The sequence below is a fragment of the Rahnella sp. AA genome, assembly GCF_002834385.1.
GTDB lineage: Bacteria > Pseudomonadota > Gammaproteobacteria > Enterobacterales > Enterobacteriaceae > Rahnella.
This window is the reverse complement of record NZ_PITQ01000008.1, coordinates 1-115,343: the sequence shown is the minus strand read 5'-3', so window position 1 is coordinate 115,343 and position 115,343 is coordinate 1. Positions and strand designations below refer to the sequence as shown.

The following is a 115,343-nucleotide window of genomic DNA, read 5'->3' as shown; positions in this document are numbered from 1 at the left end:
AAGAAAACCAGCGCATTCAAACTTAAGCCTGGTACCGTCGCGATTGTCGCGGAAGATTCCAAAGTTGCGCGCCAGATGCTGGAAAAAGGCCTGAACATGATGGAAATCCCGGCACAGATGCATGTCACCGGTCTGGAAGCATGGAATAAAATCCGCAAGATGGCTGAAGAGTGTAAAGCCGCAGGGCTGCCCATTTCCGATAAGATCTCCTTTGTATTAACCGATCTGGAAATGCCGGAGATGGACGGCTTTACGCTGACGCTGAATATTAAACGTGATGAGTTCCTGAAAAATATTCCGGTGATTATCCACTCTTCATTATCCGGCAGCGCCAACGAAGATCACGTGCGCAAAGTAGGTGCTGATGGTTATGTGGCGAAATTCGAAATCAATGAACTGGAAGCTGCGATCCATAAAGCGCTGGATGGTAAAAAAATTGCGCACGCGTAATAGTTTCCGTGTGTGATGAATGAAACCGGGCCCGCGATTGATGCGGGCTTATCGTTTCTGAATACCGGCAATCATCGCCAAAGTGTGCCGCATGCCTGCCGCGATATTGGGAGGCGCTAACAGGAGAAACACGATCCCATATACGCAGGTACAAAAAAGAATAAACAGAATGAGCAAAAGAATATCGCCCTTCACCGCGTTCTCCCCGGCGCAAAAATCGACAAAATAAATATGGCTACGTCACGACGTTAAAACGTGTAGAGAACCGCCAGGCTGACAGACGTATTATTACGGCGGAAAACGACGGGGCTTTGGCTTGCGTGCTCGCCGAGCCAGGTGTAGTCCGCACTGACAACGCTTCCCCAGTGCGGGGTAAACTGATGGCTCCAGGTCAGGCTGTTGTCGGTACCATAAAACCCGCCTGATGCCGCGTAAGTCGCAAAGCCGGTGCGCGCGCTTTGCTGCGCATTCACGCCATAAAAAGTGTTCATGTAGCGATGGTCGCCAAAAAGCGCGGCGGACTGAAAGGCCAGTGTGTCATCCGGCGTCTGAATGGGGATCAGCGTGACAGATGCCTGGTAATGAACGCCCTGGCTGTCTGTGAGTGGAAGCGTGGCTTTCCCTTCGAGGTCTAACCACGGGGTCACCGACCATCCCGCTGCGAGTGCGGTGTTCAGCGTGGCGGCAATATTCCCCATGCCCTTGAGTTTATTATCCCCGTCACGCCAGACAGAATTTTTGTCCGCCCGTCCCAGGCTGTAGCCCAGCGTGTGTTCCAGATAAAAGCCGCTCTGGCTTTGTAAGTCATAACCCACCCCTTTTTGAGAATCGAAAAAGAATGCGCCATCACGCGCCTGAATGACCGGAGCGACCTGCCAGTGTCGTTTGTCTGAGCCGCTGTAACGCGGCGTATTTTGGGCCCCCAGGCCGACGGTAACATTTTGTTGTGTCGCATCGTCGCCCTCTGCAAACGCCGGAAGCATTGTTCCGGACAGGGCGAAACAGGTAATGTGCAGCAATAGTTTTCTGGTTATCATCGTGACTCCTCATCACCGGTTTTTCAGGCCTGACACAGATGAAGGCTGCATCAGAGAGGAGAAGTATGAAGAGGCAGTGTCAATAAACTGTCGGGGATTTATGAAGAAACAGTCAAGGCAACGAATATGCACACCAAACGGATCCTGATTATTGAAGACGATGCTGATGCGGCTGATGTCCTTGAGGCTTACTTAACGCGTGAGAACTATGAAGTCTCCGTTGCCGGAGACGGTCTGTCCGGGCTGGAGAAAGCGCAGCGCTGGAAACCGGATTTGATTTTGCTCGATGTGATGCTTCCCGGTATGCGGGGGACGGATGTATTAGCCGCCATACGCCGGACAAGCAATACGCCCATCATTATGGTGACCGCCATGGGCGATATGCCTGACAAAATTGGCGCACTGCGTTATGGCGCGGATGATTATGTGGTTAAACCTTATCATCCCGGCGAAGTAGTGGCGCGCGTGCAGGCCGTGCTGCGGCGTGTTTCTTCTGTCGAAAAAGACACCGGGAATTTGCGCTGGCAGAATCTGGAGGTCGACCCGCAGGGGCTGACGGCCTCAATGACGGGTGAAACGGGGAACCCTGAATACCTGGAGTTAACGCCGACGGAATTTTCTATCCTGACAACCCTGATGAGCGCACAGACGCGGCCTTTTTCCCGTCAATATCTTCTGGAACGTTGCCTGCCTGAAAGCGAGGCGCTGGAGCGCGTCGTGGATACCCACGTATACAATTTGCGCAAAAAACTCGAATCCGCCGGTGTGAATAACGTGCTCGTTAACGTGCGCGGCGTCGGTTACCGGTTCAGACAACCATGAGCCGCCTGAAATATCAGTCCCTCTGGCGGTGGATTTGTGTCCGCATCCTGACCCTGGCGATTGGCACGGTGGTCGTTATTGCTTTTTGCATGTGGCTGCGCTTTGCCATTGAGAATCTTTGGGTTCTCCATCATATGCCTGCCGCAATGAGGCAGGAGTTTGCGCTGTTACGCGATAACCCTGAGCTGAACGTGACGCGCTTCCATCAGATTGTGGATGCTGGCTGGGGCGCGCGCTATTCCGAACCCTCGATAGCCTCTGCCGACTGGATGATGGTCGGGATCCTGGTGGTGGTGATGATCCCCTTCATCGTCGCGTTCGGGCTGAAAGCGGCCCGGCCTCTCTCAGCGCAGTTCAGCCGTCTGGCGAATGCCGCCGGTGCCGTCGCGAAAGGTGACTTCAAAACAAGCGTGGAGCCGGTGAAAAATGCCCCGGCAGAGCTTGTCCGGTTCACCGAAGATTTCAATGTGATGACGCAGCAGCTTTCCCGCTATGAGCGTGAGTTACGGGCCTCGCATGTGGCGATGGCGCATGAGCTACGCTCGCCGCTCACGGCGGCGATGGGCCGGTTGCAGGGGATGCTTGACGGCGTGTTCCCGCCGGAACCGAAACAGCTGGGCATGGTCATGCGACAACTTTTGCACCTCAGCCGCCTGATTGATGAGTTGCATCTGTTGTCTCTGGCCGATGCTGGCCAGCTCAATCTGAGCAAAAATGAGCTGGATCTGACGGAGCTGGTTCGTGAACGTGTGGCCTGGCTGAAACCTCAGTCGGCGGCGTCAGGTGTGACAATCAACTTGTCCGGCAGTGACCCGCTTCTTTACGACGGTGATGCCTCCCGTCTGGGGCAGGTTTTTACCATTATCATGGAAAATGCCCTGCGCTACGCCGCCGAGGGCAAAAGGCTGGATATTGATTTACGCCAGGATGCGCAGGGCGTTGAAATCCAGTTCCGCGACTACGGGCGGGGTGTTGATGCCAGTTTCCTGCCCGTCATGTTTGAGCGGTTTACCCGTGAGGAAGGTTCGCGGGCAAGGGATTCCGGGGGCAGTGGCCTCGGGCTGTCGATTGCCCGCGCTATCTGTGAAGCGCATGGCGGCAGTATTCAGGCCAGCCGTACGCAGGAGCCGGGAATAAACATCATTGTCTGTTTACCGTACGGACCGCGTGCAGAATAAATATTTTTAATCTTGACGGTTCCTTGATGAAATATCACAGGAATCTCGACAGACCCTGAGTTGAATAGCCACATATTCATTCAGGAGGCTGCCAATGCCTGTCAATTTCACACAATGCTCCCCGCGCCCCGGAAAGCATCGGAACCACTTTCCGGGGGGCTTTGCGCCCGGCTGGGTCATGCTGGTAATCATCGCAGGGCTTTCTGGCTGCCGGGATAAAACGCAGCAGCCACCGGCGGCGCCGCGCGCCGTTCGTTTTGTGATCGCACCCGCCCCTTCATCTTCACGCGTATTGACCCAAAGTGGAGAAATTCGCGCGCACGAAGAGGTCTCGCTGGGCTTTCGCCTCGACGGGCGGCTGGTGAGCCGCACCGCAGAAGTGGGGGATCACGTTGAGGCCGGGCAAGTTCTGGCGATTCAGGAAAGTGACACCTCCCGCAATCAGCTCAATAGCGCGCGCGCCGATCTGAACAGCGCCCGTGCCGCAGAGCAGGTTGCATCGCTTAATCTCAGAAGAATGAAACTCCTGATGCCGCAGGGCGCTATCGCCCGGACTCAGCTCGATAGCGCGCAGTCCGACTGGCAGGCGGCCGTTTCACGCCGGCAGAGCAGCGAAGATGCCCTGAAAAATGCGCAGGATAATCTGGCATGGTCCCGGTTAATCTCTCCGGCTTCCGGAGTGATTACGCAAGTCAGCGCATCGGCAGGGCAGATGTTAAGTGCAGGGCAATCTGTCGTGACGCTGGCATCCGGCAGCGGGCGAGATGCGGTGTTTGATGTGACCGACCCCGGGGCTATTTCGCGGCATGCGGACGCACCGTTTACCGTGACACTTCTTAGTGAACCGCAGGTCAGCGCGCAGGGGCATCTGCGTGATATCAGCCCTCAGGCCGACCCGCAAACGCGGACGTGGCGGGTCCGGGTTACGCTGGATAATCCGCCTGCCGCGATGGCGCTGGGTGCGACAGTTCTCGGGACATTCCGGTTGTCGGGAACGCAGACGATCGCGTTGCCAGCTTCTGCGCTGACGCGTGCGGGCGGAGAACCCGCCCTGTTTATTGTTGATGATGCCAGCCTGCGGATCCATCTGCGTAAGGTCAGCATCGGGCGATATACCACGGATGACGTACTGATTACCGCAGGGGTTACACCGGGTGAAAAAGTAGTCACGGCTGGCGTGAGTAAATTACGGCAGGGTGAAAAAGTGGTGCTCGGGGAGAACCGTGAATGACGCTGCGTCCTGCATCACGTACTTTTAATCTGTCGGCCTGGGCGCTGGAACATCAGCAACTGGTGACCTTCTTCATGTTGCTGTTCATGGCCGCCGGTATCCTGAGCTACGGGCAACTTCCCCGCAATGAAGATCCGTCCTTCACTATTAAAACCGCTGTGGTTTCCGCGCAATGGCCCGGCGCGAATGTTCAGGATACGGTGAATCTTGTCACTGACCCGCTGGAGAAAAAGCTTCAGGAAATCCCTTATCTCGATTATGTGGAGAGCGAAAGCCGCGCCGGACAGTCGGTCATCTTTATCAATCTGCGCGATGACACGCCGTCATCGGCGGTGCCCGACATCTGGTATCAGGTTCGGAAAAAAATGCAGGATATTACGCCGTCGCTCCCCGCCGGTCTGCAAGGCCCGTCGGTCAATGATGAGTTTGACGATACGTTTGGTACGATTTATGGCTTTACGGCGGAAGGCTTTACGCCACGGGAATTACGCGATCGTGTCGATGACATCAGCCGGAGCCTGATGTCATTGCCGGATATGGGCAAGGTCAGCCTGCTGGGAGTTCAGGAAGAGCAAATGGTGATCACCTTTTCGCCCCGCCAGATTGCCGGAATGGGGCTGGATTTGCAGCAGGTCGTCGGTGCGATTAGCGCTCAGAATACGGTCACCCCGACGGGTGTGCTGAGAAGCCCGCAGGAAAATATCGCGTTCAGGGTGAGCGGTGCGTTTAGCTCCGAGCAAAGCCTGCGCAATATGACATTGCATATCGATAACCGTTATATCCCGCTGACGGATATTGCCACCGTCAGCCGTCAGAGTGCAGAGCCACCGGCTCCGGCTTTTCGTGTCAACGGGCAGCCTGCTATCGGGCTGGCGATCTCCATGGCAGACACCGGAAATATGCTCCAGTTTGGAAAGGCACTGAACCAGAGGATGGCTGAAATCCGCTCCCGCCTGCCGCACGGTATTGAAATGGTTAAGGTGGCCGATCAGTCTGTGGTTGTCGCGCAGGCCGTGCGGGGGTTTATTCACGTCCTGCTTGAAGCGATCATCATCGTACTGGCGGTTTCCTTCGTGTCGCTAGGCACGCGCGCGGGGCTGGTCGTGGCGACGGCTATTCCGTTAGTGCTGGCGATGACGTTCATCGGGATGAAGCTCGCCGGGATCGGCCTGCAGCGCATTTCCCTGGGGGCGCTGATTATCTCCCTCGCGCTGCTGGTGGATGATGCCATGATCTCGGTGGAGGCGATGGTTTCGCGGCTTGAGGCCGGAGATTCCCGCAAAGAGGCCGCGACTTATGCCTTCAGAACAACGGCTTTCCCGATGCTCACCGGAACCCTGGTGATGATTGCCGGATTTATTCCCGTCGGTTTCGCATCATCAAGCGCCGGAGAATATTGCTTTTCTCTGTTTGCCGTGGTCCTCATTTCACTGCTGTGCTCGTGGCTGGTTGCCATTGTGTTTTCCCCGCTCATCGGCACCTGGCTTTTACCGGCAACGATACCGGCGAAAAATGAAGGCCCGGGCAGGATGATGCGGGGCTATCAGCGGTTGCTGAACACGACGTTGCATCACCGCATACTGACGCTCGGCATTGCACTTTCCCTGCTGGGCCTGGCCGTTTATGGCACGACTTTTATGCAGGGGGAATTCTTTCCTGCGTCTGACCGCCCGGAGCTTCTTGTCAGCCTGACGCTTCCTGCCAATGCTTCTCAGGCGCAAACGCAAAGACAAACGGAGCGGCTGGAAAAGCTGCTGTTAAAGAACCCTGACGTCGATCATTTCTCCAGCTATACAGGCAGCGGGGCCATACGATTTTACTTGCCGATGGATGTGTTGCTGGATAATGAAAATACTGCCCAACTGGTGGTGGTGGCTAAAGATTTGAAAGCGCGGGACACCCTTCGCCGGCAACTGGATTTGCTCCTGGCGAAGCAATTCAGTGATATCACTACACGGGTTTCTCCACTGGAACTTGGGCCACCCGTCGGCTGGCCTGTTAAATATCGCGTGAGCGGCCCTGATTACGCCCGTGTCCGGCAGTATGCGCAGCAGCTTGCGCAGGCCATCGGCGATAACCCGGCGACGCGGGAAGTCAACCTGACCGCCGGTGAACCGCAACGAACCATCACGCTGAAAGTCAACCAGACGGCTGCCCGGGCGGCGGGTGTCTCCTCCGAAAGCCTTGCCTCTGCGCTCAATACGGTTTGGTCCGGGAGTACGGTCACGACGGTTCGTGACCGGAACCGGCTGGTTGATGTGGTGATGCGGGCCGACGACGCTGAACGGCAAAATATCGATACACTCTCTGCGCTTAAAATCACCAACGCCAGCGGCGTTAAGATTCCGCTTATGCAGGTTGCGACGCCGGTATGGGGCATGGATGACCCGGTTATCTGGCGCCGTCAGCGGCTGCCTTTTATCACCGTGCAGACCGATCTGGCACCGGGTTTGCGGGCAGAGGCCGTATCGCAGCAACTCTCCGGGGTGGTAGCGCACCAGCGGTCTCTTTTACCTGCGGGGTATACGATAGAAGAGGGCGGAACCGTCGCCGAGTCAGATAAAGGCAATAATTCGGTGTATACGGTTTTACCGGTGACATTTTGCGTGATGCTGGTCTTGCTGATGGTTCAGCTACAGAGTTTCTCCCGTCTCTTTTTGGCTTTGCTGATGGCACCGTTTGGCCTTATCGGCATTGTCCTTGCGATGCTTCCCACCGGAACGCCGATGGGATTTGTTGCCTTGCTGGGGGTCATTGCCCTGTCGGGGATGATCATCCGCAATGCGGTCATCATGATAAGCGAAGTGGATAAGAATCTTCGCGCTGGCACAGGCAAGGAGGAGGCGATTACGACCGCAGCCCGGCATCGCTCGCGCCCGATCATTCTCACCGCCGCCGCCGCAATTTTGGGGATGCTCCCTATTGCAGAGCAGGTATTTTGGGGGCCGATGGCATTTGCCATTATCGGGGGATTGGTGATTGCCACGCTGGTCACACTCACGGTGCTCCCGGCTTCATTAAGCCTGGTGATTCAGGCTCACCCTGCCCGTAACGGCCGTAATCAGCGCATGTAAATTAGTTGCCCTGTTTTTTGCCTATCTGGCCAAGATGAGTCAATGAAAATCCTTCTGGCGATTTCAGACCATAGCCGAGCATGCGGTCAAACCCTGAATGTGCCAGCCATAAGCAACCCGCCAGCATGAAAAACGGATTATTCATCATCATGCCTGTTCCAAACAGTATTGCGCCGCAGGCATAGAGGTGTGCCGCGTTATAACAAAACGCCCCCACCTTAGGCCCAAAAAAATATCCTGAGAAGCTGATATCGGGAACGAAAAAAAGAAGAAGCGCAGCCCACCAGGACAGGGAACTATTGAGGTGGGCGAAAATGACCAGAGCCGTGATAAAAATAAGCAACGCTTCGGTTTTTTGCCATAGGAGAGCAACGGCTTTGGGTTGTGTATCGGGGTGTGCTGGCACGAATTCGTTCTCCGGTTAACAGATGAGTTTTCATTAATATGCCATGAGACGTATATCGGGTTAACGGTTAAGCCAGAAATAGTTAGTAACCCGGCACTGTATCCGCTGTTAAAAGTAAAAAACCCACTGGCCTGGTGCCGCAGTGGGTTCCGTCAACATGTCATTTATCGTTTTTCAAACTTTCCTAATGTCTGTCATTGGCTGAGGATCATAAAGAATGACCGGCATGCTTTAATGTACCGGATATAAAATTAGCCATTTCAATAAGAAGGATTTTTGCTTCATCAAGAGAACCTTCATTTGTGCCAAATGACAGCATTAATTCTTTATTTTTTAAGTAAATATCAGGATCATTTTTATTGGCAGAGGGAAGGAAATCTGCTGATTTTTTGCAAATAATGACTTCTTCATGAAGCGCTGATAACTCTGGGTAATCAATGCTATTTATCCAGCCGTTAACATAGTATTTAAGCGTTTGGGTTCCTGCGTCCGGGTAATAGACCAAAGATACGCCCGTGCCGCCTTGCCCCCAGCATTCTGGTGCAAGATGGATTGCTTTATAATCACCGGGCCAGTTGTTGATTCGTTGCGTTATGTTTGTATCCGGTAGCACTTGCGCAAGCGTTTTTTTTGCTTCTGCAATCATGGCATCTTCGAAATCTTTCAGAAGTGCCTGGGCTTTCAATAACTGAGTAAAGTGATCTTTCACAAATATCTGGTTTTCGGCGTTCATAAGCATTGTATTATCCGTCCCGCTGAGATCATGTAAATGATTTAGAAATTCGCTATAGAAAATATGCCATTTACCAAAAGCGGTGTTTGCCTGGTCTTTACCCTGACGATTTCTGGCTTTGGCGATGAGTTTTGAATATTTAACTAAAGGCCAGCCCTCTGTCAACGTACTCAGGAGATTATCTGGGGCAATAATACAAAAATATACATCCTGCTTGTTGTCAGTCAGGCTATTAAGGTGTTTCTCGTAGCTGGCGAAAGGATTGTTTATTGCTGAAATCGTTTTATGCTCAATACCAATGAGAAAATCCTGATGCCAGATGATAATATCAAGATATTTCCCATCTGCCGTTCGTGCTTCGCGGGTGACTTCCAGAGAGGTTATATCCAGTTCATCGATATTGTAGTCAATATCCAGACATTCCATTAATGCTTTGAGCAACCAGCAAGGGACATCATGCTGCCTCCCCATAAATAATGCCAGTAAATCGGATGTTGGGTTTTCCAAATATCCGGTTCCACCTGAGGTATAAAAATTAGTTTCTCTTGCCTTATGGCGGGTGAGGTTGATTAGTTGCTGAAAGAACTCTTCTGTTAGCTCTTGCATTTGAAGATCCCTTGTTAATTTCAATAAATCTTGCCCGCCATTGTCACATCCGGCGGCGTTAGAATATTTGGCTTTGTGCGTGCAGACTGTGTGAGCGTTGTCAGGTTAGTGCTTGCAGTGTGCTTGCAAATTAATATAAAAATCAAATGGTTATGTGAGAGTAATGCAATTGATACCGATAGTTACTATTATACTAATGGATTTTTATTTCAATTAATGAATGAGTAAGCGTAATAATCATGTCATGCCGGTTAATAAAATTATCGTCCATGGTGTGACTTTCACTTATCGTGATTAATAGCACAATCTTTATGTGGAGCCTTAAATGTCTGATAATAAAGAAAACGAAACAGTATCCAAAAAAGAGATGTCACAAGGTTTGCTAAATTCACGTTCAGTGATTATTTCTGGCGAAATAAATCAGGAGGTAGCAAAAGAGGTCATTACCCAACTGCTGATATTGCAAGAGATGGGGGATACCCCGATTAAGCTATATCTGAATAGCCAGGGCGGGCACGTAGAGGCGGCTGACAGTATTCACGATATGATAAAGTTCATCTCACCGGAAGTGATTATTATTGGTACAGGATGGGTGGCAAGTGCAGGGATAACCATTCTGTTAGCGGCTGAAAAAAAGAACAGGATTGCCTTACCTAATACACGTTTTATGATACACCAGCCTTTAGGCGGGGTGAACGGGCAGGCAACGGATGTGGAAATTGAAGCCAGACAAATAATAAAAATGCTGGAAAGAATTAACCTTTTAATTAGCAATGCGACAGGACAATCCGTAGAAAAAGTAAAAAATGACACTGACAGAAACTTCTGGATGGATACCCGGGAAGCAATAGACTACGGCATTATCAGCCGGGTTATAACAAGTCATACAGAAATTGCTTAGTGAATAAGATGCGGTGTAATACCGCATCTTATTTTTATACTGAGGGTTATTCATTTCTCTCAAAAATAGACGGAGAACATTATTGTACCAGAGCAAAAATGGGTACCCGCAGGGTCCGTTGGTTCGTGCAGTCTGGGATTGTTGTGATGACCTTTATCAGAAACTGGGCCGGGCACCCTCCCGGCAGGAATTCAACGATGAAATTGGCAAACGCGAACCTCATCGCATCGGCATCAGTACACATCCCCGGCAGTGGGGTGAATGGATGCGCCATCATGATTTCTCAACCTATGTGGCTGATGTGCCCGGTATCATTCCTGAAGAAATGCACTACCCGCAATATCTCCGCGTCTGGTTTGCCGTGACACAACTGAATTCCGCCTCTGCTGCAAATATTGTTAAGTGGATCAGTAACAGCAACGCGCCTCTGAAAGAGACCGAGATTCGCATTCAGCTGGATGCATTAACCGTCAATAGCAACTCCCGGTATCGATATCTTGGCAGCAGGAAAAGCGCCCGGACTGACCGGGGTAACCCGTACGACTTGTTATTCCGTAGCGGAAATCTGCGCAATACAAGGTATGAACCGTATGTGCAGGAATTGCACGGCATATGGGACATTGATGACGATGGTAAAAAGCCAATTCAGATCGCTGCCCCAAGGCCAGGCGATCGCCGGGTGGTTGAAGCGAGAGACGAATTGTTCAGTGAATTGCCTGAAGATGAAGGTGACTTCCGCCTCAAGGCTCTGCGTGAGGTTATTGTTCGGGAAGGGCAACCTGTATTCAGACGAAAGCTCATTGAAGCTTATGAGGGTAAATGTGCGGTAACGGGGTGTTCGATCCCAATGCTGCTTGAGGCAGCTCATATTATCCCTTATGCAGGGGCCTGGCATACCCGAGCCCAGCATGGGCTGTTATTGAAAACAGATATCCATACTTTATTTGACCGTGGTTTACTCTGGATTGATGCCGGATGGAAAATAAGGATATCAGAACAGCTGGCCGGGACAGAATATGCAGAGTTAGATGGCCGGGATCTCAGGTTACCTAAGGATAAGCAAAACTGGCCGTTAATAACGCATCTGATCAGTCATCGGCAATATTGGAGTGAAATCAGTGAGTAATGGAGTGCCCTGATCCGTTCGCTAAAGCGCTCATCAAGCCTAATTCGACTAACTAGAGGTTTCATATGAATAGGAAAGAATTCATCCAGTCACTCGGGGCTACTTGCAACAACTGGACGTGGAGTTGGTCGTTTGTTAACCATGATAAGAAGATGGTTATTTTTGGTTCCTGGGATGTTGAGAGAGATCAGGAACGCTCTGTAATTCTCCGAGAGAAATGGGAATACAACTCTAACAATAAAAAGCAACCCGGCTACACACAGGCACTCGAACATATCCGTTTAGCTCACGAAGGATACGAACTTTTCACTTTCAACATGGTTTTCTCAGAACATCCAGACAATCCTGAGGTTGCAGTAATAAAGGATTTTGAGCGTAAACTAAACAAGCGTTATCTTCGAAAAGAAGGAGATGTATGGTACGCAGATTTCCTACCGAATCCATTTCCTGATGAAATCCCATCGTCTGAAAGTTTTGTCGAAGGGGCCAAGACGCAGGTTACAGTAAACCACTACGAGCGTGATCCCAAGGCTCGACATGCTTGTGTAAAGCATCACGGCACTACGTGCAAATGCTGTGGCTTCGACTTTGAGAAGGTCTATGGCGAACATGGGAAAGGCTTCATTCATGTACACCACATTAAGCCATTACATACTATTGGCGAAAATTACGTTGTTGATCCAGAAACCGACATGATTCCCTTATGCCCGAACTGTCACGCGATGGTTCACCGTGGTAGTGAAGTACTTCTAGTTGAGGAATTAAAAATGAAATTGAGACTCTGGAGTAAGTAACCTGAGTTATATAGCAGTCGTAAACTGCCATATAGCTTAAATTCATATGTCCAGGGTGGCGCAAGTTTCAAATATCCGCTCTGTGCCAGAAGCGGAAGTTGCTAACTCTGTATAAGCAATAATTACTGGGGGAGGTCAGTATTTTTGTTCCTGTACGGTTGCACCGTTTCTGTTTCATTAGAGCGCGGATTCAGCTATATCCGAGTAGCGTGAATATGTTTGAAAAGCATCAGGAAGAGGGAGTTTATTGCGTAGGATGAGCTGGAATTCTGAAAACTATAGCCACTTAAAAAAGATAATTTTCTTGATTATAGGTTGAAATACTACCAATAAAACCACATTGATATGGTGGGTATGTCACCCAGTTAACTCAAAGGTATAAGAATTATGGCATGGTACAGTGACCGCGTAAAAGTCAAAGAATCAACGAATGTGGACAAATTTAACAAAATCTGGAAGCCTGGTGAAAATCCCGTTTGGGCAGGAATTTATCGCTGCCAGAGCTGCGGATATGAAGATGTAATCAACCGCGAATGCACAAAGCTCCCACCGTGCAGTAATTGTGAGAAAAAAAATCACAAAAATAATAACTGGAAGTTATTAGTCCGGGCTGAAGACGCTGAGTAACAGCTTGTTTGGAAGGTGTGTAAGTAAATTACACACCTTTTTTATCGGTTCACAGAACCTCAGAAGGGTATAACGTTAAACTGTCACTCTCAATACCGCAGGTCGGGAAAAACTGCCCGGCCTGCCTGCTTAGGAACAGGTTTAGTGTAGGATATTTTCCGTTTTCCAAGCGGCCCCTGGTTTACTGATAAAAGCGAGATAGAATATGCTGTAGCACTTCCTCGTTAGTTAGATAGTCATCAGCGTTTGCGAAGATATCATTCATGGCAATATCACATAGCAATCTTTCAGCGGTTGTTCTGTCCATGCCAGATGAAGTAGTACAGGTGATTATTGCATGCATTAATTTCTTGCCCTTTTTATCTTTAGATAGATGCTGAGGATTATCTTTTTTATATGTTGAAATAACATCGTCTAATGAGAAATCGGTTGATGAGTTGAAGAGAGATGCTTCAACCTTGCTGAAAACATCGAAATCATCATTTACTATAATCTTTCTAAAAAAAACTTCTCAAGGCTTGGTATAGGTGAAAATTCAACTCTGTACTTTGATGATTCATTACCAAACTCACAGATAAAATCGTCTTTAACATCACCATCTAAAATCACAATATAATCGCAGAAAACACCACCGAGTCCCTCATCCCTAAACTCTTTGTATATTTCAAGGACCTTTCTCCAGCCACCAATCGGGATAACCTTAAATAGATTGTTTAGCCCACAATTTATCTTATTTAATTGTTGCTCGACAATCTTTTTTGCTAAGACGTCTTCAACAAAAATAATCTTGTCATAGCCACAAGTATCTTTTGTTGAGCGTATAGCATAAGCTGGGTAACACGGGTTTATGACGTTAACAACTTTCTTTCTTGATGACTTCCTCTTAGAGAGGAGAAATATATTTTATTTTTTTACCTTCAACAAGGTGTTTGTACTGTGCGTTGACAAAAATAAACATACTTTATGGGTGCCACATAGTTCGCTTAAATAACTAATAAGGCGATTTAATGCTGCGGGATGTAACCCCACTTCAATTTCATCAATGATACCAATAGATACTTCATGTAATTTATTATTCGATTTAGACTTATTGTATTTTATCTTCTCTAGTTCGCAATTAATGTACTCTACCAAACTTGTAACTATAAATTCACCAGAACTCATCTCATACGTTGATAATTTCTTCCCTTCAACCTCAAAGATGAAAAGAGGTCGATCGGCTAGAACGTCTTCTTCCTCATCGCTACCACGGATTTTCTTTTTAAAAATGGGGTAATAGTACTGAATTTTAGAAAAATAGTCTGGATTTTTCTTTAAAATATCACCAATCGAACACACCAAATCAGAAGGAAGATCTTTAAGATCCTTTTTTTGGAATACAGCATCTCTATTCATCATGCTGACATTGGTGTATTTAAATCTGGTTTCATGTATAAAACTTGATTCCAAAAAACCATAAAAAGCAATATCGCCATCCTTTTTTATTTCGTTAGTCCACGTGTTGTTTTTGTTTTTTCGCCACTTATTTGATAGTGAATCGAAATGAAATTCAATCTCTGTATTTTCATCAACTTCGCTTTTAAATAGTCGCCTAAGTGCAGTCGCATCAAATAGCTTCGACATCACATTCATTAATGTGCTTTTCCCTACGCCATTCTCACCACACAGAACATTAACGCCAGGGGATAAATTAAAATCAAATGATATCTCATCAAGAGACTTCAATTTTTTTTATTAAAATTGAAACGTTAGACATAAATTAAATCCTTCTAGTTTATAATGCTGTGTTGCCCCTACAGTATCAGTAATCATCTTTAACGGCTGCACAATCGGTAGTTATCATCATCAGTAAAAAATATCCATTTCCCGAGCGAACGATTCCCCATATAACGCTTAAAGAAGTATTACTATCGGCGCTCATAAAAAAAACTTGAAGCTTTTACAGTGGACACATTAATTTTATAGTAAAAATATATCGTTCAACCCACTGTTTTCCTTCTATAGCAAGATGATGGTCATGCAAACACACCAAAATATTACTTCTGATATTGGCGTTTTTCCTCTGACCAGTGAGCGTCCGCTCTTCGCTCAGAGCTGCCCCTCAACGGAACCAACGTCGCTCGGATTCTTGCCAGGATCCCTGCCAGAGGTCAAAGCGCTTTAGTTGTTCAAGTTTGTGAAGAATGACATCTTCACCCATGGATGAGAGACTTCGCTCCGGAATTGAAATACCAAAAAGGCCTTCTGCAACCGGGAAAATTTCACATTCTGACGTCAGTGACCTCAACGCTTTTTCTATCTTCTTACGATCTGCTTTTACAATTAATTGGAGCCCCATCAGCGCTTAAACTCCACAATGGCTACCTGCTCAAGCGCTCGGTTTATCAGGGTCAGGACCACCTCAGGGATTGATTGCCCTCTGATATCATAGACGACCCGGCAGGTTCGAATGTGCGGTGGAAGCTGCGATAGCCCGTAGGATATTCTGGCAAGATTATACGCAATACTGAATTGTATAGATTCCGGGGATGCCAGGCTGTGGTTAGCTACAAGGAAAAACTCTCCTCGTTCTTCATTTATAAATTCTGGGGTAAACATCACGCCTCCCTTTTATAGCATTGGCCGACTTCTTTTTTCTCGAACACTCATATCGAGGCGTATATACGTATATTTTCAACCATCAGCGATTCAGTAGTCATTCACATCACCCTTCAAATTAGTTGCACCATGCAACCATGTGTCTAAAGTTTTTGTCAATCATACTTCCAGAAAAAGAGGTTTATGACGACGAGATTTAAATGTGCTCACTACAATTTTTTATCTATTATCGCCATTTGTCTCTTGTGAACTTTGTTTTGATATCCGCTTTACTCTGTCTTTTGCACCAACTAATCAGTGATAACCGCTTCTACCTCTCCGCCCCGAATTATGACTCGCCCCCAATCGCCAGACAGAATATAAGCACCATCATCGCTAACAAAACTGTCTATATTTCCATAGTCCAAATCACCTGTACTATCTATAAACCCTATGAATCGCCTATCAAGCCATTCGATAGAGTCCGCGCTAAAAAAACGCAACAAAACCTTGCGATAGCAATACTGCTCTCCGTTTTTTGGTTCTTCATATTGTGGGTGATTCTTAGTAAGAACAGCCTCCAGTTCAAAAATCAGTGATCTTGCCACCTCATCAATTGACAAAACGTAGCTATCTTCGAGATAAAAATTTGAGAGCGATAAAATTTCAGAATAGTTCATGTCGGTTCTCACAGGTCGAAGTCAATTGATGTGTGATTGTCTGGGCTTTTCCTAGTTACCGGATTACCAAAGGCATCGGTTCTTTGGCCTGTGGCATCCTTGAACTCAACATGTGGATCAGAACTGCCTGGCGCGCGCGAGCTCCCTTGTTTGATTGTCACACGAGGAATGCCATTCTCGTCAACGTATTTGAGGGGGGCCACCATCGGTCTGAGAGGGCTTCCAGCCTTGAGCCTCCGCGTACTCTTTTAACTCACCTGCCTTTGGCGTGCGACCGGCTTCAAAAATGTTATCAATGCCTTTTGCACCCGTAGCCGTCTCTTGCGCAACTGCACCGACTCCACTTGCACTCCAAGACCCAATCCCCCCGCACCTGCCTGCGTCAGGCCGTAAATCCCTTCCGAGTGCTCCGTAGATACTCCCAACCCTTCAAGCAAATACGCGCCACTGGTTTTATGACTGATGCCTGACAAGAAACTGTTAGCACCCGCATAAGCCATATCTATGCCTGAGGCTGCCAGATAAGTACCCGCCGTGCAAGCCACTCCCGTCGTGCACATTGCCAAGCCGCCCAGCGCCTGCAGTTCCCCACCTGTAGTTTGCACCAAACCACCTATACGCGTCCCCACGCTGTAGCGGGAGAGCGTATCTCCTGTCTGATCACTGACCGAATAACCGAACATCGGCAAACTGGCATTGGCATAACTGCCCATCGCATAGATCGGCTGGTTGCTACTCTGCGATTCCAACTGCGCTCGATCAGTGGCATACGCATCGGAGTTATCGGTGCAGCAAACGCAGCAGTTGCAGCACTTGTACCTACTCTGGCTTCCGAACTGCGACCACTGAGGGTTAACGGTGTTTCTCCGGGAGTGATTGACACTCCCTGGTGGGACTTTCTTTCAGAAGAAGATAAATCGACAGTTTTCGATGAATATGCAGGAAAAACACCAGTAGGCAGGGTGGGCAAATCTGATGATATCGCTGAAGCGATCCGTTTCTTCATTATGAATACGTTTGTTACATGACAAACGATTATCTGTGATGGAGGCCTAAAACTAGGTCTATTCAGTCTGTATTAATCAACGGGGAGCAGGTCAGCTGTGTGCCAACAGCGGACATTGTAAAGCCCGTCTTGCATTGGCAAAGGGGAGTCGGCCACCGCCCGGCTGGGGCGGGCTATTTCAATTCATAATCGAATTTTTCTTCCCAGTTGAAATTCAGATCTTGCAGTTTTACCCTCTCAAAAACCTCGATAATTTTGTCGAAATAATTGCCAAGACCCACCCTGGATAGCTCGGAATTCAAGCATATTATTTTTACTGGCCTTTCAATATCAGTGCTAAGGCGATCCCACAACGCATCAAGATTTTGCCATAGTAAGGGCCAAAGTTTAAAGATAAAGAAATAATAGAATGAAATTCTTTTTCAGATAGGACACATGCTCCATCCAAATAAAATTCATTAACTCTCATTTTCTGTTCACTCACTTTAACTTTCTACCTGTAAATTTACTCACGGAAATGCAAATGATGTCCACCTTAACGGTTTTAACAATTGCCGACTTCCGCTTTTCGCTCAATGCAGACTAAACTGTACTCTAATGATGATTACGCCATATCGAGAATTTCTCCCTTGATTAATTATTAGTCGGCAATTATATCATCTGCACATCTGTTTTGCTGTCTTCCATCGGAAAAAGGCTGGATTCCAACGACAGAATGAGCGTTGCGCTTAATAAAATTCTACTTTTGTGCTCACCGTCATTTTTATTGGTCTTGGAGGCGGTGAATCGGTGTTCTGCACCGTCAGTTGGCACAGCTCCGGTACAAGCTGTTCTGAGTATTTACAGGAATTTGTGGCGATGAATCCACCAGAGTTACTCGCGAAATTTGTTATCTTATAGTCTAGAGGCCGCTCATGACTATCTGCATATGTAACTTCGTTTTTTGAAAGTAATTTTTCTTCAAAAAGAAATACTGTACGAACCAAATTTGATTCTTCATCATAAAAGTGTTCAGATATTTTACGTCCTAAATATAATGTGTCTTTTATCATCCCATTGGCATTTAGTGTGTACTCCATCTTGTTACCATTTTCATTTACTGAATAAAGGTTGCAGTCCTTAGACAACTCTATTGAAAATGGCTTCCCATTTTTTTGCCCATCAAGGATACCACCCTTTAATTTAAGCTGAAGAGAGTAACCCTCAGCTGGTCTGTTAATAGTTAAACTCTCAACACAAAAATTGTTATCAAATTCAAGATTGATTTCCTGAGTTTCCTTTCCATTAACTACAACATTTTCATCGAGTGATCTTATTGGGCCTTTTACGGGATTGAAATCTAATATGGTTGATAAGTTATATAGTATAGGTATGTAATTATCATTTGCATTTGCTATTCCAGAGAAAAACAAAGCACCAACTAACGCTGCAAGTATTTTACTCATTTTGTCCTCTTTGTTTATATAATTTAATTAACGCGGTATTACAGCATGGTTATAAGCAATCTTCAACTAGGATTCAGAGGCCGCTATGGAAGATAAATTACTGGAAATGAATTTTTGAGATTATCACGCTCAGTAGTTTATATTGAATTAAAACGCCACAGAGTTGGTAGCTAACTTCCGCTCCTCGCTCATAAGGGGCAACCATACTCAAATCTCCCATATTGCAGGAGATTTGAGTATGAACACGTCACCTTGGAACAAAGGCCGTATCTCACTTGCTGAAAACTATATGAGCTATGCGTGGATACAACCACCCGATAGTTTATTGGAACATCAGCCTGGATTATCATTCACTGGCAATATTTTTTGTTAAGCTCATTAAATGACTTCATCTGCAAGTGATACTCATAAACTAAGGATTTATCATCAATCGTGTATGCAATGGGACGGCGTGAGTACTTAACGTCTAATATCAAGTGTTGTGGCTCTGCAGAGATAAACCGAGCACCTATTTTTTGATTGATTTTTGTTCGGCCAGAAATGATTCCGCACACATAATTCGCCCCCTCAAAGTGATGAGTGCTCATTTCGGAGAATGATATTGGCTTTGAAAAATCAATATCGCTATCGCAAAAACCTAACATCATTTTCTTATTATTTTCATTTGAATGATCTTTTGCTAAAAAATCTTTGAATAAATCACAACTTGCCGATGAACTCGCTACTTTTTTAAGAAAATTAATCACATATGGCTTAATTTGTTTGTGCTGAATATTTTCTTGACCATACGAAGCTGGAACTATAGTTAATAGAAGCAACGCAGATAAAACCAAACTTCTCATGAGCCTTCCTCCGTGAATGGATGTCCATGTTACATCGGCAAAAAAATACCTAACTTTAATGACCTGTGATTTTCAACCACATTAGACGCTTAAATCACCTTGTGGTGCAATCAATAGCAATCCGTCCGCACCTCGCTCTTAGCCGCCTTTGCAGAAACCACCAAAACCAAAAAGCCCGCTTCAGTTTCCTGAAGCGGGCTTCTATAAATATGGCTCCTCTGACTGGACTCGAACCAGTGACATACGGATTAACAGTCCGCCGTTCTACCGACTGAACTACAGAGGAATCGTGTGAACGGGGCGCATAATAGCGAGTGATGCTGCCGGTAGCAAAGGTTTTTTTCCTTTAGCCTTCTGATGGAAGACTTTTTGTTCAGGTTATTAAAAAATAAACAAAAATCACCGGTGTTAATCAAATAAACTGAATCCTTATGTTAAATAAATGATATTTATTCTCATCCTGAGTCGCGTAGAGTAACCCTATGCACGTGCAGTCTGCCAAAGGCTGATCCTGCACATCGGTTTACGCAATTTGAGGATGCAGACGCGATGAAAAAGATTGGATTTTTGTCATTTGGTCACTGGACGCCATCACCCCAGTCGGGCACGCGCTCGGCGGCTGATGCTTTGCTGCAATCCATCGATCTTGCGGTCGCTGCAGAAGAGCTGGGCGCTGACGGTGCGTATTTCCGGGTACATCATTTTGCCCGCCAGCTCGGTTCACCTTTCCCCCTGCTGGCCGCCGTCGGCGCGAAAACACGCAGTATCGAAATCGGCACCGGCGTGATCGACATGCGCTACGAAAACCCGCTGTATATGGCCGAGAGTGCCAGCGCTGCGGATCTGATTTCCGGCGGGCGTTTGCAACTGGGGATCAGCCGCGGTTCGCCGGAACAGGTGATTGATGGCTGGCGCTATTTCGGTTATCAGCCTGCCGAAGGTGAGACCGAGGCGGATATGGCACGGCGTCACACCGAGGTTTTGCTGGATGCGTTGCGCGGTGAAGGTTTTGCGAAGCCGAATCCCCAACCGATGTTCCCGAATCCTCCGGGGTTGCTGCGCCTGGAACCTTATTCGGAAGGTTTGCGCGAACGCATCTGGTGGGGAGCCGGTTCGAATGCAACCGCCGTCTGGGCCGCGAAACTGGGGATGAATCTGCAAAGTTCTACCCTCAAGGATGATGAAACCGGTGAACCGTTCCATATCCAGCAGGCGCAGCAAATCCGTGCTTATCGCGCCGCCTGGGCAGAAGCGGGGCATGAACGTGCGCCACGGGTCTCCGTCAGCCGCAGTATTTTTGCCCTGATGAATGATCAGGATCGCGCTTATTTCGGCGGTAGCAGTAACGATGGCGATAAAGTGGGTTTCCTCGACGAGAAAACGCGCGCGATTTTTGGCCGTAGTTATGCGGCGGATCCTGAAACGTTGATCAAACAGCTGAAGCAGGATGAAGCCATTGCCGAAGCTGACACACTATTGCTCACCGTACCGAACCAGCTGGGTGTGGATTACAACGTGCACGTCATTGAATCGATACTCAAACATGTTGCCCCTGAGTTGGGCTGGCGTGATTAGCCCCTGAACACTGCCTGAAAAGCAAAAAAGCCCGCCCGGGGAAACCTGTGCGGGCTTTTCTTATTTTGCGATCCGTGGCGCGGGCGGGAATGTCTTTATCATTAACTCTCTGCTCTATACTCATGTAAAGAATACGTTCATTGCCGCCCAAACCCGTTGCGTGAACGTCAGAAACCGAAGGGAAGGACTATCAAATACATAGGGTGATTCAGATGTGACTGGGTTAAATCCGCGTATAGAGTAGCAATGAGAATACATAAAAGGAGTGTGAGCATGAGCAGTTCTATTGATGAAGATGCAAAAGACGCAAAGCCTATTGTTGAAGCAGATAGGGAAGCATCAGCCGGTAAATGCCCTTTTCATGAGGGAAATAAGAATAAAGCGTCGGGCGGCGGGACAGGCAATCGTGACTGGTGGCCGAACCAGCTCAGGGTTGATTTGCTGAACCAACACTCGAACCGCTCAAACCCGTTGGGCGAATCGTTTGATTACCGTAAAGAATTTGCCAAATTAGACTATTCCGCACTTAAAGCCGATATCAAAGCATTGCTCACCGAGTCGCAAGCCTGGTGGCCTGCCGACTGGGGAAGCTATATCGGCCTTTTCATTCGTATGGCGTGGCACAGCGCAGGGACTTACCGTTCAGTTGACGGGCGGGGTGGTTCCGGGCGCGGACAGCAGCGCTTTGCACCGCTGAACTCCTGGCCAGATAACGTGAGCCTCGACAAGGCGCGTCGCCTGTTGTGGCCGGTGAAGCAAAAATACGGTCAAAAAATTTCCTGGGCCGATCTCTATATCCTGGCCGGGAATGTCTCGCTGGAAAACTCCGGTTTCCGCACTTTCGGTTTTGGTGCCGGGCGTGAAGACGTATGGGAACCTGACCTGGACGTGAACTGGGGCGACGAAACTACCTGGCTTGAACACCGTCATCCGGAAGAACTCGCCAAATCACCGTTAGGTGCGACCGAAATGGGGCTGATTTACGTCAACCCGGAAGGCCCGAATCACAGTGGCGACCCGGCCTCGGCGGCCCCGGCTATCCGTGCCACTTTCGGCAATATGGGGATGAATGACGAAGAGATTGTCGCGTTAATCGCCGGTGGTCATACGCTGGGTAAAACACACGGCGCCGCAGAGGCCAGCCATGTGGGCGTTGACCCCGAAACCGCACCTATCGAAGCGCAGGGGCTGGGCTGGGCAAACAGCTATGGAAGCGGTGCCGGGGCGGATGCGATCACTTCCGGTCTGGAAGTCATCTGGTCGCAGACACCAACGCAGTGGAGTAATTATTTCTTCGAAAACCTCTTCAAATATGAATGGGTGCAGACGCGCAGCCCGGCTGGAGCCATTCAGTTCGAAGCCGTCAATGCACCGGATATTATCCCTGATCCTTTCGATACGTCGAAAAAGCGCAAACCGACCATGCTGGTTACCGATCTGACGCTGCGTTTTGACCCGGAATTTGAGAAAATTTCGCGCCGTTTCCATAACGATCCGCAGGCGTTTAACGAAGCCTTTGCCAGAGCCTGGTACAAACTGACTCACAGAGATATGGGGCCAAAAGCGCGTTATATCGGCCCGGAAGTGCCAAAAGAAGATCTCATCTGGCAGGATCCGTTACCGGTGCCGGTTTATCACCCAACCGCCGCTGATATTGCGCAACTGAAAGAAAATATTGCGTCGTCCGGTCTTTCCGTGGCCGAACTGGTTTCCGTGGCGTGGGCTTCGGCGTCAACGTTCCGCGGCGGTGACAAACGGGGCGGGGCAAACGGTGCCCGGCTGGCGCTGCTGCCGCAGAGGGAATGGGACGTTAACGCCATTGCCGCGCGCGTACTGCCTGCTCTGGAAGCTATCCAGAAGTCATCACAAAAAGCGTCCCTGGCGGATCTGATTGTTCTGGCGGGCGTGGTCGGTGTTGAAAAGGGCGCGAAAGCCGCCGGCGTCAGTATTGAAGTGCCTTTCACCGCTGGTCGTGTGGATGCGCGTCAGGATCAGACCGATATTGAATCGTTCGAATTGCTCAAACCTAAAGCGGATGGTTTGCGTAACTACCGCGGTGAATCAGCAAATACCTCGACGGAAAACCTGCTGATCGACAAGGCTCAGCAACTGACGCTGACCGTGCCGGAATTAACGGTGCTCGCCGGTGGATTACGCGCACTGGGCGCAAACTATGACGGCAGCCAGCTGGGCATCTTCACGGAAAATGTGGGTGAACTCAGCCCCGATTTCTTCGTGAATCTGCTTGATATGCGTACCGCATGGAAGGCCACAGACGCCTCACAGGAACGTTTTGAAGGCCGTGATCGCGTCAGCGGTGCCGTTAAATTTACCGCAACACGCGCCGATCTGGTGTTCGGATCGAATGCGGTGTTACGCGCCAGCGCCGAGGTTTACGCCAGCAGTGATGCCAAAGAGAAGTTTGTGAAAGACTTTGTTGCGGCATGGACGAAGGTGATGAATCTGGACAGGTTCGAACTCTGAAAGTAATGACTGATTCCAGTTACTGAAATCAGTAAAACAAAAGCCCGTTTAAGGAAACTTAAGCGGGCTTTCTCGTTTGGATCGCAATGAGTTCTCTTATTACGACGTTGTCTGGTTGCCATGCCTGAATTTGTTTACTGATATTATCTTCCCTGTCAGCCCTGCCTGCATCAGGCTCTGGCTCAGCGACCCGGATCCGGAATATTTTTTATTGCAGATGTTTATCTGCCAGGAATTTAGAAACCAGATCGGCAATTTGCACATTATTCAGGTCAGAAAAGGCAAAATGCGTATTCCCTTTGATACCGATCTCCGGCAAATGCACCACGGTGACATCCCCGCCATGCTGATTGACGGTATCGCGCCATTTTCTGGCCATGGCGAGCCTGACTCTCCAGCTGTCCTGCGCAGGCATTGCAGTCGGTTGGTCCGGAATGTTGTCGCCGTAGTAAATGATGATGGGGATCTTCGTCAGCGCCATAAATTTCGACAGGGGTACCGGTTCGCCTTTCAGTGTGTCAAAGGCACTTGGCATCGGCGCGGGCACCTCACCTTCCGGGAACACAAAACTGCTGCCCGGTTCAAACGCCACAATGGCTTTCACCTTCGGGTTTTGCATCGCGGTGTACCAGCCGGGGCCACCGCCCTGAGAATGGGTGAACAAAATGGCCGGTCCTGTTTTATCAATGACTGCGGAAATACCCTCCGTCACTACTTTCATATCAAACGGGCCTGTATTGGGCGTCATCGAGCGGAAATACTGATTCAGCGCTTCGGGGTTGTGCGGGAACTGTACGCCTTTGAAATAGTCCGGCCAGACGCCCAGGCGGAACTGATTAAACCATAACTGCTCATCGCCTTTAGGGCTGATGGTCGTTTCGGCCATGCTGCGACCCGCATCCCCCCTGCGTGGCTGATCAACCACATAAGTGGAGAAACCGCGACGCAGGAAAATATTCTGAAATCCCTCACGGCCATCAGCGGTAGTCTCCCAGGTTTTGGAAAATTGCCCCGCACCGTGCAGCATTACGATAGGATATTTATGCGGATTAACCGGTTTTTGATAAAAAGCGTAGGCATGATCACCGCGATAAGTCTGACCCGCAGGTTCCAGCGGTTTGTGCGGATCAAAGGTACCCGCTTCCGTTTTCATTGTTCCGCCTGCGGTAAAACTCCCCTGTTCCTGGATAATTAAAGGTGCGGGTTTTCCTGCTGCTATTGCAGAAGGTGCCAGGATACAGGCCAGCAATATTGATGAAATACTCTTCTTATTGACAACTATCATTCCATTCTCCGTGGGTGCGTCAAAAAAGCAGTGTGGCATGATGAATTTTATAAAGGCGTTATCCGCCATGCCACAAGCCAAATGACAGCGTCAGTGGAAATACTTCAGCAGAATTAAGGATAGATTAAAGATTCTGGCTGTAAAACGGCGTCAGTTTACTCATCGCAGAATCAACATATTTGGGAACCCAGTAAGTTTCGATATGGGTTGCGCCATCAATAATGAATAATTCTTTCTTTTTCGTTCCGGTCGCTTTTGCAAATGCATCTTTGGTCATATACAACGTGTCGGCCTTGCTGCCAGCGATCATCAGCAGCGGTTTGTTGATCAGGTCGATATGATCGGTGGCATCAAAACGAATCAGATCCAACAAGCTGCTGGTGGTGTATTTAAATGTTGAATTCGGGTGCGCATGCGTTTTCCAGTAATACTCATAACCCTGACGGTACAGTTCGAAAGGCAGTTTCGCGATTTGTTCATCCGTCAGGTTAGCATCACCGGAATAAAGAATTTTACCCCCGGCGGCTTCCTGTGCACGGGCATCGGAAGCCTGCTGCAGACGCTGCTGGAGGGTATCAAGTTGTGAATTCTGTAAGCCATTGCGCCGTACCAGCCCGGAATTAAACATACTCAGGGTGGCAATGGATTTGAAGCGTTTGTCGGTTTCTGCCGCTGCCAGTGAATATCCGCCACCGCCGCAAATCCCGAGCAGCCCCAGGCGAGCGACATCCACGCCGGGATACTGAGTGATAAAGTCTGCCATGCCGTGAATATCTTCGATGCGATTTGCCGGTTTATCCACACTGCGCGGGGTCCCGCCGCTGGCTCCCTGATACGCGGCATCTGCCGTGATGGTGATATAGCCCTGTTCGGCCAGTTTCTGGGCATACAAACCGGCGACTTGTTCTTTTACGCCGCCATTGGGATGGGCGACCACAATTGCCGGGTATTTTTTGGCAGGGTCGTAATTCGCAGGAGTATAAACGTTGGCTGAAATATCGATGCCATTCAGTTTATAACTCACAGGATGAATATTAACCTTACCTTTCACATTTTCGGTAATAGCGCCGTCGTAAGCCAGTGTAAACGGATTTTGTTTATAATCTGCTGCCAAGGACGTGCCGATGGATAAACTCATCATGGCGGCCAGCAATGTGGCTTTTAGGGTATTCTTCTTCATTGACTCATCTCTCCTGAAAATAATTTTCAATTAGTAATAAATTGCTTTCGCGCCACCTTTTCACGTCAGCAAGATTGAATGCCAGTTTAAAGAAGAGGGCTGTCATCAGCATGACCGGAAGATAACAAACCTGTCAGCCTGTCAGAAACTACATCCGGTTTTGCGTGGAAATAATATTTCTGACAGCGCTGTCAGCTTATTGTCAGGTTGACGACATATGCCGCTTGTTAATATCAACATGGATAATGGCAAATAAATGGAAAGGAAATCACCGATGAATACAATGACACGCTTTAAAACACTCACGACGGGAGCCTTATTTGTTTTCAGCTGCGGCCTGTCGTTCCATGCTGCATCAGCCCCTCAGGGACAAACAGACATGAATCATCAGCAAACCGTTTCCGAAACGTTGTCGGCACGTCAGCAGGCCATTCCCCTGATTGCCGCCTATATGGCCAGCAGCCAGATGGAAAAACTCAATGCTGCATTGAATCAGGGGCTGGATGCCGGGCTGACTATCAATGAAACCAAAGAAATTCTCGTTCAGCTCTATGCGTATACCGGTTTTCCCCGCAGCCTGAATGCGCTGACAGAACTGATGAAAGTGGTTGAGGAACGTAAACAGCGCGGCATTCACGATGTGTTGGGCAAAGAGCCTGTAAATCCTGTTCCTGTCGGGGATGAACTCCGGCGTGTGGGAACGGCGAATCAGACAAAGATCTCAGGCGCACCCGTGAAGGGGCCGGTTTTCGAATTTGCTCCGGTGATTAATCAGTTCCTGCAAACGCATTTATTTGGCGATATTTTTGCCCGTGACAATCTGGACTGGCAAAGCCGTGAACTTGCGACGGTGGGGGCTTTAGCCGCCACGCCGGGAGTGGAAGCACAACTGCTGTCACATACGCGCGCCAGTTTGCGGGTTGGCCTGAGCGCCGGGCAGTTGCGCCAGCTCGTGCAGGTACTGCGGGACAAGGGGGAAAGTGCGGCCGCCGCGCGGGCTGAAAATGCATTGCAGAAGGCGCAGCCAGACGCGAAGTAAAATGCGCCGGGCTGCGTAATAAGTACGTGTTCACGCTGACGGCGGCTTTCAGAAGAAAGCCGCCGTTGCATTAGCACCGCGCTAATGAATATTTAAAAATCATATTCCAGGGCCAGACGGTTCTGCCAGAAATCTTTGTCTGACGTTGAGGTGGTTTGCACACCTGCAAAATCCGTGATGCTCAACCCTTTGAGTACACCATCGAAACTGTAGGTGCCGTACACCAGATATTCAGACTGATTGCTGCTGGATGCACCGGCGCTGGCGGTCAAATCCATAAAGGAATAGCGGCTGCCCAAAGAGATATTGTCGGTAGCGGTCCAGTTCAGATCGGTCGAATAGGCATTGCCGCTGCCCAGATCCTGGGTACTGGTGAAGAACGGCTGCGCAAAATACGGGCCGGAGGAGGTGTTGTGTGCGTAAGGCGTCACCAGTGCACCGTTGCCGTAGGCATTACCGTTGGCGGCGATGTGGTCGTAATTCAGGGACCATTTCAATACCGGGGTGAAATTCATCGCGAACTGCGCACCGTAGCTGGTGCTGTTAACGTCGCCAGCCAGCGCTTTGCCCTCGCTCAGGCCACGAATAAACTGAACGCCGATTTTTGGCTGAGACGCAGTATCAGACCAGGACAGAAAGCTGTCGGCGTACACCATTTTGGTGTAGTTGTTGTAATCCTCGTACCAAAGCTGACCGTTAAGTTTTTTATTATCCAGCTTAATGGCCCGTCCGCCGCCAATACCCCACATGCCGTTCGTGGTGCCCTCGGCGTCAGTATAAGCGGTGGTATTGAGGAACTGGTCATCGCCCCACGGCTTGTAGCGGGTGATTTTGGTGGCGTGCAGGAAGTTGTCGCTGTCGCCGTAATTAGTGTCAACGCCGCGGAACAGAATCGGTGTAATACGCCAGTCATAGTCACCGATAAACGGGATATTGATGCGCTGGTCACCGGCGGTAATGCGGAAGTCCTGATAGTGGTAGCTCAGATAAGCTTCGCCCACGCCGGTCTCGTTAGGGCCGAGTTCGGTGATCAGGTGGTCGTCGTTGTGCGAAATACCGCGCTGGAGAATACCGCTGACGCCAAGGCTCAGGCCGTAGTATTCCGCCGTCGCATACTTCACGCTGCCGCCGTAACTGACGGTGTCCTGAGAGTAGCCTGGTGAAAAATACGCATTGTGGGTGGAGTAATACAGGGTGCGCAGGCTGCCGGTGACCGAGCCGCAGGTGAACATTTCGGTCAGGGAATCCGCCACGCCTGCCGCGCAGCCAGATGCGGCCGGTGTGGCCGCCAGTGCATGCCCCATGAATAACGCCTGAGAAACGACGATTGCGCCCAACTTTAGCGTAAAGTTGAATTTGTTACTTTTCATTAATATCTTCCTGTCAAAAAATATAATGTCTTCAGCCGGCAGAGAAGACGGCCAATAATTGTTTTTATCGGGTAATACGCAAACGGTTGCTATCCCGGTTTTTTATAAGCGGGGAGGATAATAGTTATTTTTATCTGTCAGTCAATAAAAGAGGATTATTATCTAATGTTAATGTGTCGCGGACTTCCCAGCCTCTGAGCTTGCCAGGGTTAAGTAACCCATTGGGATCAAGGCATTTTTTAACGGAAACAACCTCCGGTTTTATTTCTCCCTGTTTACCATCTTCAATTTGATAAACATGGGGGTTATTTATTTTTACGTCATTATCACGGAAAGTAACCATTATTTCATTCAGCCGCTCTTCGGTGGAATAACGTACTAATTGCAATCCGCTGGCGGTTATATTTCCATCATTGTCACGCAGGAATTCAATATGCGAAATAACCTCATCGCCGAATAAAGCAGCCATATTGATAATCTGCTGACGATAATTCGTATAATTAAACGCCGTCTGCAAATAAGTGAGAGAGCTGTCAATTTTAAGGGCGTGCAGCGTCGTGTGGTTCCAGCAATATTCCATCAGTGATGCATTGGCTTCACGCGCCTCGTCGGCGGTCTGACGCACGGCGCTGTGCCCGCGATATTTTTCCAGCAGGCTGGCACAGAATCCCTCACTTTCCTGCGCAATAACGCTGATGACGGCATGCTGATTTGCCTGATAATGCCCGTTCAGATGGCTGAAATAGCTCGGGATCGGCGCGGCGAACAGGGCCAGCTGGCGTTTCACCAGCCCCGGAGAGCGTGCAAAGGCGTTGGCATAATCCAGCGCGTCGGTGAAATCATCAAACACGTCCAGCCGTTCTATCCACCGGTGAAGCGGCGCCAGTGCCAGCTCAACCTCGAGAATGATTCCGTTGCTGCCGTAGGCATGGTGCAACAGCAGCGCCTGCGGGGCAGGGACATGCAGAATGCGCGGTTCGGCCTCCATCGTCATCACTTTTACGCTAAGCACATTGCCAGGCGCACCCAGCGGGCCGTAGTTGATTGAGCCAATGCCGCCAAAGCCGCCGCCGTAAAGGCCACCCAGGCTGGCCAGCCGGTAAGTAGATGGCATGCAGCGCAGCTCCCAGCCCGCCGGGCGCGTGAATGCTTCAATCTCGGCCAGCCGGATCCCCGCCTGAGCACGAACCACGCCGTCACCCAGTTCGCATATCTGACTGAGTCCGGTCATATCGACCAAAATCCCGCCTTCTAAGGGCACCAGCTGACCATAGTTGCCGGTCGCACCGCCGCGTAAAATCAGCGGCAGCTGGTGCTGAACGCAGGCTTTAACCAGTAACATCAGCTCTTCTTCGTCACGTGGCCTGACCACGGCATCGGCCTGTTTGTCTTCGAGCTGTTGTTTTAGCACCGGGCTGAACCAGTGAAAATCGCGTGAAAGGCGTTTGACCTTCGCCGCCTGCAAAGTCCAGTCGAGATCGGGCAACGCCTGCTGTATCAGGGCAAGCGCATGTTTACGTTGTTCACTGTCCATCTTCTTCCTGCCTAATCGTGAATAAGGTTATTGGGATTGCACGGCTTCGCTTTCATGCCAGGCGCTCAGTACGCGCCTCGAAATCCATGACATCACGCCAAACAGCGCGATGCCGGTGAGTGAAATTAACAGCAGGGCGGCAAACATCAGCGGAATATCCAGCTGATATCCTGCCTGCAAAATCTGGTAGGCCAGACCGGTGTTATTGCCGCCCGTGCCTGCGACAAATTCGGCAACGACGGCACCGATCAGCGACAGGCCGCTGGAAATCCGCAGCGCACCAAAAAAATAAGGCAGGGCGGAAGGAATGCGTAAACGGATCAGTATCTGCAAACGGCTGGCATGGTTGAGCTGGAAATAGCTCAGCAGGCCCGGCGATACGCTGCGCAGCCCCTGCGTGGTATTGGAAATAATCGGAAACACCGCCATCAGCGTCGAACACACCACCAGCGACATCGTGGTGTCTTTGACCCAAATAATAATCAGCGGCGCGATGGCCACAATCGGTGTCACCTGCAGGAACACGATGTAGGGAAACAGCGCGGTTTCAACAAACCGGTTTTGCACCAGTACAAATGCCACTGCTGCACCGATGATGATCGAGAGTAAAAACGAGATCAGAGTGATTTTCAGCGTAAACAGCAGCGACATCATCAGCGAACCCAGGTTGGTCCACAGGCTTTGCAGCATCACCACCGGCGAGGGCACCAGAAACTGAGGGATTTTGAAATAGCTCACCCAGCCCTGCCACAGCAAAATCACGATCACCGCCACGACCGCCGGATAAAGCACTTTGCGAAACGTGGGGTTGTTGATCCACGGAGAAGATTTTTGAGTTTGCATACCGTTACTCCATACCCGATTGGCTGGCTTGCAGCAGGCTGTCCTGCAATTGCTTCGCATAGCGTGAAAAAGCCGGACTGACGCGGAAATCTTCGCTGCGGGGGAAAGGTTCGGTGATGGCGATATCTTCCACTATCCGGCCTGGCCTTGCGGCCATCATGATCACCCGCTGCGACAAAAACACGGCCTCGTGAATCGAGTGGGTGACGAATACCACCGTCAGCCCCTGTTCACGCCACAGGCGCAACAGGTCGCTGTCGAGCTTATTACGGGTTATTTCATCGAGTGCGCCAAAGGGTTCATCCATCAGCAACAGTTTCGGGCGCGTCACCAGCCCGCGGGCAATCGATACGCGCATTTGCATGCCGCCCGAGAGTTCGCGCGGCAATACGTTGGCAAATTTCCCCAGGCCCACCAGCTCCAGTGCTTCACTGACGCGGGTGTTGGCTTCGGCACGTGGCACGCCCGCCAGATCCAGCGGTAAACGTACGTTGTTTTGCACGTTGCTCCACGGCATCAGCGTGGCCTCCTGAAACACAAAAGAAAGCGGCATCTGCGCTTTTTCGCGGCTGTCGCGCCGCCACAGCACCAGCTTGCCGTCGCTGGGTTCGACCAGGCCGGCGACCATCTTTAATAACGTACTTTTGCCACAGCCTGACGGGCCGAGTAGCGTCACGAATTCTCCCTGATTAATCGTGAGATTGACCGGCAAAAGCGCACGCGTGCCGTTGCTGTAAATTTTCTCCGCCGACAGCACCTCAATAGCCGGCACCGGCGGGGGATTGGCTGAGCGGACATCGCTCATCATGGTCAGTTTAGGGGCTGAATTCATGGCATGACCTTCGCGTCTTTGATCATATCGAGGGTATAGGTCTGCTCAAACGGCACTTTATCCGCGTCAATCAGCTTGTTTTTCACCAGCATGTCCCAGGTCTTTTTCAGCCGGGGTTCCGTGATGATGCCGATACCGCCGGTTTGCGCATCGCCGCCGGTGACAAGCTCATACTTCTTCATCTGCGCGATACCAAAGGCAATCTGGTCGGCACCCATGCGCGGGTTATCTTTGGTGATCAGCGCATTACCGGCGGTCGGATCTTGCAAATATTCTTTCCAGCCCTGCATAGAGGCTTTTACGAAGGCGGCAACTGCAGCCGGGCGTTTTTTAACCGTATCGGCCATGCAGATAATTGAGTTGCCGTATGGCGGATAACCCCAGTCGCTCAGCATGTAGACGTAGAAAGGTTTGCCGCCTTTTTCGACCGAGAACGGTTCGGAAGTGACATAACCCTGTTGCACCAGATTATTGTCTGCCAGGAAAGGCTGTACGCTGAAGGTGTAAGGACGAATCTTCGCGCTGGCCAGCCCCAGTTCGCTCTTCGCCCAGGGCCAGAAGGAGGTGTAAGCCTCGGTGGCCAGCAGGAAAGTTTTGTCTTTCAGCTCCTGCGCCTTATCCACCTTGTCATGGCTGATAAAGACGGTCGGTGAATGCTGGAACACCGTCGCCACCGTGACCGCATGAACGCCTGCCTGCCAGGTTTCCAGCGCCTGGCCGTTGTCGCCAAGCGTACAGTCAGCCTGACCGGCGGCCATCAGTTGCATGACATTCACCTGCGGGCCACCCATCTTGATGCTGACATCCAGCCCCGCCGCTTTGTACAAACCTTTGGCCTGTGCGTCGTAAAAACCGCCGTGCTCCGCCTGAGCGTACCAGTTAGTGAGGAACGTGAATTTCTCTTCCGCCATGCTGGTGGTGGAAACCCCGGCCAGCAGCAGGGCAAGCAGGGTATAAGAGGGTGTACGCCGTATTTTCATCGTAAGAGTTCCTTTATTTAGAGACAAAAGAAGACGGAGGAGGAGTAAACGTGGTTTGCACAAAACCATTCCAGTGGTGTTTTCCCCAGGTTGGCTCGCTGCGGACTTTCCATTCCATGTGATGGATTTCGGTAATCGCCTGTGCCCAGCTTGCTGCCAGCGAATCGAGGATCGCGTGCCCCTGTTCGGCGGTGGCGCCGGTCGGGTCGCCAATGACGCCACTCGGGCCAAAATCATAAGAAGCCCACGCCGCCGCCGGGCGACCTGAGGACAGCGTCGGGCAAGGGAACTCCGGGGGATAATTGGCGACCGCGTGTTCGATGTGGACACATTCGGGAGCCAGCGCCAGCATCACCGCCGTTTCGCTGTGACCGGCGTGCATCGCCATCTTCTGCTCCTGTGCGCTCAGAAACTCGTTTTCAACGTTGGGCACGCGGAACACGTCGTGAGGGATCATGATCATGTCACCGTGGCGCAGGCGCATTTCCCGTGATGCCATTTGCAGCACCTGCGGCTGCCCGCCGTGGCCGTTGATCATCAGCAATTTACGGAACCCGGCACGGTAGAGGGATTCGGCAATTTCTAAAATCGTTTGCAGCAGCGTGTCGCCGGTTAAGGTCAGCGTGCCGGGGAAATTCAGATGCTCATCCGATTTGCCGTAGGTTACCGGCGGGATGGCGTACGCCGGGATCGCCTGTGGCAGCCGCGCCAGCGCATGGCCCGCCACCCCCGAGGAAATCACGCTATCAACCGAACACGGCAGATGCGGGCCGTGTTGTTCGATTGCGCCGGTTGGCAATACGATCACGGTATTGGCTTTGTCTGGCAGGGCAGCAATCGCCGTCCAGCTCAGGAAGGGGAGAAAACGCTCTGCGGGAATATAGCCGTTAATCATGCGGTGCCTCGTGGTCGGACATTATCGGGTTAGGCGGGATTGCGGTAACCAGGCCGTAGCTTCAACTTCAATCAGCACCTCGGCGCTGGGCAACATTTCACTGACCTGCACGACGGTAGAAACCGGGGGCTGGCCGGGGTAAAAAAGCTTTCTGACCCGGCTGTAGTAAGGAAAGTGATCGAGATTCCGGAAGTACTGCACCAGCTTGATCACATCACTCATTTGCCCTCCGGCTTCTTCAATCGTGTGGCGAATGCTTTCGAGCACATACCAGCTTTGCGCCAGAATCGGCCCCTGTTTGGCATCGGTTGAGAATTCGCCGGTTTCGCCCAGCAACAGACGTGCCTGATCGGGGATATCCTGAAAACCCCGCACGATCGTCGCGCTCTGCGGATTGACGGGAATAATGCCGGAGAGAAAGACAAAATCACCGGCGCGACGCCAGGCGGCATATTTGGCGAGCAGTTTGCCCGCTCCGGCTTCAAGACTCATGGGATAACTCCTGATTCCACGTGCGCTGGTGGGCCAGCCTGCCGTTGTGGATAACCAGACGGGCCGCGCTGTTTAAAGGCCAGGTCAGGCTGTCGCTGCCCGGGAAGAGGACCAAACTGGCGGCGGTGCCAACCGCCAGCGGACGATTTGCGGCGACGTCACCGGTCAGTGCCGCCACATCACAGATAAGACGCGATTGCTGGTCAAAGACGTTTTCCAGCTGAAGTGCGAACAGGGCGCAGCTCAGCGTGTCCAGCGGGTCGTAGCTGCCCGCCGGGCAAAAAGCATCCTGCACGTTGTCACAGCCCAGCAGCACCGGAATGCCCGCCGCTTGCGCTTCCTTCAATACCGTGATGCCGCGCTGGCGCGGCGTACGGTTTGTCACGGCATCCTGCAGCAGCAGGTTGGTCATCGGCAGCGCAATCAGCGTGACGCGCTGCGCTGCCAGTAAACTCAGCACCTCCTGCGCCTGTTGCTCACTGCCGGAGGCCAGCGCGCAGCCGTGGCTGCAGCTGATGTGGCCGCTAAATTCATTCTCCGACACATAGTGCGCCAGCCAGGTCAGGCCGTGTGCTACGTCAGAAAGCTCTTCGTCAATGTGCAGGTCCAGATTCAGTTGCCAGCGGGAGGCGCTGTGCAGCAGATGGGCCATCGCCGCCGGATCCCAATTTGAGGAGTGGATAAAGCCACCCAGCAGGCAATCTTTGCCGCTTTGCGCCACCGTGTGCGCGATGCGGTCAGCGGCCTCTGCATCGGCAAAAAAACTCAGCGGGGCAAGAGCGACGCGTTCCAGCGTAACGCCCGGCTGCCCGATATTTGCCAGCTCATACCAGGCCACGGGCGGGATGATGTCGAACCAGTCAATGTGGGTGCGCAAATGCGTTACGCCGTTCGCGGCGGCCCAGATCAGCCCTTGTTTTGCGCGCTGATGAAGGTCTGCCGCCGTCCAGTGCTGGCGGTCCTGATGCATTGTTTCAATGGCGGCCAGCAGACCCGGTCTGGACGGGCGGCTGCGGCCAATGGTGAAGGTTTTATCGAGATGCGCGTGAGGTTCAACCAGCCCCGGCAGCGCCAGTGCGCCGCGAACGTTCCACAAATCATCCTGTTGCGGCTGGCTGGGCATCAGTGACGCAATTTTTCCTGCGTCAAAGCGTAAATCGGCTGTCACCGGTTCCCCCGCGTGTACAGGCCAGTCGCCGGGAAGCAGCCACGCGGGGAGGCGCACGTTAGCAATGCCATTCAGCGGTGATGTAGGGGCTGAGATGTTAATCTTGTGACTCCGCGTTGGCATTACAGGTCAAGGACCAGAACGGGGCTTTTGGATCGCGAACAGCACAACGTAATCTGTGTGTTCGCGGCTTTCTCTTCGTCAGTCAGTACGCAATCCCGGTGGTCCGGGATCCCGTCGATCACGTCGGTAATACAGGAGCCGCAAATACCCTGTTCGCACGACAGCATAATATCGACCCTGGCGCTTAATAAAACTTCGGCAATGGTTTGGTTCGGGCTGATTAAATAACGTTGCCCGGTGGAATTCAGCTGAATATGGAATTCCTGCCCGTCGGTGCCATTATTCAGATTCGCGTTACTAAAACGCTCAAAAGATAAATTTCCGGCGGGCCAGTGGTGCTCCTGCATAATGTCCTGCAAGCGCTGAATAAACCCGTCCGGGCCGCAGGCCATCACACGGGTATTCTGATCCGCCAGAAGCAGGCCTGGGGGCGTTTTGTCGCGCAGGGAATCGTTTGCGGCGCTGCAATGCAAAAAAACATGACCTGCCAGTGCAGGCGTATTCAGGCGTGATGAAAACGCGATTTGCCTCGTGTCTGAAATGTAGTAATGCAGTTCAAATTCAATCTGTTGCTCAGCAATGAATTCCGCCATTGCCAGTAAAGGGGTGATGCCGATGCCCCCGGCAAACAGCAGATATCGCCCTGCACCGGGCAAGGGGAAATGGTTACGGGGTGCCGAAATCGTCAGGTTATCGCCAGGGCGGAGATAATGGTGAATAAAGTGCGAACCGCCGGCGGAGTTCTCCGCCAGTTTTACGCAAATTTCATAATATTCCCGGCTGCTATTTTCGGTACAAAGAGAATATTGCCTGGTTCCGAGTTCAGGAATAAAAACATCAATGTGCGCACCGGGGGAATAAGCCGGTAATAACCCTTCCTGCTGCGCAACAATCTGCAATGAAATATTCCCTTCACCATTGATGTTGACCGTTTTTATTGTGACAGGAATTAATCCGGCGTCTTTCATCGTCATTTACCGTATTTACTTTGATAAGCCATTCATAAAAGGGAAAGTTCAATCCGTTCGCCGCACAATCCGCCGCCATAGCAATAAGGGGGCGAAAATTTTGCTTTTAAAGCGATGAAACGATTGTTCCCGTTGCAATGAAAGCTACGTTATTGTTATAAAACTGTTGCGTCCAGCGCTTTGATTCGCACGTCCCGTTGCATAAAAGAGAGCACTACACTATGTTCGCATTCTCCCGGTTTTTACTGTACTTCACTGAAGTTGCCCGCCAGGGCTCGTTTCGCAAGGCGTCCGAAACCCTGCATGTCGCCGCTTCGTCGATTGACCGGCAGATACTGCGGGTTGAAAACGAGCTGTCGATGCCGCTGTTTGAACGACACCCCACCGGGCTGCGGCTGACGGCGGCCGGTGAGCTTTTGTTACATGCTGCCAACAACTGGAAAAAGGATTTTTCCCGCGTTTGTGAACAGCTCGACGATCTGCGGGGGCTGCGCAGAGGGCATGTGAGGATCGCCACCATCGATGCTATCAACCGGCATTTTTTCTCGGCAATGCTCAGAAAGGTGCATCTCGACTACCCGAACATTTCATTTACCCTGACGACGATGAATAACGTCGATATTCAGCAGGCGCTGATGTCGGGCGATGCCGATTTCGGGCTTATGCTGAATCCGCAAAGCTCCAAAGAGCTGCAGGTGCGGGCGTTTGCAGAAATCGATCTCGGCGTCGTGGTGCCAAAAGGGCACCCGCTCGGGGGCAAAAGCGGTGTCCGTTTTAATCAGTGCATGGAATATCCGTTCATCCTGCCTTCTGCGCCGCTGATGCTTGCCGAGCCAGTTCAGGCGCTGATGAATATCAACGGGGACATGATTAATGAGGTCGCGGTATCAAATAACATTCATATGATCCGCTCCCTGATTAAAGAGAAAATCGGCATCGGTATTCTGTGCTGGCTCGATATCATGGATGAGGTACAAAACGACGAATTACAGTTTATTCCGCTGACCGATCCGCAATTAAAAACCTTCACGCTGTCGCTGTGCGTGGCTCCGGCAAGGCAGCTTTCCCTGGCGGCTTCGATGATGCTTAAACAGCTGGAGATGCTCTTTAGTCAGATTCAGACGCCTGGCCACGACAAACAGTAACTTGCACTTATTTGGTGCGCAACGCTCCGTGATGAATCAAAAGTTGCAGGCCATGGAAAACGGATCCCCTGATAAGGCGCACAGACAGTGCACCGGCGGAGTTGGCATCCTTTTTGTATAGTTAGAAATGAGTAGAAGCGGTCAGTGCAGATAACTGCGCGGGACATTGCTCAGCAACCATTTCGCGGTTCATTTTGAGCCGGTCAGGGGGCTGAGCTGCATCTGCTTGCCCTCCCTCCGGCGATGATTAGGAGAGGAGCAATGAAGTTAATATCCCGCATTCCCCTGTCTTGCTGCGTGCTGAGCGCGCTGATCCCCGGCCTGCTTTCACTGACGGCTCACGCTGATGAGAAACTCGTCTTGCTGACGTCCTGGTACGCCCAGGCGGAGCAGGGCGGTTATTATCAGGCGCTGGCGACAGGCATTTACAAACATTACGGGCTGGATGTCAGCATTCAGTCCGGCTCGCAGATCAACGGCATGCAGCTGCTGTTGTCAAAACGCGCCGATGTGATCATCGGTTACGATCTCCAGTTGCTCGAATCAGTGCAGCGGGGTTTTCAGGCCAAAGCCATCGCGGCACCGTTCCAGTTCGATCCGCAGGGCCTGCTGACGCATGCTTCCGTCACTTCCCTTGACGGTTTGAAGGACAAAACCATTCTGGTGTCCGGCTCCGGGCAATCGACCTGGTGGCCGTGGCTTAAGGCGCGATACCAGCTCAGCGACTCACAGGTTCGCCCCTATACCTTTAACATCCAGCCCTTTGTGGCCGACGATAACGTCGCGCAGCAAGCCTATGTCAGCTCTGAGGTTTTTCAGGCGCAGAAGGCCGGGGTGAAATCTAATTTCTTTCTCTTCTCGGAACACGGATATCCCCCTTATGGCGGGATTTTGATCACACGTCCGGATCTTATCAGCAGCCGTAAAGACGCGATGGCGAAATTCGTGCGTGCGTCAATGGAAGGTTGGGTCAGCTATCTGCAGGACCCGTCGCCGGGCAACGCGCTGATTAAAAAGGATAACCCGAAAATGACCGATGATCTGCTGGCCTGGGGCGTTCAGCAAATCAAAGAGCATCACCTGATTGACGGCGGGGATGCGGCAACGCAGGGCTGGGGCACCATGACGCAAGCCCGCTGGCAGAAAACCCGTGATTTCATGGTCAACGCCAAACTGTTAAATGCGGATACCGACTGGAAACAGGCTTATACCACTGAGTTTGTTGAGCACATGCAGGTTAAACCTTGAGGAGTGTTGCGATGTCATCCCACTCATTGCTGATTAAAAATGCACACGCGATCCTGACCGGGTTACCGGGGGATGCGGCGCGCCACGCCGGGACAGATATTCGCGTCCGTGATGGCGTGATCGAGGCCATTGGCTCCCTGACGGCATTACCGGATGAGCGGCTGCTCGACGCACGTGACTGCGTGGTCTACCCGGCCTGGGTCAATACTCACCATCACCTGTTTCAGTCATTGCTTAAAGGAGAACCCCAGGGGCTGAATAAAAGCCTGACTGCGTGGCTAAGTGCCACGCCTTATCGTTTTCGCGCCACCTTCGACGAGCCGGCTTTTCGTCTGGCGGTGCGTATCGGGTTAACAGAGCTGCTGCGTTCGGGCTGCGCCACGGTAGCCGATCACAACTATCTCTACTGGCCGGACATGCCGTTTGATACCTCGGAGATCCTGTTCGATGAGGGAGAGGAGAGGCGCTGGGAATGCGCATTGTGCTGTGCCGGGGTGGCGCTACACAGGGGCGGGCGATCGAGCAAGATTTGCCGCAGGCGCTGCGTCCGGAGAGCTTCGATCATTACATGGCCGATATGGAGCGCCTTGTCAGCCGCTATCACTGCCCGGAGCCGACGTCGTTGCGCCGTGTGGTGATGGCACCGACCACGCTGCTGCATTCGGCACCTGGCCCGCAACTGCGCGAAATGGCAAAACTGGCACGACATTTAGGTATCCGGCTGCACAGCCACCTTTCTGAAACGGTGGATTATCTCGATGCCGCGCGCGCCAAATTTAACATGACGCCGGTTCAGTTTTGCGCTGAGCACGACTGGCTGGGGGATGACGTGTGGTTTGCGCACCTTGTGAAGCTGTTGCCGCAGGAGATCGCGATGCTGGGGCAGACGCGTACCGGTATTGCGCACTGTCCTCAAAGTAACGGGCGGCTGGGCAGCGGCATTGCGGATTTGCTGGCGCTGGAACAGGCGGGTGTCCCCGTCTCGCTGGGCGTGGACGGCGCAGCCTCGAACGAGGCCGCCGACATGCAAAGTGAGGCGCACGCTGCCTGGCTTTTGCAACGTGCCAGAAAGGGCATGCAGGCGAAACCGCGTTATGACGGCGGAAGCTTCGAAGGCGGTGGCGATGCGGCAACGATTGAGGACGTTGTGCGATGGGGCAGCGCCGGTGGCGCACAGATCCTTGGCCTGCAAAAAAGTGGCACCGTGCAGGTGGGCATGCTGGCAGATATCGCGATTTACCGGCTGGATGACCCCCGCTATTTCGGCTTGCATGACATGGCGATCGGCCCGGTGGCCTGTGGCGGACGGGCTTCGCTCAGGGCGCTGATGATCAATGGCCGCGTTATCGTCGAAAACGATGTAATTCCCGGTCTCGATCTGGACGCGATGCGTCATCAGGCAATATCGGCGGTGCGGACCCTGCAACAGCGCGCAGCGGGCTAACTTTTTTGATTAAGAAGGATAAACACAATGACGCAATCAACTCAAACGCAACGCTATGCATTACAGGAACTGGAAAAAGAGGCGACGATGGGCGCGATGGGCGAAGAGACTTTTGCCCGTGAGGTTCGCTGTATCGATCTGTCGGATTTTGCAAATCGTAAGGACGAAATTGCCGACGAACTGTGGCGGGCTGCGGTGGAAATCGGCTTCTTTCAGGTGAGTAATCACGGTATCGCGCTGGACGATATCCGGCAGGCATTCAGCATGACGGAAGATTTCTTTGCGCTGCCGGAGGAAGTTAAGGCCCGCTACCCGCTGTCGCGCAACGCCGGTTGGGAAAATAAATCTCAGGTACGCCCGTCGACCCAAACGCCTGATCAGAAAGAATCCTATCAGATTACCCGTCCGCTGATGGACCCGCTATGGCCCGCAGAGCACGAACTGCCCGCGTTTAAACGCACGATGCTGAATTTCGAATCGCAATGCTGGCAACTGGGCATGAAGTTACTTTCATGTTTTGCCCTCCGGCTGGGGTTTCCTGAACACTTTTTCGAAAAGGCGCACGATCCTGAACAGAAAAGCTACCAGAGCACGCTGCGCATGCTGCACTACTATGCGACCGTGCAGTCAGAGCAGGGGATGTGGCGTGCCGGGGCGCATACGGATTTTGACTGCCTGACGCTGCTTTTCCAGCGTCCCGGTCAGGGGGGATTACAGGTTTGTCCGGGCAAAGATCGCGAAAGCCAGCAGTGGACCAGCATTGAACCGCGTGAAGATGTGATCACCTGTAATATTGGCGACATGCTGATGCGCTGGAGTGACGACCAGTTGCCGTCAAATTTCCATCGGGTGAGAAATCCGCTGCCCGGCGAGTATCAGGGAGCGCGCTACAGCCTGGCGTTTTTCTGTCAGGCAAACAAAGACATTGAAATATTGGGTCCGCAGGCGAAGTATCCGGCCATCAGCGCTGAAGATTACCTGCAACAGCGTATTCAGGCGAATTTTGCCAAAGGATAACCTCCTCTGCGTTAACGTTTAGGATTCATGTGTGAACAAAAAGCCCGCTGAAATTTCCCTCAGCGGGCTTTTTAACGGGATGGCGGGGCAGAGCCGTTTTTTACCGGGACAGGCAACGAGGCTGAACTGATGATGTTGCGTTAATTCTCGGTAACCGGTGAGATCATTTAATTAATGCTTCTGTCAGATCAGCGGCAGAAGAGTAAAACACCCGATCATTTCCGTGCTGCTGCATCACACGTGCAAGTAACGCGTCAGCATTTACACTCTGGTCCGTCAGGTTCAGACGCGCCTTGGCAATGACCTCTGACTCAGAGATTGGACGTTCGGCGCTGCCTAAGGGTTTAAAGCGTTCCTGTACCGAGCGGCTGCCATTGACATGCGTCAGCACCACGCGTGCGCCGGGCTGGCGGGCCGGGCCGGTCATGCGAGCAGTAAAATCCGGATCGAGAATGGCGGTGACTTTATCCGCCAGCGCCAGCAACGCCGGATTTTGCATGTTTTGTTCAGTGTACCAATTGGCACCGGGTGCAAGCCCGGCCGCGACTGCCGCTATGGTCCAGGGAAGGCTGAACTGTGCGTCGGTCACGGTTTGCGGGCGATAATCCATCATATCGTCAACAATGCGCGGGAAGGTATGCACCTCGACAGACTGGATATCCTCCGCCAGCCAGCCGGTTTCCTGAACGAGGGTTTCCAGCGATTCCAGCGCGCAGGCCAGCCAGCGACAGGCAGGATAGATTTTAAAACTGCCGTAATCCGCGTACCAGTGGTTGCCAAGATCGTGCGTGAGGATTTCCGGCGCAAATTGGTCTGAGCCGATCATGCGCCAAAAACCCTGTTCGCCGTCGAGCACGTCCAGGCTGCCACTCATACCCTGTTGCGCCATAATGACGGCTTGCACCGCTGCCTGTGCAGCCGGGGCGACGGCATCTTTTATCGATAATAATGGCCGCTGCTGCCAGTTGTACTGATGCAAGCTGGGTAACGGCGTTAACGCCGCAGCCAGCCCGACAGCGTTATGTAACTGTTGCTCACCCAGTTCCAAAAGAAGCCCGGCAACCAGCGCCGCACCTATTGACTGGTGCTGCGCCACGCCATATACCTGATTAAAACGCCCGGCTGAAGGCTGGATGGCGTGAATAAGGCGATTATTTACCTCAAAACCTACGGTTAACGCGGTAATCAGCGCCTCGTGGCTAACGGGAGTCGGGCTGATATCCAGCGCGGCCATTGCGGCGGCAATCAATGTTGCACCGGGGTGGCCAAGCCCTTTGCCGTCAATTTCCACGCCGTCGTCGTGATCCAGACCATTTATCACCGCGGCGTTGCTAAAAGCGGCCGCCAGCGGGCTAAACCCGGTATGCCCAAATACGCTGCAATCCCCCAGGCCGCCAAACAGGCGGGCAGAGCGGATAGCTGATTCGCTGCTCTGATGCTGGCTTGCTGCCCAGCCACAGCCGAGTCCATCCAGTAAATGCAGACTGACTTTATGACGAATAGCTTCAGGGATCGCCTGTGCCTGTAACGTGCAGGCGAATTTAACCAACTGGCGTGTGGCGGTGGTATTCATCATTTTTTCAACGCTTAAAGTAACGTGTGCGGATCCGACGTTCGGTATAGCTCGCCAGCAGCGACAGCGGCAGGATAGTGATTACAAAAAATACGGCGACAAAAGTCAGGGTTTCCAGCGGCCGGAACGTCGCGGTGCTCAGGCGTTGCGCCTGATACAGCACTTCGCCGGTGGCGACATAGCTCGCCAGTACCGAATTCTTGATCGACATCACGCACTGGCTGACAAAAGCGGGCAGGATACGCAAAAAAGCGACCGGCCCGGTTATGCGGAACAAGACTTTCAGGGGTGACATCCCGACAGAAAGCCCCGCCTCAACAAGACCGTGATCGACCGATTGCAACCCGGAACGAAATATCTCGGCAAAAAACACACTGCCGTAGAGGGAAATCGCCAGCACGCAGGTCAGATAGGCTGACATCGTCAGGCCAAACAAAATAGGCAGGCAGTAGTACGCCCAGACGATCAGCACCAGCGGTGGAATCGAACGCACCACCTCGATCAGCGCCTGAGTCGGCAGGCGGATCATCGCTTTAGATGACCCCCGCAATGGTGCAAGCAGGGCACCGCCGATAATACTTAAGGTGATTGAGGCCAGAACGATTTTAAAGGTCGTGAAAATCCCATCCACAAGAATGGCGTGATACTGCCAGAGTATCGAGAAGTCCCAGTGATAAACCGGCATCAGAGCAGATCCTCCGCCGTCACGCCCGACAGCGCCATGAAGTGACGAATTTCGGCGTTGTCCGCCTGAGACCAGATTTCCTGCGGGGTGGCTTCGCCCACCAGTTTGCCATTATCCATCAGCAACAGGCGGCTACAAACCTGAAGCGCAAAACGCATTTCGTGAGTGACGACTATCATCGTGGTGCCGGTACCCGCTAACTCGGAGATAACTGCCAGCACTTCGCCGACAGATTCCGGGTCCAGCGCAGAAGTCGGCTCATCAAACAAAATCACCCGCGGCTCCATGGCCAGCGCACGGGCAATAGAGACGCGCTGCTGCTGCCCCCCGGAGAGCTGAACCGGAAAATCAGCCGCTTTTTCCGCCAAACCCATGCGAGTGAGCAAAGTCATGGCCTTTTCCGTGGCGACTTTTTGCGATATTCCGAGTACCTGTACCGGTCCCTCGATGATGTTTTGCAAAACGCTGCGGTGTGGCCACAAATTGAAATGCTGAAAGACCATCGCCATTGATGCGCGCTGACGTGCCAGCGTGCGCTGCTTCACGGGCTTTCTGTCCTTTCCGAAAAAACCGATTTCTTCGTTGCCAAGCCAGATGTGCCCGCCGTCAGGCGTCTCCAGCATATTCAGGCAGCGCAGCAGGGTGGATTTCCCTGCGCCGCTGCGGCCAATAACGCCGATCACCTCCGAGGGGTGAACCTCGAAGGTGACGTCATCAATGATTTTATTGCCTGAGAAAGATTTGCTGAGTGCTTCTATTTTCAGTAACGGCAAAGAGGCCTGTTCAGTCATTAGGGTTGATTAGCCGGGTGAGTGTATTTTTGCCAGATAGCTTTCAGTGTGCCGTCTTTATCCAACTGCTCCAGCCGACCATCCAGCCAGGCTTGCAGCTGAGGGCGGTTCTGACGCAGACCGATATTCGTCGCCTGCTCTTTAACCGGTTCAGGGATCACCATGGTGCCCTGATGGCGTTTCTGAATATATTGCGACATCTGGATATCATTGGTCACGATAGCATCGGCGCGGCCACTTTCCATCTGCAATTGCATGTTGTCGCTGTCTGGCACAATAATCCACTGCGCCTTGTCCAGCTGAGGTTGCAACAGCGTCACCGCCGCTGAACCGTCAATGGCGGCAAGTTTGGTCTGCGGATTGTTAATCGTCGCCCAGTTCTGATACTTTTTCGTATCTTTTTCTAACGTCAGGACGCCCATCTGATGAGCACCCATCGGGCGCGTAAAATCGGCAGCCTTCGCTCTTTCCGGGGTCTTGTTGAAGCCACCCAGAATGTCGAAACGATTTGACTGCAATCCGGCAACCGCGGTGCCCCATTGAGTGTCGACGTATTCAATTTTTATATCGGTATTTTTGAATATCGCCTGCACCACGTCGGGGACCAGGCCGGTCCACTGGTTGGTGAGCAGATCTTTTTGATACCACGGTGGCGCGTTAACCGCGCCGACGCGAATAACATGATCTGGCAGAATAGTATTTATTTCTTCCGCGGCTTTCGCCGGGGCTTGTGTAAGAAAAATCCCTGGTATCAGCAATAAGGCCGACATCAAACGTGTTCTGAATAATTTCATTATATGCCCTTAAATGAATATAGTTGTCAAGTTTATAACTCTGGGTGCATGCATTCAAAATTCAAAAATCGCATATCTTTATATGGAAAATGGCTATGACTCCGAAGCAACTTGAAGTTTTCATCAGCGTCGTACAGCTCGGTTCTGTGACTGCGGCCGCGCAGCAGCTGGCGATGTCACAGCCTTCGGTAAGTAAAGTTTTGTCACTTATCGAGCAGCAGATGGGGTTTAACCTGTTCGAGCGGCTCAAGGGTAAAATGCAACCGACGCCCGAGGCTAATGAGCTGTACAAAGAGGCGCTGCGGGTTTATCTCGACAGGCTGCGTTTTGACCGTTTTGTGGATCATATCCGCCAATATCGTGTAGGACAACTACGAGTTTGTGCCACTCCGGCGTTAGCGTTAAACCTGTTGCCTCGGGCTGTTGCACGTTTTCGTCAGACATTCCCCGACTATGGCGTTGTCGCGGATATGTGCCTGAATAACGAGATCGAAGAGGCAGTGGAAGGTGGGCGTTACGACCTCGGATTTGTGGTCAAACCCGGCGGCGAACAGGGCGAAAACCGGTTCATGGTGAGCGAGGGGGAAATGGTGTGCGTATTGTCGGAGCAGCATCTGTTGGCTAAACAGACAGAGGTGTGCTGGCATGACATCGAACCTCGCGAGCTGGTATTTATCACCACCGATGCCCGGCTGGTGGCAATGATTGGCGACGTTGTCCCCGAGTTTCGTCAACGACAGGTTGCAGCCATAGAAACCAACCGCTACAGCATGGCGATTAATATGGTCAGGTATAATAACGGTGTGACTATCGTCGATCGTTTCTCAATACAGGGCTGTGATATGACAGGGTTAGCCGTGCGCCCGTTCAAACCGGCGCTGAAAGTTTCAGTGGTAGCGGTGTCCGAGGGTCACGGCGTCATGTCGCAACCCGGAGAGGAGTTTGTCAGAGTGATGAAAGAACTGATGAGGGAAACAGCGTTTTAGGATCACAGCCCGGCTAAGGGAACGCTGGTGGGGTTTTGGCGCAAATCTGCTGTCAGGACCACCAAAATGACCATTAACAGATGCGGGTTGCACAAAACGGATTTAAGCGCTCTGTTGCAGGTGGCGATCGTTCCCGGAAAGGAAAAAGTAGCGAGAGCAGGCATCAAAAGTCTGCTCAAGTGGATGTCTGTTCGAAGAGATCGGAAAGTCAGCTTTGTGCCAGATCTAGTCATTCACGCCCTGAGAGTTAAATTTTTAAGTAATTCAGGGTATGCGCTTATTGGTTACGAATATTGTGCCAGAATTATGTGATTTTATGATTGCCGCTTTGTTTTCGAGCCAGTAAGTGCCCCACGTTAACTAACGAATACTCAGGACATGCAGAAACACTGCTGACTATAATTTGTCTGAGCCGGTGGTTCTCGTATTACAGATCTTTGATCTTTTTAATATCAGCCGTATCCATCGCGGTTCGATCCTGGCCGCTAACAGTCCAGTGACGGTTTCGGTACATCGCTATTAACCAGCCCAAATTCGGCAGTGCAATTTTTGACCGTTTAGGCGGGGTGCGCTGGGAATTTCACTGTCATCGGGGGTAAACGGCGCTGAGTAGGGTTGCGGCGCTGTGGTAAACTAGTATTATGATGAGAATGAAAAATGGTAGATTAAAAATGAAGATTCATTTGATTTTTCAGTTAATTTCACCAAAAAATCAACGATGATGAGATTCGTTAGATCTGGCAATAACTATCATATCATCGCGGCTTTAACCTTTAATATATAAAGTATAGGAACAGTCATGAATAAAGTAATTCTTTGCGCTAGCTTGATTTTTTTTCATCATGCTCATTCGCCGCGAATCGGTTATGCGATGTGGTAAGTGGTGCAGTTTTGATTGCACAGGATGATAATAATACTAATTTAGGTAATGTGACAAATTCATACGACTCCAACTCTATTTTTAATTCATATGGGGCATATGGGAGTGAATATAACTCTAAATCAATTTGGAATGAATATGGAACCTTTGGGAGTGAGTACAGTCAATATTCACCATTCAACGCGTCTTCCTCTAAACCACCGATGTTCATCAAAAATGGCCAAGTAATTGGTTACTTGTCTAACAATAAGCATATTAATAACAGCGTTTCTCCTAATTTACTCAAGGCTATTTGTAAAGACGAGCTTTAATATAAAAACCAAAAAGTACAGTAAAAAACTCCATAAATAAACTGCTGTTCCGATTAAAAATGAGGGGATGCTTTAACGTGCCGGTGGATTTGCTCCCGATACTGTTGGGTTTCAAACCTCGTTTACCGCAAAATGGATACGTGCACCCTCGATGTATGCGCTCTCCTAACTGCATAAAATTATCGTATTGATTTTAAATTAATAAACTAGTCATGGAGATGTCACATGGGTGATTTTGAAAGAATATTTGGGGCTGGTGCAGATGTTATCTCAATCATTGATAATATTTCACGCTTCGAAATGGATACCCCAGATGATGTTATTTTGAAACCATATGTCGAGGTGGGTTTTTACACATATGATGGTGCCAGGGAATTTTTCATGAAACACCAGGGAACCATTATTAAACGCCATGAGATAGAGTTTTTAGCTCACGGGTTTAGGCATGCATCTTATGTTGTTTTCACGGAAAATGAAGAAGGCATTTATCTTAGTGAAAATTTCAAATATAACAAAGATGTAGCATTCCTGATTCCAAAAAAGTTTCTATTGAATTTTGGATATACTGAAAATAAAAAACTTGATACACTCACCAGAAAACTATTTGGAAGGAGGTTAATTACTCATGGAGTTTTGAACCTAAATCTTTTCAATAAGTTGAAGTGTTCAAGCGGATTTTTATGCTGTCATTTAAATGAAAGGCCACAGAGTTTCGAACTCATCAAAAAAAATCTTAATGAAGTAGGTTTAATTGCACATACTTTGTCAGATACTGCATTGATCATCTTCGATGAAGAAGGTGTCATTTATGGTGTGCTTCATAACAAGTTCGAATATACACTTGTTTTTGCAGTTGAGGGTTTTGTGAAAAAGTATATTTATCTGAAGTAATCATATTTTAATTACGTGTTAATATGTTGACTAATTAGAATGAATATTAAAACATATCTGGATTTAATTGTGAAAATACCCGTTGTATTGCTGGTGTGCCATTTTTCCAGGCAGCCTATCAGAGGAGTAATGTCTGTGACACAGGAAGTGGGGGTAAGTATCCTGCATAAACGTATCATTCACATTTAGAGAATCTCCGGCAATCCAACGTCCGCTCTTCGTTCTTAGCCGCCTGTTGCGCTACCACCGCTATGTTTATGTAAAAAGTGAAGGTGTTATAATCGAAGCATTCATTTGCCCGGATATACGATAACGATGATAAATAAAATACTGGTCAGTGCTTGCCTGGCGGGGTTCAAAGTGCGCTATGACGGAAGCGACAAAGCACAAATGACCGATCAGTTGCAGCGCTGGCAGAAAGAGCAGCGGCTTGTGATTCATTGTCCTGAACTGGCCGCCGGGTTGCCAATTCCACGTCCCCCAGCTGAGATTGTTTCTACTGATGGTAAAGACGCAATGAAGGCGCAGATCAGAATACTTGAAATTACGGGGCAGGATGTCACTGAGCACTATCAGCTTGCCGCCTGGTTGGCACTACGTACAGCTCGGGAGTCAGGTTGTACCGCTGCGCTGTTAACCGACGGCAGTCCAACATGCGGTAGCCAATTCATCTATGACGGTTCATTTACTGGCCAACGTAAGTCAGGCATGGGAGTCGCAGCGTCTCTGCTCACTGAACATGGAATAGCCGTGTTTTCTGAGAATAGGCTCGCCGATCTCATTGCCTGGATTGATGAGAAAGAACGCTGAACATATTTTTCATTGAGATACGAGAAGATGTCAGCTTTTTTGTTTATTACTGACGTCATATCTTCTCAGGCCGATTTGTGCCAGGAGCGAAACTTTATATACGTTGCAGTAGGTAAAACGCTACGATATTTTTCTCATTTGAAATGTAGACACTTTGTACGGTTCATAAAATCTCAACAACTTCAAATTCTTCAGCGATCAGCTCCATATCATCAGAAAAATAACCTTCACGAGTAAAAAACCGCTGATGTTCTTTCTTCCAATACTCAAGGCTCAAATCACCTTCACCTTCCTTTCGGGCAAAGTCCGCGGTAACATCACAAAAACGCACCAGTCGCATCGAAACCAACCTAATAACGCATACCGGTACATCTTGGCTATCAAGGATGATGTTATAACTCCCAATCTTAGGTGCATATTTTTCTTGTAGGTAAGATGCAAAAGAACCGCATGAGGCCGTTTTAATCCCTTTTTTAATAAGGTCTGCAAGCTCGTTGGCCAGTTCTGGGCTATCACCAATTTGCCAAGCATCAGCGCTTGGATACTTCACCTTTAATTCATCAACCGCAGACATTTAAAATCCTAATTAATCTTAATAAAAAGAAATTTTATACATATTATGAGCGTGAATTGCTCGAAAATTTACATAGATGCTTTCATATTACTTTTAGTCCGCTTTTCGCTCAACGCTGCCCGTCGACTTCTACCCGTTTAATAAACAGGCTCAATGTGGGATGTTTTCCGTTTTCTTAGCGGTTCCCGTAAACTACACCTCGCAGGCTATAACCTATGTGCAATGACGATAAACGGCTGTAATCTTGGTTTTTAGGCTCGTTAGCAAGACAAATTGCCAAAATGCCTGTTTATAAAAGCCCTCTGACTGGTTCGCGCTGGTGCACCAGGCGACTCCAACGAACGAGGAGGGGCGTAGCTATTCATACGAAGGAAGTAAGATGCTTTTGCCATATTCAGGCTTTACAAAAGCCGTATATCAATCGTCACTTGAAGAATGAGCCGTCAGCTGTTTGTTTCTCTGGATGGGCCCAAGGGAACCGGTAAAACCACACTGCTGGAAGCCATTACGAAAGTACTAAGGGCAGACAACAAGAAAGTGATCCGGCTTTGCGAGAAAAAAAGCGATCCCTACAGGGCTGAAACAATGGCCCTTGTTAACAAGCTCGCCAGAAATCCCGCCCTGGATTTGGAACTGGAGCTTTGTGAGCGCTTTGCTGATAGCCGTGCCTGGATTTCCAGACAAGTGCTGACTAAACAGCCACCGGACAGCATTATCTTGATGGATCGCTGGTATCCGTCGGATGCAGCGTTTCGCCGGATGGTTCCATTTGCAGAGATTTTACAGCTTAACATTGAACGAAACGTGCGAGTGCCAGACCTGAATGTCGGGGTTGTTACTGCGCCTGATATTTCATGGGCGAGGGCCGCGGCCCGATCGCGTGGGCTGAGTAGTACGGTGATTCATAAGCTTGAAGAGCATGTCGCTTGTACCAAAGCGTTCGCGCGAGAAATTGCAGATCAGGGCTGGGTTTTATGCCGTAATGAAGGAACGATCGAAGATGCAACGATGCTAGTGATATCTGAGATTTACAAAGTGCCTGGGTGCCCTTAAGCATCGTTTTTGCAGGCAGAGCTTCTGGCGCATATCACTGGGGATCAGGCCGTTTTTTATGGGATCTATGCGTTTCCTGTAAGTCAGTTAAGCGCCAACGTGATAGCTGGTAAGAGAGTTACTGACGTAGCGGTGAATCATCAACGCTGGCGGGTCATTTGCAGGAGGAACGTTTACTGTTCACCAGACAGGATTAGCCGGGCAGACGGAGCCACAAATGTAGGCAGGTATGCCTGCAAATCTACCGGCTATGGGTCTGTGAACATGGTCTGCAGAGATGACTAATATTCTGGCCTGAACACGTCTAATATAAGGCTTACGTCCGGGCGCTGTGTGACAGAATCATTCCTTACAGCACTAAACATCAGGGAGCCGGAGGCGTGTTTTCGTTTTGGAAAAAACGCAGAAACTGAACGGTTTGCTGATTCATGGTTTCAATGGCCATCAGATGCTCAAGTCTTTTCCACTTAATGCCGATGATGTGCAGCAAGTCCCGGTAAAAAATACTGAATTTCCCCCAGGGATAAAGAATCGCTAACCCGGTATCCATTTGTTCCAACCATGTGTGGCAATGACGATTTAATTGTGCGGTATACGCTAAAACGTCGTTATATTGCTTCTCGAGTTCTGGTTTTAATACGCGCAGTTTTTCATGCTCTTGCGCAACGAGCGCTTCTTGTTCCTGAAAAGCGCGGGCTTTGGTCCAGGCTCCTTTCGCTGCGAAATAGATAATCGGCGCTGCCACGATCCCTCCCAGTACCAACATACCGCCGCTCATTCCCGCCCCGCCCGCAGCGAGTGCACCACCACCAAACCAGGCAAGTGTCGCATTGCTTGCCGCGACGCCGGACAACGTGCCGATGGCTGTGCCAGTAGACGCGGTGCCAATGGCAGAAACAAGCGCCCATGCACCCAATGCCATTGAACCACCCACAATCCCACCAAATCCCACGTTGAGTACACCGGAATACTGTTGATTAAATCGTTCAATACTCTGCGATGCACGCATTGTTAGTCGGGACTGTTTATCGAAAGAAAGGGGTGTGGTTTCTAATAATTTCTCGATATGCTCAAGTCTGGCTTTTACGGTTTTTAGCGTGTCACCCAATTCACTAATACGATTATCAATCTTGGTTTTTATTTGTGTTATTTCGTCATGCGTTATTTTGTAGGAAGCATGAGTGGATTCGAAACTTGCTTTCGCATGCTCTAATTCCAACGACCCACCGAGCGTGATGATGGCATTCGCGGTGCGAAGCCCTGCTTTTAATAATCCCATGTTGTGCCTTGTCTGGTTGAACCTGGATTGTTTTCATTAGGAGGTGAAAAGTGCCGCCCTTGAGACACCGTAGTCTCGAGAATTTACACTTGTAAAAACAACGCGAACTTCCGCTCCTCGCTCATTGCAGAACTTATGCTCCTTAAATCTGGCGACTTTATACCAGAAACGGACATTACTAATCTATTCACCCCTTCGACAATGCTTCCCTGAGATAATTCTCCAGCAAAGATGCACACATTCGGGTTTCATAAGACATTATTTCTACCGGTGGAAGTAGCAGATGGGCACTAAAAGGAGGTATTTGAAAGCCGCCTAATAAGGGTATTAACAGCCCTTCTTCAATCTCACTCCGGCAGACCAGATCTTGCAAAACACCGATTGCGCGACCAGCTAATAAAAATGTGTAAACACTACGCCAGTGCGTTGAACGGAATTTAATATTGACGGGAGTATTTAATAGCTGGTCGTCAGGCGTGATAAATGGAATCTGATTATTCGGGAAAATGCCTGAAACAGTAGCAAAGGAAAAATTAATCAGTTCATCGGGGGATTGAGGCAAACCATTTTTTGCCAGCAAAGCGGGAGATGCGAGCAACACCCTGTGGACGGTGCCAAGCGGACGCGCTACAAAATAACCATCTGCTACCTCTCCAAGCCTTAATGATATATCGACCCCCTCCGTGACGGGGTCGATAATGCGATCGTTGAATACCAGATCAATTTGCAGCTCAGGGTGCTTTTCCTGAAGCCGTAATATAGCCGGTAACAGCAAGGCCTCTCCGGCGGAAAAGGGTGCGGAGATGCGAATTTTTCCACGCAAACATTGATTTTCTTCGTTCACTGACAGAGCGTATTCTGCGGCCTGAATAGCCGTTTTGCTTCGCTCATAAAATAGATTACCGCTGTGCGTCAGCGACATGTTACGGGTATTACGCCGTAGCAAACGAGTACCAAGATATGCTTCAAGCTTTTCTATTCGTTCACTCACTGTGGGTTGCCCAATACAGAGATCACGGGCTGCAGCTGACATGCTGCCCCGCTCAACGACCCTGACGAAAATGCGCATTGCAGAGAGTAAGTCCATAAAAAGATTATATTGGTTTTTCCGATAGATGAAAGCGGATCCTGATACCTTCTGTAAGAGTGAAAAGTGATGAATACTTAATGCCTGCGCTAAAAGTTGGCCAAATAGCCGCTAATTTCAATCATTTTTCTGGAAGAAAAGCATGTCAGATATCAAATTATTTATGTTCCAGTCGGGAACGCAGCAATGCAAGTATCACAATATCCGTATGAATCAGGGGAAAGGGGAAAACTATGAAATACCCGTGCCGTGGTTTTTACTCACTCATCCTGACGGTATTACTGTGATAGATGGTGGTCTGGCTGTTGAAGGATTAAAAGATCCTCATGCATATTGGGGCAGTGCTGCGGATCAGTTTATGCCGGTAATGTCAGAGAAACAGGGCTGCTTAGAACAACTCCAAAATCTTGGTATCGCGCCCGCAGACATTCGCTACGTCTTGTTGTCGCATCTACACTCAGACCATACCGGTGCTATTGGGCGTTTCCCGCATGCAACTCATATCGTGCAGGAGCTTGAGTACGACTATGCCTTTGCTCCTGACTGGTTCACTGCTGGTGCATATTGTCGAAAGGATTTCGACCGGCCAGATATTAATTGGCAGTTTCTAAAAGGAATTCAAGATGATAACTATGACCTGTATGGTGATGGCACATTACAGTGTATTTTCACTCCAGGTCATTCTCCAGGCCATCAATCTTTTATTGTGAGATTGCCGTCGGGACCAACCTTTACGCTAGCTATTGATGCGGCATATACCGTCGATCACTACAACGATAGAGCACTTCCCGGACTTATGACATCAGCTACCGATGTCGCTCAATCTGTTAAGAAACTACGTCATTTAACCGAACAGCACAGTGCAGTGCTTATCCCTGGTCACGATCCTGAAGAATGGAAAAAATATTCGCTCGCTCCCGCCAGTTATGGCTGAGTAAATGGCCACTACAAAGACAGGGTTCTGGAGCAATTTAATGCAACGAAAAAAGTACTTACGAGGATCAGGATCGCGTCTAAAGGATGTTTAACGTTAAGCGTTGCATGTGCATCTTGTGAATACTTCATTGCCCCGATAGTCATCTCACACCTTAACCGTGGGCAGCTTAATGACAATATGTCCGCCACTCGCTCAAAGCTACAATTAACCCAAAAAACAAAAAGCCCGCTTAGTTTCCTAAGCGGGCTTCTCTAAATTTGGCTCCTCTGACTGGACTCGAACCAGTGACATACGGATTAACAGTCCGCCGTTCTACCGACTGAACTACAGAGGAATCGTGTGAACGGGGCGCATAATATCCAGAGGGCCATGGAGTGTCAACGCTAAATTCGACAAAAGCATCCGACTGCTCAGCAACTAATCAATACCGTCATAAAAAGCCACTTTTCTGGCATAAACTGGGCTTCAGCGCGCGATTTAACAATCACAGCGCTGGCCGCGAAGTTGCCTTGCCAGCGGGTCCTGCAGATAAAAACGGGTGAAATGGCCGTATACCAGCGGAAAACGTTCAGAAAGCAACTCTGGCGCACTAAAGAAGTATTCAGACAGCACGGCAAAACATTCTGCCGGATCGGTGGCGGCATAGGCGTCCATGCTCGCGGCTTCTTCGCCGACAGTATCAATCTCATCTTGCAAATTTTGCATAGCAGCCTGCAAATCATGCTCCCACGAAACCACTTCGCGCAGCGGGATTGGTGGAACACCGCTGACTTCGCCACCATTGCGCATATCCAGTTTGTGGGCGGCTTCGTGGATTATCAGGTTAAATCCGGAGTTGTCGAACGAGTCTTCGATATCCTGCCAGTTAAGGACGATCGGACCCTGATCCCAGCTCTGGCCGGCATGAATTTGCGAGCCTGCGTGCACCAGCCCGTTTTCATCCTGCCACGGTGAATCCACCACGAAAGGGGAAGGGTAGAGCAGAATCTCATGGAAACCGTCGAGCCATGATGCGCCGAGCTCCATTACCGGTAGCGCGAACAATAACGCGATGCGGGCCTGCATCTGTTCTGTCAGCGTAATTCCCTGCAAAGGAACCAGCCTTTTTTGATGCATAAGCTGGCTGGCAATCTGAACCAGGCGCGCTTTCTCCGACTCATTCAGGGAGGATAAAAGTGGGATTTTCAGCGCATCATTCCATGCGTCTGATTTCTCAATTTTCAGGTCATTCGCTTTCCACGGCCACTTAATCATCATCTTGCTCGCAAAGTGATCATTCGGATTGTCAGCAGGGTTCTCCGCCAGATTACTCCAATACAAGTAACTTCAACAAGTTAGCTTCGCTATCGGACTGATTCTGTGTGGATGTTACACATCAGCGGATTTTAAGCAAAAACCGCACGCATCTTATAAGACGTAGCTCACGTTATTATTCTAGTTGCTGGTTCAAAGCGTGCCCGCAGTGCATATGATTCGCAGGCACGGAATGCTCCTGAATGAGGCTGATATATCAATCCGACAGGCTGAAACTGTTATTCTCAGCCCGGCACCAGAACGGTTAAATGTAATTGCTGACTTGTATTTCGATATTCTCTGAGGTTGTTTTGAACTCTTTTGCCAGCAATGCAATAAAGGCGTCACGGTCGATATGCTCTACTTTTCCATCGTGATAAGTATCTGAAAAAGAAACATAAAGACCATCTTTAAAACCGATCTGAACACTTTCACCTTCAATGGGGATGTTTTTCATGAGGTATTCCTTCACAGCCATATATTGAACTAAGCCATTGAAAACATAATTGCAGGTGTTTTGTTAACTTATTTTCTCACGGTCATAGCACAACTGAACTTATAGTGCCGCTAACCCGGACTTTGAACTGTGACCCGCGGCAGGATTTATTATGTACAGATGCGGGCGATGGCTGGAAATCACTCCAGCCATTTTTCGATGAATTCAACGGGAGCCACCGGCTTGCCAAAAAAGTAACCTTGTAAAAATTCCAGGCGATAAGGCGCGAGGTAATCGACCTGGGTTTGTGTCTCAATACCTTCCGCGACAATAATCATTTGCAGGCGTTTAGCCAGATCAATCACGTTATCGACGATATGCCCTGCCAGCGCATCGGTGCCGATCCGCCCAATAAAACTTTGGTCGATCTTCAGAATATCGATATGAAACTTTTGCAGATAGGCCAGGCTGGAATGCCCTGTGCCAAAGTCATCCATAGCAATCAATACCCCCATCCGGCGCAGTGCGTTGAACAGGCTGTGCGTGATCTCCCCGGGTTCAATAAGTTCGCGTTCGGTCAGTTCCAGCACCAGATTGATCGGATTCTCTTTGAAGGCGTTGATGAAGGCTTTGCAGTCTTCAGCCAGTGTGAGGTCTTTAAAATGGCTTGCGCAGATATTAAAACCAAAATGGAAATTTTTCGGCAACTGTGCGGCCAGCGGGCCGAACTGATCGCGCACCTGAGCCATGATCAACCGGGTCATCGGCACAATCAGGCCGCTCTCTTCGGCCAGCGGGATAAACTGGTATGGCGGAATTAGCCCGGATTGCGGATGTTGCCAACGCATCAGGACTTCAGCCCCGGTAATCTGGTGATTTGTGCCGTCAACGACGGGTTGCAGGTAGGGAATAAACTGTTTCTTTTCCAGCGCTTCTTTCAACGCAGACGTCGGGTTGCCCACCCGTCCCAGTTGGGCATACGTCATAAAGGCGATAAAAATGCTGACCAGCGGGAATAAAATAAGGCTGACGGTCGCGTAATCAAAAATATAGCGCCAGTGATCGCTTTTACGGATCACTAACCGCATTTCATAAGGGTAATGCTCAGAGGTGAGCACCATTCGTTCCCCCTCAGGCCAGCTATCGCTGGTGTGAATTTTACCCTTATTGTCCATCCACTGGTTGCCTACCTGCAATATCAGGTAAGCATGGGTGCTGAGCAGTTCCAAAATGTTATGCAAAAAATAACCGTCGACCCCAACCAGCACGCCGCTGCCGTTAACGTCGTGGCGATACGCAATAAGCGGGTGATTTGGCGTAACGGCATTGCCGCTCATCAGCATCAGTTTCCCGCCGACATATTTATCCGTGGAGATATCGTCAGTCCGCTCGCCAAATAGTGAGGCGCAGTAAATCGTGTTCTGGCGATAAAGATTAACCGTACGGACATTCGGTACGCTGGCGACCTGCCAGCGCAGTGCCTGGATGGTGTCCTGAGTGCAGGGGGTGCCGATCAGATTTTCAACGGCAGCGGTCGCTCTGGCAGCATTATCCAGCGTCATATCTACCAGTCTTACGGATTGCTGCAAACTTGCCCCGGCATCACGGCGTAACCCCTGGGCGGTTTGCCAGGAAATGGCCAGAATCCCGAGTGCAGCGACGACAATGAATGCCAGCAATGAAAGGCAAATTCTGATACGTGGTTGGTTTAACCAGTTTAAGGCCAAAGAGATATCCACCAGTAAGGGTCAGAGATAGAAGTTTCGTCCAGTTAATATAACCCATAATGGTGTTATCCACTGTCACCGCCGCAGTAAGAAGGTCAAATTCACACCAGTGATAAACCTGTATTTGATACAAATCATGAATGGATAACCCTTCAACTATTTTTTGTATTATTAAAATTTTTAAAGCGTATTATCCCGTTTTTCGCCGGATTGTGAGTTTGTTCTTGTGGTCTTTGGTGAAATTTACAGTTTATGGTAAAGGGGTTTTATATGTTTAGGAAATTATCTGCTGAGTTTATCGGCACGTTTGTTTTGGTTTTTGGCGGCTGCGGCAGCGCTTTTTTTGCGGCGGGTTTTCCTGCGCTGGGCATTGGTTTTGCAGGTGTGGCGCTGGCGTTTGGCCTGACGGTGTTAACGATGGCATTTGCTGTGGGTCATATTTCGGGTGGCCATTTTAATCCGGCGGTGACTTTGGGTTTATTTGCGGGTGGACGAATTCCTGGCAATGATGTGGTGCCTTATATTATTTCTCAGGTTCTTGGCGGTATTGCGGCGGCGGCTGTGTTGTACGTGATTGCCAGCGGGCATGCGGATTTTAATGCTACGACGAGTGGTTTTGCTTCTAACGGTTATGGCGAGCACTCCCCTGGTGGTTACAGCCTTGCCGCTGCGATGATATGTGAAGGTGTTCTAACCGCCATTTTCCTGATTGTGATCCACGGTGCGACGGACAAACGCGCTCCGGCCGGTTTTGCGCCTGTCGCCATCGGCCTGGCGTTAACTCTTATCCATCTCATCAGCATTCCTGTCACCAATACCTCGGTGAACCCGGCGCGTAGTACAGCAGTGGCGCTGTTTCAGGGGACCTGGGCAATACAGCAACTTTGGATGTTCTGGCTGATGCCGGTTGTCGGCGGCGTGGCTGGCGGCCTGATCTACCGTAACATTCTGCAATCTAAAGACTGAGGCCCGTCACTTTTAACGGTTTTCCTGGTAGCGTAAAGTTTGTAGCATAAACCTTTACGCTGCCTGTCAGATAACGATACCAGGACAACCCGATGCTTCCCCGTTTTAAACTGCTCTTTTGTGCCGCTGCCTTATCCTTTTCTGTTACCGGTGCCGCAGTGGCTGCCGATGCGCCCAGCTACGGGCCGCAATTACAGGGTTTTGACTACCCGTATCCGCTGAAACAATTTTCCTTCAACTCACAGGGTGCGCCGTTGCAGATGGGGTACCTCGATGTCTCCCCGGTGGGGCGAAAAAATGGTCAGACAGTGGTGCTGATGCACGGGAAAAACTTCTGCGCAGCGACCTGGGGGGATACGATCAAAGCGCTGGTGGGCAGCGGATATCGCGTGATCGCGCCCGATCAGGTCGGATTCTGTTCTTCTACTAAGCCGGAGCATTATCAGTACAGTTTCCAGCAACTGGCGATCAATACTCATGAATTGCTTAAAAGCCTGAAGATCACCAAAGCCGTGATTGTCGGGCATTCGACCGGTGGGATGCTGGCAACGCGTTACAGCCTGATGTTTGCGCCGGAAGTTTCAAAACTGGTGCTGGTGAATCCGATAGGTCTGGAAGACTGGAAAGCGAAGGGTGTGCCATTCAGGACGGTAGATCAGTGGTATGACCGTGAGCTAAAAACATCAGCCGACAGCATCAGACAGTATGAGCTTAAAACTTATTACGTGAATAAGTGGAAGCCGGAATATGATCGTTGGGTGGATATGCTGGCGGGGCTCAATAATGGGCCGGGGCATAAATTGGTTGCGTGGAACTCGGCGCTGATTTACGACATGATTTTTACCCAGCCGGTATTCTACGAATTCAAAAACCTGCGCGTTCCGACGACGCTGATGATTGGCACGTCAGATACGACGGCAATTGGCAGCGACATTGCGCCACCGGCGGTGAAGGCTAAAATAGGCCACTACAATGTGCTGGGAAAACAGGTAGCGAAGATGATCCCGCATGCGAAACTGATTGAATTTAAAGGCCTGGGGCATGCGCCACAAATGGAAGAACCGGAAAAATTCAATGCCACCTTGCTGAAAACGCTGGCGCACTGATTTTACTTCAGAATAAAACCGCAGCCCGAAATGCGCTGCGGTTTTTTATGGGGTTTAAGCGATTAACGCAGATTGTCGGGGAAGTTGGCCGGCAGTTCATTGGCGGCACAGTCGATCACTGTATCGTTATCAGCACCACAATCGCGAACGAAGGTGATGGTGGCGAATTCGTCAATCACCTCAGTCGGGTAAGCCGGTCCGGCATCGCGATATGAATTCATCAACGGGATATGGTCATTCTGGAAACAGATGGTTTTTTCCGGGTTGTTGATGATCCAACGTGGGAAGAAAATAGTGCCATGGAAGACTTTATCCCCCAGGTTCACAATCAGGCTGACGTCAGTGCCGGTCGGTTCTGTCCACGAAATTTTGTACACATCTGAAGCGACACGCACGATATAGGCTCTCTGGTCTTTTACCCAGCGATTACCCACAATACCGCTGTGAATACGGTAATCCAGCGTTTCGGCATTTTTAACATAAATTTCATAGTTCCAGCCGTTGTCATAGGTATAAACAACGTGTTTGCCGACAAAACCGCTCAGGTCATGTTTATCAAAGCTGCTCATCATAATTCTCCTTAACGTGCTGTAGGGGGAAACGTTTTGTTTCGTTGATAAGAATATTACCTGCTAAAAAGTTGATATAAAAACGGTGATATTAGATAAAAACAATCTACAATTTAGATTGTTTTTTTGTCAGTGAGAGCAAATAAATGGCACTTCCACGTACCACACTCGAGCAGTGGGTAGTTTTACAGACGGTAACAGAACAAGGGAGCTACGCGCAGGCTGCCGTGGTGCTTAACCGCAGCCAGTCGTCGGTCAGTTATGCGCTAAGCGGGTTACAGGATCGTCTCGGGCTACGCTTGCTGGAAATCAACGGACGCAAAGCTACGCTGACGGAGCAAGGGCGTGCGCTGCTGACGCAGGCGACTCCGCTAATTTCCGCTTTTTTGCAGCTTGAGCATCGTGCCGCCGGGTTGAAAGATGGGGTGCGCACTGAACTGAGCCTGGTGGTTGACAGTGTCTTCCCCAAGAACCGCCTGTTCCGCGCCCTCAAAAACTTTCAGACGCAGTTTCCGGATACACGGGTGCATCTGACGGAAATCCTGCGCGGCGAAAGCGTCGGGCAGCTCAGGGAACGCTCGGCGGATTTATACATCACCACGCTGGCACCGGAAAATGCCATTCATGGACGTTTCTTACTGGATGTAGATTTTGTTCCGATAGCGAAAAGCGATCATCCGTTACTGGCGCTGCCTGTTCCGCTGACAGCACAAGATCTGGCGCGTTTCCCGCTCATCAGCGTCGCCGACCGGCATTTACCCGATACCGGTCACCGCCCGGCAGGCACGGTAGCGAACTGGACATTCACCACGGTGGGGGCTGCGATGGAAGCGATTGCCGTTGGTGTGGGGTATGGCTGGTTGCCGCAGGAAAGTGTGAAGGATGCGCTGGAGAATGGGGCGCTCAGCCTTCTGGCGCTGTCTGCCAGAACAGTACGGCAAACTGCGTTGTACATGGTGATGGATGATGAATCCGAGCGGTTTGATCAAACTGTCAGCGCACTGTCGAAAAGTATCCTGGCGGAGTGCGGTTTGCTGCCCTGATGCACGGCAGCAAACCGTTTTTAGTACACCGGATGAATATCAGTGTGCAGCCTGGCAGGCGGCAAGAATATCCAGTTGAGGATCACGTTCCGAAGTCTGCACATTCATCGCGCTGAGCACGGTGTGGAACAGGTTGTCCTGCGACACATCTTTCTGTGCAGCGTTGGCCTTCAGGCATTGCATATCGATGCCCTGCGCCTTCACATAGCCATCGGATAGCCAGAACAACATCGGGACATGAGTCTGCTGAGCTGGCGCAACACTGTATGGCGTGCCGTGCAAATACAGACCGTTTTCACCCAAAGATTCACCGTGATCGGAAAGATAAATGACCGCCACGTTATACTTATCCTGATATTGTTTCGCTTTTTCAATAACCTGAGACACCAGATAATCAGTGTACAGCAGGGTATTGTCGTAAGTATTCACCAATTGTTCCTGCGAGCAGTTTTCGATATCGCTGCGCGGGCAATCAGGCGTGAACTGACGAAACTCAGGCGGGTAACGTTTGTAATAAGTCGGACCGTGACTGCCGATAAGATGCAGGGCGATCAGCGTGTTTTTGCCATCCGGCTTGATATCGTCATCGACATTCTGCATCAGCGCCATGTCATAGCAGGTATCACCATCGCAGAATTTACCGTCTTTGCTGGTATCAATAGTGACGTTCGGTACACGGTCACACACGCCTTTACAGCCTTCGTCGTTATCTTTCCAGAATACAGAAACCCCTGCTTTATGCAGGATATCCAGCAGCCCTTCGCTGTTACGCGCCCGGTTGGCGTCGTAGCTGGTGCGTTTCATATTTGAAAACATGCAGGGAACGGAAATGGCCGTTGCGGTGCCGCATGATGTCATTTTATTGAAATACACCACATCAGGGATTGCCTGAGTGTATTGGTTAGTCGGCTTCGCATAACCGTTTGATGACTGGTTTTGTGCCCGTGCGGTTTCACCCACAATGAGGAAGACCAGATTCGGTTTCTGACCCGGCTGCTGCACCAGTTTTGCATCGTTACCGAGGGTCTGGAACGGCATTTTCGGGGTGAAGTAACGGTGATTCATGTACTGGAATGCGCTGTACAGATAGTTTGTCGGCACAATTTCCAGATTCAGCGTGCGGTTATTGCGGCCAACCGATGCGTAATCTTTGTAGAAAATTCCCGCGACAGAGGCGACAACCAGCAATGAAATGACCATCGACACCAGGCGAACACCGAGGCGGCGCAGGCGGGTTTTTTCATAACTGACGGGCGTCAGGAAGAGCAAAATGGCAGGCAGGACGCCGGTAAAGACAAACCACAACACCACTTTCAGATTCAGATAAGAGCTTGCTTCAGCCGACTGCGTTTCAAGAATATTTTCAATCATGCCGCGGTCAAATACGACCTGATAGGTCAGCATTGCGAAACTGGCAAGCGCACTGACGGGCAGTACGATAATAAAGAAAGGCTTAAGCAACGGACGGAAGCTGAACGGGGTGAAAACAAAGTTCAGTGCGGCAAACAGCACAACCGGAATGGTCAGGGCAAAGGCCAGATTATAAGCAGGTAACGCATGCAGTATGCGGTAAAAGTGCAATAAAATCGGCAGGTTAACGACAAAGGTAAAGTACAGGGTCAAGAGCAAAGTCAGCTTAAAATAACTGATCTTCGGAAATAAATAGCGCAAAGATAACTCCCAGCAAAATAAATATAGCAGGCGTTAATGCGAGGGAAACATAACGCATGGAAATGAATGGCTGGATATCATATGAGTTCAAGCTTAAGAAAGCCTTAATGTAATTGTCATAATATTTTAATGGGGGGAGTGTTTTCGGAAAGGTTCAGAAAATAAATAAAATATAACAGCGAGGTTTTTAGTGCCTGAAGCCTTATGCTGTGCGGCATAACGATGCTGTGGTTGAAAAACAACCTATCGTTTAAACCTTTCTGAGTGCGCATTCCCCGCTCATTTTGCCCCATCTCTGATTAATCCTGGCAAGTTTAATTCATCACTGGCAGCCCACCGGCTGGCAGAAGGACGTCTGTGTTGATTTCATCTTCGGCCACCATTGCGGCCAGCAGTATCGTTGAACCCGGTGCCCTTATCGGCGCGCATGTCGTCATCGGGCCTTTTTGTATTATTTCCGCCAGTGTGCAAATTGGCGAAGGAACCATCATCTCGCCCCATGTCGTCATCAATGGCAATACTAAAATCGGCACTAAAAACCAGATTGGTATGGGGTCATCCATCGGGGAAATCAGTCAGGATTTGAAATATGCCGGAGAGCCTTCAGGCCTTGTCATCGGTGACGGCAACCGGATTGGCTGCCACACGACGCTCCACCGGGGCACGGAACAGGGAGGGGGGATGACGCGAATAGGCAATCTGAACGTCTTCGAACGCGGCGTGCATATCGGGCATGACTGTCAGGTTGGCAATGAAGTTTTTATGGGCGAACACAGCGGCCTTGCCGGGCATGTCGGGGTGGGTGATTTCTCCCACATTGCTGCATTATGCGCGATACACCAATACTGTGTGGTGGGGGCCGGGACTCGCCTGCTGCAACGTTCCGGAGTGGTTCAGGATGTGCCACCGTTTGTGCTGGCTGAAGGTAATCATGCACAGCCGAAAGGGATAAATGAGCAGTCCGCCGGTTATCTTGGTGCTGACGCGGCACAACGGGCAGCCATCCACCATTTGTATGACCTGATATACCATCAGCAGGCGGTTAAAGAGCAGGTGATGGAAGAAACAACGCGGCTCTGTGTGGAATACCCCCTTCTGCGGCACTTTAGTGAATTCTTCCTCCGGTCAGCGCGCGGGATTATCCGGTGAATATTGATAATCAACACGCCTGAGATTGACCAGAGGAAGAGGCAACGGTCAGGCTTCGAGTGCCAGGAGGGCAAACGTCGCCAGCCAGTGCTCACCCATATAGGTGCTGTCGAGGTGATCCAGCGCACTGCGTAAGTGTGTTTCTGCGCTCTGACGAAGCAGCGCTGCGCGACGGTCACCTTCTGGCAGCGCAGAGGCAAGAGCCCGCTGACACCAGGCACGGCTCAGATTCAATCCGTCCAGATGGCCAATTTTACCGTCGCTGCGATCGGTAACGGTGGCTGGGGTGAACAACGTCGCAGGCTGGCTGTAAGCCAGATCCGGCAGAAACCGGCCAAACCAGGTGACAAACGCTTCAGCCGGCAACACGCGGCGCATCAGCTCCGCCTCCATCAGTGACGGCGAAAGAAACTCGTCGCCACCGGGTTCCCAGGCCTGACAGTGCACATCTTCCAGGTGCCAGCGCAGTGCGGTTTCCTCAATCAGTTCCGCCAGTTTGTGATGCTTTACGCGGCGGGCGTAATCAAGCGTCAGTGCCAGCGCAAAGGCCGTATTGAAATGGCTGCCGACGCGCAGCGGATAGGTGGCTTTCGGCAGGAAATCCGCAAAACTTTTCTCAAAGAACCTGCTCATTGGTGCCAGCGTTTTTGCCCACTGCGCCGCCTGCGGCAACGCCATTTCGTGCAGCTGCTGCGTCAGCGCCAGGAACCAGGCCCAGCCGTAAGGCCGTTCAAATCCGGCGTGCTGCGGCTGGCGCAGATAGGCCATCTCGCCGGCTACGTTCTCGTCGGTGAAATGCGCGCTGACCACGGCAATAATCGCACCGGCTACCGGTAAATCCGGGAAGCGATCCAGCAACCGTAATAACAGCCAGTAGCCGTGGACGCAGGAATGCCAGTCGTAGCTGCCGTAAAAAATCGGGTGTAGCTGGCGCGGTGTTTTTGCGTCTTCCGCGCTGCTCATCGCATGCATCAGTTTATTCGGAAACTCACGCGTTAAATGGTTCAGCGCCAGTGAGGCAAAACGGGACGCCATTTCTGGCGTCAGTGTGGTGGTGAGCTGCGTCGCCATCGTCTTTCCTTATCAGAAACGGAACACAAATAAATACATAAACGCGGTGTTGACCAGCAACAGTAATACGCCGGTTTTCCACTGTGCTTTTATCACGCCATTTTTGTCCTGCAATTCAAGCAACGCCGCAGGCACGATATTGAAATTAGCGGCCATCGGGGTCATCAGGGTGCCGCAGAAGCCGGAGAGCATACCAATCGCCCCCATGATGGCCGGGTTGCCCCCGAGCTGGTTGACGATGAGCGGTAAACCGATGCCGGCTGTCATGACCGGAAACGCCGCGAACCCGTTGCCCATAATCATGGTAAACAATGCCATACCGAAGGTGTAAGCGATGACGATAGCCAGCGGCGAACCCAGTGGAATAATATTTTTAACCAGCTCAGAGACAACGCCACCGACGCCTGCCAGCGCAAACAGCGCACCCAGAGCGGCCAGCATTTGCGGCAAAATTGCCGCCCAGCCGACGGTATCCATCGTCTGGCCGCCCGCCTTGATGGCTTTGACCGGCGAATCCCGCAGCATAATGAGTGCCACGATAAAGGCCACCAGCGTGCCGATCACCAGTGAAATCAGCGTGACGTTTTTGGCTTCCACCAGCGGCGTGTATTTCAGCGTCAGTGTGCCAATCAGCGTCACAATGGGGATCAGCAGGGCAGGGATAAACAACCGGTTGCCAAAACGTTTCGCACCGGCCTCACGTTTTTCTACCTGCTCAGGTTGTTCGGCGTCTGATTTCCCTTTCCCCAATTTCCCTGTACCCGCAATCACTGCCAGCAAAATGGCCATGCAGCCGGTCACAAAATGCGGTAATTCACCGCCAAACAGGAACGTGATGCCGTAAATCCCCCAGAACAGCGCGTTGACATAGCGACGGGCGTTGCTTTTATCGCGCAGGTTAAAGAAGGCATAAGCGCAGAACATCAGTCCCGCGAGAATATAAACGGTTTGCAAAGTGATCATTTCGCTGCGCCCCCGTGTTGAGCGTCGAAACGTTTAGCCAGTGAGCGGTCAAGCAGCCACAAACGAATAAAATGAATAATCAGTGCGGCAATCGCTGTTGGAATGGCCCAGACGGAAAGGTGCAGAGGTTCCACATTTATTCCGTATTGTTCCAGGAAACCTTTAATTAACAGAATCGACTGCACGGCAATAAAGATATCTTCGCCGAAGAAGACCGCCACATTATCTGCTGCCGCCGCATGCGCGCGAATTTTCTGGCGGACATCATTGGGCAAATCACCGTATTTGGTGGTGGCTGCTGCTTCGGCCATCGGGGCGATCAGCGGACGCACCATCTGCGCGTGCCCGCCCAGAGAGTTGAGCCCTAACGCAGCCGTCATCTGGCGCAGGAAGAAATACAACATCAGAACACGCCCTGTTGTCGCCGCATGAACCTTGGAAATCAGGTGCCGCGCCTGTTCTTTCAGGCCGCTGCGTTCAAGTATGGCGATCACCGGCAGCGTCAGCCAGATCAGGCCCATATAGCGGTTATCGGTGAAGGCTTTTCCGAACGCGCTGATTATTTCGACGGTGTGCATACCGCCCGCCAGACCGGTAGAAATACCGGCCACCGTGACAACTAATAATGGATTAAATCGCAGTGCAAAACCGAGCACGACGATCGGAATACCAATTAAAACCCACATGGTTTGTCCCTCAAGGATGTTGTGTTTGTTTTATATTTTTGATGATGACCGGTATGACAAATACGCCTGTAATAACTGCGTGTTATTACATATTTTTATTTCGTATAAATAAAAGCGTGAGCCGGAAAGTAACAAGCACAAACCCTGAACGCAAGATACAAAACTGAGGGCGGTCATAGGAAATTACTCTGTATGCCCGCGCTTTTGTTATCTGACAAAATAAATAACTGCGCCGGAAAATATCGCTGGCGAATCAGGGAGGCCGTATGCGGAATATCAGAATAATTAACCCGCGCAGATGACCGGATATAACGAAAAGAGAGCAGGCAGGACGATTTTTGTAACGGAATTCCGGGCGCTTTGCGGGCTTTCCAATGAAATGAACAAGCGTCTCACGCGACTGTCAAAATTTTCTTAACGGTTTAGGTAGTTAGCAGATTGTGCGCCAGACTTCGGTGATATGATGGGTGCCACGCTTGGGCGACGCCCGGTATACAGAGATTTTAAGGATACAGGTAATGCAGATTATGAGATCGAATCAAATTCGCTGGCTCAGTGTATTGATTGTGATGGGCGGGCTGTTACTGATTCTTCCTCTTCATTTACTGGCGTGCTTTATTGCTGGTTTTCTGGTGTTTGAACTGATCAACGCGCTTACACCATACTTTCAAAAGATCATCAGCGGCGAACGTGCCCGCTGGGTGGTGGTGGCTTTTATCGGCACACTGGTAGTCAGTTGCCTGACACTGGCGATTGCCGGCATAGCTGATTTCCTTATGGAAGATGTGAAAAACCCGGTGGCGTTTAATGCGATGGTCTCGGGGTTGCTGAGCGATGCGCAAAGCCGTTTGTCGCCGGTATTGCTGCATTATCTGCCGGCAAATATTGAAGAGCTGCAGCGCACTTTTCTTCAGTGGCTGCGTGAGCATATCGTGATGATTCAGACGTTCGGCAAGAACGCCGCGCACGTTTTCCTGACCATGATTATCGGGATGATCCTGGGGGCGATTATTTCGCTTCAGCACCCGGCGCAGGGTGAGCACCATGCACCGCTGAAAAAAGATTTGCTGCAACGTGTGCGTCTGCTCGGCGAAGCTTTCCGCAATGTTGTCTTTGCCCAGTTCCAGATCTCGCTGATTAACACCGTGCTGTCGGCGATCTTCCTGTTCGGCATTTTGCCGCTGTTTGGCATCCATTTGCCGCTGGCGAAAACACTGGTGGTGGTGACATTCGTGTGCGGTTTATTGCCGGTGGTGGGTAACCTGATTTCCAACACCTTGATTTTCATTGTCGGCCTGTCGCTGTCGCTGTGGGTGGGCGCACTGGTGCTGGCATATCTCATCATCATTCATAAAGTTGAATACTTCCTGAATGCACGGATTGTGGGTAGCCGTATCAAAGCGAAATCCTGGGAAGTACTGCTGGCGATGCTGGTCTTCGAGGCCGCATTTGGCATTCCCGGTGTGATTGCGGCGCCTATCTATTATGCGTATCTGAAAAGTGAGCTCAAAGACGCTGGCCTGATTTAGCCCTGCCTGAAAGGTGGCGCTGCACCTTCGCGGCGTCACTGCCCAAACCTTGCTCAATCCGCCTTAAATCTCCGGAATAAAACAGATTCAGGCAAGCAATGGCGAGAATCGTTATACCTGTTTGTAACCTGAAACCTTCATACTTTACCCGTGCCTGCAGTTCGTGCGGGCATGAAGTATTCCGTTAGCCTATCAGGAGAAACAAATGACTCTTAACGTTCGTGGTTTCGCTGCACTTTCAGCGGATGCGCCTCTCGCGCCTCATAATTTTGTTCGCCGTGACCCGCGTGATACCGACGTTGTGATCGACATTCTGTATTGTGGTGTGTGTCACTCAGACATCCATCAGGCTCGTAATGAATGGCATCAAAGCATTTATCCGATGGTACCGGGGCATGAAATTATCGGTCGCGTTAAGCAAGTTGGCGCGAAAGTAAAAGGTTTCAACGTTGGCGATACTGTCGGCGTCGGATGTATGGTCGATTCTTGTCAGCACTGTGAATCTTGTGCGGAAAGCCTGGAACAGTACTGTGAAGAAGGCGCTACCATGACTTATAACAGCCACGATCGCCATGACAACATGATGACCTACGGCGGTTATTCCGAACAAATCGTTGTTTCAGAAAAGTTCGTTCTGCGTGTTTCTGAAAAGCTGGACATCAAATCTGCTGCACCGTTGCTCTGTGCCGGTATCACGACTTACTCTCCGCTGATGCACTGGAAAGTCGGTAAAGGCCATAAAGTGGCGATTGTGGGCCTGGGCGGTCTGGGCCACATGGGTCTGAAATTTGCTAAAGCGCTGGGTGCGGATGTCACGCTGTTCACGCGTTCTAAAGGCAAAGAGCAGGAAGCGTACCGTCTGGGCGCGGACCACGTTGTGCTGTCTACCGATGAAGAACAAATGGCTGCGGTAAAAAGCCACTTTGATTTCATCCTCGATACCGTGCCGAATCCACATGATCTGAACCCATATCTGGATACCCTGAAACGCGACGGTACGCATATTCTGGTTGGCCTGATTGAGCCAATCGAACCTGCGCTGCACAGCGGTAAACTGGTGATGGGCCGCAAAACTGTTGCCGGATCCCTGATCGGTGGCATCGCAGAAACCCAGGAAATGCTGGATTTCTGCGCGGAACACGACATTTCTTGTGATGTTGAAATGATCGACATGCAGGACATCAATGGCGCTTACGAACGTATGCTGAAAAGCGACGTGAAATACCGCTTTGTTGTCGACATGGCTTCACTGAAAAACGCCGGATAATAAGCCACCTGATTAAATAGCGACCTGATGCGCCTTTCCCTATGTTCATTGCGAACCGCGGGGCAGGCGCATTGTGGCGAAATTTATGCTTTACACCTTTCTGTGACTTCTCGGCTTGTAAGCGCAGTGGTATCCTGCTGCCTTTCGCCGGGCGAAGGAAAATCAGTGGCTAAGAGTTTTGATGAACTCATCAGAGATATGGATCTGATGATTGAACATGTGGACAGGCTGAAAAACTTGCCACCACGGGCAGCTCAACCAACCGCTGCTGACAAACCTGCATATGATTCTTTTGGTGAGATTTTCGCGCTGAAAGCCGTCATGCGGGCATTTATCTCTTCGGTTGACACCATCGTAAAAGTGCAGATTGCGAAGAAAGTTGAGCAGGATATAGGCCATCTGGAGAATACCGTGCGGTCCATTGGCGGCGGCAGCGCTAACGCCGACGATGTCGCACAAATTACGGCGTACGTTCGCCACGCGGTCTCTGAATTAATGGATTAATTTTTCAAACAGCACAATACGCCGGTCAGTAAACGTCGTTCATATCCTGTCTGTCAGAGACATTATGTGACCGGCGTTTTTTTTGGCTTTCAATCTGTAGGCGCGATGGGTAAAAGCGTCTATTCTTGCCGGTATTCTCGTTTGCCGGTGCTGATTATGTCACAGGATTTTCGTTTTCTGGCTTCTCCACGGCGCAGATGTTACGCGCTTTTATTTGAGCACCGTACCCGCAGTGGCCGCCGGATGGAGGCATTCTGGATCTTCGTGTCGCTGCTCAGCGTGTTTATTCTGTTCTTCGAATCCAGTGCCACCGATTTATTCCCCAATACGCCAAACATTCTCTGGTGGTTCGGTCTGGCTGAAGCCGCCTTTACCGCGCTGTTTACCGTGGAATACGTTCTGCGGGTGTTTTCATCCCCGCGAAAAACGCGCTATCCGCTGAGTTTTTTCGGCATTATCGATCTGCTGACTATTTTGCCGATGTTTATTATCTGGCTGATCCCGTCCTTTGGCACGGCCACGGATCTGATTGTGCTGATACGGTTGCTGAGGATTCTGCGTGTCCTGCGTGTTCTGAAACTGCTTCGCTATATGAGCGACGCCGGGATCTTGTGGCGCAGCCTGATGCGGGCAAAACGTAAGCTGGGTATCTTCTTTGGCTTTGTGGCGATCATCTTGTGTTTGTTTGGCGGGCTGATGTTTGCCGTCGAGGGCGGGAAGGACGGATTTACCTCGCTCGGTGCGTCTGTTTATTGGGCGGTGGTGACGCTGACGACGGTGGGTTATGGCGATATTACGCCGCATACGGCGATCGGCAGAATGCTGGCATCGGTGCTGATTCTGCTGGGGTATTCGATCATTGCTGTTCCGACCGGTATTTTAACGGCTTATATGTCACAAGAGTTAGAAAAGGGGCGTGCTGCCCGTTCTTGCCAGACTTGTCTGCATTCAGGCCATGAAATTGATGCCAAATTTTGCGCGCACTGCGGTGCGGTTCTGGTTGCGGATACGCCACAACCTATTGAAAAATAGCCTTATAATTGTACGTCTATTGTACTGATTGGTACATAAACGGGCTAATTTTGGACTTTACTCGCGCATTGCATTAAAAAGAGTTGCTATTAAAGGGCAGTCATGAGTAAATACGTACCGGCCTGTGGTACAGACCTATTTATGCACGACATCCTGAGTAAAGTTGTTCCAATTTAAAGCGTTATCCATGATAACCCTGCTCTGACGAATTTCCTTCTTAGTGCCTCCATAAGTAACGACTGAAATCCGGCTATAACATGCCCATGGTGGCGAAATTTATTTTTAAAAGGTAATTCCCTATGTCAATGATGAAAGGTCAGGTTAAGTGGTTTAACGAGTCTAAAGGCTTTGGCTTCATCACTCCTGCTGACGGCAGCAAAGATGTGTTCGTACACTTCTCCGCTATCCAGGATCAAGGTTTCAAGACCCTGGCTGAAGGCCAGAACGTACAGTTCACTATCGAGAACGGTGCTAAAGGTCCGTCTGCGGCTAACGTTACCGCTATCTAATCTTACTTTATCGCTGTTTCAGCGATAAAAGTACAGATGACAAAAACCCGCTCATGCGGGTTTTTTTACGTCTGAAGTTTGTCCATTTTCGCCTGTTTCACCAACAACAGGCAAAAAAAATGCCCGCATAGTGGCGGGCAAAAATATTTCTTATGACATTCATTATGTACTCCCTCGGGGGTGAGCACGCAGCCAGTATAAAAGAAATAAGAGTCAGGATTCTGGCTTCATTGTGTTAAGAAAATGCAAAACAGCGTCGTCAGATTATTTGGCTGTTTTCAGGCTAACTTTTCCTTCACGCAGGCCTTTGTACTACAATAAAGATAATTGAAAACCATGGGATAACCTGATGAAAGTTAATGATCTTGTCACAGTAAAAACTGACGGCGGACCACGTCGCGAAGGTAAAATATTAGCAATAGAGGAATTTTACGAAGGCGTGATGTATCTGGTGTCGCTGGAAGATTACCCGGCAGGTATCTGGTTCTTCAATGAAGGTGATACTAAAGATGGTACTTTTGTCGAGCCGCGCGAAGGGACAGAGTGACAATCGCGCAAGCTCCCGGTCTGTGAACGTCTTCTTTGAATAAAAAAATACCGGGGCCATGATGGCCACCGGTATTTTTGTTTGTGGCGGCTTAAAACGGGACCACGCCGGGATCAGAACGTTTCCCAGTTAGGTGCGTCGTTTACGCCTTTGGATGAACGTGATGCAGGAACGGGCAGGGTACGGGATGGCGGCTGACGCTTAGCGGTGACGCTTTGCGCAGCATTATCGAGACGAAATACTGCGACAGCCTGCGTCAGTCGGGCAGCCTGTTCTTCCAGCGAAGCCGCAGCGGCAGAAGCCTCCTGGACCAGTGAGGCGTTTTGCTGAGTGACGCCATCCATTTCGGATACCGCCTGGCTGACCTGGCTGATCCCACGGCTTTGTTCATCAGAAGCTGACGCGATTTCGCCCATAATATCCGTTACATGGCTGACTGCGGTGACGATTTCTGACATCGTGTCCCCGGCATCACCTACCAAAATACTGCCTTCGCCCACGTAATCTACCGATTCTTCGATCAGCGCTTCGATTTCTTTTGCGGCCTGCGCACTGCGTTGTGCCAGGCTGCGCACTTCGCTCGCCACGACGGCAAATCCACGGCCTTGTTCACCGGCGCGGGCGGCTTCAACAGCGGCATTCAGTGCCAGAATATTGGTCTGGAAAGCGATGCTGTTGATCACATTGGTAATTTCAGCAATTTTGGTCGAACTGCGGGAAATTTTATCCATTGTGCTGACCACATCAGCCACAATGTTGCCGCCTTTTTGCGCTTTGTTGGAGGCATCTGCAGCCAGCTTGCTGGCATGATGTGCGTTTTCAGAGTTCTGCTTAACGGTTGCTGTCAGCTGTTCCATGCTGGCAGCAGTTTCTTCCAACGCTGCCGCCTGCTGTTCAGTACGGGAAGAGAGATCGGTATTGCCGGAAGCGATTTCAGTCGAGCCCTGATAAATGGATACCGCACCTTCGCGCACGGTCAGTACCGTGGAAGCCAGGGAAGACTGCATCTGGTCCACATTACTGCTCAGCACGCCGATTTCATTACGACCAGCGCCTTGTGCGTGCTGAGTCAAATCCCCTTCAGCAATTTTCTGGATACGTGTAACCAGGCGGTTAAGCGGGTTAATGATGACTTTGCGCATGACCAGATAAGTGATGAATGTCAGCACCAGTGCCAGTAAGAATCCCCCGCCCATCAGGGTATAACCCAGTATGGCATTGCGCTGTGCCTGGTCATTAATCGCATTGGCTGTTTCTGTGCGATAGGCAATGGCGGCCAGCAACGGCACATTGTTAGCCAGGTCTAATCCGCGCACGGTATCGGCTTCCTGAGAAATCACCTCTTCGAAATGAGCCTGTCTGGCGGATTCAAGCATCGGCGTCATGCCTTTGCTCAGATAGTCGTTGTAGGCTTTTTTCAGCGGCTCATCCAGCGCCAGGTCTTTATCGGTTTTGTTCGGACGGTTGATATAGCTGTCAAACGAGGACTGCGACTGTTTGATTCGACTGGCAGCGTCAGTCAGGTTCTGATTAAAGACGTCCTGATCGCCAACGCGGGCGGCTGCGGCGGCCTGAATCAGTAATAAACGCGCTGTGCGCAGGTGGTTAGAGCTGTTAGATAACGCCAGACGGATTTGCAGTTCCTGGGTCGCGTTTGCCAGTGCGGCATTGCTTTGTTTTAAAAAGAAACTGGAGGTGCCGATTGAGATGGCAAAAAGGAAAAGGATCCCGGTAAGAATCAGGCTGATCAGGGTGATAAGTCGAATATTGCTGATGAACGAGGTTCTGGTGCTTAAGAATGTAGGAGTATCCATTTTATTTTGTTCCGCTCTGATGATCCTGCATACCACCTGTTCCGGGCGGTAAGTGACAGCGATATAGGCATTGCCAGCGGGCAAGTCCTGACGTGACGAAAAGAAAGCGCCATAAGTTGTCATCGGCATTCGTGCGGGGGGATTCAGTTTATATTTGTGGAGGAGATCTCATTTTCAGAGATTGGGGCGATCGCTACAGGCCACGCATGCGCATAGCCTGTAGCAAGAACCAGAGGAGAGGCGATTAATTCACATAGATCCCGTTGGTGAGCTGATCACATAAACGGACGACGTGATAAATAATATGCTTGTTCGGTGACTTTATTTTCCGTTTAATATTTCCCTTATAAGAAGACACCGTTTTAGTTTTAATTTGTAACTTATCGGATATTTCCATTGTTCCGTTGCCAGACATCCACATTCTGAGCATGGCAGATTCAGAGCGGCTTAGTATAACCGGCCTGATATCCAGTGTTCCGGTGCTGTAAGGATTTTGAGCCTGCGGCAGCAACGGGTGGTTAAGCAGTTGCCTGAGCGTCTCCGTCTTAATTGATTTCGAGGTAATAATCACGTTCTTACGAACAAAAATATATTCTTCGAAATGAATTCGCGTCTGGGACATAAAAATAAAAAATAGCGTGTCAGGGTAGTCAGTGATCAATTCATTCAGACGTTGTTTATTGTCTGAATGCGGGGACATGCAATCTTCGTTAATAAAAACCACTGAGGGGCTCAGCTTGTTGCAACCGGACAACAGTTGGTCAAAATTGCTGGCGTAACGGATGTCCTGTTCGCTGGTGAGAAGTTGTTGCAACCCGAGGCGGGTATACCGGCATGGATCCAAGATTATCGTTTGCATAGTAAGTCCTCATAGGACGTCCTTGTTCTGCATAATGATTGGATTCTTTGGTGTCAGCACAAAACGCACACACTGCGTGCTGACTCTACTTTTTGCACGAAAAACGGGTGGGTGGAAGTGTTATTTTTCGCCATCTGGTGGTATGCGGGGCTTTGATTAATTTGGTTTATGTCAGGATTAACTTTGTCACTGAACAAAAAAATGTTAACAATTCAGACTATTCCTAATAGATGTAAGGACATAGAAGAAATGCTTATTAATTGGGTTGTTACTGTAACAATCGGGAATACTCAACGGGTGAATGATGAGGGCTGCAATCCTTTAAAACAATTCACGAATGAAAAATGGCAATAAAACAGGACGCAGCGTGTCAGCGCCGCGTCTCAGAGCTTACCAGTAGGATTGCCAGCATTGCGTCAGACGGGTCAGGGCTTCCACGTAAAAATAGTCACCCCAGCTGCAACATTGGTCTACGCCTTTGCCACTCGCCATGTGATAGACGGAATGCTTAAGTAATCCGTCACAGTCTTCCTGTTCCGCCGCCAGATAATTATCCGTCAGGGAATCCATAATACGCAGCGCCATTTCTTCATAGCAGGCGCGCTTATCGTCCGTAGCGGGCAGGATCGTGGCCAGGCTTAACAGGCCACAAACGGCGATAGCTGCCGCTGAACTGTCGCGGACGGCATCGGTTCCCAGCAACGCTAAATCCCAGTGACACACATCGTCTTCGGGCAAACGGTTGAGGAAATAATGCGCCAGACGCCGTGACAGCTCAACCTGGCTGGCGTCGCCGGTGTAACGGTAGCTGAGCAGGAAGCCGTAAATCCCCCAGGCCTGACCGCGTGACCAGCAAGAGTCGTCGGAATATCCCTGATGCGTATTGCCGAAACGCGGTTCACCGGTTGCCGTATCCATGTAGTACGTGTGATACGTCGAGGCGTCAGGGCGGATGATATATTTCGCCGCCTGTTGCGCATGCGCGAGCGCTGCGTCGGCAAAGCGCGGCTCACCGGTTTGTTCGCTGGCCCAGTACAGCAGCGGCAGGTTCATATTGCAGTCGATGATCATCCTGCCTGCTTGCTCCGGATCGTTTAAGTCCCCCCAGGCCTGAATGATTTTCGCTTTGGTATTAAAACGCTCCATCAGTGCCTCTGCGGCCAGCAGCGCGAAGCCGCGCGCCTGACGGTTGCCGGTCAGCCTGAAGGCGCTGACGCAGGATAAGCTGTAGAGAAAACCGAGATCGTGCGTTGCGGTATCAATCCGGTTGGCGATGCGGTTGCCAAATGACGTCACCTGCTTCTCAGCGGCCACCCGGTAGCGGTCATCGCCGGTCATTTCCCATGCCAGCCACAGCTGTCCGGTCCAGAAACTGGTGGTCCATTCCACATTGTCGGTCAGCGGATAATGGTCTTTTTCGCAGTTCTCAGCCGGGAATTTATCGCCGAATTTATCCAGATTGCGTGAGATTTTGCTCAGCACATTCTCACGGGCGCGCTGCATTTTTTGCGTGAAAGCAATCCGGTCCAGCTGGTTGAGTTCAACAGGGCGTAACTTCTCTTTTGCGATGTTCATCATTATCTCTTCTTCCTTTTTAAAGATTTAGCGTTTCAACGGTGCCAGTTCAGCACTGTTTTCAAGCGTCACCGCGGGGGCCGGTGTGCCGGAACGCTGGCTGTGGCAGGCGGATAACGTGAAGGCTGAAATCAGCGTAAAGCACAGCGCGATGCCGCCCATAATCAGATAAGTGTGCTCAAAGCCGATGCGGTCATAGAAATAACCGGCAGGTGGGGCAACCACAATCGAGCCGACATAGATCATGGCCTGATAGCCAAGCAGATACATGGTGGCATTAACGCGTTTGCTGAAATGTTCAGCGATATACTTGAAGACCGACACCAGCAGTAGTGCGATTTCCAGCCCGTAGAACGGTTTGATGATTGAGATCAGCAGCGGATCGCTGGTCAGGCCGGAGGCGATCAGGCGTAATCCCACCAGTGCCCCTACCAGCAGCAGGCTTTTCTTGGCCCCGAAATAGTTCACCAGGAAAGGGATCACCATCATCATCAGAAACTCAAGGCCAGACTGCACGGTGCTCAGATAGCCATACCACGCGTTGCCTTGTTCTTTTGTGTCAAAGAAGGTGACGAAGTAGCGCGAGAACTGCTGTTCGGCGACGAACATCATCCATGCGACACCCGCCACATACAGCGAGAACATCCAGAATTTGCGGTTTTTCAGCAGCAAAATGACATCGCTGAACACGATTTTTTGCTGTGAGATCACATCGTTATTTTTAAGCTCTTCCTCACCGATTTTCAGCGACAACAGAACGCACAACATCACCAGTGATGTCGCACTGCTCAGGCCAAAGTTCCAGGCAGGGGAAAGGTTAAATAACACGCCGGAAAACGACGCCGCCAATGCCCAGCCAAGGGAACCCCACATACGAACCTGACCAAACTCCATGTGATACAGACGGCTGAAACGGTCTGCATAGGATTCGGATGCGGCGACACCGGCGTACCAGCCCAGGCTCAGATACAGCGCGCCGACGATAATCCCGGCCATCAGGTGGCTGTCGAGCAGTGGCTGGTAAACGAAAATGAAAAACGGTGCCATCAGGGCGGAAACCAGTACAACAAAATAGAGCAGGGATTTGCTCATGCCGATCTTGTCCATGATGTAGCCATAAACCGGTTTCATGATCACGGCAAATACGCCGTTTATTGCAAACACGGTACCGATACTGACGCTGTCCAGCCCGGCCTTTTGCCCAAGCCACAGCGCATAAAGCCCGAAGCTCGAGGACCAGGTGAAGAAGTACAGGAATATAAAGCCGCTCATTTTGTAATACGCCGACTTACTGGCGGTTTTTATCGCTTTCATAATGGCTCCTGAAGACATTTATGACGAAACAGAGCGCGGAATTTCAACGCAGCGTGATTTGTCCGCTGTGTCCCGGAGAGTGCCAGCGCAGTTGCTTTCCCTCACGAACCACTTCCGGCGCTACCAGACTGTGAATATCCTGCGTGGCGGAGGCGCAAACGGCGGTGATCAGCCAGTGTGAGCCGGCAGGGAGCGCACCGGTCAGAAGCGGGACTGAGGCGGTTTCGGCAAACATAATGCTGCTGTTCGGCGGGGTCACGACGGTGTCGGCGTTGCGCGGTGCGACGTCATCGAGACAGACAATCCGGCTGATGCCGTTGCGGGCACTGACGGTGACAGACCGCCCGTCGAGAGAGATTTCCGTAAGCGTCGCCGGTTCCTGAATCACTGCAAAACCACCTTCCGCCGACGTCAGGGGACGCTGGTTTTCGACATGGTGAACGCGCAGGTGCCAGTCTCCGCACGGGATCAGCCAGGTTCGTACAGTGACGTCGTGCCACGGCAGCCAGCGGGAATAAATCATTGATTCGGTGATATGCGTTTCGGCGCAGTCGCGGCGTCCGCGAAAATAGCCGTCGTTTTCCGAGAACATCAGCAGGGAATCGCAACCGGCGTGATTTAATCCAAAACGTCCACGATCGATCGTAAAACCAAACTGGCTGGAGTAAGCGAACTTAGTGTATTTGGCCTCAGTGTTGACGAAGTTATTCAGCTCGATTTGCCCTGACGTGAGCATCACAACGTGCTGGCCTGCGGCATCACGTGTCAGGATCTGGCTGGCATGAGGAATACAGCGGGCGTTTGCCAATTCTGGCAACGGGGCTTCTTCTGCCTCCCAGAACGCGTCGTCCTGCGGCAGAGCCAGCACCAGAAACAGTTTGCACGCCCAGTATGGCGAACCTGGCGCGTTGTAGTCTTCGGCCATCGCCAGATTTGGCGCGTGATAGCCAATGCTAAGCACGCCGTCGCGGTCGAAAATCGGCTGTTTCAGCCAGTGTCGCAGATGGCGCAAAATTACGCCTTTCACGATGCCCGGCGTGAACACCTCCAGCTTGCTGTACGCGGCGGCGCTCCAGAAGGCGGCTTCGGCAAAGCGATAAGTCAGGCTGCGGCCGAACGGCACGGCGGCACCGCTGGCGGAAAACATCGTGATGAAATCCTGCGCAAACTGTTGCGCACGTTCCCTGAGCACGGCGGCGCGCGGGGCATCCACGTCGGCCATATTTTGTGCGTAAATCAGGCCGTAATAATGGAAGGCCATGGAAATATAGTAATCACGCGGGCGCCCCGGTCCGTCGGAATACCAACCCTCGCCAAGATAATAAGTTTCCATCAGCGCAAAGCGTGCAGCCACGGCGGATTTATCCCACGGCATTCCGGCCTGTTTAAAACCCATCTGCACCATGATCGGGAAAAAGTTCCAGTTATTATTGGGGATGATGGCATCACGTCCCTGATTCAGCCAGTCGGCAAGGTTTTGCTGTTCCTGCACCGAAAAATGATTCAGCAGGCGTTTATCCAGCAATGCCAGCCCGACGCCAAACGCCGCCATTTCTACGCAACGCTGATCAAAATCGCGGATTTCCCCCCAGTATTGCGGATGCTGCGGGTCAGTACCGAAACGGATCGCATTGATGTAAAACGGTAAATCCGGGCATTCACCGCCACCGGCCAGCAGCGGGAAAATCCCCCACAACATACGTGACAGCGCTTCCATTTTGGCAATCTCTTTACCGTAATGCGTGGTGGTATTGCCGAGGTCGATTCCGCTTTTGCCTTCTTGCGTATAGGGCGAAACGGCGGCCAGTAAATCATTAAGCAGATGTTGTACATCGTCGCGGGTACGCAGCGGATTGTCGGTATTTATTTTTTTCAGCGTCATAAAGGGACTCCCGGTGACGTGACGGGTACCAGAAAATAAGGGTTTATTAATTTGAAATAGTATTTCAGTTCTCTGTGGTGCGAGTGAAATATAGAGAACTGGCGATCTCTGATTGTTACGTGCTTCACAGAATGCGGTGATTTTTGAAACTGTGATTATTAATCTGGCGATAAAACGGCTTAAATTATAAAAAACAGACGGAAAATTGTGTTTTGTTGTCCTTCTGAATAACGGGTTAAAAATAACGCAAGGAGCCCTGCAATGGCGGCATCTGATTATCTTGAACGTATTGCCCTTAACGATCGTCAGGTTTCTTTTAACCGGATGAACCGCGGCAGCGCCAATTATTTTCACTGGCACCAGTGTCTGGAATTGCTTTTTGTCAGCCAGGGTTATGGCATCGTCATTGTTGATAATCAGCAATATACGCTGCGGCCGGGGCGGTTATTTGTTTTCCCACCTTTTAAACTGCATAAAGTCTTTGTCGAAGCGGACACCAAAAACGCTTATTTGCGCACCACCATTCATCTCGACCACGTCCTGCTCGACGGTTGCCTGCAATCCTTTCCGCAGCGGCGGGCACGGTTTGCCAGTTTGTGGGACGCTGACCGCACCGCGCATATTTTTGATCTCACCGAACACGCCAGCCATATCGAAGTTATCCTCGAGCAGTTCAACCGCCTGCCGGAAACGCAGCGTCATCAGTGGGAAGAAATTTCGATGATGGTTTTGCAACTGATGGCGTTTATGCCAGCGGAAGAGGCGTTGCCAAAAACGGTCAGCCGCACTACGGCGTCAAAAGTGATGCAGTGGATCGAAGAAAATTACGTGCAGAAATTCTCGCTGGCGGAGCTGGCTGCGGCGGTGGGTTTATCGGAAAGTTATATTTCGCGGGTGTTTGGCGAGGAAACCGGTGGCTCAATTCAGGATTATCTGGCGACGCGGCGGGTGAAGCGCGCCTGTGAGCTGCTGCGTTCGACCGACCGGTCCATCGGGGCGATTGGCCTGCAATGTGGGTTTTCTGACGCCCCTTATTTCATTACGCGTTTCAAAAAGATGATAGGCAAAACGCCGCTGCAATATCGCAAGGCGGCGTTTTCGTTACTGACATAATAAAAGTGCAGCAGATCAGATTTCGGCGTAGCAGGTTTTCATGGAGTTCACGGCCAGTTCAATATCCGCTTCCTCAGTCATCCAGTTCACCAGCGCGGCACGTATGCCCGGCTTGCCGTTAAGCGAGGTTGACGTGCAGCGCACGACGCCCGCGTTATCCAGCTGTTGTTGAAACCGGTTGCGCTTTGCCAGTGCTTCCGGCGTACCGTCGGCGTCTTCCAGCGCGAAACATACTACGTTGAGATTGACCGGCGCGAGCAGCGTAAAGCCCGGCGTTGCAGCCAGTTTTTCGCCCAGCAAATGCGCCAGCGCCACGTTGCGATCCACCACTTCCGCCAGCCCGTCGCGGCCATAGGCTTTCAGCGCCATCCACACCGGCAGCGCGCGAAAACGCCGTGAGTTTTCCGGTGTCAGGTGCAGATAATTGTCCGGGCGCACGCTGGGCAGGACGAGATACGCCGAATGGTTTTGGAAAACCTGAACCTGCAAGGCCAGATGGCGCTTTTGGGTAAACTGAATCGCGCTGTCATACGGCACGTTCAGCCATTTATGGGCATCCACCGTAATGGAGTCCGCGTCTTCCCAGCCTGCCAGAAGCGGGGCGTAACGCGCGGAGGCCGCCGCCACACCGCCAAACGCCGCGTCAACGTGTAGCCAGAAACCGTATTTTTCACGCAACCGGAGCAGGGCGGGCAAATCATCAAACGCGACGGTATTGACCGTTCCGGCACTGGCCAGCACCATCGTAGGCCGGTCAGGATCGGCGGCCAGAATTTCTTCCAGCGCCGCCGGATCAATCGCTTCGCTGCCGGGCAGTGTTGCCACCGTCACCAGCGCGTCGCGCCCGACGCCTAACATGCTCAGTGCTTTCACGCTGCTCGAATGTGCGGCGGCGGAAAGCACGCGAACGTGCCCCAGCGCCACCAGCCCTTGCTGCGCGATATCCACACCGCGCTGCTGCCCCAGCCACTGGCGGGCAATTGCCATGCTGACAAAGTTCGCCATGGTTGCGCCGCTGACAAACGTGCCGCACAGGGTGTCCGGCAGGCCGAATAACTGTTTGACCTGACCGACGGTGGCCAGTTCGATGGCGGCGGAAACCGAATCAAAATTCAGCTGCGTGTTCTGATCTACGGTGCTGACCAGCCAGTCGGCAGCCAGAGACGCGGGGGTGCCGCCGCCGGTGACGAAACCGAAGTAACGCGGGCCGGCGCTGGCTGACATCCCGCTGGCGTAGCGGTTCCAGAAATGCGTCAGCGCGGCCTGCGCACCGATGCCGTTTTCCGGCAACCGGTCGTCGCCGTCTTGCAGGTTTTGCGCGCTGGCGGGCGGGCAGGTGGAACGTTCCGGCAACGTTTCGAGAAATGAAACCGCCGTGTCGCAGGCCTGACGCAGAATCTCAGGCAGGGTGTCCAGATCGTGCAGAAGCAGTGGGTGCATAACAATCCATTAAGGTTCAGATGATTAATACAATTCTTTAACTTACCCGAATAACCGGCTGCGGCAAATTGACATATTTTCACCTCGCCAGCCGGACTTCCGGCCAGCTGGCGGGCGCTGAACCCAATGGTGATGCGGGCAGGTTCCACTGCAACGTCGTATTGTCCAGCCACACCGGTGGCCGCAAACGCCAGGCAGGGCCCCAGACGGTTTGTTCCTGTTCGGGCGAAAAATCAGCGCCGGTGGCGGACTGAATTTCCGGCTCGCGGAGCTCAGCGGAAGTTTCGCTTTTCATCAGTTCCAACGCTGTTCTTGCCAGTGACAGCCAGGTCTGGCTGCCCTGACCGGTTTCGACCCGTTGCGCCAGGCCGTGCAATACCGCCGCCGCCATCAGATAACCGGTAGCGTGATCCAACGCCTGAACCGGCAGCGGAACCGGCCTGTTTCCGCCTGAAACCTGCATGCCGCGCTCTGCTATTCCGCAGCTCATTTGTACCAGACTGTCGAAACCTCGCCGTTCACGCCACGGGCCGCTCCATCCATAAGCATTCAGGCAAACATCAACCAGACCAGGCGCGAGTGCGCGGATCTGCTCGCTGCCGTAACCGAGTTTGTGCAACGCACCAGCGCGGTAACCATGAACAATCACATCCGCTTCACGCAACAATGCCTCAAAACGGTGGCGATCCTGCGGGTTATGCAGATTCAGCCGCGCGCATTGTTTCCCCAAAGTGACATCAGCTTCCTGACTGGTTTCATCCCATCCAAACGGGTCGATGCGCAAGACCTCTGCGCCCAGCCCCGCCAGAAAACGGGTCGCAACCGGTCCGGCGATAATGCGCGTCAGATCGAGAATTTTAACCCCGGCCAGCGGCCTCTCGCGTGAGAGATCCCACTGCGGTAACGCCGCCTGCGGCGACAGGGCGCGTTGAAACAAAGGTTCCTGTTGCAGCGATTTTCCCTGCACGTGCTGCTGCCATTCCGGCACGCTGAGCATTTGTGCGGCGCAGCCTCCGGCCTGAATGACCGCCTCTTCCAGGTCGGCCTTTTTCCACAGGATCACCCGCTGCGCCAGCGCCTCGCGGGTTCCGGCTTTGCCCAGCAACGATTCCACCACCTGCCGGTGCGCGGGCGCATTGGTATGCAAACGGATCCAGCCGTCGGCAGTGGCGTAATCCCCGGCCAGGCTGTCCCACGCGGGGGGAATGTCCCAGCCGTCGGGCTGAATGCTGGATTTAGACCATAGGGAAGCCAGCCGCCGGTCAACGGTGACGGTGTCATGTTTACCGTGCCGGAGCGCCAGAAGTTGTGCCAGCGCCAATCCGGCAAGCGCGACGGACGCGCTGATGAACGGAGTGACCGGATAACAGGAGGGAAGATTGCCTTCGCCGCTGACGTGAAGGGAAAACGGTAGTGACGTTTTGCCGGTGAGCTGTACCCAAAGCGCCCGCGTTCTTTGCAGGATGACTTCCTCAGACATGCTATAACTCCATATTGCGAAACATTTGCAAAACAAAATAATAACAAATTAGCATAGCATACCGGTCAGAAAGCAGGCCGCCGTCGGTATTGTGGTGAATTGCGCAGAATAAACGTTAAGCAAAATTGATATGAAAGGAGAGCGTAAAGATCCTTATTTCAGAAATAAGATCCGCAGTATATCGGGCTGTCAGCCATAAATAAGACATTGTTAAATATTAACCGGTGCTTTTATTCATCAGTTTGCTGCGTTTTTGATCATCATTAAATACATTTAATCGTCTTTGTATCGATAAATAACAGTAAGGGTTGAAACAATTTATTTAATATTTCATTTTCGTGAAACAGCACTAAATGATAATTATAAAGTTTAGATTCTTATTATCAGTGGCTTAGGAAAATTCTTAGAAGAATAAATCGATCAATCTTTGAGTTTTGATAGATTTCATCTTTTTTAGTAAAAATACGATCAAAACCAATGGCTTGCGATCATTCCTTTGCGAGTTCAATAATGCGTAGCCCGACAGGAAATCCTGTTTTTAGCGCTTTTTTTTGCATATTTTCTTCAGGGTAATCACACGGCGTTATCTTTATTAATTAAGCAACATAAAAGAAAAGGACCTTTACGATGAAAGGTAAATACCTTGCATTACGTCTCTGTGTTATCGGCGGAGTTTTAATTTCCTCCAGCGTTTTTGCATCAGATGGCACAATTAATTTTACCGGCACCGTGACAGAAACGGCCTGTACCGTTTCGTCTTCAACGGTTGCGGTGGCATTTGGCACCATTGCGTCCAGTTCATTTTCAGCAGCCGGTGATGTCGCCGCGCCAACACAATTTGCCATTTCCCTGACGGATTGCCCGGCCAGTGTGACCAGTGCAACGGTGAAATTTGACGGTACTGCAGATACCACCAACAGCAGCCTGCTGGCATTGGGAAGTAGCAGTACGGCCGCAGGTCTGGGGGTCGCGATCTATGACAACACCGGAACCCTCGTACCGGCGGCAACGGCTTCCAGTGCTTACACGCTGGCGACAGGTTCCAACTCACTGGATTTTGTGGCCCGCCTGATGTCGACTTCTGCCACCATCACCGCCGGTACGGTGGCGACATCAACGGATTTCACCATCGCCTACGATTAATACTGACGTTTAAAAATAGCGCTTAAGCGCAATACGTTCAGGGAGAACGCAGAGACACGGAGGTCTTTTATGAATTGTCATCACCGGGGAATTGTATGTTTCGCCTTCTTCTTGCCGCCTGCCTGCTCTGCACGACAGGCCTTTCTTATGCCGGTTTAACGTTAGGTGCTACGCGGATTATTTATGCAGGGGATGGTCGTGAAGCCAGTATCAGCCTGCTCAATAGTGATACTGACCGTCCTTATCTGGTTCAGTCGTGGATTGACAGTTACCCGCTGCCCGGTGCGGTGCCGATAAAACCAGGGCTGAACCCTTTTATTATTACGCCGCCGATTTTTAAATTACCGGCCAGCAGCCAGAACATCATCCGCGTTGTGCGCGTGCGGGATGGCCTGGCGCAGGATCGCGAAAGCCTGTTCCGGCTGAATGTGAATGCGATCCCGGCGACGGACAGCCAGCTGCAAAACCGGATGCTGATTGCGACCCGCAGTGAGCTAAAGCTGATTTACCGCCCGGAAGGGCTGAATGTGCAGGACGCGCTCAGTGCCTATCAGAAACTGAAACTTTCCCCCCGCGGACAGGGTGTGCAGATCGACAACCCGACGCCGTACTTCGTCAATTTAGGTGAACTGAATATTGATGGCGAAAATATTCTGCATCCGGGCGTAATCCCGCCTTTCAGCTCACGGCTGATTGCGGCTTCACACCAGGATATTCACCGTGTCAGCCTGAAAGCTATCAATGATTATGGTGGCCTGACGGCCCGGCGTACCGATCAGTTCTGATGATGACGAAAGGCCGTGGGCACAACATATTTCCTGCTGTGGTCACGGCCGGATGTTTGCTGAAGATGATCCTCCAGCCGGTGTGTGCTGCGCTTTATTTTGACCCCAGCGCCATTCATCTCTCTGGCGAACAGCAACAGCAAATCAATCTGGCCGAACTGATCCAACCGGGGGCGCAGGTTCCGGGGGTTTATCAGGTCAAAGTCAGGGTGAATCAGCATGAAAAATTCGATCGCAGTATCGCGTTTGTTAACTGCGGGGCGAAACTTTGCCCGATGCTCGACCGCCAGATTTTACAGGATGCGGGCGTCAGCCTGAGCGCTGCGCCCGCGCTCGCCGCGCTCAGGCCGGGAGAGTCGTTTACCGACCTTACGCGCTATGTTCCGGGGGCGGTGGCCACACTGGATTTCAGCAATATGCGGCTGGATTTATCGCTGCCGCAGGCCATGCTGGCGCAGCAGGTGAGAGGGGATATCCCGGTGCAGCGCTGGGATGACGGTATTCCTGCGTTGTTTGTAAATTACAGTGCCAGCGGTGCGCAAAGTGAAACGGCAGGGGTGAATACCCGCAGTGATTATCTCAACCTGCGCAGCGGGCTCAATCTGGGCCCCTGGCGGTTACGGAATAACGGCTATTACAACCATGTTCAGGGCGAAAACGGGAGCTGGACGACAGTGAATACTTTGCTTGAACGCGATGTGCGTCAGTGGCGTTCACATCTGGTGCTCGGGCAATCCTCTACGCCGGGGCTGGTGTTTGACAGCATCGGTTTTCAGGGGGCACAGCTGGCTTCGGATGTTGCAATGTTGGCCGAAAGTCAGCAGGGGTTTGCCCCGGTGATCCGTGGCGTCGCGCTGACTAACGCCCAGGTGATGGTTCGCCAGAAAAACATCCTGATCTATCAGACGTATGTGCCCGCCGGTCCTTTTACGATTTCCGATTTGTACCCCACGTCGGCCAGCGGTGATCTCCAGGTCGAAATTCATGAAGAAAACGGCAGCGTCCGGACTTTTATTCAGCCTTTTTCCGCTGCGCCGATGATGGTGCGGGCCGGTCAGTTTCAGTATTCGCTGACTGCCGGGCAATACCGTCAGGCCACGAATACTGTCCATACGGCACAATTTGCGGATGCGGAGTGGCTGTACGGCTGGCTCAATGCCACCACGCTTTACGGCGGCACGATTATCTCACCGGATTATCACAGTGCTGCTCTCGGCATCGGTCAGGGGCTGGGCATTCTCGGCGCACTCTCGTTCGATGCAACCCAGGCACAGTCGGTGTTTGCGCATAATCTGGTCCGTCGCGGTCAGTCTTATCAGCTTCGCTATAACAAAAGTCTGGCGGCGACTGACACTAATTTTACGCTGGCGGCTTACCGTTTTTCGACCGGCGGTTATTACAGCTTCAATGATGCCAGCGAGTACTGGAGCACGCCGCAAGCGAACTGGGCATCTGCTGCCAAAAATCGCTTCCAGATGACGGTCAGCCAGTCATTTGGCGTGGCGGGCAGCCTCTCGCTCAATGCTTATCAGCAAGATTACTGGTCAAATCAAACCACCCGAACCTGGAGTGGCAGCTACAACCTCAATGTCGGTGGGATCGGTCTTGGCCTGAATTACAGCAACAGCCAGACATCCCGCGACAGTACGCCGGACAAAGTGGTCTCGCTGGATGTCACCGTTCCGCTGAGTGCTTTTATGCACAACGGCCTGAGCAACAGCATGGTGACGTACAGCCAGTCCCGCGCCAGCGACGGGCAGATGACCTCCCGTGCGACTCTCGCCGGAACGTTATTAAAAGACAATCAGCTTAACTACTCGCTGGCGCAATCCGCCAGCCAGGCCGGGCAGGGGGAAAGCCGTGCTGCCGGAAGCCAGAATACCAGCGGCTCGTTACGCTATACCGGTTCTGCCGGTGTTTTCAACGTCGGGTACTCAGAGTATTACGGCGTCAGTCGCCGGCTGAATTACGGTGCGCAGGGGGCTGTTGTTTTACATTCTCATGGCGTGACGTTGTCACAAAATCTCAGCGAAGACGGTGCCAGTGCGCTGGTGCAGGCACCCGGTGCCGGTGATGTAAAGATTAAGAATCAGACCGGCGTGTATACCGATTCACGCGGCTATGCCGTGGTGCCGTATCTGACGGGTTACCGTCGCAATCAGTTATCACTGGATACATCGACGCTGGCGCAGGACGTTGATCTCAGTTCACCGGTTGTGCGGGTTATCCCGTCGAAAGGGGCGATTGTGCTGGCCGATTACCAGACCCATGTTGGCCGCCGTGTCTATCTGACCCTGACCCATGTCGGTAAATCCTTACCTTTCGGCGCGGTCGTGAGCAGCAGCGACGGTGTGACCGGTATTGCCGACGATAACGGACAGGTATGGCTCACAGGCGTCAGCAGCCGCAGCCGTATTCGTGCCATATGGGGCGACAGCGCCGCTCAGCGCTGTCAGGCAGATCTCATTTTGCCGCCTGTCAACGCCAGCGATGGCATCACCCTCATGACACTTTCATGTTCATAGTTCTGCCCCGGAGACCCAGATGGCGCGTTGGTACATTTCTTTTTCATTGATGATGATGGCGCTGATGTCAGGGCCGGTATTTGCGGCATGTACACTGGCATCCGCAGCAACGGCAGGAACACTCAGCGTCAGTTTCGGTAATATTACCGTTGATCCCGGAACCACTACGGCATCGGTGCTGGATTCGCAAACTTTTGACAGCAGCGCCAGCGCCTCCGCGATGGGTATCAGCAATACCGACACCCTGGTGACCTGCAGCGGGGCGGAATCGCTGGTCTGGGGCAACAGCGCTTACACAGCGATAAGCGGCACCAGCACCCATGGTTTCCTGAAAACGGGAATCGATAATTTATACCTGTATTTTGCGACGGACGGCGGCACGTTGTCCGGTTTGTACTATCCGACGTCATCGGCGGGCAACGCGACCGTGGCGGTCAGTGATATCAATAGTGGCGCGCCCCGCTGGCTGGACATCGGCTCCATGACGGTATCCCTTTATCAGAATGGCAGAATTACTCAGGGTGGCACCGTCAGTGGCGGATTGCTGTCGTCATGGCAAACCAGCGACAGCGTGTCCTTACTCAATGTTTATCTCAACGGTTTTACGGTCACCGTTCCGTCATGTACCGTCAGCACCTCTACGGTGAACGTGGCGCTCGGCACGGTGAACAAATCGCAATTTAGCGGGGCGGGAAGCACGGCGGGTGAAACGGATTTCGACGTAGTGCTCAATTGCCAGTCAGGGATTACGCCCGCCGTCACCTTTACCGGTACTGCTGACAGCAGCGGTGCGACCGGTGTGCTGGCACTGAATGAGGCGTCAGATACGACGGTGGCGACCGGCGTTGGCGTACAACTGCTCTACAATAATTCGCCGGTCGCGCTCGGTTCCGCGATAAATTTGGGTACCACCACCGCGGAGGGCGACGTAACGTTGTCTATGCAGGCCCGTTATTATCAGACAGCCAGCACAATCACCGCAGGGCAAGCCAATTCAACCGCTTATTACACCGTGAGTTATGAGTGATATTTACCTTTTGGCAACAGAATGCTCCTAAAATCCCCCCGGCTTTACGCCCCAAAACAGGGCACCGGTTGCTGCTAAAATATTCATTTCTGAAAATCCGCTCATCCCCCGTACAGCAAGGGCTGAACGCAGTCAGATGCCCTTACTTTTTCAAGCAAAATATTAGCTGAATGCATTCAATTTCTTGTACTCGGCTTGTGAATTTTACGTTAGCCTTAGGGTCGAAAAATTCTGAATACCGCGGGGACGGCATAGTGATGCGATGTCCTCTGATTTTTGCCCAGTATAGGAAACGATTCTGGCATGGAACGAAGAGCATTTATTAAAGCATCTATGGCATTCGCCGCCTGGTGTGGTGTGCCGGCTATGTCCACACTGTTCACCCGTTCCGCTGAGGCGGCAGAGGCGAATGTGGCAGACGGCGGCGAATTGCCATTTGATTTCAACGCGCTGCAAAAAATGGCGAAAGATTTGGCGGATAAGCCGTATGGTGGCGCACCACAGCCATTGCCTAAAACACTGGCCGAACTGACGCCGCAGGCGTACAACGCCATTCAGTACGATCATGCCCATTCGTTATGGAATGGTTTGCCCGATCGTCAGCTGGACGTCGAACTGTTCCACGTCGGTATGGGCTTCCGCCGCCGCGTACGGATGTATTCCGTCGATCCGGTGAAACATCTTGCCCGCGAAATCCACTTCCGCCCGGAACTGTTCAACTATCACGACGCAGGTGTGGATACAAAACAGCTTGAAGGCTTCTCGAACCTTGGCTTTGCCGGGTTCAAAGTCAACAAAGCCCCGGAACTGACGCGCCGCGACGTGGTGTCATTCCTCGGTGCCAGCTATTTCCGTGCGGTGGATGATACTTATCAGTACGGTTTGTCAGCCCGTGGCGTGGCGGTGGATACCTTCACCGATCAGCCGGAAGAGTTTCCTGACTTCACGGCATTCTGGTTCGATACGCCTAAGCCGGGTGATACCACGTTCACGGTTTATGCCCTGCTCGACAGCATGAGCATCACGGGTGCCTACAAATTCCTGATCCACTGCGAACCGACCCGCGTTGTCATGGAGATTGAAAACCATCTGCATGCCCGTGAGGACATCAAACAGCTGGGCATTTCACCGATGACCAGCATGTTCAGCTGTGGTACCAACGAACGTGGCCGCTGTGACACCATTCATCCGCAAATCCACGATTCAGACCGCCTGGAAATGTGGACCGGCACCGGCGAGTGGATTTGCCGTCCGCTGAACAATCCGCAGCGCCTGCAGTTCAACGCTTTCAGTGATAACAACCCGAAAGGTTTTGGCTTGTTACAGCTCGATCATGATTTCGACAATTATCAGGATGTCATCGGCTGGTACAACAAGCGCCCGAGCCTGTGGGTGGAACCCGTCGGTGACTGGGGGAAAGGGGCGGTCAGCCTGATGGAAATCCCGACCACAGGCGAAACGCTCGATAACGTGGTGTGCTTCTGGCAGCCAGAGCAACCGGTTAAATCCGGTGCTGAATTCAGTTTCAGCTATAAGCTGTACTGGAGTTCAGAGCCGCCTCACCGCAGCCCGCTGGCCAATGTGCTGGCGACGCGCACCGGCATGGGGGGCTTCCCGGAAGGCTGGGCACCGGGTGAAAACTATCCTCAGGTATGGGCACGTCGTTTCGCCATTGATTTTACCGGCGGCGAGTTGAAAGCCTTTGCCGATAAAGGCATCGAGCCGGTGATTAACGTTTCGGCGGGTAAGATCAAGAACATCGAAATTCTGTACGTACAGCCTTTCGATGGTTACCGCATTCTGTTCGACTGGTATCCGGACAGCGATTCTGTCGCACCGGTAGAGTTGCGCATGTTCCTGCGTTCCGGTCAGAAAGCGTTGTCGGAAACCTGGCTGTACCAGTATTTCCCACCAGCGCCGGACAAGAGAAAGTACGTTGATGATCGTCAGATGACGAAATAATCCTCTTCATCATTCAGGCCGCAGGGGTGTTGGCTGCACCCGTTCACCCGAATCACTGACTTATGTCAGCTCATCGGGGTTCGATCGCTTGCCGCCTACCTGCAACCTGAATGATTTTGAGGATCGAAAGATCAGAAAAACAAAAAGCCCCGATTCGTCGGGGCTTTTGCTTTCTTACTTTTTTTATCTGTCATTTGCAGGTGAACCAGACACAGGATCTTGCAAAATACTTCAACGGGTAAAGCAAGGGTAACGCACGGCACATCAACTGATGAAGGCCAGGATGGCAATCAAAACGCCTTCACCAGCATTCCGTTTTGCGGTTGTTGCTGAGGATTTCTCAGCGCCGCGTCGAAGGATCTCTCGATCTCTTTCAACTGTTGTAAGAATTCTTGTGGCGAGAAATCGTGTGATTTGCCGCTCATGTAGGCCAGGGCCAGTTCTTTGGCGTTGTAACGCTGGAAGTTATACATGCTGTCAGTTCCTTATTAATCGAAGAAATATTAATGGGATGGCGAACAGCGAGCTGGCTTATAACCACTGCTTACGACGTGCTGCCAATGCAATGCATTCTACGGAAAAGATTGATTAGTGAAAGTTGGTGTTGTTTATGCATTCAATAGTTAAAACCTAACTTAACAAAGGGGATTGATTACAAAACTGAATAGTCATTTCGGGTGATTAATCCATCATCGGGATATCTGGTGTGGCGAAAACGTCATCCTGAGAAAAGATAAAATTTCTTTGCGAGTCATGCTGTTAATGTGAAGTAAAAGGGTTGGGCTTCCTGCGTTGCTGCGGTACCCTCAGGGGAGTTATCCACGGTTCATTATCAACGAAAAGAGGTTTTTATCATGAGTAAATTTATCTTCTCTTCGCCAAGAAAATACGTCCAGGGCAGCGGTGTTCTGGATGAGTTGGGTGATTATCTGCCAGCACTGGGCGGGAAATCATTTCTGATAGCTGATGATATCGTTTGGGGAATTATCGGCGACCGCGTGAAGGCGTCCCTGAAAAAAGCCCAGGTTGAATTCCATTACGAACGTTTTAACGGCGAAGCCTCTGCCAACGAAATTACCCGTCTGGCGGCAATTGCCCGTGAGGCCGGAACGCACGTCGTAGTCGGTCTGGGCGGCGGTAAAACGCTTGATACCGTCAAAGCCATTGCCGATGAACTGAAACAGAATGTAGTGATTGTGCCGACGGTGGCGTCCACGGATGCGCCGTGCAGCGCGCTGTCGGTGATCTATTCTGACAACGGCGTTTTTGAGTCCTACCGTTTCTACAACAAAAACCCGGATCTGGTGCTGGTCGATACCCACGTTTGCGCGCAGGCCCCGGTTCGTCTGTTTGCATCCGGCATTGCCGACGGTCTGGCGACCTTTGTGGAAGCACAGGCCGTGCTGCGTTCCCATTCGCAATCCATGGTCGGCGGTGACCCGACCATTGCCGGGATGGCGATTGCTGAAGCCTGTGAGAAAACGCTGCTGACGTACGGCTACAGCGCGTACACGGCGGTTGAGCAGAAACTGGTGACGCCGGCGGTGGAAGCCGTGGTGGAAGCCAACACGCTGCTTTCTGGCCTCGGTTTTGAAAACGCTGGTCTGGCGGGGGCACATGCCATCCATAACGGTTTCACGGCAATTACCGGTGATATTCATCACCTGACGCACGGTGAAAAAGTGGCGTACGGCACGCTGACGCAGATGGTGCTTGAGCAGCGCCCGGACGAAGAAATCGCGCGTTACGTGCGTTTCTACCGTTCCATCAAAATGCCGACCACGCTGAAAGAAATGCATCTGGAAAACGAATCGTTCGCCAGCCTGGTGAAAATCGGTGCGCTGGCAGGCGGCGAGGGCGATACGCTCGGCAACCTGAACCACAACCTGTCTGCTGAAGATGTCGCTAATGCGATTCTGGCCGTGGACGCGTTCAGTAAAACCGTGAAGTAAGATTACGCAAAGCCAAAAGGCCGGTTATCCGGCCTTTTTTACGCGCTGTTTTTACCGCTAAACCCGCGCCATCACCCACGGAATGGCCACCGGAAGTTGTGACAGCAGATACAGCATCAGCCCGATAAACGCGCCAACCAGCGTGCCGTTGATGCGGATAAACTGTAAGTCCTTTCCGATGTTCAGCTCGATTTGCCGCGACATATCCCGCGGATCCCAGCCTTTAACCGTGTCGCTGATGTGGCGCGTCAGGAACTGCGCGAAGTCAGGTGCCAGTTTCTCCGCAATGGTTTCCATTTGCTGGTTCAGCGAAAGCCGTAGTTTTTCGTCCTGCGCCAGCGCATTCCCCAGCCACTGGCCGGATTCCGTGACTTTAGCAAACACCCGTGAATCGTCGCTTTCCAGGTCCTCTTTCAGCCAGTTGCGCATATCGCCCCACAACTGCAAGACATAAATGTTCAGCTTTTCGTCATCCTTCAGGTACTGCTTGATGTCTTCAGCCTTTTGCGCGGTTTCAGGGTCGTTCTGCAACTTCCAGATAAAGTTCTGCACCGACCGGTCAAACCCTTTGCGGAAGGCGTGGGTTTTATCGTTGCCCATATCATCGAGCACGGAGTTTACCGCGTTCGACACCAGATCGGCCCCGTTGCGCCCCAGCCAGCCGGTCGGTAAAAGTTTGGCGGTCAGCGGGTGTTCGCGTTTCATCCAGCCGACAATTTGCGCCGAGATGAATTGCCGCGTGCTGTCTTTGGCCAGCAGAATTTCCAGCTGATCCATCGCCTGATCCAGCAACTCCTGATGGCGTCCGCCTTTGGTCAGGCTTTCCAGCAGTGTGGCAATTGAGGCCGACAGGTCGATTTTATCGATGACGCGGTACAGTGCGCGGCGGATAAGTTGCGCGATGCGCTGGTCGTCGGTGACATCCAGAAAACCCCGGATCATCTTCACCGCGTATTTCGCGAAACGCTGTGCGTTATCCGGCGCGTTCAGCCAGTCGGTGAGCATTCGCGCAGGGTCGTGCTGGCGGATCAGTGCGATCAGCGTGGCGGGTGCGAGAAACTTCTCCTGTACAAACACCGCCAGATTGTCGGCAATTTTGTCTTTGTTTTTGGGAATAATGGCCGTATGGGATGCCACAAACGGCACCGGCACGCGGCGAAACAGCGCCACGACGGCGAACCAGTCCGCCATTGCGCCGACCATCGCGGCTTCGGATATGGCTTTCAGGCCGGAAACCCAAAAATTTGGCGGCAGGAAAAGGGTGATAACAAACAGGGCTGCGGCAATCAGCAGCAGCCCGAGCGCGTTTCGTTTACTTCGGCGAAGTTCTTGTTCTTTATCCATTACCTCAGTTTAGGAAGCGTCAGGCTGGCTGTCAGCTTTTTTCTTGTCTGCGGCTTTTTTTAGGAATGCGGCAGAATGCGCGGCGACCAGTTGCCGGAATGCGCTCAGTGCGGGCGTATCGCTGTCCTGCCGCCAGGCCATATAGATTTCAGCAATGGCATCAGGATGGCTGAGTGGACGAAATTCCAGGCCGGGAAACCCCAGATGCCGTGCACTGTCCGGCACAATCGCCAGCCCGACACCGGCCCGCACCAGCCCGAGAATGGTGTGTGTCTGGCTGCAGTGCTGGACGTAGTGCGGCACGACGTTAGCCCCGGCAAAAAGCCCCGCCACGCAGTCATAAAAATATTTACCCTCGGTTGCGGAATACATGATGAATGGCAATCCTGCGAAATCACGCAAGCGCAGCCGGGCTTTGGCCGCCAGCGGCGATGCGGGCGGCAGGGCAACGCATAACGGCTCACGCAACACGCGCTGATAAGTCAGCGGGAACAGCGGCACCGGCTGGCGGACAAAGCCGATATCCAGCGTGCGGGCAGCGAGTGCCTGAAGCTGCGCGGAAGAGACCATTTCTTTCAGGATCAGGGTGATGTCGGGCAGTTTTTGCGTTGCCAGCGCAATAATCTGCGGGATTTGCCAGTAACCGCTGACCGCCGTGAACCCCATCATCAGGCGTCCCATCTCGCCTTTTTCGACCCGTTTAACCGTCGCCTGAGCCTGCTCAGAGAATTCGAGGATCAGCCGCGCGTCACGCAAAAATGTCCTGCCGGGATCTGTCAGGCTGACATGCCGGTTAGTCCGCTCCAGCAGACAGACGCCGAGCGCATGTTCGAGCAACTGAATCTGACGGCTCAGCGGTGGCTGTGTCATAAACAACCGTTTGGCCGCACGACCGAAATGTAATTCCTCGGCGACGGCAACAAAACAACGCAGCTGGTTAAGTTCAATCATTCAATTTTTAACTTGTTCCATTGTTTATTTAACTTAGACCGTATCGTCAGATGTTTCTACTCTGTTAATTAATTTGGATTTTTTAGATCTGAATGGCGTGGCCGAAATGCAAAAAAAATGTGCATTCGATCACAAAAGGCAGGGAATGCAATCACAAGTCTGGAGAGAAAACATGACGTCCCCTACAGATGTGTCAGATAGCCAGAAACCGGTGATCCGGGAATCTGCGGCAGAACAGGCCAGACCCGGTCATTTTCGTTACGTCGTCCTCGGGATGATTTTTGCAATCACGGTCATCAACTACGCCGACCGCGCCACGCTGTCGATTGCCGGCACGGAAGTATCCCGGGTGCTCAGCCTCGATCCGGTGATGCTCGGCATGGTGTTCTCTGCGTTTGCGTGGGCTTACATGATTGGTCAGATCCCCGGCGGCTGGCTGCTGGATAAGTTTGGCGCACGGCGTGTTTACGGGTGCAGCCTGGTGTTGTGGTCGGTGTTTACGATGTTACAGGGTACCGTGGGCTGGTTTGGCGTCAGCGGGATTTCTGCTGCCATTATGCTGTTCTTCCTGCGGTTTATGCTCGGGCTGGTGGAGTCACCGGCGTTTCCGGCCAATGCCCGCATCGTCGCCTGCTGGTTCCCGACCCACGAACGCGGAACCGCTACCTCGCTGTTTAACTCCGCGCAGTACATGGCGATTGGCGTGTTTACGCCGATTATGGCGTGGCTCACGCACGCGCTGGGCTGGGAGCACGTTTTCCTGTGGATGGGCGCGGTGGGGCTGATTGCGGGGATTGCGTGGTTTGCCTTTTATAAAGAACCTCACAGCAGCCCGTACATCAAACCTGCTGAGCTTGAGCATATTCGGGCCAACGGGGCGCTGGTCGATCTGGAGCTTAACCGCCGCGCATCACGACAGAAATTCACCTTCCGCGAAGTGATGCAGCTATTCCAGAGCCGTACGCTATGGGGCATTTATATCGGGCAATACTGCATCACCTCAATGAGCTATTTCTTCATGACCTGGTTTCCGATTTACCTGATCAAAGGACGCGGAATGACGGTGATGCAGGCGGGCTGGGTGGTGGCGTTACCGGCGATTTGCGGTTTCACCGGCGGCGTGCTGGGCGGCGTGATGTCGGATTACATGATCCGTCGCGGCGTCAGCCCGTCTAAAGCCCGTAAAACCCCGTTCGTGCTGGGGATGTTTTTTGCCGCCATGCTGGCGATGGCGAATTTTGTGTCCACGGACGCGGCAGTGATTGCGTTGATGACGCTGGCCTTCTTCGGCAAAGGGCTTTCGGCGATTGGCTGGGCGGTGATGTCGGATACCGCGCCGGAAAAAATGATCGGCCTCAGCGGGGGCGTCTTCAACTGTCTGGGCAACGTCGCGGGGATTATCACACCGGTAGTGATTGGCTATATCGTCGCCGTCACCGGTTCCTTTAACTATGCGCTGTGGTTTGTCGGCGCCCACGGTCTGCTCGGCATGTTTGGCTATCTGGTGGTCGCCGGAAAATTCGAACGCATGGTGATCCGCCCGGAACCGCGTCTAAAATGAGAATTGTTCTTGATATGACAAGGTGTGTCATTAAACTGCGTGCAGCATTATTCCCCTGCATTCAGAATGAGACCAATTCATGGAGTTGTTACGCGTTGTCTTTAAACAATATCGCTGGCCGTTTTTAGGTGTGATGGCGCTGAGTCTGCTCAGCGCCGTACTGGGCATTGGCCTGATTGCGTTCATCAATCTTAAGCTGATTGAAACCACGCAGGGTTCGCTGATGGTTCTGCCGCAGTTTCTCGGATTATTACTGCTGCTGATGGCTGTTACGCTCGGCTCACAGCTGGCGCTCACCGTGCTCGGCCACCACTTTATCTACCGCCTGCGCGGGCAATTCATCAAACGCATTTTAGATACCGATATCGAACGCATCGAGCAAATCGGTAACGTGCAACTGCTCGCCAGCCTCGGCAGCGATATCCGCAATATCACGCTGGCCTTCGTGCGTTTGCCTGAGCTGGTGCAGGGCATCATTCTGACCATCGGCTGCGCGGGTTATCTGGCCTGGCTTTCCCCGGAAATGCTGCTGGTCACCGTCATCTGGCTGCTGATCACCATTTTTGGCGGTTTCAAACTGGTGTCTCACGTGTACAGCCATCTGGCGAAAGTCCGCGACGCCGAAGACAAGCTGCAAACGGATTATCAGAAAGTGATAGAAGGGCGCAAGGAGCTGGCGCTGAACCGCGAGCGTGCGCGTCATCTGTTTGACGATGTCTACCGCAAGGACGCCGAAGAATACCGCCATCACATTATCCGTGCCGATACCTTCCATCTCAGCGCCGTGAACTGGTCGAATATCATGATGCTGGGCGCCATTGGCCTGGTGTTCTTTATGGCGAACACGCTCGGCTGGTCAAATACCGACGTCGCCGCCACTTATTCCCTGACGCTGCTGTTCCTGCGTACGCCAATGTTACAAGCCGTCGGCGCACTGCCGACTTTACTGAGCGCACAGGTGGCTTTCGGCAAGCTGAAAGCACTGAAACTGGCGGATTATCAGGAAGACTTCGCGCCTGCGCAGATTGCGCAAAAATGGCAGACTCTCGAATTACGCGATCTGACGTTCAGCTACGGTGGAAAAGAAGACGGCGCAGGCTTTGGCGTCGGGCCGCTGAATCTCACTATTTCCCGTGGCGAACTGGTCTTCCTGATTGGCGGCAACGGCAGCGGGAAATCGACAATGGCGATGCTGCTGACCGGCCTGTATCAGCCGCGCTCCGGGCAAATCCTGCTGGACGGTGTGGCGGTCACGGCGGAAAACGCCGAACAGTATCGCCAGCTTTTCTCGGCGGTCTTTACCGATTTCCACTTGTTCGGACAGCTTATCGGCCCGCAGGGCAAACAGCCGGATCCGCTGCTGGTGGAAGACTGGCTGCAACGCCTGAACATGAAAGAAAAACTCCGCTTCACCGGCAACGAAGTGACCAATCTTCAGCTTTCCGCCGGGCAGCGTAAACGCGTGGCCTTACTGCTGGCGGCGGCCGAAGGGCGCGATTTCCTGCTGCTTGACGAATGGGCGGCCGATCAGGATCCGCAATTCCGCCGGACCTTCTACCGCGAGTTGTTGCCACAATTGCGCGATATGGGTAAAACCGTGCTGGCAATCAGCCACGATGATCACTATTTTGAACACGCCGATCGTTTGCTGGAAATGCGTCAGGGCAAACTGAAAGAACTGCACGGGCAGGAGCGCACCGACGCCAGCCGTGATGCGGTCGCACAAATTGGCCTTTAACCGTTTATAAAAAGGAACAGGAATGAGCTGGACTGAAGGGGTGGTGTGGGGTGTCAGTGCCGTCATATTGGGCTTACTGATCGGGTTGCTGCACAAAAAAGGCATGTTAAGCCGCGTGCCTGCGGTGATCCTGTTCCTGGTGTTGTTTATCGGTGGCAATCTGCTGTGGAGTGCGGTGGTAAAACCGCATCTTGCCAGCAACAGCGAAGAGCAAAAGGTCGATCAGGCGCTGTCTGAGCTGCCGCTCTATAACACCATCAAAACGCAGGAACCGGCGCTGTACGCGCAGATCCGCAGCAATATTCTCAAGCTTCGTAAAGAAGGTAAATCACAGCAGGACGCCATTAATACGGTGAAACCGATGGTCTCTGTATTGCTCACGCAGCGCATCAGCCATGCGCCGGATGCCAACGTCAACGACGCAATGCAGGTGAATCTTGAAGAAATGCAGACCTTACAGGCGCGTAAAGATGGCAGCTGTTTTAAGTTTCTGTATCCGCAGGTCAGCGGTGGGATTAATACCGCACAACTCTTGCCACCAGAGTTGTTCCGCAAAGATCTCAATACCATGAATGATTTACTGCTGGTGACCGGCAGCGGGCAGAGCGAACAACCTGCGGCAGTCAGCACAGAAAAAGTGGTACAGATGATGGCACCGGTGCGTGAAGCGCTGGCGAATATGTACGGCGAGCAGTTGCAGATGTTCAGCGACCTGACCAAACCGGACGTCGATCGCGAGAAAGTTTGCGAGATTTCCATCAGCCTGTATTCCGGTATTCTTGCGCTGCAACCGGCAGACTCGGCGGCAATTCTGCGCCAGATGCTGGGGGCAAAACCCTAATCTTCCCGGCGGGCTGCGCGTCTGAACGTGCGGCCCGCCGCGGCATAACGGCAACATAACAGACAATCCCTACTATTCTTCTTAACAGGAAAGGGTATCCTTACGCCGTTCTTCTCAAACACTCTTGTTTTGTAAAAATAATGAACTTCCGGAACCCTCTTTCTATGCAAAAAATGTTAAGAGTGCCGTTATTACTGGCATTATTGTCGTGTCTGCTGATGACGCCGTTACTGAGCCAGGCGGATGACAGCACGGGGCAAACAGCCGCCGCACAGCCGGCCAAAGTCAACGCCAGCACGGCACTGCCTGCGCTGCAAAAACGTCTCGATCAGCTCAAGCAGCAGGTTTCCACCTCGAAAACCGATAAAAAATTCACCGGCCTGACCGATGCCGCACAAACGCTGGCCGAAGACGCCGATAAACTGGCCGCCGCACTGACGCCAGAGCTGGCGCAGGTTCAGGCTCAGCTTGACGTTCTCGGTCCGGCACCGGCACCGGGTACGCTGACTGAAACGCCGCAGGTGATCAGCCAGCGTAATAAACTCAACAGCAGCAAAACCCTTCTCACCACGCAGATTGAACAGACCAAAGCCATTGCGGTGGGAGCGCGTAACCTGTCCTCACAGATCTCCGGGCTGCGTCGTGATGCGCTGAAAACCCAGATTGCCCTGAACACCGGCAGTATTTTGGGCGGGAACTTCTGGGCGCCGCTGTTCACCCCTAATGACGACGACTCTGCACGCTTTAGTGATTTTGGTTCGCAGGTCAGCGATGCCTGGGGGCAGGCGTGGAGCGCGGAATGGCGTATCGGCTCGGGCATTTATCTGTTGCTGGCGCTGGCGCTGGGCATTTTCGGCCGCCGCCTGCTCGATAAACCGATGAACTGGATCCTGCCGCGCTGGTTGCCGCAGGGGCGTTTTCGCCGCAGTTTCCTCGCCTGTTTCACCACGCTGAGCACAACCCTGACGCTGGGGTTTAGCGTTCAGCTGATCGGGTATGTCTTTACCCGTCTGCCGGATACCTCTGCGTGGGTGAATGAATTCGCCCAGCAACTGGTCGAACTGACGTTTTTCTCCGCCCTGATCGCCGGGCTGGGGATTGCGCTGCTATCGAATAACCATCCGTCATGGCGTCTGCCGGGTATTGCCGACCCGCTGGCAAAAACGCTGGCTTCTTTCCCGGTGCTGCTGGCGACCTTTATTTTCCTGTTTGGTATTATCGAAGAGCTGAATAATCTGGTGGGTGCCAGCGTGTCCGCCACCTTATTTGGCAACGGTCTGGCGGCCTTGCTGGTGGCGCTGAACTGCCTGATTGCGCCGGTACGCGTCAACAGAATGCGCCGCAAAATGAAAGCCGACGGCGAGCACACTGAAGCCCGTTCCACGCTGGCCGGGTTAATCCATCTGGTCATCAGCATCACGGCGGTCATTATTTTGCTGGCGCTGCTGATTGGTTATATCCCGCTGGCTCGCTTCGTGACCTTTGAGCTGCTGTGGATTGGCCTGGTGCTGAGCTGTCTGTATCTGCTGATTCATTTCGTGGTGGATTTGTGTGAAAGCGTATTCGCGCCGGGCACCCACAGCGGCAAAATCATCAAAGGCACCCTGAGCGTCAATGACCGCCATCTGTCGCTGGCGGCTACGCTGTTCTCGGCGATCGGTAAAACTGCTTTGCTGCTGTTTGCCGCAGTCGCGCTGCTTAACGGCACTTTTGGCAGCACAACGCCGCTGGAATTACTGGCGAAAATTGTCGATATCTGGGGCGGTAAAGGCCTCGAAAGCGTCAATATTATTCCGGCGCACGCGGTGAATGCGGTGCTGTGTCTGGTGGTCGGCTGGTATGTTCTGCGTTCTGCCCGTCGCTGGCTGGATAATGATTTCCTGCCGAAAACCATGATGGATCGCGGGATGCGTGCCTCCCTGGTGACGCTGTTCACCAACGTCGGCTACGTGCTGATCATCCTGCTGACGCTGTCGTCGCTGGGTATCGAATGGAACAAACTGGCGTGGATCGTGAGCGCCTTGTCGGTCGGTATCGGTTTTGGTTTACAGGAGATTGTGAAGAACTTTATCTCCGGTCTGATCCTGCTGACCGAACGTCCGGTGAAAGTGGGCGACTTAATCAGTATCAGCGGTGTGGAAGGGGATATCCGCCGGATCAACGTCCGTGCAACCGAAATCCAGCTCAGCGACAAATCCACCGTGATTGTGCCGAACTCCCAGCTGATTTCTCAGAACGTGCGTAACGCCACCATGGGTAACGCGCAGGGCGTGGCGACTATCGCGCTGACATTCCCGCTCGACATCGACCCGGAGCAGGTTCGCAGTTTGCTGCTTGAAGCTTACAACGCGCACGAACAAATCCTCGATGCGCCTGCGGCGTCCGTCAGCTTTAAAGAGCTGGGCCCGACCGGCATCATCCTGAGCGTGACCGGCTACGTGAACAGCCCGCGTATTGTGAGTGCGACGCGAAGCGACTTGTTGTACGAAATTCTGAAGATGTTGCGTGATGCGGGGATCAGCCTGAGTCAGACCCAGACCATGGTCATTGAGAGACCCGGGAGTGGGAGGAACGCCCAAACAGAGGAGTCGTAAACTCTGTTTATTGGGCTCGCCGCCCAAACTGGCTTTCAAGTTCAAGTTCAAGTTCAAGGTCAAGGTCGTGGGCGTCGGCCCACACCGACTTGGGGGGCGGCATATCGCCGCCACCCCCCAAGACCCCCCAGGCTCTTTCACTGCGCGCTACCGCTCGCTGGCTATGTTTCAGCAACTCCTGCTAGTGCCGCAAAATCCCGCCGCTTCGCGGTTCCCTTCAGTCGGGTTACAAACCGCGCGAAAAGATACGCGGTTTTCCACCTCTCCCTGCGGCGCGATGTTTGAAAGCGGCCACAGGCTGATAGTTCGCAACCTTGCCATGCCATTCATTATTTAGAAAAACGAAGAAGTCTCAAAAATCGATTATTTTCAATGGTGAGATGGCGCGCTCAAAATCCAGCTGAACGGAGCGGCTTCGAGACCTATGGCTCGAAGACCGAGTGAAGGCAGCACGAAGTGCCTGGATTTGCGCCACACGCTGATGCGACTGAACATGTCCGTCGTCCCAGCGATAGCGCGTAGTAAAAAAGACGTGGAGATTCCAAAGAGGCCCCGTCCTGGGCCTCTTAGGTCGGTTTCGGCGCTGTGCGTAAAGTGATCTCAGTTATTGAGAAACCGAAACTTTCTCGATCTGCTAACAGCGCTTCACTGCAAGTGTAAAACCGAAGTTTTCCCACTTCTGCGCCTGTGTAGCAGCAAATAAACCGCCGGTATCACCAGCATCGATAACAGCGGCGCACTCAGCATTCCCCCAATCATCGGCGCAGCGATACGCTGCATGACTTCTGAACCGGTGCCGCCGCCCCACATGATGGGCAGTAATCCCGCCATTATCGTCGCGACCGTCATGGCTTTGGGCCGGACGCGCAGAACCGCGCCGTGGTGGATGGCGTCACAGAGTTCTTCCTCGGTCAGCGATTCGCCGGATTTCTGCTGACGCTGAACTGCCTGATTCAGATACAGCACCATAATCACCCCGAACTCGGCGGCGACGCCGGCCAGTGCGATAAAGCCGACGGCGGCGGCGACGGAGAGATTGTAATTAAGCAGATACAGCAGCCAGACGCCGCCGGTCAGCGCAAACGGCAGGGTCGCCATGATCAGGGCCGCATCACGCACGCTGCTGAACGTGACGTACAGCAGGACAAAAATGATGAGAAGCGTGACAGGCAGGACAATTTTCAGTTTAGCCGTCGCACGTTCCAGATACTCAAATTGCCCCGACCAGCTGACGGTGACGCCTTCCGGCAATTTCACCTGCTGATTTACCGCCTGCTGCATATCTTCCACCGCAGATTTCAGATCACGTCCGCGTAAATCGACATAAATCCAGTCCGACAGGCGGGCGTTTTCACTTTTCAGCATCGGCGGGCCATCGGTGACGTTGACCGAAGCCAGCGCCGACAGCGGCACCTGCGCGCCGGACGCGGTCAGCACCGGCAGATCACGCAGCGCCTGCACGTTGTCGCGCAGTTCACGCGGATAACGCAGGTTGATCGGATACCGTTCGCGCCCTTCCAGTGTTTCACCGATATTTTCACCCCCGACCAGCGTTGAAACCAGCGACTGCAATTCGGCAACCGTGACACCGTAACGCGCAGCTTCACGCCGGTTGATGTCGATGTCCACGTAGCGGCCGCCCTCGAGACGCTCGGCCAGCGCCGACGTTACGCCGGGAACCTGCTTCACGATATGCTCAATTTGCTGCGCCACCTGCTCAATTTGCGCGATGTTATTCCCGTTCACCTTAATCCCCACCGGGCTTTTGATGCCGGTTGCCAGCATGTCCAGCCGGTTGCGGATCGGCGGAACCCAGACGTTGGCGATGCCCGGTAATTTCACCGCGTTATCCAGCTCCGTTATCAGTTTGTCCGGCGTCATACCGGGCCGCCACTGGTCGCGCGGCTTGAAGCGGATCGTGGTTTCAATCATGGTCAGCGGCGCGGGGTCGGTGGCGCTGTCGGCGCGTCCGGCCTTGCCAAACACGCTGGCGACTTCCGGCACGGTTTTAATCAGCCGGTCGGTTTGCTGTAATAATCTGGACGCTTCGCGGGCGGAAATCCCCGGCAGCGTGGACGGCATATACAGCAAATCGCCTTCGTCGAGCGGCGGCATAAATTCGCTACCCAGCTTTGACAGCGGATAAAGCGACACCAGCAAAAACAGGCCGCTGCACACCAGCGTGGTTTTCGGGCGTTTCAGCACCGCAGAAAGCACCGGCTGGTAAGCGGAAATCAGCCAGCGGTTGATCGGGCTGGCGTTTTCATCCGGGATTTTGCCGCGAATAAAATAGCCCATCAGCACCGGCACCAGCGTGATCCCAAGCCCGGCAGAAACGGCCATGGCGTAGGTTTTGGTAAACGCCAGTGGCGAGAACATCCGGCCTTCCTGCGCTTCGAGCGAAAACACCGGAATAAACGACAGCGTGATGATCAGCAAACTGCAAAACAGCGCAGGCCCGACTTCGATGGCAGCCCGTTCGGAAACCTGCCAGTAATCCGCGGATGTCGGCTTCTGGCCAGGATGATCGTGTCGCCATTGTTCGAGCACTTTGTGCATGTTTTCAATCATTACGATCGCGGCGTCCACCATGGCACCGATGGCAATCGCAATGCCGCCGAGCGACATAATATTGGCGCTGACCCCCTGATAATGCATGACGATAAACGCACCGAGAATGCCGAGCGGCAGCGTGATGATCGCCACCAGCGCCGAGCGGAAATGGAACAGAAACAGCGCGCAGACCACCGCCACGACGATGAACTCCTCCACCAGTTTGTGCGACAGCGTTTCGACGGCGTGTTCGATCAGCGGCTGGCGGTCATACACCGGCACGATTTCCACACCGGCGGGCAGCGTGCGGGCGAGGGCGTTCAGGCGTACTTTTACCGCTTTCAGGGTTTCCAGCGCATTTTTGCCCGAGCGCATGACGATAACGCCGCCCGCCACTTCGCCTTCACCGTTGAGTTCCGCCACGCCGCGCCGCAGTTCCGGGCCGGTGCGCACGGTCGCGACGTCAGAAAGCAGCACCGGAATGCCGCCGTTGACGGCCACGACCACGTTGTTGAAATCATCCAGACTTTTCAGGTAACCGGAGGTGCGCACCATGTATTCGGCTTCACCCATTTCAACAAGCGATCCGCTGCTTTCCTGATTAGCGCTTTGCAGGGCGCTGACCAGTTGCTGATGCGTCACGCCGCGTGCGCGCATCCGCTGCGGGTCGGCGACCACCTGATACTGCCGCACCATGCCGCCGATGCTGGCAACTTCAGAAACGTTGGGCACCGTTTTCAGGTCATAGCGCAGCGTCCAGTCCTGTAACGCACGCAGCTGCTCGAGGCTATGCTGACCGGTTTTATCGACCAGCGCGTATTCATAAATCCAGCCGACGCCGGTGGCATCCGGCCCCAGCGACGCTTTTGCGCCCGGCGGCAGCGAGGACTGCACCTGGCTGAGATATTCCAGCACGCGGGAACGCGCCCAGTACGGATCCGTGCCGTCATCAAACAGCACGTAAACGTAGGCATCGCCGAACATCGAAAAGCCGCGCACGGTTTTCGCGCCGGGCACTGACAGCAAAGTGGTGGTCAGCGGATACGTGACCTGGTCTTCGATGATTTGCGGCGCCTTGCCCGGATAACTGACGCGCACAATCACCTGTACGTCGGAGAGATCCGGCAGGGCGTCAAGCGGGGCCTTTTGCAAAGACCAGATGCCCCAGCCCGCCATCATCAGGGCGGCGAGCAGCACCAGAAGCCGGTTGCGCAGCGACCAGCGGATCACGGTGGCAATCATAAGTGGCTCCCGTGCTGAGGGGCGTCTGACGTGGTTTCAGCACCGGCAGCGGCGGGCAGCGCGCTGCGCAGGCTGGCTTCTGAATCAATCAGGAACTGGCCGGAGGTCACGACAGACTGACCTTCGCTGAGGCCGGAAAGGATTTGCGTCCAGCCGTCACGCGTTGCCCCTGCGGTGACCGTCTGCGGCGTGAAATGCCCGTTGCCGTCGTCGAGCAGCACGGTATTGCGGGTGCCGGTCTGAATCAGCGCTTCCTGCGGGATTGCCAGCACCGGCGCTTGTGACGGTGCGTCCAGCGTCAGGGTGAGATACATGCCGGGGCGCAGTTTTTGCTGCGGATTATCAATCACCACGCGGGCTTTCAGCGTGCGGTTGACGGCGTCGGCGTCGGGCAGTAATTCACTGACCGCGCCGCGAAACACGTCGCCCGGCTGGCTGTCGGTGCTGCCGCTGATTTTACTGCCGACCTGAACCTGCCCGGCGGCGGACGGCGGATAATCCATCACAATCCACACCTGTTTCAGGCTGGTCAGCTCAAACAACGGCTGCGCGGCGGCCACCTGCGCGCCTTCACGCACATTCAGCTGGCTGAGATAACCGTCTTCCGGTGCCACGACGTCAATGCGCGTCTGCGGCTGGCCGGTTTTATCGATACGTCTGAGAATATCCTCCGGCATAAATTGCAGTGCAAGGCGCTGACGGGCGGCGGCGCTCAGGCTGCGGTCACCGAGCTGGCGTACCGCCAGATATTCCTGCTGCGCGGCGGTCCAGTCGGGGATCCACAACGTCGCCAGTTTCTGGCCTTTTTTCACCTGTTGCTGGCTGGCGGCAACGTAGAGTTTTTCCACCAGACCGCCTGCGCGGGCAGCCACCGTGCGCAGGCTGCGTTCGTCGGCAGTGACCGTGCCGTAAACATTCAGCGGCGAGGAAATGGTGCGGCGCTCAGCTTTCGCGCTGCGCATGCCGAGATTTTGCTGCTGACGGGCACTGACCGTGACGCCGCCGTCGTCGGCCACTTCGTCGGCGTAACGTGGCATCAGATCCATATCCATAAACGGCGATTTGCCCGGCTTATCAAAACGCTGATCCGGCGTCATCGGGTCGTACCAGTACAACACTTTTCGTCCGGCAGGCGCAGACGCCGTTTTTGATTCAGCAGGCGCATTATGGCGTCCGGCCTGGTAACCCACGGCCAGCGCGGCCGCGACGCAAAGCGCCAGCAGGCCGTAAGTTTTAACGGTAGTCATCAGTTGTTCTCCTGAGGTGCCAGGTAGCGCAGGGCGACCCAGTAGCGGGCGACGTCCAGTTCGGCATTCCGCTGGGCAATCTGGCTGTCGAGCAGGCTGCGGCGGGCTTCCAGTACGTCATTCAGGCTGCTTTTTCCGGCACGGTATTGCGCCTGAATCACGCTGACGCGCTGTTGTTGCAGCGGAATAACGTCATTTTTCTGCCGCTGCCACAGGGTATTCGCTGCCTGATATTGTGCCAGCAGCGTGGTCAGCTGTGCCTGATGCGTGCGGATGAGCTGCGCCAGCCGGTCATTGCTTTCCATGGCCATCGACTGATCGGCGGCGTGATCTTTGTCCTGACGTGATGCGGTAAACAGCGGCAAATCCACGGTGACCATCACGCCCGCGAGGTCGTCATAATTGTCGGCGCGACGGCCGTAATAGACTTCAACGCCGATATCCGGCAGTGCGGCAATCGCTGATTCGGATGATTTGGCCTGCGCCACTTCCGCCTCACGCCGCGCCTGAAGAACTTCAGGATGCTGGCTGATGCTGTCGGCCTGCGTCGCTTCGGCGGGCAGTTCGCTGACCGGCGGAATGGCACCGAGGATTTCGGGCTGATCGATGCCGGTCAGCTGGCTCAGCCGGGTGCGCGCCAGCTGCACGTCGCGTCCGGCCTCGGTGAGTTTGTCCTGCATGCTGATGAGCGTAAGACGTGCGTCGAGCACCGACGCAGGCAGGGCGCTGCCGCTGCTGACGCCGCCGCGCTGCACGCCAATCTGCCGCTGGCTTTCATCCACCAGCGCCTTCAGCTGCTTCACGGTTTCATTGCCGATAGCCAGTTCCATCCAGGCCTGCGCCGCGTCGCGCTGTAGCTGGGCACGGATGCTCTGGCCGTTCGCCGCCGCCTGCCGGGATTCGGCGCGCAATGTGTCGGCCTTACGCTCGCGCTTACTGCTGCTCACGTAATCCTGCATGATGCCAATCCGCTCCATGGTCATACCTTCGCGGGTGAAACGCTGGTCGTTACTGCCGCCGACGGGCAGGTTTTCAATCCCGAATTTCAGCTTCGGATCCGGCAACTGCATGGCGGAATCCGCCCGGTTTTCCAGTGCGTTAATCTGATGACGGCTGGCAGAAAGCTCCGCCGAATATCCCTGCGCGGCCACCAGCGCCTGCGGAAGAGTTACGGGTGCGGCAAAGGCGCTGACCGGCATAAAAGCCAGCAGCCAGTGCCACGTCACCCGGGGGTGACGCGGTAAATTCAACATGGTGTTTCTCCCGGTTAGCGTTTCAGCGGTGTCAGTGTTTGCAACTGATAAGCCGTGTCCGTTTTGACAAAGCTGAACGCCACCGGCGTACCGGCGGGCAGGGAGTTCGCGGCGATTTCCGGCGGTAACCGGAAATTCATGGTCATGGCAGGCCATTTAAGGGCAGGGATCGCATGGTGAGAAATACCCACGCGGTCGGATTGCCATTGCGTGATCACACCTTCAGATTCATAGGTCTGAACGTTTTCCATCGCCATGGTGTGGCCGTCCATTTGCATCGTTTCTGCAAAGGAATAAGCGGAAATAAAGAAAAGACTAAAGACAAAACTATTTAAAATTGTACGCATGGGAATAACTCCAATACTGTCATATCAGATAAACGCCGTTATTACGGCAGATAAATAAGATTATTCAGATGCAAGGAGATGCATCCGCTGACAGCAGGGGCTATTCCCGGTATCGGCAGAACTGAACTTCAGCAGGCGGGGCGGTGACTTGTGGAGCTACCCAGTCGGCGGTGGTGACCGCCACGCTGGCATTAAGGGTAATGACGGCGAGTGCCGGGGCAACCGGAAGCGCCACAATGGGCACGTTTCCGCTGTCTGACTGGGTTCTCTCCGGCACGCAGTGCTTTTCACACAGCACGGACTGGCTTTGCCTATGCTCAGGCGAATCAGGCATTTGCATGTATTCGTTGTGCGACATCGTGGTGTTTTCCACCGGCGGGCGCATGTCGCACTGATGGCTGGCGAGGGCCAGCTGAGAATTCAACAGCAGCCAGCACAACGCGAACAGCAACGCACTGACCCGCTTGCCGGGCAAGCGCAGTGAATGCATAAACTGTGAAATCGCGGAACGCACTGACATATGAAGGTTATTTCCGGAGGGAAAGATGCGAACGAGTATATAAGGAAATAACGCGCAGAGGGAAGGAGAAATAGAATAAGTCGGCGGTAAATTTGTCAGGATAATTAAAGAGAGCGAATAACAGCGGCTTCTGTTATTCGCATGTTAATTAACGTGCGGCTTCAGGTAATAATATCAGAGCCAGCCCGATTTTTTGAGTTTCCAGTATAACCATGCGCAACCGGCAACCGTGACACCCAGCGTGACCGGATATCCCCACCAGTCGTCCAGCTCTGGCATGTTTTTAAAGTTCATGCCGTACAGGCTGAATATCACCGTCGGGATCGCCAGAATCGCCCCCCAGCCCGCGAGGCGCTGCACCACTTCATTCTGATGCACCGATACCAGCGCCAGATTCACGTGCATGGCGTTGGAGAGCATTTCGCGCATATCGTCGGTGGTGCGGATCACCTGATTCGCGTGATCCTGCACATCACGAATGTAGGCGCGCAGGCTTTTCGGCATCAGCTCTTCATAATGGTGGCTGAGCTGATTACAGATATCTTCCATCGGCACGGCGGAATTGCGCAGCGAAAGCAGATCGCGGCGCAGTTTATACACCTGCTGCACGGCTTGCTGGTTAAACGTGTTCTGGAACATCAGCTTTTCGATGGCGTCGAATTCTTCGGTGTAGCGGTGCAGAATTTCCAGGTAGTTATCGACGATAGAATCCAGCACGCAATACAGCGCGTAAGCCGGCCCCTTGTTCATCATGTCCGGGCGTTCTTCGGCGTGTTTGCGGATTTCTTTATAGCTAGACGACGCGCCGTGGCGGATGGTGATCAGGAAATTTTTGCCGAGAAACAGATGCGTTTCGCCGTACTCGATGGTTTCATTCACCTTTTGTGCGGTGTGCGTGACGATAAACAGTGACTCGCCGTACTGCTCGATTTTCGGCCGCTGATGGGCGGTGAGCGCATCTTCAATTGCCAGGTCATGCAGCCCGAACTCTTCCTGAATGCTACGCATATACGCATCTTCCGGCTGCCACAAACCGAGCCACACAAAGGTGTCCGGCTCTTTCAGCACTTCGCTGATGTCTTCAACGGTGACATCCTGCAACCGCTTGCCGTCACGGTAGGCAACGCTGTTGATCACTGAATCGCAGCTGGGTTTTTTATCTTCATTAGAAATGTCGTTCATTTTTTACCCGATTGTTATTCAGACGAAAATCCCGCCCGCAGGCAGGATTATTTTCAATGTCTGAACAGAATAGCGCAGTCTGATGGAATTGCGTTTACCGGGGTTCTGAAAAGGATGTTTCAGCCATCGGTTGAGCGGCTGAGCGTTTCCCAGGCATCAATATCGGCATTCATTTGTTGCAGTTTTTCCCTCACATACGTGACAGCATCGCTGCCCAGCAGCAATGAGGCCGGTGGCGCGGGGCTGTCAATCAGCGACAAAATGGCGGCGGCGGCTTTCAGCGGATCGCCGGGCTGATGACCGCTGCGTTTTTCACGCGTGTCGCGGATCGGGCCGAAAGTATCGTCATAATCCGCAATGCTTCGCGGTGAACGCACCATTGAACGTCCCGCCCAGTCGGTACGAAATGATCCCGGCTGGATGGCCGTGACGGCAATATTAAAAGGCTTCAGCTCTTTGGTCAGTGTCTCGGAAATCCCCTGCAACGCAAACTTACTGCCGCAGTAATAGCTGATCCCCGGCATCGTAATAAAGCCGCCCATGGACGTGATATTGAGAATATGGCCGCGGCGGCGGGCACGGAAGTAAGGCAGAAACGCTTTGACCACAGCCACCGCGCCGAACACGTTGACGTCAAACTGGTGCAACGCCTCGCTGAGCGGCGATTCTTCCATGATTCCTTCATGTCCGTATCCGGCATTATTGACGAGGATATCGACAGGGCCGGTTTCGCTTTCAATGGCGTCAGCCAGTGCAGAAATGGCGGCAAAATCAGTCACGTCGTGGATATGCCCAAAACTTCGGCCTGGGGCAATCGCGTCGAATGCTTCTTTGGCCTGCTGGTTACGCAACGTTCCTGCGACACGGTGTCCGGCTTTCAGCGCTTCCTCTGCCAGCGCACGGCCAAAGCCGCTGCTGACTCCGGTAATAAAAAAGAGTTTTGAATGGCTCATAAAATGCTCCTCAGTAACGGGAAACCAGAATAGGGCGCGGGGCGATAAATCCGTAGCCCGGATCCTCTCGTATGTTTGCCTGATCCTCTGAGGCATCTGGACGGGAATATCGTCCTCTGCCACACTGTGGTGACTTTTCTGTTCACCTCCGGGGGCAATATGACAATTCCTTCATCCGCAACCGCACGCCAGATGGTTGCGCTTCTCGATAGGCTGACGCCGCGGGAAGGCTACAATCTCACGTCTCTGCCCGATGTCCGTTTTCTGCGCTCGAACCGCCCGCTGATGCGCACGCCGGTTTTGTATGAGCCGGGAATTGTGATCGTGGTGCAGGGAAGAAAACGGGGGTTTCTCGGGAATGATGTCTATTTGTATGATGCGCAGCATTATCTGATGGTTGCGGTGCCGGTGCCGTTTACCATGGAAACCGATGCAAGTGAAGATGAGCCGATGCTGGCGATTTACATGCGGCTCGATTTCAGCCTGGCGGCGGATATTTTGTTGCAGCTGGAGGCATATCCGTATCAGCCGGTGGAATCGCCAAAAAGTATGGTGTCCAGCCCGATGGATGAAGCTATGCGCGCGTCCGTATTGCGTTTTTTACAGATTATGGCGTGTCCGCAGGATGCAGAAATTCTGGGAAATGCGATGTTGCGTGAATTGTATTATCGCGTGATGACCGGTGTGCAGGGCGGCGCGCTGCGCAGTGCACTGACGATGCAGGGGCAGTTCGGCAAAGTGATGAAGGCACTGCGAAAACTGCATACAGAATACGATACGCATCTGGATGTGAATGCGCTGGCGAAAGAGGCGGGAATGAGCCTGCCGACGTTCCACAGTCATTTCAAAAGCATTACCGATACGTCGCCGATGCAGTATCTGAAATCCACCCGTCTGCATCAGGCCAGATTACTGATGTTACGCAATAATCTGACGGCTTCAGCAGCGGGTGTTCAGGTGGGTTACGAAAGCGTTTCTCAGTTCAGCCGCGAATTTAAACGTTTATTCGGGCTGACGCCGGTCAATGAAGTTGAGCGAATGAGGCAAAATTTTTCATTACCTGCCCCGGTCACGCCTTCGGATTTTATCTCGTCACATTAAACCGCCTTTACGGCGTCACCCCCGACGTCGTTTTGACTTTCACATCCGTCGTTGCCGCCGGACCGTGTTCAGGGCAGCTCACGTTGTCATTTAACAGTGCCGCATTTTTACCTTCGATTTCAAACGTTGATGAAGCGGAGATCACCGTGTCGCCGTGGGAGGTTTTATCCCCGAGAACCACCACATTTTTCATGCGAGTTCTCCCTGCGGTTTCTGTGCCCGGACTAACGCGATATTGTCAGCCTCGGCCTTTTTCACCGCGTCGTCATAACGCTGCCGGGCATCGGCGTCCACGTCTTTACGGATAATGGGGGGCAGCGGTGGGGGCGTGAAGGTGCCTGTTTTGTAATAACTATCAGAACCTAACGCGGTCCAGTCAGCCATTTTCCTTAACATCAGCATCCATTCTTCTTTCTGACCGATATTACAGAATCCTATCGGTAAGTCGTAGGCCACCACCTGCTGAAGGAACAACGGGTTCTGTGGTAAATCACTGTGGTCGGCAGGCCGGGAAATATACTGACTAATGCGTGAACGCATATGCTCAACGCTTTCCCTGCCAACATTACGTTTATCATAGGGAGAGCCGGAGCCTGGTGGAACAGGGAATGTTTTGCGCTCATTGAAGCCATACAGCTTGATGTAGTATTTGTAAGTATTGTCGTTCGGCTTCCCTGTTTCCGGGGCGTTGGTGCTCCAGCTATAACCATAAGTGTCGTAGTTTTTATCAGCCAGATAGATTTTATGCGCTGCTTTATCGGCGGGTAAGTCTTCAATATGTTTACGGTCTCTATCGAAATCAGCCAGCTGCTCCGCTTTTATTGGCTGAAGGACCTGTTCAGCATTGATGTACAGCTTTTGGTTTGGGTCCGGATTTGGCCATGCCTGACGACTAAACACAGAATCATTGCTGTCCCAGAATTTTTTGCCGCCATCCGGTTTCCAGTCCCTGCTCATATCCGGCAACGTACCAAACGGCGTTTGCGGATCAGGCGCTTCGCCACAGGCCATATTACGGGCGAGCATGCGCACAAAAAGGGAGTTTTCCGGAACCATCGCAAAAACCGGGTGTGGCTGGGTATAGTTGCTGGCTTTCGTATTGGGAAGCCCTTGCCAGCCGATGCTCAGTAACGGTGACGACCCCATCACCCGGTCATGCGGGCTGCAATAAATATACGTGCGCCCGTGATTGTCTCGCTCAGGAACGTCAGGGTTAGAGGTTTTCCCATCCGGTTGCCAGTTCTCGCACGCACCATCAAGACCGCAGACGAGTTTCTTAGGATCGGCGTTTTTAAGCCGGTCCTTATTTTCAGCCACTTTGCCGACAATATCAGCAAAGGTGACGCGTCTCGCGGCATCAGAAATACATTCCGCTAACGGGTAAGAGAGATAGTCCATCCCTTTGCTTTCCAGACAGAGCGGGGAATTCATTACAAAGAGCGCATCGGGCGCGGCGCCCTCCATTGCGGCCGCTGCGGCGGCAATCATCGTGCCCTGACTGTGAGAGATAACGGTGACGGTATCCGTCGGACTGAGTTCGCGGATCTTTCTCACCAGATTAGCCAGTCGCTCAGCTGCATGGGCGTAGTATTCGCGCGGCGGAGCATTCGCCAAAAGACGGTCTGTTTCTTCATTGATAAACTGCGTACTGAACGGGATCGGTATTTTGTTGACCCATTTGCTGAAGCCATATTTGCTCCATAAAGAATACAGCGACGTGCAGCCATTTTGAAAAGGTCCTCCTCCCCAGAAAAATGGATGGATATTATTTTTCAATTCTTCAGAATTAAGGTCTCGATAACTTGCACCTTGTTCGGTTCGTAGTGGGATCAAATACTCATCTTCCGTACCTTTGGGAGAGCGGTATCCCCAGTAAAACCGAATAATTGGAGAACGCTCATTCTTAATGATCTTTACCGGAAAGGTGCTGTCTCCATTATATGAATTGGGTTTTAGTACAAAATCTGTGCCTTTCAGACCAAGACGCTGATTAAGTCCTTTACAAAGGTTTTCTTCCGCTGATGTGTACCATTCGCCTTCCGAGTTTACACCGTGAACAAAGATAACCAAGCCTGGGAGTTGAATACCTTTTCTTACCTCCCCCCGAACACAAACATTTTGCGGGCTCATAGTACTTCTGGCTTGTTGAATACCATTAGGTGTCGTTTCACTTTTCAGTAAGCGAGTAGGTTGATCGTGTTGATAAGCTTCAGACATAAATCATCCTTGATTTTTAGATTGGTTGGTAATCAAATCGAGATTGCAATTTAAGTGAGTTGTACTCTGAGGGGAGGACTTTAGGTTAGGCATTTCATCTTGGGGCGTTTTATTCCTTATGTCATAATACATTGTGTTTATTTTATTTCCTAATTCAGAAAGTTGCCCGTCAGTATATGAGTATTTAGTTGATAATAACTGGCCACTTACTCCCAAAGGATTGTCCTTATTCAATGCATCTTGGGGAATTCCTATTGCCAGCATTTTTTTGTAAAAAATATCGTTTATTAAAATTTCTCGTGGCTGTATGAATGCACCTGTACTGTTGACCATGTATTTATCAGCGCTATACCCTTCATTTTTTATATAGATTGCATCATCAGTCACAATGATTGTGTAATTTTTAGAACTTGAGCTATTAATTGCACCAAATTTAATATCACTAAATGTTTTCCCACCATCATGACTGGCTGACAAAATGCTGTAAGCACAGCCTCTGAGTGGGTCGCCGCATGCATCATTATCTCCACTCACTAATGGAATCGCCAGCATGTCATCATTTTTCGCGGCCCAGATAAACTTGCCTTTATAATTCATTGTTCCTTTGGAAAGGAACCAAAGCTTAGTTTTTATCTTCTTGTTATCATTATGATAATAAATCGAACCATCATCGCAGTTCGAATAGTCCTCCAGAGTGAGATAGCGATTTTTATCGATACGATAAATCACCTGCGGTGGGTTAGGGATGGGTTGTACTGCCCGCTTTTCGGGCTGTGTCGATGCTTGCACCGGGGGCGGTGTCACCGCACAGCTATTCAGGCTGATCAGCGAAAATATTAGTGCACCTGAGAGTAATGTTAGCTTTTTCATGGTCATCCTTGATTTTTTGGTTTAGTCGGCATCAGATCAACGTTACAACTAAATTTACTACTCAGTGAGGAACCTAATTTAT

97 protein-coding genes, 2 tRNA genes and 2 pseudogenes (1 of these 101 running past the window's edge) are annotated in these 115,343 nt (G+C 51.9%); 44 read left to right on the top strand and 57 right to left on the bottom strand.

The window, feature by feature from the left end:
• Positions 1 to 450, top strand: the 3' portion of a protein-coding gene (locus CWS43_RS18895) for a chemotaxis protein (protein WP_101078624.1). It extends 522 nt beyond the left edge of the window; 450 of the gene's 972 nt are visible here — the last part of the coding sequence; its start codon lies off the left edge, out of view; the stop codon is at positions 448 to 450.
• Between the two features lie 248 nt (positions 451 to 698).
• Here the strand turns inward: CWS43_RS18895 and CWS43_RS18890 are convergent, their stop codons facing one another.
• On the bottom strand, positions 699 to 1,487 hold the full coding sequence (locus CWS43_RS18890; protein ID WP_101078623.1) for a MipA/OmpV family protein: 789 nt from the start codon (positions 1,485 to 1,487) through the stop codon (positions 699 to 701).
• 126 nt (positions 1,488 to 1,613) lie between these two features.
• On the opposite strand from CWS43_RS18890, the gene CWS43_RS18885 reads away from it, so the two are divergent.
• The 4 genes from CWS43_RS18885 to CWS43_RS18870 all read left to right on the top strand — a co-directional run bounded on the left by CWS43_RS18885 (position 1,614) and on the right by CWS43_RS18870 (position 7,792).
• Positions 1,614 to 2,309, top strand: a complete 696-nt coding sequence (locus tag CWS43_RS18885; RefSeq protein ID WP_101078622.1) for a response regulator transcription factor — start codon at positions 1,614 to 1,616, stop codon at positions 2,307 to 2,309.
• Positions 2,306 to 3,487, top strand: a complete 1,182-nt coding sequence (locus CWS43_RS18880) for a cell wall metabolism sensor histidine kinase WalK (protein WP_101078621.1) — start codon at positions 2,306 to 2,308, stop codon at positions 3,485 to 3,487. Before CWS43_RS18885 ends, CWS43_RS18880 begins: the two co-directional genes overlap by 4 nt.
• A 178-nt stretch (positions 3,488 to 3,665) precedes the next feature.
• Positions 3,666 to 4,718 carry an efflux RND transporter periplasmic adaptor subunit gene (locus tag CWS43_RS18875; protein WP_232777070.1) on the top strand — a complete coding sequence of 351 codons (1,053 nt, stop codon included), beginning with the start codon at positions 3,666 to 3,668 and terminating at the stop codon, positions 4,716 to 4,718.
• Complete coding sequence (locus CWS43_RS18870; RefSeq protein ID WP_198555873.1) at positions 4,715 to 7,792, top strand: efflux RND transporter permease subunit; 3,078 nt, start codon at positions 4,715 to 4,717, stop codon at positions 7,790 to 7,792. The genes CWS43_RS18875 and CWS43_RS18870 overlap by 4 nt, the downstream gene beginning before the upstream one ends.
• A 1-nt stretch (position 7,793) precedes the next feature.
• On the opposite strand, the gene CWS43_RS18865 is transcribed toward CWS43_RS18870, so the two are convergent.
• The gene (locus CWS43_RS18865; protein WP_101078619.1) at positions 7,794 to 8,198 is read right to left on the bottom strand and encodes a DUF4260 domain-containing protein; all 405 of its coding nucleotides are present in this window, start codon (positions 8,196 to 8,198) and stop codon (positions 7,794 to 7,796) included.
• A 208-nt stretch (positions 8,199 to 8,406) separates the two neighbouring features.
• The gene (locus CWS43_RS18860; RefSeq protein WP_101078618.1) at positions 8,407 to 9,537 is read right to left on the bottom strand and encodes a PD-(D/E)XK nuclease family protein; all 1,131 of its coding nucleotides are present in this window, start codon (positions 9,535 to 9,537) and stop codon (positions 8,407 to 8,409) included.
• A gap of 325 nt (positions 9,538 to 9,862) precedes the next feature.
• Between CWS43_RS18860 and CWS43_RS18855 the strand changes: the two genes are divergently transcribed.
• The 3 genes from CWS43_RS18855 to CWS43_RS18845 all read left to right on the top strand — a co-directional run bounded on the left by CWS43_RS18855 (position 9,863) and on the right by CWS43_RS18845 (position 12,358).
• Positions 9,863 to 10,438 carry an ATP-dependent Clp protease proteolytic subunit gene (locus tag CWS43_RS18855; protein ID WP_101078617.1) on the top strand — a complete coding sequence of 192 codons (576 nt, stop codon included), beginning with the start codon at positions 9,863 to 9,865 and terminating at the stop codon, positions 10,436 to 10,438.
• Between the two features lie 82 nt (positions 10,439 to 10,520).
• Positions 10,521 to 11,564: an HNH endonuclease gene (locus CWS43_RS18850; RefSeq protein WP_101078616.1), complete on the top strand. Its 1,044-nt coding sequence runs from the start codon at positions 10,521 to 10,523 to the stop codon at positions 11,562 to 11,564.
• Positions 11,565 to 11,629: 65 nt separating this feature from the next.
• Complete coding sequence (locus tag CWS43_RS18845; RefSeq protein ID WP_101078615.1) at positions 11,630 to 12,358, top strand: HNH endonuclease; 729 nt, start codon at positions 11,630 to 11,632, stop codon at positions 12,356 to 12,358.
• A gap of 1,530 nt (positions 12,359 to 13,888) precedes the next feature.
• Here CWS43_RS18845 and CWS43_RS18835 read toward each other — a convergent pair.
• From CWS43_RS18835 to CWS43_RS27575, 3 genes are all read right to left on the bottom strand, one after another.
• On the bottom strand, positions 13,889 to 14,710 hold the full coding sequence (locus tag CWS43_RS18835) for an AAA family ATPase (RefSeq protein WP_157825413.1): 822 nt from the start codon (positions 14,708 to 14,710) through the stop codon (positions 13,889 to 13,891).
• Between the two features lie 1,163 nt (positions 14,711 to 15,873).
• Complete coding sequence (locus tag CWS43_RS18820; RefSeq protein ID WP_101078611.1) at positions 15,874 to 16,242, bottom strand: hypothetical protein; 369 nt, start codon at positions 16,240 to 16,242, stop codon at positions 15,874 to 15,876.
• A gap of 248 nt (positions 16,243 to 16,490) precedes the next feature.
• Complete coding sequence (locus tag CWS43_RS27575; RefSeq protein WP_232777102.1) at positions 16,491 to 16,991, bottom strand: hypothetical protein; 501 nt, start codon at positions 16,989 to 16,991, stop codon at positions 16,491 to 16,493.
• Between CWS43_RS27575 and CWS43_RS18810 the strand changes: the two genes are divergently transcribed.
• Positions 16,890 to 17,270 (top strand): SDR family oxidoreductase, encoded by a 381-nt coding sequence (locus CWS43_RS18810; RefSeq protein ID WP_232777086.1) that lies wholly within the window; start codon positions 16,890 to 16,892, stop codon positions 17,268 to 17,270. The genes CWS43_RS27575 and CWS43_RS18810 overlap by 102 nt on opposite strands.
• A 151-nt stretch (positions 17,271 to 17,421) precedes the next feature.
• Here CWS43_RS18810 and CWS43_RS27570 read toward each other — a convergent pair whose 3' ends face one another.
• The 4 genes from CWS43_RS27570 to CWS43_RS18785 form a co-directional block, all read right to left on the bottom strand.
• Positions 17,422 to 17,601 carry a hypothetical protein gene (locus tag CWS43_RS27570; protein WP_232777068.1) on the bottom strand — a complete coding sequence of 60 codons (180 nt, stop codon included), beginning with the start codon at positions 17,599 to 17,601 and terminating at the stop codon, positions 17,422 to 17,424.
• Positions 17,602 to 17,976: 375 nt separating this feature from the next.
• Complete coding sequence (locus tag CWS43_RS18800) at positions 17,977 to 18,693, bottom strand: YnfC family lipoprotein (RefSeq protein WP_101078608.1); 717 nt, start codon at positions 18,691 to 18,693, stop codon at positions 17,977 to 17,979.
• Positions 18,694 to 19,043: 350 nt separating this feature from the next.
• The gene (locus tag CWS43_RS18790; protein WP_101078607.1) at positions 19,044 to 19,535 is read right to left on the bottom strand and encodes a hypothetical protein; all 492 of its coding nucleotides are present in this window, start codon (positions 19,533 to 19,535) and stop codon (positions 19,044 to 19,046) included.
• Positions 19,536 to 19,745: 210 nt separating this feature from the next.
• Positions 19,746 to 19,821 (bottom strand) — tRNA-Asn (locus CWS43_RS18785).
• A 263-nt stretch (positions 19,822 to 20,084) separates the two neighbouring features.
• Here CWS43_RS18785 and CWS43_RS18780 point away from each other — a divergent pair.
• Positions 20,085 to 21,110: an LLM class flavin-dependent oxidoreductase gene (locus CWS43_RS18780; RefSeq protein WP_101078606.1), complete on the top strand. Its 1,026-nt coding sequence runs from the start codon at positions 20,085 to 20,087 to the stop codon at positions 21,108 to 21,110.
• 273 nt (positions 21,111 to 21,383) lie between these two features.
• The gene (gene katG / locus CWS43_RS18775) at positions 21,384 to 23,594 is read left to right on the top strand and encodes a catalase/peroxidase HPI (protein WP_101078605.1); all 2,211 of its coding nucleotides are present in this window, start codon (positions 21,384 to 21,386) and stop codon (positions 23,592 to 23,594) included.
• Between the two features lie 208 nt (positions 23,595 to 23,802).
• Here katG and CWS43_RS18770 read toward each other — a convergent pair whose 3' ends face one another.
• Together CWS43_RS18770 and CWS43_RS18765 are read right to left on the bottom strand one after the other, a co-directional pair.
• On the bottom strand, positions 23,803 to 24,879 hold the full coding sequence (locus tag CWS43_RS18770) for an alpha/beta fold hydrolase (protein WP_101078604.1): 1,077 nt from the start codon (positions 24,877 to 24,879) through the stop codon (positions 23,803 to 23,805).
• A 124-nt stretch (positions 24,880 to 25,003) separates the two neighbouring features.
• Entirely contained in the window at positions 25,004 to 26,059 is a 1,056-nt protein-coding gene (locus tag CWS43_RS18765; RefSeq protein ID WP_101078603.1) for an alpha/beta hydrolase, read from the bottom strand.
• A gap of 274 nt (positions 26,060 to 26,333) precedes the next feature.
• Between CWS43_RS18765 and CWS43_RS18760 the strand changes: the two genes are divergently transcribed.
• Positions 26,334 to 27,098, top strand: coding sequence for a carboxymuconolactone decarboxylase family protein (locus CWS43_RS18760; RefSeq protein ID WP_101078602.1), 765 nt, complete (start codon positions 26,334 to 26,336; stop codon positions 27,096 to 27,098).
• Positions 27,099 to 27,190: 92 nt separating this feature from the next.
• On the opposite strand, the gene CWS43_RS18755 is transcribed toward CWS43_RS18760, so the two are convergent.
• The 9 genes from CWS43_RS18755 to CWS43_RS18715 all read right to left on the bottom strand — a co-directional run bounded on the left by CWS43_RS18755 (position 27,191) and on the right by CWS43_RS18715 (position 36,309).
• Complete coding sequence (locus CWS43_RS18755; protein ID WP_101078601.1) at positions 27,191 to 28,468, bottom strand: outer membrane receptor protein; 1,278 nt, start codon at positions 28,466 to 28,468, stop codon at positions 27,191 to 27,193.
• A gap of 130 nt (positions 28,469 to 28,598) precedes the next feature.
• Complete coding sequence (locus CWS43_RS18750) at positions 28,599 to 30,002, bottom strand: FAD-binding oxidoreductase (protein WP_101078600.1); 1,404 nt, start codon at positions 30,000 to 30,002, stop codon at positions 28,599 to 28,601.
• Positions 30,003 to 30,029: 27 nt separating this feature from the next.
• Positions 30,030 to 30,845 (bottom strand): ABC transporter permease, encoded by an 816-nt coding sequence (locus CWS43_RS18745; protein ID WP_101078599.1) that lies wholly within the window; start codon positions 30,843 to 30,845, stop codon positions 30,030 to 30,032.
• Positions 30,846 to 30,849: 4 nt separating this feature from the next.
• Positions 30,850 to 31,677, bottom strand: a complete 828-nt coding sequence (locus CWS43_RS18740) for an ABC transporter ATP-binding protein (protein WP_101078598.1) — start codon at positions 31,675 to 31,677, stop codon at positions 30,850 to 30,852.
• Positions 31,674 to 32,657, bottom strand: a complete 984-nt coding sequence (locus CWS43_RS18735; protein ID WP_101078597.1) for an ABC transporter substrate-binding protein — start codon at positions 32,655 to 32,657, stop codon at positions 31,674 to 31,676. Before CWS43_RS18735 ends, CWS43_RS18740 begins: the two co-directional genes overlap by 4 nt.
• Positions 32,658 to 32,670: 13 nt before the next feature.
• Positions 32,671 to 33,552, bottom strand: a complete 882-nt coding sequence (locus CWS43_RS18730) for a creatininase family protein (protein ID WP_101078596.1) — start codon at positions 33,550 to 33,552, stop codon at positions 32,671 to 32,673.
• A 21-nt stretch (positions 33,553 to 33,573) separates the two neighbouring features.
• Entirely contained in the window at positions 33,574 to 34,044 is a 471-nt protein-coding gene (locus CWS43_RS18725; RefSeq protein ID WP_101078595.1) for a RidA family protein, read from the bottom strand.
• Positions 34,034 to 35,314 carry an amidohydrolase family protein gene (locus tag CWS43_RS18720; RefSeq protein ID WP_101078782.1) on the bottom strand — a complete coding sequence of 427 codons (1,281 nt, stop codon included), beginning with the start codon at positions 35,312 to 35,314 and terminating at the stop codon, positions 34,034 to 34,036. The genes CWS43_RS18725 and CWS43_RS18720 overlap by 11 nt, the downstream gene beginning before the upstream one ends.
• Before the next feature lie 20 nt (positions 35,315 to 35,334).
• A complete protein-coding gene (locus CWS43_RS18715) occupies positions 35,335 to 36,309 on the bottom strand; it encodes a PDR/VanB family oxidoreductase (RefSeq protein ID WP_101078594.1) in 975 nt (324 codons plus the stop codon).
• Positions 36,310 to 36,524: 215 nt separating this feature from the next.
• On the opposite strand from CWS43_RS18715, the gene CWS43_RS18710 reads away from it, so the two are divergent.
• The 4 genes and pseudogenes from CWS43_RS18710 (at position 36,525) to CWS43_RS18695 (ending at position 41,157) form a co-directional block, all read left to right on the top strand.
• On the top strand, positions 36,525 to 37,448 hold the full coding sequence (locus CWS43_RS18710; RefSeq protein ID WP_101078593.1) for a LysR family transcriptional regulator: 924 nt from the start codon (positions 36,525 to 36,527) through the stop codon (positions 37,446 to 37,448).
• A gap of 261 nt (positions 37,449 to 37,709) precedes the next feature.
• Positions 37,710 to 38,696 (top strand): ABC transporter substrate-binding protein, encoded by a 987-nt coding sequence (locus tag CWS43_RS18705; protein ID WP_101078592.1) that lies wholly within the window; start codon positions 37,710 to 37,712, stop codon positions 38,694 to 38,696.
• 11 nt (positions 38,697 to 38,707) lie between these two features.
• Positions 38,708 to 40,140 (top strand): annotated as a pseudogene (locus tag CWS43_RS18700) (amidohydrolase family protein).
• Between the two features lie 27 nt (positions 40,141 to 40,167).
• Complete coding sequence (locus CWS43_RS18695) at positions 40,168 to 41,157, top strand: isopenicillin N synthase family oxygenase (protein WP_101078591.1); 990 nt, start codon at positions 40,168 to 40,170, stop codon at positions 41,155 to 41,157.
• Positions 41,158 to 41,320: 163 nt separating this feature from the next.
• Here the strand turns inward: CWS43_RS18695 and CWS43_RS18690 are convergent, their stop codons facing one another.
• The 4 genes from CWS43_RS18690 to CWS43_RS18675 are packed head-to-tail and all read right to left on the bottom strand — an operon-like array spanning position 41,321 to position 45,000.
• Positions 41,321 to 42,733, bottom strand: coding sequence for an MmgE/PrpD family protein (locus CWS43_RS18690; protein ID WP_232777066.1), 1,413 nt, complete (start codon positions 42,731 to 42,733; stop codon positions 41,321 to 41,323).
• A gap of 4 nt (positions 42,734 to 42,737) precedes the next feature.
• Positions 42,738 to 43,415 carry an amino acid ABC transporter permease gene (locus tag CWS43_RS18685; protein ID WP_101078590.1) on the bottom strand — a complete coding sequence of 226 codons (678 nt, stop codon included), beginning with the start codon at positions 43,413 to 43,415 and terminating at the stop codon, positions 42,738 to 42,740.
• Positions 43,415 to 44,206 carry an amino acid ABC transporter ATP-binding protein gene (locus CWS43_RS18680; protein ID WP_101078589.1) on the bottom strand — a complete coding sequence of 264 codons (792 nt, stop codon included), beginning with the start codon at positions 44,204 to 44,206 and terminating at the stop codon, positions 43,415 to 43,417. The genes CWS43_RS18685 and CWS43_RS18680 overlap by 1 nt, the downstream gene beginning before the upstream one ends.
• Positions 44,206 to 45,000, bottom strand: a complete 795-nt coding sequence (locus tag CWS43_RS18675) for an ABC transporter substrate-binding protein (RefSeq protein WP_101078588.1) — start codon at positions 44,998 to 45,000, stop codon at positions 44,206 to 44,208. Before CWS43_RS18675 ends, CWS43_RS18680 begins: the two co-directional genes overlap by 1 nt.
• A 95-nt stretch (positions 45,001 to 45,095) precedes the next feature.
• On the opposite strand from CWS43_RS18675, the gene CWS43_RS18670 reads away from it, so the two are divergent.
• The 4 genes from CWS43_RS18670 to CWS43_RS18645 all read left to right on the top strand — a co-directional run bounded on the left by CWS43_RS18670 (position 45,096) and on the right by CWS43_RS18645 (position 48,878).
• Positions 45,096 to 45,986, top strand: coding sequence for a LysR family transcriptional regulator (locus CWS43_RS18670; protein ID WP_101078587.1), 891 nt, complete (start codon positions 45,096 to 45,098; stop codon positions 45,984 to 45,986).
• A gap of 66 nt (positions 45,987 to 46,052) precedes the next feature.
• Positions 46,053 to 46,298: a hypothetical protein gene (locus CWS43_RS18665; protein WP_101078586.1), complete on the top strand. Its 246-nt coding sequence runs from the start codon at positions 46,053 to 46,055 to the stop codon at positions 46,296 to 46,298.
• A 1,104-nt stretch (positions 46,299 to 47,402) separates the two neighbouring features.
• Positions 47,403 to 48,068 carry a hypothetical protein gene (locus CWS43_RS18650; protein ID WP_101078584.1) on the top strand — a complete coding sequence of 222 codons (666 nt, stop codon included), beginning with the start codon at positions 47,403 to 47,405 and terminating at the stop codon, positions 48,066 to 48,068.
• A gap of 315 nt (positions 48,069 to 48,383) precedes the next feature.
• On the top strand, positions 48,384 to 48,878 hold the full coding sequence (locus CWS43_RS18645; RefSeq protein ID WP_101078583.1) for a DUF523 domain-containing protein: 495 nt from the start codon (positions 48,384 to 48,386) through the stop codon (positions 48,876 to 48,878).
• A gap of 163 nt (positions 48,879 to 49,041) precedes the next feature.
• Here the strand turns inward: CWS43_RS18645 and CWS43_RS18640 are convergent, their stop codons facing one another.
• On the bottom strand, positions 49,042 to 49,452 hold the full coding sequence (locus CWS43_RS18640; RefSeq protein ID WP_101078582.1) for an ASCH domain-containing protein: 411 nt from the start codon (positions 49,450 to 49,452) through the stop codon (positions 49,042 to 49,044).
• A 435-nt stretch (positions 49,453 to 49,887) separates the two neighbouring features.
• Between CWS43_RS18640 and CWS43_RS18635 the strand changes: the two genes are divergently transcribed.
• Positions 49,888 to 50,505, top strand: a complete 618-nt coding sequence (locus CWS43_RS18635; protein ID WP_101078581.1) for a dTMP kinase — start codon at positions 49,888 to 49,890, stop codon at positions 50,503 to 50,505.
• Positions 50,506 to 50,869: 364 nt separating this feature from the next.
• Here the strand turns inward: CWS43_RS18635 and CWS43_RS18625 are convergent, their stop codons facing one another.
• Both CWS43_RS18625 and CWS43_RS18620 read right to left on the bottom strand, forming a co-directional pair.
• Complete coding sequence (locus CWS43_RS18625) at positions 50,870 to 51,784, bottom strand: hypothetical protein (RefSeq protein WP_101078580.1); 915 nt, start codon at positions 51,782 to 51,784, stop codon at positions 50,870 to 50,872.
• A 187-nt stretch (positions 51,785 to 51,971) separates the two neighbouring features.
• Positions 51,972 to 52,853 (bottom strand): LysR family transcriptional regulator, encoded by an 882-nt coding sequence (locus tag CWS43_RS18620; protein ID WP_101078780.1) that lies wholly within the window; start codon positions 52,851 to 52,853, stop codon positions 51,972 to 51,974.
• Between the two features lie 160 nt (positions 52,854 to 53,013).
• On the opposite strand from CWS43_RS18620, the gene attM reads away from it, so the two are divergent.
• Positions 53,014 to 53,805: an N-acyl homoserine lactonase AttM gene (attM, locus tag CWS43_RS18615; RefSeq protein ID WP_101078579.1), complete on the top strand. Its 792-nt coding sequence runs from the start codon at positions 53,014 to 53,016 to the stop codon at positions 53,803 to 53,805.
• 261 nt (positions 53,806 to 54,066) lie between these two features.
• On the opposite strand, the gene CWS43_RS18610 is transcribed toward attM, so the two are convergent.
• The 4 genes from CWS43_RS18610 to CWS43_RS18595 form a co-directional block, all read right to left on the bottom strand.
• Positions 54,067 to 54,142: transfer RNA gene (locus CWS43_RS18610), tRNA-Asn, on the bottom strand.
• Between the two features lie 143 nt (positions 54,143 to 54,285).
• Entirely contained in the window at positions 54,286 to 55,062 is a 777-nt protein-coding gene (gene mtfA, locus CWS43_RS18605; RefSeq protein ID WP_101078578.1) for a DgsA anti-repressor MtfA, read from the bottom strand.
• A gap of 304 nt (positions 55,063 to 55,366) precedes the next feature.
• Complete coding sequence (locus CWS43_RS18600; RefSeq protein WP_101078577.1) at positions 55,367 to 55,558, bottom strand: hypothetical protein; 192 nt, start codon at positions 55,556 to 55,558, stop codon at positions 55,367 to 55,369.
• A 179-nt stretch (positions 55,559 to 55,737) separates the two neighbouring features.
• The gene (locus tag CWS43_RS18595; RefSeq protein ID WP_101078576.1) at positions 55,738 to 57,264 is read right to left on the bottom strand and encodes an EAL domain-containing protein; all 1,527 of its coding nucleotides are present in this window, start codon (positions 57,262 to 57,264) and stop codon (positions 55,738 to 55,740) included.
• 270 nt (positions 57,265 to 57,534) lie between these two features.
• Here CWS43_RS18595 and aqpZ point away from each other — a divergent pair, with 270 nt between their 5' ends.
• The gene (aqpZ, locus tag CWS43_RS18590) at positions 57,535 to 58,230 is read left to right on the top strand and encodes an aquaporin Z (RefSeq protein ID WP_101078575.1); all 696 of its coding nucleotides are present in this window, start codon (positions 57,535 to 57,537) and stop codon (positions 58,228 to 58,230) included.
• Between the two features lie 92 nt (positions 58,231 to 58,322).
• Positions 58,323 to 59,336 (top strand): alpha/beta fold hydrolase, encoded by a 1,014-nt coding sequence (locus CWS43_RS18585; RefSeq protein ID WP_101078574.1) that lies wholly within the window; start codon positions 58,323 to 58,325, stop codon positions 59,334 to 59,336.
• 62 nt (positions 59,337 to 59,398) lie between these two features.
• Here CWS43_RS18585 and CWS43_RS18580 read toward each other — a convergent pair whose 3' ends face one another.
• The gene (locus tag CWS43_RS18580; protein WP_198555871.1) at positions 59,399 to 59,908 is read right to left on the bottom strand and encodes a phenolic acid decarboxylase; all 510 of its coding nucleotides are present in this window, start codon (positions 59,906 to 59,908) and stop codon (positions 59,399 to 59,401) included.
• Positions 59,909 to 60,051: 143 nt separating this feature from the next.
• Here CWS43_RS18580 and CWS43_RS18575 point away from each other — a divergent pair, with 143 nt between their 5' ends.
• A complete protein-coding gene (locus tag CWS43_RS18575) occupies positions 60,052 to 60,948 on the top strand; it encodes a LysR family transcriptional regulator (protein ID WP_101078572.1) in 897 nt (298 codons plus the stop codon).
• A gap of 39 nt (positions 60,949 to 60,987) precedes the next feature.
• Here CWS43_RS18575 and CWS43_RS18570 read toward each other — a convergent pair whose 3' ends face one another.
• Positions 60,988 to 62,619 carry a phosphoethanolamine transferase gene (locus CWS43_RS18570; RefSeq protein ID WP_101078571.1) on the bottom strand — a complete coding sequence of 544 codons (1,632 nt, stop codon included), beginning with the start codon at positions 62,617 to 62,619 and terminating at the stop codon, positions 60,988 to 60,990.
• Positions 62,620 to 62,976: 357 nt separating this feature from the next.
• On the opposite strand from CWS43_RS18570, the gene lpxA reads away from it, so the two are divergent.
• Positions 62,977 to 63,768 (top strand): acyl-ACP--UDP-N-acetylglucosamine O-acyltransferase, encoded by a 792-nt coding sequence (lpxA, locus tag CWS43_RS18565; RefSeq protein WP_101078570.1) that lies wholly within the window; start codon positions 62,977 to 62,979, stop codon positions 63,766 to 63,768.
• 48 nt (positions 63,769 to 63,816) lie between these two features.
• On the opposite strand, the gene CWS43_RS18560 is transcribed toward lpxA, so the two are convergent.
• The 3 genes from CWS43_RS18560 to CWS43_RS18550 are packed head-to-tail and all read right to left on the bottom strand — an operon-like array spanning position 63,817 to position 66,488.
• Positions 63,817 to 64,839: a DUF2891 domain-containing protein gene (locus tag CWS43_RS18560; protein ID WP_101078569.1), complete on the bottom strand. Its 1,023-nt coding sequence runs from the start codon at positions 64,837 to 64,839 to the stop codon at positions 63,817 to 63,819.
• 12 nt (positions 64,840 to 64,851) lie between these two features.
• Positions 64,852 to 65,802 (bottom strand): DUF979 domain-containing protein, encoded by a 951-nt coding sequence (locus tag CWS43_RS18555; protein WP_101078568.1) that lies wholly within the window; start codon positions 65,800 to 65,802, stop codon positions 64,852 to 64,854.
• Positions 65,799 to 66,488 (bottom strand): DUF969 domain-containing protein, encoded by a 690-nt coding sequence (locus CWS43_RS18550; protein WP_101078567.1) that lies wholly within the window; start codon positions 66,486 to 66,488, stop codon positions 65,799 to 65,801. Before CWS43_RS18550 ends, CWS43_RS18555 begins: the two co-directional genes overlap by 4 nt.
• 518 nt (positions 66,489 to 67,006) lie before the next feature.
• Here CWS43_RS18550 and CWS43_RS18545 point away from each other — a divergent pair.
• From CWS43_RS18545 to dsrB, 6 genes are all read left to right on the top strand, one after another.
• Entirely contained in the window at positions 67,007 to 68,017 is a 1,011-nt protein-coding gene (locus tag CWS43_RS18545) for an AI-2E family transporter (protein WP_101078566.1), read from the top strand.
• A gap of 205 nt (positions 68,018 to 68,222) precedes the next feature.
• Positions 68,223 to 69,284, top strand: a complete 1,062-nt coding sequence (locus CWS43_RS18540; protein WP_101078565.1) for an NAD(P)-dependent alcohol dehydrogenase — start codon at positions 68,223 to 68,225, stop codon at positions 69,282 to 69,284.
• Positions 69,285 to 69,449: 165 nt separating this feature from the next.
• Positions 69,450 to 69,788 carry a hypothetical protein gene (locus CWS43_RS18535; RefSeq protein ID WP_101078564.1) on the top strand — a complete coding sequence of 113 codons (339 nt, stop codon included), beginning with the start codon at positions 69,450 to 69,452 and terminating at the stop codon, positions 69,786 to 69,788.
• Between the two features lie 156 nt (positions 69,789 to 69,944).
• The gene (locus CWS43_RS18530) at positions 69,945 to 70,820 is read left to right on the top strand and encodes an ion transporter (RefSeq protein WP_198555870.1); all 876 of its coding nucleotides are present in this window, start codon (positions 69,945 to 69,947) and stop codon (positions 70,818 to 70,820) included.
• A 299-nt stretch (positions 70,821 to 71,119) separates the two neighbouring features.
• Complete coding sequence (gene cspE, locus CWS43_RS18525) at positions 71,120 to 71,329, top strand: transcription antiterminator/RNA stability regulator CspE (protein WP_013575246.1); 210 nt, start codon at positions 71,120 to 71,122, stop codon at positions 71,327 to 71,329.
• Between the two features lie 349 nt (positions 71,330 to 71,678).
• The gene (gene dsrB / locus CWS43_RS18520) at positions 71,679 to 71,876 is read left to right on the top strand and encodes a protein DsrB (protein WP_101078563.1); all 198 of its coding nucleotides are present in this window, start codon (positions 71,679 to 71,681) and stop codon (positions 71,874 to 71,876) included.
• 113 nt (positions 71,877 to 71,989) lie between these two features.
• On the opposite strand, the gene CWS43_RS18515 is transcribed toward dsrB, so the two are convergent.
• The 5 genes from CWS43_RS18515 to CWS43_RS18495 all read right to left on the bottom strand — a co-directional run bounded on the left by CWS43_RS18515 (position 71,990) and on the right by CWS43_RS18495 (position 79,320).
• Positions 71,990 to 73,690: a methyl-accepting chemotaxis protein gene (locus tag CWS43_RS18515; RefSeq protein ID WP_101078778.1), complete on the bottom strand. Its 1,701-nt coding sequence runs from the start codon at positions 73,688 to 73,690 to the stop codon at positions 71,990 to 71,992.
• Positions 73,691 to 73,934: 244 nt separating this feature from the next.
• A complete protein-coding gene (gene rcsA / locus CWS43_RS18510) occupies positions 73,935 to 74,549 on the bottom strand; it encodes a transcriptional regulator RcsA (RefSeq protein WP_101078562.1) in 615 nt (204 codons plus the stop codon).
• Positions 74,550 to 74,939: 390 nt separating this feature from the next.
• Positions 74,940 to 76,127: a glycoside hydrolase family 88 protein gene (locus tag CWS43_RS18505; RefSeq protein ID WP_369825895.1), complete on the bottom strand. Its 1,188-nt coding sequence runs from the start codon at positions 76,125 to 76,127 to the stop codon at positions 74,940 to 74,942.
• Positions 76,128 to 76,151: 24 nt separating this feature from the next.
• Complete coding sequence (locus tag CWS43_RS18500) at positions 76,152 to 77,438, bottom strand: oligosaccharide MFS transporter (protein ID WP_101078560.1); 1,287 nt, start codon at positions 77,436 to 77,438, stop codon at positions 76,152 to 76,154.
• 43 nt (positions 77,439 to 77,481) lie between these two features.
• A complete protein-coding gene (locus CWS43_RS18495) occupies positions 77,482 to 79,320 on the bottom strand; it encodes a DUF2264 domain-containing protein (RefSeq protein ID WP_101078559.1) in 1,839 nt (612 codons plus the stop codon).
• 261 nt (positions 79,321 to 79,581) lie between these two features.
• On the opposite strand from CWS43_RS18495, the gene CWS43_RS18490 reads away from it, so the two are divergent.
• The gene (locus tag CWS43_RS18490; RefSeq protein WP_101078558.1) at positions 79,582 to 80,433 is read left to right on the top strand and encodes a helix-turn-helix domain-containing protein; all 852 of its coding nucleotides are present in this window, start codon (positions 79,582 to 79,584) and stop codon (positions 80,431 to 80,433) included.
• A 15-nt stretch (positions 80,434 to 80,448) separates the two neighbouring features.
• Here CWS43_RS18490 and CWS43_RS18485 read toward each other — a convergent pair whose 3' ends face one another.
• Together CWS43_RS18485 and CWS43_RS18480 are read right to left on the bottom strand one after the other, a co-directional pair.
• Entirely contained in the window at positions 80,449 to 81,873 is a 1,425-nt protein-coding gene (locus tag CWS43_RS18485) for a pyridoxal-dependent decarboxylase (protein ID WP_101078557.1), read from the bottom strand.
• A 79-nt stretch (positions 81,874 to 81,952) separates the two neighbouring features.
• A complete protein-coding gene (locus CWS43_RS18480; RefSeq protein WP_101078556.1) occupies positions 81,953 to 83,353 on the bottom strand; it encodes a CoA transferase in 1,401 nt (466 codons plus the stop codon).
• Between the two features lie 627 nt (positions 83,354 to 83,980).
• On the opposite strand from CWS43_RS18480, the gene CWS43_RS18475 reads away from it, so the two are divergent.
• The 5 genes from CWS43_RS18475 (at position 83,981) to CWS43_RS18455 (ending at position 90,795) form a co-directional block, all read left to right on the top strand.
• Positions 83,981 to 84,496, top strand: a complete 516-nt coding sequence (locus CWS43_RS18475) for a fimbrial protein (RefSeq protein ID WP_101078555.1) — start codon at positions 83,981 to 83,983, stop codon at positions 84,494 to 84,496.
• Between the two features lie 95 nt (positions 84,497 to 84,591).
• Positions 84,592 to 85,281 (top strand): molecular chaperone, encoded by a 690-nt coding sequence (locus CWS43_RS18470; protein WP_101078554.1) that lies wholly within the window; start codon positions 84,592 to 84,594, stop codon positions 85,279 to 85,281.
• Positions 85,281 to 87,806 carry a fimbria/pilus outer membrane usher protein gene (locus CWS43_RS18465; RefSeq protein ID WP_101078553.1) on the top strand — a complete coding sequence of 842 codons (2,526 nt, stop codon included), beginning with the start codon at positions 85,281 to 85,283 and terminating at the stop codon, positions 87,804 to 87,806. The genes CWS43_RS18470 and CWS43_RS18465 overlap by 1 nt, the downstream gene beginning before the upstream one ends.
• A gap of 19 nt (positions 87,807 to 87,825) precedes the next feature.
• Positions 87,826 to 88,833 (top strand): fimbrial protein, encoded by a 1,008-nt coding sequence (locus tag CWS43_RS18460; protein WP_101078552.1) that lies wholly within the window; start codon positions 87,826 to 87,828, stop codon positions 88,831 to 88,833.
• A gap of 303 nt (positions 88,834 to 89,136) precedes the next feature.
• Positions 89,137 to 90,795, top strand: coding sequence for a glucan biosynthesis protein D (locus CWS43_RS18455; RefSeq protein WP_101078551.1), 1,659 nt, complete (start codon positions 89,137 to 89,139; stop codon positions 90,793 to 90,795).
• A 290-nt stretch (positions 90,796 to 91,085) separates the two neighbouring features.
• Here the strand turns inward: CWS43_RS18455 and CWS43_RS18450 are convergent, their stop codons facing one another.
• Entirely contained in the window at positions 91,086 to 91,268 is a 183-nt protein-coding gene (locus CWS43_RS18450) for a hypothetical protein (protein ID WP_101078550.1), read from the bottom strand.
• Between the two features lie 381 nt (positions 91,269 to 91,649).
• On the opposite strand from CWS43_RS18450, the gene CWS43_RS18445 reads away from it, so the two are divergent.
• Positions 91,650 to 92,747: a glycerol dehydrogenase gene (locus CWS43_RS18445; RefSeq protein WP_101078549.1), complete on the top strand. Its 1,098-nt coding sequence runs from the start codon at positions 91,650 to 91,652 to the stop codon at positions 92,745 to 92,747.
• Positions 92,748 to 92,804: 57 nt separating this feature from the next.
• Here the strand turns inward: CWS43_RS18445 and CWS43_RS18440 are convergent, their stop codons facing one another.
• The gene (locus tag CWS43_RS18440) at positions 92,805 to 94,091 is read right to left on the bottom strand and encodes a DUF445 domain-containing protein (RefSeq protein ID WP_101078548.1); all 1,287 of its coding nucleotides are present in this window, start codon (positions 94,089 to 94,091) and stop codon (positions 92,805 to 92,807) included.
• 9 nt (positions 94,092 to 94,100) lie between these two features.
• Positions 94,101 to 95,042, bottom strand: a complete 942-nt coding sequence (locus tag CWS43_RS18435) for a LysR family transcriptional regulator (RefSeq protein ID WP_232777064.1) — start codon at positions 95,040 to 95,042, stop codon at positions 94,101 to 94,103.
• Positions 95,043 to 95,214: 172 nt separating this feature from the next.
• On the opposite strand from CWS43_RS18435, the gene CWS43_RS18430 reads away from it, so the two are divergent.
• The 4 genes from CWS43_RS18430 (at position 95,215) to CWS43_RS18415 (ending at position 101,776) form a co-directional block, all read left to right on the top strand.
• Entirely contained in the window at positions 95,215 to 96,603 is a 1,389-nt protein-coding gene (locus CWS43_RS18430) for an MFS transporter (protein ID WP_101078547.1), read from the top strand.
• A 79-nt stretch (positions 96,604 to 96,682) separates the two neighbouring features.
• A complete protein-coding gene (locus CWS43_RS18425; protein WP_101078546.1) occupies positions 96,683 to 98,341 on the top strand; it encodes a multidrug ABC transporter permease/ATP-binding protein in 1,659 nt (552 codons plus the stop codon).
• 22 nt (positions 98,342 to 98,363) lie between these two features.
• Entirely contained in the window at positions 98,364 to 99,182 is an 819-nt protein-coding gene (locus tag CWS43_RS18420) for a hypothetical protein (protein ID WP_101078545.1), read from the top strand.
• 164 nt (positions 99,183 to 99,346) lie between these two features.
• Positions 99,347 to 101,776: a DUF3772 domain-containing protein gene (locus CWS43_RS18415; protein WP_101078544.1), complete on the top strand. Its 2,430-nt coding sequence runs from the start codon at positions 99,347 to 99,349 to the stop codon at positions 101,774 to 101,776.
• Between the two features lie 645 nt (positions 101,777 to 102,421).
• Here the strand turns inward: CWS43_RS18415 and CWS43_RS18405 are convergent.
• The 7 genes from CWS43_RS18405 to CWS43_RS18375 form a co-directional block, all read right to left on the bottom strand.
• Complete coding sequence (locus tag CWS43_RS18405; RefSeq protein WP_101078542.1) at positions 102,422 to 105,571, bottom strand: efflux RND transporter permease subunit; 3,150 nt, start codon at positions 105,569 to 105,571, stop codon at positions 102,422 to 102,424.
• A complete protein-coding gene (locus tag CWS43_RS18400) occupies positions 105,568 to 106,818 on the bottom strand; it encodes an efflux RND transporter periplasmic adaptor subunit (protein ID WP_101078541.1) in 1,251 nt (416 codons plus the stop codon). Before CWS43_RS18400 ends, CWS43_RS18405 begins: the two co-directional genes overlap by 4 nt.
• Positions 106,818 to 108,071: a TolC family protein gene (locus CWS43_RS18395; protein ID WP_101078540.1), complete on the bottom strand. Its 1,254-nt coding sequence runs from the start codon at positions 108,069 to 108,071 to the stop codon at positions 106,818 to 106,820. Before CWS43_RS18395 ends, CWS43_RS18400 begins: the two co-directional genes overlap by 1 nt.
• A 14-nt stretch (positions 108,072 to 108,085) precedes the next feature.
• Complete coding sequence (locus CWS43_RS18390) at positions 108,086 to 108,418, bottom strand: copper-binding protein (RefSeq protein ID WP_101078539.1); 333 nt, start codon at positions 108,416 to 108,418, stop codon at positions 108,086 to 108,088.
• Positions 108,419 to 108,518: 100 nt separating this feature from the next.
• A complete protein-coding gene (locus CWS43_RS18385) occupies positions 108,519 to 108,938 on the bottom strand; it encodes a hypothetical protein (protein ID WP_101078538.1) in 420 nt (139 codons plus the stop codon).
• Positions 108,939 to 109,112: 174 nt separating this feature from the next.
• Positions 109,113 to 110,120, bottom strand: coding sequence for a magnesium/cobalt transporter CorA (gene corA / locus CWS43_RS18380; RefSeq protein WP_101078537.1), 1,008 nt, complete (start codon positions 110,118 to 110,120; stop codon positions 109,113 to 109,115).
• Positions 110,121 to 110,239: 119 nt separating this feature from the next.
• Entirely contained in the window at positions 110,240 to 111,073 is an 834-nt protein-coding gene (locus tag CWS43_RS18375; RefSeq protein WP_101078536.1) for an oxidoreductase, read from the bottom strand.
• 159 nt (positions 111,074 to 111,232) lie between these two features.
• Here CWS43_RS18375 and CWS43_RS18370 point away from each other — a divergent pair, with 159 nt between their 5' ends.
• On the top strand, positions 111,233 to 112,174 hold the full coding sequence (locus tag CWS43_RS18370; protein WP_101078535.1) for an AraC family transcriptional regulator: 942 nt from the start codon (positions 111,233 to 111,235) through the stop codon (positions 112,172 to 112,174).
• 58 nt (positions 112,175 to 112,232) lie between these two features.
• Here the strand turns inward: CWS43_RS18370 and CWS43_RS18365 are convergent.
• The 3 genes and pseudogenes from CWS43_RS18365 to CWS43_RS18355 all read right to left on the bottom strand — a co-directional run.
• A pseudogene (locus CWS43_RS18365) lies at positions 112,233 to 112,367 on the bottom strand (PAAR domain-containing protein); the annotation flags it as partial.
• The gene (locus tag CWS43_RS18360; protein WP_101078533.1) at positions 112,364 to 114,391 is read right to left on the bottom strand and encodes a hypothetical protein; all 2,028 of its coding nucleotides are present in this window, start codon (positions 114,389 to 114,391) and stop codon (positions 112,364 to 112,366) included. The gene CWS43_RS18360 and the pseudogene CWS43_RS18365, both read right to left, overlap by 4 nt.
• Before the next feature lie 3 nt (positions 114,392 to 114,394).
• Entirely contained in the window at positions 114,395 to 115,261 is an 867-nt protein-coding gene (locus CWS43_RS18355) for a hypothetical protein (protein ID WP_101078532.1), read from the bottom strand.
• Between the last annotated feature and the right edge of the window lie 82 nt (positions 115,262 to 115,343).

Bases quoted from the DNA above. Each gene is read 5' to 3' on its own strand.
- CWS43_RS18355 (WP_101078532.1), bottom strand. From the start codon at position 115,261: ATGAAAAAGCTAACATTACTCTCAGGTGCACTAATATTTTCGCTGATC.
- CWS43_RS18665 (WP_101078586.1), top strand. From the start codon at position 46,053: ATGACCATTAACAGATGCGGGTTGCACAAAACGGATTTAAGCGCTCTG.
- CWS43_RS18540 (WP_101078565.1), top strand. From the start codon at position 68,223: ATGACTCTTAACGTTCGTGGTTTCGCTGCACTTTCAGCGGATGCGCCT.
- CWS43_RS18445 (WP_101078549.1), top strand. From the start codon at position 91,650: ATGAGTAAATTTATCTTCTCTTCGCCAAGAAAATACGTCCAGGGCAGC.
- aqpZ (WP_101078575.1), top strand. From the start codon at position 57,535: ATGTTTAGGAAATTATCTGCTGAGTTTATCGGCACGTTTGTTTTGGTT.
- CWS43_RS18505 (WP_369825895.1), bottom strand. From the start codon at position 76,127: ATGATGAACATCGCAAAAGAGAAGTTACGCCCTGTTGAACTCAACCAG.
- CWS43_RS18600 (WP_101078577.1), bottom strand. From the start codon at position 55,558: ATGAAAAACATCCCCATTGAAGGTGAAAGTGTTCAGATCGGTTTTAAA.
- CWS43_RS18730 (WP_101078596.1), bottom strand. From the start codon at position 33,552: ATGATTAACGGCTATATTCCCGCAGAGCGTTTTCTCCCCTTCCTGAGC.
- CWS43_RS18735 (WP_101078597.1), bottom strand. From the start codon at position 32,657: ATGAAAATACGGCGTACACCCTCTTATACCCTGCTTGCCCTGCTGCTG.
- CWS43_RS18375 (WP_101078536.1), bottom strand. From the start codon at position 111,073: ATGAGCCATTCAAAACTCTTTTTTATTACCGGAGTCAGCAGCGGCTTT.
- corA (WP_101078537.1), bottom strand. From the start codon at position 110,120: ATGAACGACATTTCTAATGAAGATAAAAAACCCAGCTGCGATTCAGTG.
- CWS43_RS18460 (WP_101078552.1), top strand. From the start codon at position 87,826: ATGGCGCGTTGGTACATTTCTTTTTCATTGATGATGATGGCGCTGATG.
- rcsA (WP_101078562.1), bottom strand. From the start codon at position 74,549: ATGCAAACGATAATCTTGGATCCATGCCGGTATACCCGCCTCGGGTTG.
- CWS43_RS18555 (WP_101078568.1), bottom strand. From the start codon at position 65,802: ATGATCACTTTGCAAACCGTTTATATTCTCGCGGGACTGATGTTCTGC.
- CWS43_RS18870 (WP_198555873.1), top strand. From the start codon at position 4,715: ATGACGCTGCGTCCTGCATCACGTACTTTTAATCTGTCGGCCTGGGCG.
- CWS43_RS18530 (WP_198555870.1), top strand. From the start codon at position 69,945: ATGTCACAGGATTTTCGTTTTCTGGCTTCTCCACGGCGCAGATGTTAC.
- CWS43_RS18465 (WP_101078553.1), top strand. From the start codon at position 85,281: ATGATGACGAAAGGCCGTGGGCACAACATATTTCCTGCTGTGGTCACG.
- CWS43_RS18620 (WP_101078780.1), bottom strand. From the start codon at position 52,853: ATGCGCATTTTCGTCAGGGTCGTTGAGCGGGGCAGCATGTCAGCTGCA.
- dsrB (WP_101078563.1), top strand. From the start codon at position 71,679: ATGAAAGTTAATGATCTTGTCACAGTAAAAACTGACGGCGGACCACGT.
- CWS43_RS18560 (WP_101078569.1), bottom strand. From the start codon at position 64,839: ATGGCGACGCAGCTCACCACCACACTGACGCCAGAAATGGCGTCCCGT.
- CWS43_RS18580 (WP_198555871.1), bottom strand. From the start codon at position 59,908: ATGATGAGCAGCTTTGATAAACATGACCTGAGCGGTTTTGTCGGCAAA.
- CWS43_RS18855 (WP_101078617.1), top strand. From the start codon at position 9,863: ATGTCTGATAATAAAGAAAACGAAACAGTATCCAAAAAAGAGATGTCA.
- katG (WP_101078605.1), top strand. From the start codon at position 21,384: ATGAGCAGTTCTATTGATGAAGATGCAAAAGACGCAAAGCCTATTGTT.
- CWS43_RS18480 (WP_101078556.1), bottom strand. From the start codon at position 83,353: ATGTCTGAGGAAGTCATCCTGCAAAGAACGCGGGCGCTTTGGGTACAG.
- CWS43_RS18885 (WP_101078622.1), top strand. From the start codon at position 1,614: ATGCACACCAAACGGATCCTGATTATTGAAGACGATGCTGATGCGGCT.
- CWS43_RS18385 (WP_101078538.1), bottom strand. From the start codon at position 108,938: ATGTCAGTGCGTTCCGCGATTTCACAGTTTATGCATTCACTGCGCTTG.
- CWS43_RS18725 (WP_101078595.1), bottom strand. From the start codon at position 34,044: ATGAGTCTTGAAGCCGGAGCGGGCAAACTGCTCGCCAAATATGCCGCC.
- CWS43_RS18705 (WP_101078592.1), top strand. From the start codon at position 37,710: ATGAAGTTAATATCCCGCATTCCCCTGTCTTGCTGCGTGCTGAGCGCG.
- CWS43_RS18680 (WP_101078589.1), bottom strand. From the start codon at position 44,206: ATGACTGAACAGGCCTCTTTGCCGTTACTGAAAATAGAAGCACTCAGC.
- CWS43_RS18430 (WP_101078547.1), top strand. From the start codon at position 95,215: ATGACGTCCCCTACAGATGTGTCAGATAGCCAGAAACCGGTGATCCGG.
- CWS43_RS18765 (WP_101078603.1), bottom strand. From the start codon at position 26,059: ATGAAGAAGAATACCCTAAAAGCCACATTGCTGGCCGCCATGATGAGT.
- CWS43_RS18880 (WP_101078621.1), top strand. From the start codon at position 2,306: ATGAGCCGCCTGAAATATCAGTCCCTCTGGCGGTGGATTTGTGTCCGC.
- attM (WP_101078579.1), top strand. From the start codon at position 53,014: ATGTCAGATATCAAATTATTTATGTTCCAGTCGGGAACGCAGCAATGC.
- CWS43_RS18715 (WP_101078594.1), bottom strand. From the start codon at position 36,309: ATGACGATGAAAGACGCCGGATTAATTCCTGTCACAATAAAAACGGTC.
- CWS43_RS18690 (WP_232777066.1), bottom strand. From the start codon at position 42,733: ATGATGAATACCACCGCCACACGCCAGTTGGTTAAATTCGCCTGCACG.
- CWS43_RS18475 (WP_101078555.1), top strand. From the start codon at position 83,981: ATGAAAGGTAAATACCTTGCATTACGTCTCTGTGTTATCGGCGGAGTT.
- CWS43_RS18360 (WP_101078533.1), bottom strand. From the start codon at position 114,391: ATGTCTGAAGCTTATCAACACGATCAACCTACTCGCTTACTGAAAAGT.
- CWS43_RS18395 (WP_101078540.1), bottom strand. From the start codon at position 108,071: ATGTTGAATTTACCGCGTCACCCCCGGGTGACGTGGCACTGGCTGCTG.
- CWS43_RS18545 (WP_101078566.1), top strand. From the start codon at position 67,007: ATGCAGATTATGAGATCGAATCAAATTCGCTGGCTCAGTGTATTGATT.
- CWS43_RS18420 (WP_101078545.1), top strand. From the start codon at position 98,364: ATGAGCTGGACTGAAGGGGTGGTGTGGGGTGTCAGTGCCGTCATATTG.
- CWS43_RS18515 (WP_101078778.1), bottom strand. From the start codon at position 73,690: ATGGATACTCCTACATTCTTAAGCACCAGAACCTCGTTCATCAGCAAT.
- CWS43_RS18750 (WP_101078600.1), bottom strand. From the start codon at position 30,002: ATGGACAGTGAACAACGTAAACATGCGCTTGCCCTGATACAGCAGGCG.
- CWS43_RS18390 (WP_101078539.1), bottom strand. From the start codon at position 108,418: ATGCGTACAATTTTAAATAGTTTTGTCTTTAGTCTTTTCTTTATTTCC.
- CWS43_RS18490 (WP_101078558.1), top strand. From the start codon at position 79,582: ATGGCGGCATCTGATTATCTTGAACGTATTGCCCTTAACGATCGTCAG.
- CWS43_RS18500 (WP_101078560.1), bottom strand. From the start codon at position 77,438: ATGAAAGCGATAAAAACCGCCAGTAAGTCGGCGTATTACAAAATGAGC.
- CWS43_RS18485 (WP_101078557.1), bottom strand. From the start codon at position 81,873: ATGCACCCACTGCTTCTGCACGATCTGGACACCCTGCCTGAGATTCTG.
- CWS43_RS18740 (WP_101078598.1), bottom strand. From the start codon at position 31,677: ATGAATTCAGCCCCTAAACTGACCATGATGAGCGATGTCCGCTCAGCC.
- CWS43_RS18875 (WP_232777070.1), top strand. From the start codon at position 3,666: ATGCTGGTAATCATCGCAGGGCTTTCTGGCTGCCGGGATAAAACGCAG.
- CWS43_RS18800 (WP_101078608.1), bottom strand. From the start codon at position 18,693: ATGAGTAAAATACTTGCAGCGTTAGTTGGTGCTTTGTTTTTCTCTGGA.
- CWS43_RS18400 (WP_101078541.1), bottom strand. From the start codon at position 106,818: ATGACTACCGTTAAAACTTACGGCCTGCTGGCGCTTTGCGTCGCGGCC.
- cspE (WP_013575246.1), top strand. From the start codon at position 71,120: ATGTCAATGATGAAAGGTCAGGTTAAGTGGTTTAACGAGTCTAAAGGC.
- CWS43_RS18625 (WP_101078580.1), bottom strand. From the start codon at position 51,784: ATGGGATTATTAAAAGCAGGGCTTCGCACCGCGAATGCCATCATCACG.
- CWS43_RS18635 (WP_101078581.1), top strand. From the start codon at position 49,888: ATGAGCCGTCAGCTGTTTGTTTCTCTGGATGGGCCCAAGGGAACCGGT.
- CWS43_RS18405 (WP_101078542.1), bottom strand. From the start codon at position 105,571: ATGATTGCCACCGTGATCCGCTGGTCGCTGCGCAACCGGCTTCTGGTG.
- CWS43_RS18650 (WP_101078584.1), top strand. From the start codon at position 47,403: ATGGGTGATTTTGAAAGAATATTTGGGGCTGGTGCAGATGTTATCTCA.
- CWS43_RS18845 (WP_101078615.1), top strand. From the start codon at position 11,630: ATGAATAGGAAAGAATTCATCCAGTCACTCGGGGCTACTTGCAACAAC.
- CWS43_RS18495 (WP_101078559.1), bottom strand. From the start codon at position 79,320: ATGACGCTGAAAAAAATAAATACCGACAATCCGCTGCGTACCCGCGAC.
- CWS43_RS18710 (WP_101078593.1), top strand. From the start codon at position 36,525: ATGTTCGCATTCTCCCGGTTTTTACTGTACTTCACTGAAGTTGCCCGC.
- CWS43_RS18685 (WP_101078590.1), bottom strand. From the start codon at position 43,415: ATGCCGGTTTATCACTGGGACTTCTCGATACTCTGGCAGTATCACGCC.
- CWS43_RS18890 (WP_101078623.1), bottom strand. From the start codon at position 1,487: ATGATAACCAGAAAACTATTGCTGCACATTACCTGTTTCGCCCTGTCC.
- CWS43_RS18370 (WP_101078535.1), top strand. From the start codon at position 111,233: ATGACAATTCCTTCATCCGCAACCGCACGCCAGATGGTTGCGCTTCTC.
- CWS43_RS18860 (WP_101078618.1), bottom strand. From the start codon at position 9,537: ATGCAAGAGCTAACAGAAGAGTTCTTTCAGCAACTAATCAACCTCACC.
- CWS43_RS18770 (WP_101078604.1), bottom strand. From the start codon at position 24,879: ATGATAGTTGTCAATAAGAAGAGTATTTCATCAATATTGCTGGCCTGT.
- CWS43_RS18695 (WP_101078591.1), top strand. From the start codon at position 40,168: ATGACGCAATCAACTCAAACGCAACGCTATGCATTACAGGAACTGGAA.
- mtfA (WP_101078578.1), bottom strand. From the start codon at position 55,062: ATGATTAAGTGGCCGTGGAAAGCGAATGACCTGAAAATTGAGAAATCA.
- CWS43_RS18425 (WP_101078546.1), top strand. From the start codon at position 96,683: ATGGAGTTGTTACGCGTTGTCTTTAAACAATATCGCTGGCCGTTTTTA.
- CWS43_RS18670 (WP_101078587.1), top strand. From the start codon at position 45,096: ATGACTCCGAAGCAACTTGAAGTTTTCATCAGCGTCGTACAGCTCGGT.
- CWS43_RS18470 (WP_101078554.1), top strand. From the start codon at position 84,592: ATGTTTCGCCTTCTTCTTGCCGCCTGCCTGCTCTGCACGACAGGCCTT.
- CWS43_RS18745 (WP_101078599.1), bottom strand. From the start codon at position 30,845: ATGCAAACTCAAAAATCTTCTCCGTGGATCAACAACCCCACGTTTCGC.
- CWS43_RS18440 (WP_101078548.1), bottom strand. From the start codon at position 94,091: ATGGATAAAGAACAAGAACTTCGCCGAAGTAAACGAAACGCGCTCGGG.
- CWS43_RS18435 (WP_232777064.1), bottom strand. From the start codon at position 95,042: ATGATTGAACTTAACCAGCTGCGTTGTTTTGTTGCCGTCGCCGAGGAA.
- CWS43_RS18550 (WP_101078567.1), bottom strand. From the start codon at position 66,488: ATGTGGGTTTTAATTGGTATTCCGATCGTCGTGCTCGGTTTTGCACTG.
- CWS43_RS18585 (WP_101078574.1), top strand. From the start codon at position 58,323: ATGCTTCCCCGTTTTAAACTGCTCTTTTGTGCCGCTGCCTTATCCTTT.
- CWS43_RS18575 (WP_101078572.1), top strand. From the start codon at position 60,052: ATGGCACTTCCACGTACCACACTCGAGCAGTGGGTAGTTTTACAGACG.
- CWS43_RS18760 (WP_101078602.1), top strand. From the start codon at position 26,334: ATGAATACAATGACACGCTTTAAAACACTCACGACGGGAGCCTTATTT.
- CWS43_RS18645 (WP_101078583.1), top strand. From the start codon at position 48,384: ATGATAAATAAAATACTGGTCAGTGCTTGCCTGGCGGGGTTCAAAGTG.
- CWS43_RS18820 (WP_101078611.1), bottom strand. From the start codon at position 16,242: ATGAACTATTCTGAAATTTTATCGCTCTCAAATTTTTATCTCGAAGAT.
- CWS43_RS18450 (WP_101078550.1), bottom strand. From the start codon at position 91,268: ATGTATAACTTCCAGCGTTACAACGCCAAAGAACTGGCCCTGGCCTAC.
- CWS43_RS18640 (WP_101078582.1), bottom strand. From the start codon at position 49,452: ATGTCTGCGGTTGATGAATTAAAGGTGAAGTATCCAAGCGCTGATGCT.
- CWS43_RS18780 (WP_101078606.1), top strand. From the start codon at position 20,085: ATGAAAAAGATTGGATTTTTGTCATTTGGTCACTGGACGCCATCACCC.
- CWS43_RS18455 (WP_101078551.1), top strand. From the start codon at position 89,137: ATGGAACGAAGAGCATTTATTAAAGCATCTATGGCATTCGCCGCCTGG.
- CWS43_RS18415 (WP_101078544.1), top strand. From the start codon at position 99,347: ATGCAAAAAATGTTAAGAGTGCCGTTATTACTGGCATTATTGTCGTGT.
- CWS43_RS18790 (WP_101078607.1), bottom strand. From the start codon at position 19,535: ATGAGAAGTTTGGTTTTATCTGCGTTGCTTCTATTAACTATAGTTCCA.
- CWS43_RS18755 (WP_101078601.1), bottom strand. From the start codon at position 28,468: ATGAAAAGTAACAAATTCAACTTTACGCTAAAGTTGGGCGCAATCGTC.
- CWS43_RS18675 (WP_101078588.1), bottom strand. From the start codon at position 45,000: ATGAAATTATTCAGAACACGTTTGATGTCGGCCTTATTGCTGATACCA.